This window comes from Parapedobacter luteus, assembly GCF_900168055.1.
GTDB lineage: Bacteria > Bacteroidota > Bacteroidia > Sphingobacteriales > Sphingobacteriaceae > Parapedobacter > Parapedobacter luteus.
This window is the reverse complement of the sequence record NZ_FUYS01000008.1, coordinates 115,343-205,342: the sequence shown is the minus strand read 5'-3', so window position 1 is coordinate 205,342 and position 90,000 is coordinate 115,343. Positions and strand designations below refer to the sequence as shown.

69 protein-coding genes and 1 tRNA gene (1 of these 70 running past the window's edge) are annotated in these 90,000 nt (G+C 49.6%); 31 read left to right on the top strand and 39 right to left on the bottom strand.

Translation table 11 applies throughout. The annotated features are described in order from the left end of the window. The coding region (locus B5X72_RS15575) for an Ig-like domain-containing protein (protein WP_176146234.1) at window positions 1-5,627 on the bottom strand (5,627 nt) is incomplete at its 3' end. A 787-nt stretch (window positions 5,628-6,414) separates the two neighbouring features. On the opposite strand from B5X72_RS15575, the gene B5X72_RS15570 reads away from it, so the two are divergent. Continuing rightward, window positions 6,415-8,931: a hypothetical protein gene (locus B5X72_RS15570; protein ID WP_079717833.1), complete on the top strand. Its 2,517-nt coding sequence runs from the start codon at window positions 6,415-6,417 to the stop codon at window positions 8,929-8,931. A gap of 12 nt (window positions 8,932-8,943) precedes the next feature. Here the strand turns inward: B5X72_RS15570 and B5X72_RS15565 are convergent, their stop codons facing one another. From B5X72_RS15565 to radC, 6 genes are all read right to left on the bottom strand, one after another. Then, window positions 8,944-9,528, bottom strand: a complete 585-nt coding sequence (locus tag B5X72_RS15565; RefSeq protein ID WP_245826953.1) for a DUF962 domain-containing protein — start codon at window positions 9,526-9,528, stop codon at window positions 8,944-8,946. After that, entirely contained in the window at window positions 9,518-11,068 is a 1,551-nt protein-coding gene (rny, locus tag B5X72_RS15560; protein ID WP_079717832.1) for a ribonuclease Y, read from the bottom strand. The genes B5X72_RS15565 and rny overlap by 11 nt, the downstream gene beginning before the upstream one ends. A 424-nt stretch (window positions 11,069-11,492) precedes the next feature. Next, complete coding sequence (locus tag B5X72_RS15555) at window positions 11,493-11,783, bottom strand: cell division protein ZapA (protein WP_079717831.1); 291 nt, start codon at window positions 11,781-11,783, stop codon at window positions 11,493-11,495. A 37-nt stretch (window positions 11,784-11,820) separates the two neighbouring features. Continuing rightward, the gene (locus B5X72_RS15550; protein ID WP_079717830.1) at window positions 11,821-12,129 is read right to left on the bottom strand and encodes a hypothetical protein; all 309 of its coding nucleotides are present in this window, start codon (window positions 12,127-12,129) and stop codon (window positions 11,821-11,823) included. Between the two features lie 70 nt (window positions 12,130-12,199). After that, window positions 12,200-14,599, bottom strand: coding sequence for a phenylalanine--tRNA ligase subunit beta (gene pheT / locus B5X72_RS15545; RefSeq protein ID WP_079717829.1), 2,400 nt, complete (start codon window positions 14,597-14,599; stop codon window positions 12,200-12,202). A 118-nt stretch (window positions 14,600-14,717) separates the two neighbouring features. Continuing rightward, the gene (radC, locus tag B5X72_RS15540) at window positions 14,718-15,413 is read right to left on the bottom strand and encodes a RadC family protein (protein WP_079717828.1); all 696 of its coding nucleotides are present in this window, start codon (window positions 15,411-15,413) and stop codon (window positions 14,718-14,720) included. A gap of 156 nt (window positions 15,414-15,569) precedes the next feature. Here radC and B5X72_RS15535 point away from each other — a divergent pair, with 156 nt between their 5' ends. Beyond that, a complete protein-coding gene (locus tag B5X72_RS15535) occupies window positions 15,570-16,007 on the top strand; it encodes a peptidylprolyl isomerase (RefSeq protein ID WP_079717827.1) in 438 nt (145 codons plus the stop codon). Between the two features lie 8 nt (window positions 16,008-16,015). Then, on the top strand, window positions 16,016-16,438 hold the full coding sequence (locus B5X72_RS15530) for a DUF5606 family protein (RefSeq protein ID WP_079717826.1): 423 nt from the start codon (window positions 16,016-16,018) through the stop codon (window positions 16,436-16,438). Window positions 16,439-16,507: 69 nt separating this feature from the next. Here the strand turns inward: B5X72_RS15530 and B5X72_RS15525 are convergent, their stop codons facing one another. The 3 genes from B5X72_RS15525 to rlmH form a co-directional block, all read right to left on the bottom strand. Continuing rightward, window positions 16,508-16,903 carry a LytR/AlgR family response regulator transcription factor gene (locus tag B5X72_RS15525; protein WP_079717825.1) on the bottom strand — a complete coding sequence of 132 codons (396 nt, stop codon included), beginning with the start codon at window positions 16,901-16,903 and terminating at the stop codon, window positions 16,508-16,510. A gap of 410 nt (window positions 16,904-17,313) precedes the next feature. Continuing rightward, window positions 17,314-17,439: a hypothetical protein gene (locus tag B5X72_RS21130; RefSeq protein ID WP_262497491.1), complete on the bottom strand. Its 126-nt coding sequence runs from the start codon at window positions 17,437-17,439 to the stop codon at window positions 17,314-17,316. Between the two features lie 79 nt (window positions 17,440-17,518). Next, the gene (gene rlmH, locus B5X72_RS15520; RefSeq protein WP_079717824.1) at window positions 17,519-17,992 is read right to left on the bottom strand and encodes a 23S rRNA (pseudouridine(1915)-N(3))-methyltransferase RlmH; all 474 of its coding nucleotides are present in this window, start codon (window positions 17,990-17,992) and stop codon (window positions 17,519-17,521) included. Window positions 17,993-18,168: 176 nt separating this feature from the next. On the opposite strand from rlmH, the gene B5X72_RS15515 reads away from it, so the two are divergent. Continuing rightward, complete coding sequence (locus B5X72_RS15515) at window positions 18,169-19,065, top strand: DUF3078 domain-containing protein (RefSeq protein ID WP_079717823.1); 897 nt, start codon at window positions 18,169-18,171, stop codon at window positions 19,063-19,065. A 74-nt stretch (window positions 19,066-19,139) separates the two neighbouring features. Here B5X72_RS15515 and B5X72_RS15510 read toward each other — a convergent pair whose 3' ends face one another. The 3 genes from B5X72_RS15510 to carA form a co-directional block, all read right to left on the bottom strand. After that, window positions 19,140-19,433: an FtsB family cell division protein gene (locus tag B5X72_RS15510; protein ID WP_079717822.1), complete on the bottom strand. Its 294-nt coding sequence runs from the start codon at window positions 19,431-19,433 to the stop codon at window positions 19,140-19,142. Between the two features lie 83 nt (window positions 19,434-19,516). Next, window positions 19,517-20,809: a phosphopyruvate hydratase gene (gene eno / locus B5X72_RS15505; RefSeq protein ID WP_079717821.1), complete on the bottom strand. Its 1,293-nt coding sequence runs from the start codon at window positions 20,807-20,809 to the stop codon at window positions 19,517-19,519. Between the two features lie 144 nt (window positions 20,810-20,953). Beyond that, window positions 20,954-22,078: a glutamine-hydrolyzing carbamoyl-phosphate synthase small subunit gene (carA, locus tag B5X72_RS15500; protein ID WP_079717820.1), complete on the bottom strand. Its 1,125-nt coding sequence runs from the start codon at window positions 22,076-22,078 to the stop codon at window positions 20,954-20,956. A gap of 381 nt (window positions 22,079-22,459) precedes the next feature. On the opposite strand from carA, the gene B5X72_RS15495 reads away from it, so the two are divergent. The 3 genes from B5X72_RS15495 (at window position 22,460) to B5X72_RS15485 (ending at window position 25,160) form a co-directional block, all read left to right on the top strand. Next, the gene (locus B5X72_RS15495; RefSeq protein ID WP_139378726.1) at window positions 22,460-23,338 is read left to right on the top strand and encodes an Ig-like domain-containing protein; all 879 of its coding nucleotides are present in this window, start codon (window positions 22,460-22,462) and stop codon (window positions 23,336-23,338) included. Between the two features lie 29 nt (window positions 23,339-23,367). After that, the gene (locus B5X72_RS15490; RefSeq protein WP_139378725.1) at window positions 23,368-24,096 is read left to right on the top strand and encodes a hypothetical protein; all 729 of its coding nucleotides are present in this window, start codon (window positions 23,368-23,370) and stop codon (window positions 24,094-24,096) included. 68 nt (window positions 24,097-24,164) lie between these two features. Next, the gene (locus B5X72_RS15485) at window positions 24,165-25,160 is read left to right on the top strand and encodes a T9SS type B sorting domain-containing protein (protein ID WP_176146233.1); all 996 of its coding nucleotides are present in this window, start codon (window positions 24,165-24,167) and stop codon (window positions 25,158-25,160) included. A 39-nt stretch (window positions 25,161-25,199) separates the two neighbouring features. Here the strand turns inward: B5X72_RS15485 and B5X72_RS15480 are convergent, their stop codons facing one another. The 5 genes from B5X72_RS15480 to B5X72_RS15460 form a co-directional block, all read right to left on the bottom strand. After that, a complete protein-coding gene (locus tag B5X72_RS15480; protein ID WP_079717816.1) occupies window positions 25,200-25,394 on the bottom strand; it encodes a YwbE family protein in 195 nt (64 codons plus the stop codon). A gap of 3 nt (window positions 25,395-25,397) precedes the next feature. Next, window positions 25,398-25,874, bottom strand: coding sequence for a Dabb family protein (locus tag B5X72_RS15475; RefSeq protein ID WP_079717815.1), 477 nt, complete (start codon window positions 25,872-25,874; stop codon window positions 25,398-25,400). A gap of 83 nt (window positions 25,875-25,957) precedes the next feature. Beyond that, complete coding sequence (gene rseP, locus B5X72_RS15470; protein WP_079717814.1) at window positions 25,958-27,286, bottom strand: RIP metalloprotease RseP; 1,329 nt, start codon at window positions 27,284-27,286, stop codon at window positions 25,958-25,960. Window positions 27,287-27,291: 5 nt separating this feature from the next. Then, window positions 27,292-28,476 (bottom strand): 1-deoxy-D-xylulose-5-phosphate reductoisomerase, encoded by a 1,185-nt coding sequence (locus B5X72_RS15465; RefSeq protein WP_079717813.1) that lies wholly within the window; start codon window positions 28,474-28,476, stop codon window positions 27,292-27,294. 49 nt (window positions 28,477-28,525) lie between these two features. Further along, window positions 28,526-29,311, bottom strand: coding sequence for a beta-carotene 15,15'-monooxygenase (locus B5X72_RS15460; RefSeq protein ID WP_079717812.1), 786 nt, complete (start codon window positions 29,309-29,311; stop codon window positions 28,526-28,528). Between the two features lie 354 nt (window positions 29,312-29,665). On the opposite strand from B5X72_RS15460, the gene B5X72_RS15455 reads away from it, so the two are divergent. After that, window positions 29,666-30,460 carry a glycosyltransferase family 32 protein gene (locus B5X72_RS15455; protein ID WP_079717811.1) on the top strand — a complete coding sequence of 265 codons (795 nt, stop codon included), beginning with the start codon at window positions 29,666-29,668 and terminating at the stop codon, window positions 30,458-30,460. A gap of 93 nt (window positions 30,461-30,553) precedes the next feature. On the opposite strand, the gene B5X72_RS21205 is transcribed toward B5X72_RS15455, so the two are convergent. The 9 genes from B5X72_RS21205 to B5X72_RS15410 all read right to left on the bottom strand — a co-directional run bounded on the left by B5X72_RS21205 (window position 30,554) and on the right by B5X72_RS15410 (window position 41,408). Then, on the bottom strand, window positions 30,554-30,766 hold the full coding sequence (locus tag B5X72_RS21205; protein ID WP_394332957.1) for a helix-turn-helix domain-containing protein: 213 nt from the start codon (window positions 30,764-30,766) through the stop codon (window positions 30,554-30,556). 54 nt (window positions 30,767-30,820) lie between these two features. Next, window positions 30,821-32,035: an exo-alpha-sialidase gene (locus B5X72_RS15445; RefSeq protein WP_079717809.1), complete on the bottom strand. Its 1,215-nt coding sequence runs from the start codon at window positions 32,033-32,035 to the stop codon at window positions 30,821-30,823. A gap of 9 nt (window positions 32,036-32,044) precedes the next feature. After that, window positions 32,045-34,336 (bottom strand): TonB-dependent receptor domain-containing protein, encoded by a 2,292-nt coding sequence (locus B5X72_RS15440; protein WP_139378724.1) that lies wholly within the window; start codon window positions 34,334-34,336, stop codon window positions 32,045-32,047. A 134-nt stretch (window positions 34,337-34,470) separates the two neighbouring features. After that, on the bottom strand, window positions 34,471-34,914 hold the full coding sequence (locus B5X72_RS15435) for a hypothetical protein (RefSeq protein WP_079717807.1): 444 nt from the start codon (window positions 34,912-34,914) through the stop codon (window positions 34,471-34,473). Window positions 34,915-34,959: 45 nt separating this feature from the next. Beyond that, window positions 34,960-35,934 carry an NAD(P)-dependent alcohol dehydrogenase gene (locus tag B5X72_RS15430; protein ID WP_079717806.1) on the bottom strand — a complete coding sequence of 325 codons (975 nt, stop codon included), beginning with the start codon at window positions 35,932-35,934 and terminating at the stop codon, window positions 34,960-34,962. A gap of 472 nt (window positions 35,935-36,406) precedes the next feature. Beyond that, window positions 36,407-36,480: transfer RNA gene (locus tag B5X72_RS15425), tRNA-Ala, on the bottom strand. A 144-nt stretch (window positions 36,481-36,624) separates the two neighbouring features. Further along, complete coding sequence (locus tag B5X72_RS15420; protein WP_079717805.1) at window positions 36,625-37,284, bottom strand: response regulator transcription factor; 660 nt, start codon at window positions 37,282-37,284, stop codon at window positions 36,625-36,627. Beyond that, window positions 37,262-39,178, bottom strand: coding sequence for a sensor histidine kinase (locus B5X72_RS15415; protein WP_079717804.1), 1,917 nt, complete (start codon window positions 39,176-39,178; stop codon window positions 37,262-37,264). Before B5X72_RS15415 ends, B5X72_RS15420 begins: the two co-directional genes overlap by 23 nt. 109 nt (window positions 39,179-39,287) lie before the next feature. After that, window positions 39,288-41,408 carry a S9 family peptidase gene (locus B5X72_RS15410; protein WP_079717803.1) on the bottom strand — a complete coding sequence of 707 codons (2,121 nt, stop codon included), beginning with the start codon at window positions 41,406-41,408 and terminating at the stop codon, window positions 39,288-39,290. Between the two features lie 119 nt (window positions 41,409-41,527). On the opposite strand from B5X72_RS15410, the gene putP reads away from it, so the two are divergent. From putP to B5X72_RS15395, 3 genes are all read left to right on the top strand, one after another. After that, the gene (gene putP, locus B5X72_RS15405; RefSeq protein ID WP_079717850.1) at window positions 41,528-43,006 is read left to right on the top strand and encodes a sodium/proline symporter PutP; all 1,479 of its coding nucleotides are present in this window, start codon (window positions 41,528-41,530) and stop codon (window positions 43,004-43,006) included. Between the two features lie 211 nt (window positions 43,007-43,217). Continuing rightward, window positions 43,218-43,412, top strand: a complete 195-nt coding sequence (locus tag B5X72_RS20630; RefSeq protein ID WP_139378723.1) for a hypothetical protein — start codon at window positions 43,218-43,220, stop codon at window positions 43,410-43,412. A gap of 244 nt (window positions 43,413-43,656) precedes the next feature. After that, window positions 43,657-44,502, top strand: coding sequence for a universal stress protein (locus tag B5X72_RS15395; RefSeq protein WP_079717801.1), 846 nt, complete (start codon window positions 43,657-43,659; stop codon window positions 44,500-44,502). A gap of 3 nt (window positions 44,503-44,505) precedes the next feature. Here the strand turns inward: B5X72_RS15395 and leuS are convergent, their stop codons facing one another. Further along, entirely contained in the window at window positions 44,506-47,298 is a 2,793-nt protein-coding gene (gene leuS, locus B5X72_RS15390; RefSeq protein ID WP_079717800.1) for a leucine--tRNA ligase, read from the bottom strand. Window positions 47,299-47,506: 208 nt separating this feature from the next. Continuing rightward, window positions 47,507-47,695: a hypothetical protein gene (locus B5X72_RS20625; RefSeq protein ID WP_139378722.1), complete on the bottom strand. Its 189-nt coding sequence runs from the start codon at window positions 47,693-47,695 to the stop codon at window positions 47,507-47,509. A gap of 492 nt (window positions 47,696-48,187) precedes the next feature. On the opposite strand from B5X72_RS20625, the gene B5X72_RS15380 reads away from it, so the two are divergent. The 9 genes from B5X72_RS15380 to B5X72_RS15340 all read left to right on the top strand — a co-directional run bounded on the left by B5X72_RS15380 (window position 48,188) and on the right by B5X72_RS15340 (window position 62,817). After that, a complete protein-coding gene (locus tag B5X72_RS15380) occupies window positions 48,188-49,342 on the top strand; it encodes an efflux RND transporter periplasmic adaptor subunit (protein ID WP_079717798.1) in 1,155 nt (384 codons plus the stop codon). A gap of 39 nt (window positions 49,343-49,381) precedes the next feature. Continuing rightward, window positions 49,382-53,932 (top strand): efflux RND transporter permease subunit, encoded by a 4,551-nt coding sequence (locus B5X72_RS15375; protein WP_079717797.1) that lies wholly within the window; start codon window positions 49,382-49,384, stop codon window positions 53,930-53,932. Between the two features lie 142 nt (window positions 53,933-54,074). Next, window positions 54,075-54,953: a cell division protein FtsX gene (locus B5X72_RS15370; protein WP_079717796.1), complete on the top strand. Its 879-nt coding sequence runs from the start codon at window positions 54,075-54,077 to the stop codon at window positions 54,951-54,953. A 9-nt stretch (window positions 54,954-54,962) separates the two neighbouring features. Further along, window positions 54,963-55,202: a DUF3098 domain-containing protein gene (locus B5X72_RS15365; protein ID WP_079717795.1), complete on the top strand. Its 240-nt coding sequence runs from the start codon at window positions 54,963-54,965 to the stop codon at window positions 55,200-55,202. Next, a complete protein-coding gene (locus tag B5X72_RS15360; RefSeq protein WP_079717794.1) occupies window positions 55,199-55,993 on the top strand; it encodes an undecaprenyl-diphosphate phosphatase in 795 nt (264 codons plus the stop codon). The genes B5X72_RS15365 and B5X72_RS15360 overlap by 4 nt, the downstream gene beginning before the upstream one ends. Continuing rightward, window positions 55,993-56,730 carry a tRNA pseudouridine(55) synthase TruB gene (truB, locus tag B5X72_RS15355; protein WP_079717793.1) on the top strand — a complete coding sequence of 246 codons (738 nt, stop codon included), beginning with the start codon at window positions 55,993-55,995 and terminating at the stop codon, window positions 56,728-56,730. Before B5X72_RS15360 ends, truB begins: the two co-directional genes overlap by 1 nt. Beyond that, window positions 56,708-57,688, top strand: coding sequence for a bifunctional riboflavin kinase/FAD synthetase (locus B5X72_RS15350; RefSeq protein WP_079717792.1), 981 nt, complete (start codon window positions 56,708-56,710; stop codon window positions 57,686-57,688). Before truB ends, B5X72_RS15350 begins: the two co-directional genes overlap by 23 nt. Before the next feature lie 423 nt (window positions 57,689-58,111). Continuing rightward, entirely contained in the window at window positions 58,112-61,243 is a 3,132-nt protein-coding gene (locus B5X72_RS15345; protein ID WP_079717791.1) for a SusC/RagA family TonB-linked outer membrane protein, read from the top strand. A gap of 122 nt (window positions 61,244-61,365) precedes the next feature. Then, complete coding sequence (locus B5X72_RS15340; protein ID WP_079717790.1) at window positions 61,366-62,817, top strand: RagB/SusD family nutrient uptake outer membrane protein; 1,452 nt, start codon at window positions 61,366-61,368, stop codon at window positions 62,815-62,817. Between the two features lie 233 nt (window positions 62,818-63,050). Here the strand turns inward: B5X72_RS15340 and B5X72_RS15335 are convergent, their stop codons facing one another. Next, a complete protein-coding gene (locus B5X72_RS15335; protein ID WP_079717789.1) occupies window positions 63,051-64,961 on the bottom strand; it encodes an amidophosphoribosyltransferase in 1,911 nt (636 codons plus the stop codon). Window positions 64,962-65,154: 193 nt separating this feature from the next. Then, the gene (locus tag B5X72_RS15330; protein WP_079717788.1) at window positions 65,155-66,465 is read right to left on the bottom strand and encodes an ammonium transporter; all 1,311 of its coding nucleotides are present in this window, start codon (window positions 66,463-66,465) and stop codon (window positions 65,155-65,157) included. A 392-nt stretch (window positions 66,466-66,857) separates the two neighbouring features. Here B5X72_RS15330 and dnaE point away from each other — a divergent pair, with 392 nt between their 5' ends. The 5 genes from dnaE to B5X72_RS15305 all read left to right on the top strand — a co-directional run bounded on the left by dnaE (window position 66,858) and on the right by B5X72_RS15305 (window position 75,543). Then, complete coding sequence (gene dnaE / locus B5X72_RS15325; RefSeq protein ID WP_079717787.1) at window positions 66,858-71,291, top strand: DNA polymerase III subunit alpha; 4,434 nt, start codon at window positions 66,858-66,860, stop codon at window positions 71,289-71,291. 185 nt (window positions 71,292-71,476) lie between these two features. Further along, window positions 71,477-71,794 (top strand): thioredoxin, encoded by a 318-nt coding sequence (gene trxA, locus B5X72_RS15320; protein ID WP_079717786.1) that lies wholly within the window; start codon window positions 71,477-71,479, stop codon window positions 71,792-71,794. 185 nt (window positions 71,795-71,979) lie between these two features. Further along, on the top strand, window positions 71,980-73,056 hold the full coding sequence (locus B5X72_RS15315) for a hypothetical protein (protein ID WP_079717785.1): 1,077 nt from the start codon (window positions 71,980-71,982) through the stop codon (window positions 73,054-73,056). A 54-nt stretch (window positions 73,057-73,110) separates the two neighbouring features. Beyond that, window positions 73,111-74,589 (top strand): RNA polymerase factor sigma-54, encoded by a 1,479-nt coding sequence (gene rpoN, locus B5X72_RS15310; protein ID WP_079717784.1) that lies wholly within the window; start codon window positions 73,111-73,113, stop codon window positions 74,587-74,589. A gap of 90 nt (window positions 74,590-74,679) precedes the next feature. After that, window positions 74,680-75,543: a YncE family protein gene (locus B5X72_RS15305; RefSeq protein WP_217698153.1), complete on the top strand. Its 864-nt coding sequence runs from the start codon at window positions 74,680-74,682 to the stop codon at window positions 75,541-75,543. Between the two features lie 7 nt (window positions 75,544-75,550). Here B5X72_RS15305 and B5X72_RS15300 read toward each other — a convergent pair whose 3' ends face one another. Then, window positions 75,551-76,801 carry a carboxypeptidase-like regulatory domain-containing protein gene (locus B5X72_RS15300; protein ID WP_139378721.1) on the bottom strand — a complete coding sequence of 417 codons (1,251 nt, stop codon included), beginning with the start codon at window positions 76,799-76,801 and terminating at the stop codon, window positions 75,551-75,553. Between the two features lie 125 nt (window positions 76,802-76,926). Between B5X72_RS15300 and B5X72_RS15295 the strand changes: the two genes are divergently transcribed. From B5X72_RS15295 to lpxB, 4 genes are all read left to right on the top strand, one after another. Next, window positions 76,927-77,799, top strand: a complete 873-nt coding sequence (locus B5X72_RS15295) for a carbon-nitrogen hydrolase (protein WP_079717848.1) — start codon at window positions 76,927-76,929, stop codon at window positions 77,797-77,799. A gap of 53 nt (window positions 77,800-77,852) precedes the next feature. Beyond that, window positions 77,853-78,953: an agmatine deiminase family protein gene (locus B5X72_RS15290; protein WP_079717782.1), complete on the top strand. Its 1,101-nt coding sequence runs from the start codon at window positions 77,853-77,855 to the stop codon at window positions 78,951-78,953. 94 nt (window positions 78,954-79,047) lie between these two features. Then, complete coding sequence (locus B5X72_RS15285) at window positions 79,048-80,256, top strand: porin (protein ID WP_079717781.1); 1,209 nt, start codon at window positions 79,048-79,050, stop codon at window positions 80,254-80,256. A 54-nt stretch (window positions 80,257-80,310) separates the two neighbouring features. Then, window positions 80,311-81,426 (top strand): lipid-A-disaccharide synthase, encoded by a 1,116-nt coding sequence (gene lpxB / locus B5X72_RS15280; protein WP_079717780.1) that lies wholly within the window; start codon window positions 80,311-80,313, stop codon window positions 81,424-81,426. A 42-nt stretch (window positions 81,427-81,468) separates the two neighbouring features. Here the strand turns inward: lpxB and B5X72_RS15275 are convergent, their stop codons facing one another. The 4 genes from B5X72_RS15275 to B5X72_RS15260 all read right to left on the bottom strand — a co-directional run bounded on the left by B5X72_RS15275 (window position 81,469) and on the right by B5X72_RS15260 (window position 83,997). After that, complete coding sequence (locus B5X72_RS15275; RefSeq protein ID WP_079717847.1) at window positions 81,469-82,179, bottom strand: ThuA domain-containing protein; 711 nt, start codon at window positions 82,177-82,179, stop codon at window positions 81,469-81,471. A 101-nt stretch (window positions 82,180-82,280) separates the two neighbouring features. Then, entirely contained in the window at window positions 82,281-83,348 is a 1,068-nt protein-coding gene (gene aroB, locus B5X72_RS15270) for a 3-dehydroquinate synthase (protein WP_079717779.1), read from the bottom strand. A 9-nt stretch (window positions 83,349-83,357) separates the two neighbouring features. Beyond that, a complete protein-coding gene (locus tag B5X72_RS15265) occupies window positions 83,358-83,783 on the bottom strand; it encodes a hypothetical protein (protein WP_079717778.1) in 426 nt (141 codons plus the stop codon). 4 nt (window positions 83,784-83,787) lie between these two features. Further along, window positions 83,788-83,997 carry an RNA-binding S4 domain-containing protein gene (locus tag B5X72_RS15260; protein ID WP_394332956.1) on the bottom strand — a complete coding sequence of 70 codons (210 nt, stop codon included), beginning with the start codon at window positions 83,995-83,997 and terminating at the stop codon, window positions 83,788-83,790. A gap of 324 nt (window positions 83,998-84,321) precedes the next feature. Between B5X72_RS15260 and B5X72_RS15255 the strand changes: the two genes are divergently transcribed. Both B5X72_RS15255 and B5X72_RS15250 read left to right on the top strand, forming a co-directional pair. Continuing rightward, window positions 84,322-85,518: a proline dehydrogenase family protein gene (locus B5X72_RS15255; protein WP_079717777.1), complete on the top strand. Its 1,197-nt coding sequence runs from the start codon at window positions 84,322-84,324 to the stop codon at window positions 85,516-85,518. After that, complete coding sequence (locus tag B5X72_RS15250) at window positions 85,515-86,141, top strand: HAD family hydrolase (RefSeq protein WP_079717776.1); 627 nt, start codon at window positions 85,515-85,517, stop codon at window positions 86,139-86,141. The genes B5X72_RS15255 and B5X72_RS15250 overlap by 4 nt, the downstream gene beginning before the upstream one ends. Before the next feature lie 48 nt (window positions 86,142-86,189). Here B5X72_RS15250 and B5X72_RS15245 read toward each other — a convergent pair whose 3' ends face one another. The 3 genes from B5X72_RS15245 to B5X72_RS15235 all read right to left on the bottom strand — a co-directional run. Continuing rightward, on the bottom strand, window positions 86,190-87,605 hold the full coding sequence (locus B5X72_RS15245) for an alkaline phosphatase (RefSeq protein WP_079717775.1): 1,416 nt from the start codon (window positions 87,603-87,605) through the stop codon (window positions 86,190-86,192). A 108-nt stretch (window positions 87,606-87,713) separates the two neighbouring features. Then, window positions 87,714-89,642, bottom strand: coding sequence for a sensor histidine kinase (locus B5X72_RS15240; protein ID WP_079717774.1), 1,929 nt, complete (start codon window positions 89,640-89,642; stop codon window positions 87,714-87,716). 241 nt (window positions 89,643-89,883) lie between these two features. After that, window positions 89,884-90,000, bottom strand: the final stretch of a protein-coding gene (locus tag B5X72_RS15235) for a hypothetical protein (RefSeq protein WP_079717773.1). It continues 1,209 nt past the right edge of the window; only the last 117 of its 1,326 coding nucleotides appear in the window; its start codon lies off the right edge, out of view — the gene reads right to left on this strand; its stop codon occupies window positions 89,884-89,886.

Below are 90,000 nucleotides of genomic sequence, written 5' to 3'. Positions count from 1 at the left end.
AACCCGTAATCGCGGTCTACCGGATAGTCCGGCGTCGTATCCGTACCCTCAGGCGTGCTGTAATCGCCCGCAGGGTCTTCACTCCAGATATTAATCGTGTTGTTCACCACGTCGGCCGTGATGTCCGCAGCCACGTCAACCGCAACCGTCAGCACAATGGTGCCGCCCGGTGCCACCGCATCGGCTACCGTCAGCGTGAACTCGCCGCTGGCGCCTACCGTATTCGCCGTGCCGTTGTTTGACGTGATGCCCGTGACCGTCTGGCCGGCCGATGCCACGTCCTGCAGGTACAGTACCGTGCCCGCATTGATGGTCGACGGGCCACCGTTGGTCACCGTCACGGTATATTCAAATGCTCCGCCAGCTACAGCCACCGCATCCGTGCCGTCGGCAGCAATTTTGGTAATGTTTCCATCCAAGCCGTAATCGCGATTCACGGGGATCGGATCCGTATCGTCGCTGTCATCCGGCGTATCCGTATCCGGATCCCGGTCAGGCCCCCAAACATCGATACCATTAGCCACTACTGCCGGCGCATTTGGAGCAACATCAGCCGTGACACGCAAGGTAATGGTGCCGTCCTGCGGAACTTGCGTTGTTACCGTTACGATGGCGCTGTTGCCGCTTCCTGAGACGGTGGCGTTGCCACTCGTAACCTCATAGGTTGTAATCGTTAACCCTTCGCTCGGTCGCTCGTTGAGCGGAATTTCCTTGCCTACTACGACCGGCGCAGGACCATCGTTGGTGATGGTGACCGTAAAGGTGGTACTTTCGCCGGCTGTCACGCCCGTGGCTTCGTCAGCCACCTTCGTGATACTGAGGTTGTTGGGTATGATAAAGGTAACCTCGGCTGGACTACCATCTGCGATGATCATGCCCTCAACAGTGGCCGTCACACTCGCAACACCTGCAAGCGTGCTGGTAAGCTGCAACCTGGCTTTCCCCTCGGTATCCGTTGTGATGGTTTCAGTGGTCCTCGTATTATCGACATGCGTGATGGTGAATATAACTTCCTTGTTCGTCACCGGAGTCGCCGCACCCGCATCAATGATCGTTGCCGTAACCTCATTATAATCGTTGCCATCGGCCCAGGCGTTATTCTTGGTTACTTCCAGGTAACTTTGCGCATACGACTCGCAGAAAGGGATCACGTGATAGATACTTACGTTCGGAGCGACACCTACGCCAGCGAGATCGCTTAAGCGGATGGCAATTTCATCGACATCGGTATCAAGCTCGACGGTCACCTCCACTGGATCGCTATCATTCAACAGGTCTACGATATTGGTTTCCACGAATGCTTGTTCGAAGTCCCTGGTGGATACTTCTACACCGTCAAGGTAGCCAACTACCTCCAAGGTACTTAATAGCGCCGCATTCAGCGTACCAGTACCGACCTTCATCTTAATGCGGATCTGATCGCCTGCAGTAAGTACCCGGTCGAACTGGATATTCTGCTGTATGGACCCAAGCACATTCAATGTGCCGAGACTCAATGTAGAGGCACTCGAAGTGTTTTGGTCGATCGCCCAGAATGCATTTTGCACGCCGGCACCACCAAGGTTGAGCACGTCGAGACCCAGTCCGCTACCCTCGTAAGACGTTGAAAATGCTGCCGGGCATTCGAAGGTCGTTGGGGTATGGCACATGCCATAAACATCCAGATGCCCTTCGGACGACAAGACGCCTAACAACGCGGTTGTATGATCTTCAAGCCTTACCGATTGATACGCTACTGTTGGCCTAATCTCAAGATAATACCGACCTTTTGTATCCTGCACCAAGCGGATTTGGCCGTTTGCATCGTCAAACAGATCCCGGCTACTGCCTGATACAACTTCATTGCCATTTTCATCGTTTACAATCACATTGAAGTAGTGGTCGCCCAAGGCGATACCGTTCAGCAGGCTATTGACTGCGTTGCCCAGCGAACCGGCGAGCAGCGCCTGCAATACCTCATCTTCATATCCAATACGGATATACGACGACGTACCGGCGGGAACCACCGCACTGAAACCCAGTTCGACATGTCCGGAGTACGCGCCAATACCAGCAACCAAACCCGCATCCGACCGAATCGTTGCATAGCTATTGTGGTTGCCATCCGTGAGGTTTTGGATATCGTCCACATTTTCGCCTTCGCCAACAATGACATCAGCGCAGACACTAAACGGCGGCTGTTCGAATTCCGGATCCGGGCATGCGTCCGATATCCGGTAGATGTTGTACAACCGAACCGGATTCCCGATACTTAAGCCGAGCACGGAACCTACCTCAAAACGGACACGATCGTATGTGATGCCTGCACCCGGTTCAAATTCGACGTTGACCCGGCCGCCAGAATTAAGCAAGCCGAGTAAATCCAACCCGTTGATCAATGCATTCTGGAACGTAGCGGAATACACTTCATCATTCCCATGATACAGGTATACCCGGTAAGCACCCAAGAGATCAACATTCAGCAATGTCTGCGGGACTTGCACGCGCAACCTTACCACGTCCGTAGCGGCGGTTATTACAGGCGTTTTGAAGTAAACATCCTGGTAGATAGCCGCGCCGACCGCGGCAGTGCCCAATGAAAGCTCCGAATAATTGGAGTTATTCTCATCTATTACGTAATGCGGATTGACTACGCCGGCCGGATTTGCTCCTTCAAACAAATTAAGCGAAAGGCCGGTTCCGTCGAAAGAGGTAAACGTTGCTTGCTCGCAAGGATCGAATACGGTTTCACGGCACATGCTATAGACATTCATGGTCGTCACCTCACCCAATCCTGCTACCGCGGTATTGTTTAACGTAATCCTCACTGATTGATATGGCACATCGGCGGTAAAGGCAATGTAATAACGGCCATGCTCATCCCGTACGATGCGGGCATTGTTGCTATTGAAGCCTCCTGCGCTGGACACTTCATAAATCTCGTTGCCGGCGGCATCCCGTACCGAGATGTCAAAGTAATGATTGCCGAACAATACGATACCACCCAAATCAGCCAGAATAGAACCAAGGCTACCGCCTACAAGCGCATCGAGCAACTCTTCATCCGGCATATCAATGCGGACGTACGACGTTTCCAACGCCGGCACCGGCTGGTCATAGCCAAGCTCGATGTACCCGCTGTACGACCCGCCGATGCCCAAGGCGATGCCTGAACCCGCCGATAGCGTCGCATACGTATCGATATGGCCATCAATGGCATTGTATGCAAAGTTGACATGCTCAAACGCGCCTAACTCAACACCGCAATCCGGACCGTTAAACGGTGATTCCGTCTGCGGATCGTTGGGTAGCGGCCTGGGGTCGGGGCAATCTGCACCAAAACGCTTGATGCTGTACACCCGAACGGGTGAATTCAATACATTTAATTCAACTAATGCGGTGATACCCACGGCAACGCGATCGAAAGCTACGCCGGGGCCAATCGGAATCGTCACGACATTGTCCGTGGTCAACAGTCCTAAGATATCCAATCCGGCAACCAAACCATCTTGCAATCGTTGGGAGTACACGAGATCGTCACCGTTGTATGCCCGTATTTCGATGTTATTTAACAACTGAACATTTAGCGTGCTTCCATTTTCGACGCCAAGCTTAATTTTAAAATAATCTGCAGGAGACGAAAGTGTATGGAAATCCACGAACTGGAAAATACGCGCGCCCACACCGGCCGCACCGATGCCAATTTCGGAAAAGGTTTCATCGTCCTCGACAGCGACGTTGTCATCGTCAATCGCCAAGTGCGCGTTTCTAACGCCGGCGCTACCTAACCCAAGCAAGTCAAGACTGATTCCGCCTGATTCGGAATAGGTGGCGAAGGCTTGTTCACAGTGCGCTGAGCCGGTTGACACACAGGCATGATAAACATTCATGTTGGCAATGCCTGCCAGGCCGACCGCTCCGGGATAATGTTCCGTAATCCGGATGCGATCGTAGGGCTGATCAGGAGTCACCGCAACATAATAATGGCCATATTTATCCTGAACTACTTTAACCGGCTGATTCAAGAAACCGTTATTCGAGGAAGCAGTCAAGAACGCAGGATTATCCCCATTTTTTACTTCAACGGTGAAGTAATGCTGGCCGAAAAGGGCACCCGTGACTCCACTTAGTAAATCGCCGATACTGCCGTCCAATAACCCTGACAAGATCTCGTTATCGAAATCAATGCGGACATACGTTGTGGTTCCGCCACTCTTCACCCCATCAAATCCCAGCTCGATGTGTCCGGTATAGCTTCCGATGCCGAGTACCAGCCCTGAGCCAGCTTCCAGCGTTGTGTAGGTGCCATTGTGTCCATCCACCGCATTGTAGGGGAAATTGGCATTTTCAAATGAATGTATATTGTCCGCACAATCTTTATTCGCATCAAGGAACATATGCCCATCATCCACGGGCGCCGGCGCACCCGGTTCCGGACAAGTAGCTCCATAGCGCTTCACATCATAAAGATGGATGGGCGCACTTCCTAATAAATTAACGTCGACAATCGCATTATAGCCAATAGTCACCCGGTCAAAGGCCACGCCGGGGCCAATATATATTGTGGCTGGCTGCCCACTTTGCAGCAACCCAAGGACATCCACACCGTTGACCAAGCCTCCGCTCAATCGCTTGGCATAGACCTCCTGACTACCTGCGAAAGCCTTAATTTCGATATTCCCAAGCAGCCGAGCATTTACTGCGGATCCGTTGGCGACGCCAAGCTTTATTCTCAAATAATCCCCAGGGGCGGAAAGCTCGTCGTAGTATATCGTCTGGTAAATTGAGTTGCCCAATCCAAGGCTGACACTTCCCGTACTGATTTGGGAATACGAATCCTCGTCGTCATCTATTGCGTTGCCGATATTCGTGGCCCCCGCACCGCTCTGCAAAATATTCAAGTTCAACCCTTCACCATCAAACGAGGTAAATTGCGCTTGCAGGCAATCCGTCGCATCGTCATAATAAAACGCGTTATAGACATCCAACGTACGTTGGGCCCCAAGCCCCAATAACGACCCAGTCTGATTGGTTATCCGTATCCTGTCATAAGCAGCACCTGGACGTATCGCGATATAATAATTGCCCACCTTGTCGACCACCAGTTTGACCCTATCGGTACTGAAGCCCGACGCGCTGCTTCGCGACAAAACCGATGTACTGCCGTTTCTGGCATCGATGACAATCTCCTGATTGCCCAATAATACCGCGCCCAGCACCTGCCCCAATAATTCACCTAAATTTCCCCCCAATAACGCATTAAAAAGACTGTTATCACCTGCTATTCGCACATAAGACCATGAATCAGCCGGCAGGGTGTTTTCAAACTTCAGCTCGATTACCCCCGTATATGCACCTAAGCCTGCGGCCAGCCCGGGGCTGGCCAGCAGCCTGGCATAGTTGTCGTCATCAACCAGCGCATGGCCCTGATTTTCGACAGTAGGCGCATAACACGGCGTTAGACCTAGCGCACCGCACCCGATTGCCGAGACGACTCTATCCGGGCTGGTGTACGTCACATCATCAGCCAATGTTTTCGTCTGCCCCTTGGCCTCCCCAAGAGCGGAACACAGTACGGCAGCGAACGCGATGCAACTGAATAAAAAACGTGTAAAAGAAAGTTTCAGATAAGTAGATGATGCTTCCATTGGCTATGGGTTTATAATCATATAATGTTTTTCAAATTTTGATAATTAAGCACTGCTGCCACGCAGCTTTATTCGGACATCACACCGCTGGCGAGGCAATAATCTATTTTCGCCGGCATGCTGTATTCGAACACACTTGGCTTACTGCCGGTTACGGTATTCGAAATACCTTAATATGGTATGGTTCTTGCATTGCATAGTTGGTAGATGTTTTTTCATAGGTGTTTCCAACAGGCCACGCGCAGGAAATATTCCCATCCGTCCACGACTGTCGTTCAACACGCTCAAAGATAATTTGGCCAACTCGCCAAACCCCTGTTCACTGCATTCATATTATACTCCGCCGTTCATTTTGTTCATATTAGGGTATGCGCTATGCAGGCGTTATCCTTATGGCTAAGTTTGCTTAACAGGAAACCAAGGCCTCGATCTGCAAGATTACAGGGCGTCGTTTTCCAGAATCGTCTACGTGATACCTGAAATAGTGATGTATTTGTTAATGGCTCGGATTGGGCAATGGTCAGTTTGTTTAAATACGTTAAAGAGCAAAATTTACTACATTTTGGCAGATTATAACAACTAAGAAACTTTATGTTTGCCGAATGCTAAGCATACTACAGCTTTTCACCATTAACTAATTAATCAAGTTACTATGTAAATAGATTTTTATACACCAAATCGCTGCAACTAGCCACTTAACTTTAAAGAAACCTATATACCAACAAAAGGATTGACCGTCAGTGACTGATCAGGCTATTATTTTTAACCATCTACCATCTACCTTTACATGAAAGCATATTTACGGGCTTATTTTGATCAACTGAAAACGCTTGTATTGAACAAGTCCCAGATTACCCAGCTACTCCCCGGCGATTGTTACCGACTGGCATTGGATATCAAAGCAGTAACGAACAAGAGCGTCAGCGAAACCACCATAAAGCGTATATTTGGTTTCGCTTCGTCCATACACCGGCCCTCGGCCTATACCCTTAACGCATTGGCCGAATATTGCGGCTTCAGCGGTTGGGACGACTTTTACACCAATATGGAGCAATGTCAATTGCGGCTTTCGCCGTGCAAGACGTGGGATGAAGTTTCCCGCAACGCGACCAAAATCAGTTTATTTAACATTGAAAGCAATAAACACAAATGCGGAATCCCCTACCGCCAAACCATTGATCGGGAACACGTGGACATGTTCATGCAGCGCTTTCAGCAAAGTGAAGCGACTGCGGGCATTTTCAGCGGGCCCGCCGGATACGGGAAAACCGTATCCATATCCCGCTGGCTGGAAAGAAAAATCACCCAAAAGCCGGACTCCCAAGAACACGATAGCTACCTGTTTGTCAGCAGCCTGTCCCTGCTGCATAGCACCATCTTTGGATTTCATTGCAACAAATGGCTGGCTAATCTCCTGGGCTTCGACACCACCGATCTGCTTGAGAGTTTTATGGAAAACTACCAAGACGGCGCTCCCGGCAATTTCTATCTTATTATCGACGAATTACATTCTGACCTGGTAACAGACAAACAGTTTTCGAACACCATCGACCAACTCTCCGACATGGCTCAGCATTTTGCGCGATTCACTTGGTTCCGTGTTATTTTGGTCATGCGTACGTCTACGCTTTTTAAGTACAGAAACCTCTTTCAGGATACCATTGCCAATCTGCAGTGGTTTTCCATATTGAGCGGCACGCCGGCCGGCGAATCGGCTGATATGGGGGCCTTTTCCAATGCGGAATTGCATCAGCTTATCCGCAACATCAACGGGCGGGACAAGCCGCTGCGCCCACTGAATTTACGACATAAGAACCTCTTTCATGTGCCGCTATTTTTTCAATATTACTATGAACTAAACGGGGAAAACGCAGACCCGCGCGAAGCGACAGTTTTCGACGAATACCTTGTTGTTGCGCGATATCTAAAAAAGAAGGTGTTCAATGGTGTCAATTCCCTCGGAAAGCAAAGCCTGCTGGACGAGCTGGCCGCCTTAGTCGACGCGCACGACAGCATACTTCACGTCAATAAACGGCAAGTCTATGCCGTCATCAAACAACATCAGGCCGCTTACCAGGACCTGCTTTCGATTGGGGTATTGCAGGAGATTAACAGCAAGCACGAAGTCAGGCAGCAGGTGACTATCCGGTTCCAATCAGAACGTATCGCCACGTATTTCATGGCACTCCAATGGTTCCATAGCTACAATGACACCGGGCAACTGCTTGATGCGTTGGATCGGTCCGCTTCCTCCAATAAAGTGAAGGTGGATCAGCTGAAATGGCTATTGCTGTTTTATATCGAATCCGGAGACCTTGACCTGGTTAACCAGATTGAAAACATTCAGTTTCTCAATGATGACCGTTTTGAAATCATAGCGTTTATCTGCGATGGCATACATAAGCTGTCGTTCGCTCCTAACCAGCTCATCCGGGATCAGATAAACCTGGAGCTTTGCAACAGTGCGTTTGTCGAGTATGCACTGAGCTTCACCTGTTTCCAGCCCGAATACGAACCCAATGTTTCCAAGCTCCTGGATTTCAATTTATCTGAAACCCACGAAATCATCCTTCGTAGCAAGCTTGCCTTCATTGCGATACTTAAATGGGAGGAAGACGCGTTCATGATGCAGTTCGAGCAACTCGCGGTGAAACCGCCGGAGGCCTTCGCCAGCTTTGTCATCAATCCGTTTGTGGTCCTCTCCTACTTATATCAATATTTCAAGGGAGAGCATGTCGACAAAGAAACCATCCATGAATTGGAAATGCTTTACCGCCGCCTGTCGAAGAGCGACGGATTGATTTCAAACCAGCTGTTTGACCTTTTGGTCTATACGTTGGCCAAGGTATCGCGCAAGATCAAATTTGCCCATGGCTATATTGACGTGCTTAGCAGGCGCCTTAACGAGGAAGCGCCCCGCAACGCGGCCGAATTGAACTTCACGAAGCTGATCTATGCGTTGTTTCTGACGGAATGCGGCGAGGTAGAGACCGCCAGCGCTTATGCTTCCCGATTGTCGACCAACTACCCGAATAACTTTGCATACCTTGTCATTTACAACATCTTTCTCATCCAATGGAAAAAGCTTAGGCGTGAAGAGGATTATCACAAGTTAGGACGGCAAACCGCTTCCATTTGCGAGGTCCGTGGCTTTAGGTTGCTGGAGTCTTATTGCTGGATGCTCATTTTGGACGAAAACCCCAAAGATGAGCTGCCGCATCTAGATCCTAACCTGGGGCTTCAATCGCCAATCTTTGACTACACGGCCGGTTTAAGCCGCTGCCAACAGCGGAGAATGGGGTAAATCCGCCTGCCGCTAATAGGGAATGTTTAACTTCCTGAATACAAAATGCCAGAGCCATATGGGGCCAAGTACGAGTAACCGCCAGAACGTATGGAACGGCGCCTGCGTCCGTTCCATACTTTTGCCAACGGATAAAGCGGCTAATGCAATCAGCAGTAAAACGGCACAGACCAACCAAACGGCGGGACCTCCAGCCTGCTCAACGTATTCAAGCTGCACAATAAAAAAGCTGAATACACCGACGGTAAGCAACGCTGCATAAGACAGCGTCGGGGCTAAGCGCAGGTAGTAGTAAATCATCGCTGCAATGAAGAAGGATCCCCAATTGAGGAACATGTCGTAGCCATGCTTCTTTAAAAATGCGATTTCGGGAAAAGGTACCATCCACACCATGCCCAGTACGGCGAACGAAAACAGGGGAATAGCCACCCATTGGATGATCCGGTTGGTAGGGTGTTGGTAGGCTTTGTCCAACACCTCGAAATATGTATCCACCTGCCGCCTGGGCTGCTCCGGTTTCGAACCCTTGCCCCCATGTCTCGGGGTTCCAGCTGCTGACCCGCGGCTTTTGACGCGCGACTTCGAACTATTTCGCATACGACACCGACCGTGTTTCGCGGATTACGGTTACCTTAATTTGCCCCGGATAGGTCATCTCCGTCTGAATACGGGTAGAAATATCGGCCGCCAGCAGCTCAGCCTGCGCATCCGATACGCGCTCGCTTTGCACCACTACACGCAACTCACGCCCTGCCTGGATCGCAAAGGTCTTTTCCACACCCGGGTAAGAAAGCGCCAGTTCTTCCAGCTCTTTAAGCCTTTTGATGTAGTTTTCCACCACTTCCCGGCGTGCGCCCGGCCGTGCGCCGGAGATGGCGTCGCAGGCTTGCACAATTGGCGAGATCAGCGATGTCATTTCTATCTCGTCGTGGTGAGCACCGATGGCATTGCATACGTCGGGGTGCTCTTTGTATTTCTCGGCCAGCTGCATCCCCAATATAGCGTGAGGCAATTCGGGATTGTCATCCGGCACTTTACCAATGTCGTGCAACAACCCGGCACGTTTGGCGTGTTTGACGTTGAGCCCCAATTCAGCAGCCATGGTCGCGCTGAAATTAGCGACCTCACGTGAGTGCTGTAAAAGGTTTTGCCCGTACGAAGAGCGGTAACGCATACGCCCCACCATACGAATCAACTCCGGATGGAGCCCATGTATACCCAGGTCAATCACCGTGCGCTCGCCGATTTCGACAATCTCGTCTTCAATCTGGTTCTTGGTTTTCGCAACAACCTCCTCGATGCGTGCGGGGTGTATGCGACCATCCGTCACAAGCCGGTGGAGCGCCAAGCGGGCGATTTCCCTGCGCACCGGGTCGAAGCCCGACAGGATAATAGCCTCGGGCGTATCATCCACGATGATTTCCACGCCCGTAGCCGCTTCCAACGCGCGAATATTCCGGCCTTCACGGCCGATGATGCGTCCCTTGATTTCGTCGTTTTCGATGTTGAAGATGGATACCGTATTTTCAATGGCACTCTCCGTGGCTGTACGCTGTATCGTTTGGATGACCACCTTTTTCGCTTCTTTGGTGGCTGTCAACTTAGCTTCATCCACGATATCTTTGATCTGGATGACCGCCTTCGAACGGGCCTCTTCTTTCAGGTTTTCAACCAATTGGTTTTTCGCCTCCTCAGCGGAAAGCCCGGCAATGGTCTCCAGATGCTTGATATGTTGCGCTTTCAGCTGCTCTACCTCTTCCTGCTTTTTCTCGTTGAGTTCGGTAAGCCGTTCCAGGTTTTTACGTGTATTTTCCAGCTCCTGTTTTTCCCGGTTCAGGTTTTCCAGCTTTTGGTTCAGCGACTGTTCTTTTTGTCTGATGTTGTTTTCACGTTGGTTAAGTGTGTTGTTCCGCTGGTTGGTTTCTTTCTCATGTTCTGCTTTAAGTTGCAGAAACTTCTCTTTGGCTTCCAGTAGCCGTTGTTTTTTGAGGTGCTCACCTGCCTGCTCAGCTTCCTTTAAGATTTTCTTTGCTTTGCTCTGTGCCGCTACCTCCTGCTTTTTAAACAAGAAACGCAGGGCAAACCGCCCTACCACTACTCCCGCAACAAAACCTACAATGATGTATATACTATCCATTAGCTATTCGTTTTTATTGATTTCATCTAATTATTATTCTTTTATTGGCCGATGGGCGCTCCATGTAAATCATGATGGTCCTACGTGTCAATATTCGTTATATATCGGCTTCATTTTTAAGTACTCATTATCCCAATTTATCCTGTTGGCCACCCCTTCCGGTCACCGACCGCACCGCTGACCATCCATCGCGCCTGAGCGGATATGCATAAAAAAAACCGCAATTAAATTAATCAGGTCTCATGTATTATAAACTTCTTTACACAGGTTTTAGCGTATTGATCATGACCAGATGGCATCTGCAAAATGGTCTACATCTTGTTTACGCTTTGTGATATTGAAGCGTTAAGTTTAAAATAGTGAAACCCGAATTTAACTGCGGTAAATTCGTTGTTTTTTTAAGCTCTGAATCAGTATAAGAACGTTATCGGTTAAAGAACGTCGTCAGCATGCTATCCAGCTCATCAACAGCCCTTACGATCCCTACTTCACTTGCGTTTGATTTCCCTTCGGCTTTAAGCATACCTGTCGCATAATGAAGCACGCACATCGATAATAGGTCCTGTTTGTCTCTTACAGCATAATTCTCCTGAAATTCTTTAATCCTGTCGTTAATCAGTTTTGCTGCCCGCCGGATAACCTCTTCTTCTTCCATATCCACCCGCAAGGGGTAAATCCGATCCGCAATGTTTATTTTTATGGAAATTTCTCCCATGCTTGAGCTAATTCACTATACGCCACTTACCAACCAATCACCTGAGTAATTCGATACACTTATCTATTTCCCGCACAAAATCGTTAATTTTTTGTTTTGTGTCAAGTATTTTTTCATTTATTCCCGCTTTATCCACCTCCACTTCTTCCAACGATCGGGCCACTGCCAGTGCCTTTAGCTGCTCTTCCAGTTGTTTGTTTTTATTACCGCTGGTATCCAACGCAACCTTCAATGCCTGCAACTCCAGCTTCAGCATGTCATTCTCTGCTTGCAAAGATACGCATAAATCCAATAATTTACGCGTCTTCTCGACGACATTCTCCAGCTGTGCCGCTACTGATGACATATAGTTAACTCTTACTACGGATGTTTAAAAACTACAACTTACGAATTACGGACTTACGAATTACGGTCTGTTACTTTCTGACTTCTGCTCCAGTTTCTTTCTCAAAGTTATAAATTAATTTTTTAACTATTGCATCAATTTGTTTGTCATTAAGCGTTTTTTCTTCATCCTGCAAGATAAAATGAAGCGCATACGATTTTTTCCCTGCCGGCAATTTATCGCCTTTGTATACGTCAAACACGTTCATGCTCTTCAGCAATTTGCGCTCGGTTTTCTCGGCAATATTCTTCAGGACGCCAAAGGTGACATCTTCATCTACCAATAGCGAAAGATCCCGCCGCACTGCAGGGAATTTGGACACCTCCCGGTAGGTAATTTTGTTTTTCCGGATGGCTTTAAGTACCTGTCCCCAATCAAACTCGGCATAAAACACTTCGCCCCCAACGTCGGCTTTTCGCAAATCAGTTTGGCTTACGGCGCCGAATGAAACAATAACCTTGCCCCCCCTTTCGTAGGCCAGTCCATACTGGTAATGGGCACCGGGCGCATCAACGACTTGCAGGCCACTGATATTTAGCCGTTTTAAAATACCGTCGACGCTTGCTTTTATGTGATAAAAGGACACCGGTTTGGCCACCTGGTTCCATTGTTCGGGCAACAGTTTACCGGTGATGGCCAATGCCAAGCGCGGTGTCTCCGCGTAACCATCGCCGGCGGTATGATACGAATGACCAAACTCAAAAAGCTTTAAATCGCTGAGTTTGCGTTTTTCATTATAAGCGATGGCTTCCAATGCCGAAAACAGCAGGTTCTGTCTCATGCAATCCAAGTCGGTACTCAACGGGTTCAACAGGCGGACGGCCGTAGCCGGATCATCCACGTAATCCATCTTTGTCAACGAGTTGGCCAGTATCTCACGGTACCCATTGCCAATAAGCAAATCAGCGATCTGGTTCTGCACGACCTCTTTATCCGGTTTAAGTGAGGTATTGAGCGAAGCCTTGATTTGCCGCTTAATCTCGATATTGTTGTATCCGTAGATACGGAGCACCTCTTCAATGATATCGACCTCGCGGGTCACATCCACTTTGTAAGGCGGTACCTCTACCGTCAGCACCCCGGCGGCCTCATTCCGCACGGTTATCCCCAAGGCCTCAATAATGGCCTTAATCGTTGTTTCCGGAATGGCTTTTCCAATAAGTCGCTGTACTTGGGCGTACCTCACGTCAACGGCAAACGGCGGTATGGGCGTTGGGTATATATCCGATATCGGCGTGGAAATCCGCCCTCCCGCTATTTCCGTAATAAGTAGCGCCGCCCTTTTTAGCGCAAAAACGGTAATATCGGGATCCGTTCCGCGTTCAAACCGGAAGGAAGCATCGGTTTTGAGCCCATGCCTTTTGGATGTCTTCCGTACAGACACTGCATCGAAATAGGCGCTTTCCAAAAAAACCTGCGTCGTGCTTTCAGTCACGCCTGAGTGGATACCGCCGAACACGCCTGCAATACACAACGGCTTATCGGCATCACATATCATCAGGTCTTCGGCATGCAACGTACGCGTTATCCCATCGAGGGTGACGAACGATTCGCCGGCTTTCGCACGGCGTACAATCACTTTGTTTCCCGACAGCTTACCGGCATCGAACGCATGCAGCGGCTGCCCCAGCTCATGCAACACATAATTGGTTGCATCGACGACGTTATTAATCGGGCGCACGCCGATGGCTTGCAGACGATCCTTGAGCCATTGCGGCGATTCGCCTACTTGTACCCCGCTGATGCTGACAGTGCTGTAGCGCGGGCAAACACTGCTATCTTCCACGACGACCGGCAGCGCCTCGGCACTGTGGTCTTCGGCAAATGCCGACACATCCGGAAGGTGATATCCTTCGCGTAAAAAGGCAGCGATATCGCGGGCAACCCCCAGGTGCGATGCAGCGTCAGCCCGGTTTGGGGTAAGGCCGATTTCAAAGACGTAGTCGTCCTGCACCGCAAAATATACGCTGGCGGGCACCCCTATCGGGGCATCGTTTGGAAGCACCATGATGCCTTCATGAGACGATCCCAGGCCGATTTCGTCTTCCGCGCAGATCATCCCTTCGGAAATTTCACCCCGGATTTTGGATTTATTGATTTTAAACGGTTCGCCAGCCGTGGGATAAACGGTTGTACCGACCGTGGCCACGACAACCCGCTGACCCACCGCCACGTTTGGCGCACCGCATACGATGTGCAGGGGCACCTCCCCTTTAATATCTACGGTCGTCACCCTCAACCGATCAGCATTCGGGTGCTGTTCGCAGGTTTTGACTTCCCCGATGACAAGCCCTTCAAGTCCGCCCGGTATGGGCTGTACCACTTCCAATGCTTCCACCTCAAGGCCAATATCGGTAAGGATGGCGGAAAGTTCGGCCGGCGTTTTATCTGTCTGTATGAAATCTTTGAGCCAGTTGTATGATATTTTCATCCTAAGTTTGGAATTTGTGCAAACTTAGATTTTTTTTCTTGTTTCTCAAACACGGTTACCGAACACGGCCGTCGCCGCCCACAGTCCCGGCTAACGGCCGGCCATCACCAGCTGTAGCCTAAAGCAGCCCATTATCCCGGAAACTGTAGTACCCCGAATTGGTGAAAATCACATGATCGTTTATGGAATAATCAAAGTATTTGGCTGCTTCTGTTAGTTTGTTGGTCAATTGCGTATCCATCGTACTGGGTTTCAAGGAACCTGAGGGGTGATTATGCGTAAGGACAAGGCTGGTGGCCCGATATTCCAACGCCAGGCGCAACACCTGCTTGATGTCTACCGGGGTAAAATCATTACCTCCCTTGCCGATAAGCTGTTTGGCGATCAGTTTGCAACCGCCCCCTAAAAACAACACCCAGAACTCTTCGTAGGGAAGGTCTTTATACACATGCTCCAGGTATTCGTACACCCGTCTACTGTTATTGAGCATCGGACGTTCTTCTTCCTTACGCCCCTTGCGCCTTCTGCCCAGTTCAAGGGCAGCGACAATGCTGATGGCTTTTGCCTCGCCTATTCCTTTGTAACGGCATAATTCGGATACCGAAAGCCTGGAGAGGTTATTCAGATCATTGCCCCGCTCATGCAGGATACGCCTGCACAGATCCACGGCTGATTCTGTCCGCGAACCACTACCGATAAGGATGGCCAACAGCTCCGCATCCGTAAGCGCTCGGCGCCCCTGTTCCAATAGCTTTTCACGCGGCCTGTCCGCTTCGGCCCACCTTTTAATTGTAACCCTTGATAACTTGTCCATAGTTGTGAAACGTTAAGGTGATTTTAACAGCGATCAAAGATATAAAAACCCGTTTTGAACACCAACAAATTTACTATTTTTTTTAGCTAAATATTTTCAGCCTTCCGACTCCCGACTGAAAACGCTATCTTTGTCGTCCAATTTTTAACGACAGAAATGAGCAAAGCTATTATTAAGACAGAAAAAGGCGATCTCACGGTGCAGTTTTACGATGCCGATGCGCCAGGCACGGTAGCCAACTTTTTAAAATTGGCGGAGTCCGGCTATTATGACGGGGTGACCTTCCACCGTGTTATACCCGACTTTGTCATCCAAGGGGGCGATCCGACCGGTACCGGCGCAGGCGGGCCGGGATATTCGATCAAATGCGAACTCAACGGCGGCAACCAATATCACGACAGGGGGGTGTTATCCATGGCCCACCGGGGCCGCGATACGGGTGGTTCCCAATTTTTTATTTGCCACAGCCGCACCAACACAGCTCACCTCGACGGGCATCATACATGCTTCGGCAAAGTGGTTGAAAATGTGGATGTAATAGATGACATCCGGCAAGGCGACAAAATTTTGGGAATCGATATTATCGAAAAATAACTTACAGGATGAATCTAAAAGCACTTGTTGCCGTCACGGGTAAACCCGGATTGTTTAAATTGATTGGCCAAAATAAAGGTGGCTTTGTGTTGGAAAGCCTTGACGACCAAAAGATAAAATCGGTGGTCAACCCGGCGACGACCAAATTGGCCACGCTTGAAGATATCACCGTGTTTGGCAGCGAAGACGAATTGAAGCTGACAGACATTCTCGAAAGAATGAAAACACACGGTGAAGTGCCCCATGCAAAATCGGATGGAAAGACTTTGCGCCAATTCTTCAGGGAAGTGGCTCCTGCCCATGATGAAGAACGCGTATATGCTTCGGACATCAAGAAAATCATCAACTGGTACCATATTATCAAGGAACTCCCTTTATTTAATGAGAAAGCTCAGCCAGTAGACGATGATGCCGCCGCTGACGGCATTTGACGCGCTTTGCCGCATCCCCCTTATGCCCGGCAGTCAGCTAACCGGGCATAAGGGGGATAATGAACGTGGCTAAACCGTTATCCGCTGCCGATAGTTAAAAAAGGTTTTCATGTGATCAAATTTCTCCAGCGCTGATGCCAAATCTTCCTTTTTGACAGGCTTAAGCAGGTAACCCAAGCTATTCTTCAGTGCAAACGCCTTAAGGGCATATTCTTCGTGGGACGTTAAAAAAAACACCGGACATTCTACAGCTATCCGGTCAAAGATTTCGAAACTATCGCCATCGGTCAATCCGATATCCATAATAATCAGATCCGGCTCAGTTGCATGTTCAGCAAGCCACTTTACAGAGGATTTCACGCTGTCTTTGACACCGATTATCCGCACATCAGGCCTCAACCTCTGCAATTGTTGCGATAGCATATACACCGCTAATTGTTCATCCTCGATAATTAGTACATTCATTAGCTAGTTTTTAATAGCGCATAAATCGCCTGCAAACCACGTGATATCACCCAACCCCATTGCTTACCCCGCCGCCGAAACGGCAGGTATAAAAAACATAATACGGCACCACAACCTTGACGAATAATCAATCGCCGCGGAAACAGAAATAAACCCATAAAATAATTGAACTTCGGTAGACGAATAATACGTTAAGTTCTGGGAGGTAAAGATAATGCAAATAGTATTGCCATGCAATAGTGAATAACCATTGAACAAATTGCATACCGTTTGTATCATGCCGGCAGAGGAGCGGCCGGAAGCCGCACTACAGGGCGGTTGCCATACACTGTATCACCGCAGCGACTATCGGAAGCCGCAAAACAGCCGCAATTTCAAACATCGGTTGGGACCCGTTTTGAAGATACGGCTTAGAATAAAAAGATAATCGCAGCCATGAGCATGATGCCAATAACTACCATAATCCAAAACATCCGGCTTTCTTTCGACGTGTCCGCCCCCTTGTACTGGTATTTCCGTTTATACTGATTCATCATAATTGAAACTAACAATTACTCCTTTTTATTGTTTGGATGCAAAAAGCAGCGCTATTCCACAATTCGTTTCGCTTTCCGGTTATTCATGGTGATACGGTTCCCCCCTTAGTATGCTGAATGCCCGGTAAAGCTGCTCCACAAAAAAAAGGCGCACCATCTGGTGCGAAAACGTCATCCTGGATAAGGAAATCCTCCCGTTGGCCCGCCGGTATACCGCGTCATCAAAACCGTAAGGCCCACCGACGACAAATACGACGTGCTGCACACTCGTTATCAACAATTTGTTGAGGTAATCCGCGAACTCCACGGAACGGTATTCCTTACCCCGCTCGTCCAGCAAGACCACCTGATCGCCTGGAGCAAACTGTTTCAACAGCAAAGCAGCTTCCCTGGCCTTTTGCTCATCCACGCTCAGGTGTTTGGTATGTTTGACATCGGGGATAACCACCATGTTGAACGTGATGTAATGCTTCAACCGGAGCCTGAACTTTTCAATGGCGGCGGCAAAATGCGCGTCGTCCGTCTTGCCAATACACAGTAAGGTTATCCGCATCGTGCAAACTTAGTTAAATTCACGTTACATACAAGTAGTAGGGCGCAATTGCAGCACTTGGGGCCAACCGCACCGTTATTGGCCTATCTAAGCAATAAGAAGATATTAAACAGATTTGGCATCCAATTTGTTTTAAAAAACGCATTTTAATCGATTGTATCACAAAATTAATTATTATGAAGAAACCGCTATCTATCGTTTGTGTTGGTTTATTGGCACTCCTGAGTGCCCGGGCACAAGATACCTCGTCAGACACGACTTGGCGGATTAACGGAGAAAACACGCTGCTAATCAACCAGAGTTCATTTTCCAATTGGGCTGCCGGCGGCATTAATTCATTTGCCGCAAATTTGATTTTCAACTACGATTTCAACTACAAGAAAGACCGCTGGAGTTGGGATAACAAAGTGATTGCGGCATATGGCCTTACCAAACAAAAGTCCATCGGTTGGCGCAAAAACGATGACCGCATTGTATTGAACAGCTTATTGGGATACCAAGCAGCGGAGCGCTGGTTGTATACGTTCTACATGAATTTCAACACGCAGTTTACCGATGGCTTCCAATACGACGGTGACAATAACAGCTCATTGATTTCGACGGCCTTTGCTCCGGCTTACCTGAGCTTCGGGCCCGGTTTCGCCTATAAGGAATCGGACAACTTCCGTTTCAACCTGTCTCCTGCTGCGGCCCGTTTCATCTTTGTCACCAACGATGAGCTGTCCAACAGGGGCGCATTCGGAGTTGACCCCGGCGCTACATCGCGCTTTGAGTTCGGTGCTTCATTTGACGCGTACTACAAAGCCCAAATCATGGAAAACATCAGTGTGGAAAACATCCTCAAACTGTATTCGAACTACCTCGAGGACCCGCAAAACGTCGACGTCGATTATACGTTCAACTTGTTCATGAAAGTAAACGACTACATAACGGTCAACGGCGGTGTGCAATTGATTTACGACGACAACACACTCATTCCGCGCCAAGTAGACGGTGTGATTGTACCGGGCTCCGAACGCCCTACCCTGCAAGTGCGCCAAGTATTGGGGGCCGGGATCACCTATAAATTCTAATGGCATCAGGCTGTAGGCAATAGGCTTGAAGTTTATCGCCTATAGCTATGCTTAAGTTCCGGCTCCAATATCAATTATTCTTCCTCTTCGACGATAACGAAAACATCCTCGTTTTCTTTTTTCATCTTGTATTTCTCGCGAGCGATACGTTGAAGCGCCTGAGGGTCGGTATTCAGGTCGTGAATCGTTTTGGCCACCCGCTCGATTTCAGCGGTGTAAAACGCTTTCTCGGCCTTCAATCCTTTCAATTGGCTGTAATAATCGTATTGGGTGGTCACATCATGCCGGTCAAAGAAGAGCATCCATACCATGAATGCCGCGGCTGCAAGGAGGTATTTATTACGGATAATGGACAATAGTCGTTCCATATGCACAAAAGTAACGTAAAAAAAACTAAAAATGCAAAAAAAAGGGAGCTACTTTGCTCCCTTTATCGAGTTAACTGTCTATGCTACTTTGCAAACTTGAAGCTTTTGCCCAGGAACCGCGCATTGCCGCCCAGTTCCTCTTCAATGCGGAGCAACTGGTTGTATTTGGCGATCCGGTCGGAACGGGAAGCCGAGCCGGTTTTAATCTGCCCGCAGTTCAACGCCACAGCCAGATCCGCAATGGTGTAATCCTCCGTTTCGCCGCTCCGGTGGCTCATCACCGAGGTGTAGCCGTTGGTCTGTGCCAGCGACACGGCGTTGATGGTCTCGGTAAGGGAGCCGATCTGGTTTACCTTTACCAGGATGGAGTTTGCCGTATCGGTGTCGATGCCTTGCTGCAAGCGCTTGGTATTGGTCACGAACAGGTCGTCGCCCACCAGCTGCACCGTTGCGCCGATCTTGTCGGTCAGCGCCTTCCAACCGGCCCAATCGTCTTCGGCCATGCCGTCCTCAATGGATATAATCGGATATTTGGCGGTAAGCTCAGCAAGGTAAGCTGCCTGCTCTTCGCTGCTGCGCACAGCGCCCTTGTCGCCTTCAAATTTCGTATAGTCGTATTTACCGTCTTTGTAAAACTCGGAAGCAGCACAATCCAATGCCAGGTAAATATCGTCGCCCGGTTTGTATCCCGCCTTTTCGATCGCTTTCAAGATGGTTTCAACAGCATCTTCCGTGCCGTCGAATGCGGGAGCAAAGCCACCCTCATCACCTACGGCTGTAGACAGCCCGCGGTCGTGCAGGATTTTCTTGAGGTTGTGGAACACCTCGGCACCCCAACGCAACGCTTCTGAAAACGAAGGTGCGCCTACGGGCATGATCATGAATTCCTGGAAGGCGATGGGCGCATCCGAATGCGAGCCGCCGTTGATGATGTTCATCATCGGGATGGGCAGCGTATTGGCATTGACACCACCGATATACCGGTACACCGGCTGGCGGCTTTCCTGCGCAGCGGCCTTGGCAACGGCAAGCGACACGCCCAAGATAGCGTTGGCTCCCAGGTTGCCCTTGTTTTCGGTACCGTCCAGTTCAATCATCACCTTATCTATCGCATTCTGCTCGAATACATCGATACCTTGCAATGCCTTGGCAATTTTGGTGTTCACATTTTCAACGGCCTTCAGCACCCCTTTGCCCAGGTACTTGGATTTATCGCCATCCCGCAGTTCCACTGCCTCGTGCACGCCCGTGGAAGCGCCCGAAGGAACGGCCGCACGGCCTACAAAACCGTTTTCAGTAGTCACGTCGACCTCTATGGTCGGATTGCCGCGCGAATCCAGTATCTGCCGCGCATGTACATCGATGATCAAACTCATGTATTTTTTCTATTTAAGGTTAACGTTTGCTTAATATAGTCCCCATAGTTAGTGTAACGTTTACACTACTCGATAGTATCGGCCAAATTTATTGATTTTAATTGAAAATCCATGTCCCATTTTCAATATCGTTGCTCCGGCCAATTATTCTTGCGCCAATACAAGTTTGCCACTTTCCATCAGCTGGACAAACTCATCAAACAGGTAACGCGAGTCATGCGGACCGGGCGACGACTCGGGGTGGTACTGCACCGAAAATGCCTTCTTGCCTTTCACCCGTATCCCTTCAATGGATTTATCATTGAGGTTTACATGGGTGATTTCAACGTTATCCGATTGCTTAATATCTTCGGCTACCACGCCGAATCCGTGATTCTGGCTGGTAATCTCGCACCTATCGGCAATAATGTTTTTCACGGGATGGTTAATTCCCCGGTGGCCGTTGAACATTTTCCGTGTACGGATGCCATTAGCCAGCGCCAATAGCTGATGGCCGAGGCATATCCCGAAAAGCGGTTTATCGGCCTCCAGAATGTCTCTGACCGTCTGTATGGCATAATCCATGGCCGCAGGATCTCCCGGTCCGTTGGAGATAAAGTAGCCGTCGGCGCCCCAAGCCTCCATTTCGGCAAAGGATGTCCTGGCCGGAAACACTTTAGCATATACCTTACGCGCATCAAAATTGCGCAGGATATTTTTCTTGATTCCCAAATCCAGCACCGCCACGCGCAATGGGGCATCTTCATGGCCGTAATAATAAGGCGTCTCGGTGGTCACCTTGGATGACAGCTCCAGGCCGGCCATCGAAGGCACGCCGGCCAGTTGCTTCTTCAGTGCTTCCACATCCAGCGTTTCCGAAGAAATGATGGCATTCATTGCGCCCTTATTGCGGATATGACGCACCAGCGAACGGGTATCGATATCCGAAATGCCTACCAGGTTGCCGTCTTCAAAGTAGGTCTGGATGGATGAGTCAGCCAGCTTGCGGCTGTAATTCACGCTGTAGTTTTTGCAAACCAGCCCCGCAATCTGAATCTTGCCAGACTCCGACTCGTTGCTCGCAATGCCATAATTGCCGATATGCGCATTCGTAGTGACCATAATCTGGCCATAATACGAGGGATCCGTAAAAATTTCCTGATACCCCGTGGTACCCGTGTTAAAACAAATCTCGCCTGCGGTGGTGCCTATCTTTCCGGCAGCCTTGCCATGGTAAACAGTTCCGTCTTCAAGCAGCAATATCGCTGGCAACTTGCTGTAATTAGTCATTCGTTTTTATTAAAAGTGTTGGTATTGTTTCTATCATCCGTAAAAACGTACAATCATAAAAAAAGCCCTCAACGGGCCGGAAACAGTTAAAAAAACAAAGCATGTCGGAAAAACTTCCGGGCTTGGGGGATTCCATCCTGCAGCATTGTACGCCAAAGTTCACGGCCGCAAAGATAAGCATTTAGGCGTTAAGTTTAAAATTTTTTAATTGCAATCCCACCCGTTTCCATCCCCGTATTAACGGGGCTCGCCATTACGCAGCCAAACATGAACGACGTGAACAAAACGAAATGTCCACGAAGGGGTATTTTTGGCGGTGATAACAGCCACGGTTCATGAAAACGCGTAGGCTTCATGCCGGGGTTTCACCAAGATAACCGTATGTTCCGCCTTAAAACATGTACATTCACATCTCCCCGCCTGCCATCTTGCATCGCATTCATCCTGCTGTTCGGCGCAGTGAAAGCGGGATACGGGCAACGGGTATATGCTGATGCACAGCAATCAAGCCCGACACAATCGCTAATTGTTACACTTTCGCAGGTCAGTAACCCTGCGCGTGCGGTTGATAGTGACACCTCAAATTTCTCCACACTTTCGGTGACCTTGGGAGCGCTGGGAGCGATTACCGCCAATCAGAATCTCCAATACGTAGCGCGGCCGAAGCCCACGCCCGCTACGCCGATTATTATAAAATTCGGCAGCACCGCATCGTTGCTCAACCTGCTGGGCGGCTTTGCCGTGCAACGGACGAACGGAGGCCGGAATTCGGTCGTGCAGCCGTCTTACAGCGGAGCCCAGCTGCTCAACCTCCTGAATCTCTTTGGCGGCAGCCAGGTTGGCACGGCGATTATTCCGCCGAACAATATGGCATTCGATGGAGTACGATTGGAAATAAACACCACTTTGGGAGGATTGCTGCAGGCCTTCTATTATTTTGCATTTTATATCACCCCACCCCGGCCTTCCGTTTCCGAACTCCGGATATGTACCGGCGATTCCGCTACGCTGGCCATTTCAAATTTCCAGCCAGGGTACACCTACCGGCTTTATACAAGCCAAACCGGCAGCGGTGAAGTGCCAGGTGCTACGACAACAACCAACCTCCTCACCCTTTCGTCAAACATCGGAACCGGCAACTATTGGCTGGAAGCCCGCGAAAGCGACTTGTATCCGTCGGCTCGCGTACAGCTCGCTGTGACCGTGGTACCCAGACCGGCCGCTCCTAACATCAGTTTAAATCCGGACGCTCAATATTAAATGATTAGAAAACTAACTAAAATCAATACATGATGAAAACAACAATGATTAAATGCTCCGTGATCGCAACCGCAACGCTCGTGTTTCTGCTCAATAGGGCCGCGGTGGCACAGGTAACGCCGACCATGCCCGGCGTGACGTTATTCTGCAGCGGCATGCCGATGACCCTGCCTACGCCCGGCGCCGGCCAGCAATGGATGGTACGCTACAGTGCCACATCAACCGAAACACCAACGACGACCTTGGCGTTGACTGACGGTACCACCATCCCGGCAGCCGATCTCCAAACCGGCTATTACTATGTATCTACCATTGGCGACACCACCAATCCTGAGGTCTGCGAATCGGAAATGCAAGAAATTGCGGTTTATGTGTTCGCTCCGCTGAGCGTATCGTTTACCGCCACCGATTACTGTATCGAAGACGTCGGCAGCCAGGCATTCACGGGCACAGTGACGTCTGCCGACCCATACGATACATTCAGCTATCAATGGTATACCGTAGCCGATGGTGGCACAGGCACTGAAACACCGATACCTGGTGCCACGAACGCGACGTATGAACCAAGTGCGGACATCGCGCCTGGCACGACGACCACGTACCGGCTGCGGGCGGGATACCTGGTAGCCGGACTGCGGTATTGCTCGGCAGACTTTGACGCGACGGTGGCGGTTACTGCACAACCCGGCGCACCAACCATTACTATCGAAGGCGCTGCGGGCCAGACCCCGGAAGGCCCGACAGGCGGAGATGAATAACCCGCATGCGGACACGCCCGTAGGCTTCCGTTGTGGTCCATTAGCATGGTGGTCAATCCTGCATGGAGATGAATAAGCGCGCATTGATTCTCATGTTGCTCGGCTGCGCGTCCAGCATTTACGGCTGGGCACAGGCCCAATCTGTGCGTATCGTTCAAGGCAGTGCAATCACACTGCGGGCAGATGCGGCCAACGTGCTTTCGTACCTGTGGTTTAAAAATGGTGATCCGATCGATGGCTACCACAACCAACGGCTTACGGTAACCGAAGCAGGCACTTATACGGTCATGGCGTTGGGAATACACTGCCATTCGGAACCTTCTGCTCCCGTAGAGGTCATTGTAGACCCTGAGACCGCACCAATCGCGGTAGACATGGCTATCCAAGGCACAGCGGATCAGCAAACCGTGGTTATAGGGAGCTTATTCAACTATCAGTTGTTCGTGGTAAACAACAGCGAAAATCTTGCCGTGAATGTGGAAGTTCGATCGATTTTGCCCGATAACGTATCTGTTGTCCAAGTAACACCGAATCCGGCCAACCCGGCGACCAACCGGCCGGGGGCGATAACCGCCACCGAAATAACGCCTACCGGACCGGCCACGTACAATCCCGCGACACGCGAACTGCGCTGGCACCCCGGCGATATCCCGGGCGGCGGGTCTGCCAGCCTAAGCATCCAGGTACGCGCAGAAAGCGAGGGCGAGGCAACGATGTGGTCTGGTATTTCGCACGGCCACATTGAACACAACCCCGCTGACAATGAAACGTCCGTTTCGGTGGCCATCATTCCCTTGCAGGTTCCAAACACCTTTACGCCGAATGGAGACGGTCTAAACGATTACCTTGAAATCCAGGGATTGGCGCATTTCAGCGCACACCGTCTCGTTGTCTTCAACCGCTGGGGCAATGAGGTGTATAAATCCACCAGCTATCAAAACAACTGGGACGGGGGCAACCTGCATGAGGGAACGTATTACTATGTCTTGGAGCTCCGGCTTCATTCCGGCCAATGGCAGACGTTCAAAGGTTTTGTGACCCTCGTAAGAAACGTACGCAACTGATGCAAAAGCGGGGATTATCGCATCAGTTGCGTTAGGCCATTACCCTAATATCTCCGCTACGCGGCCGACCTGCCCATCTTCAAGCCGCACTTTGATGCCGCGGGAATGGAAAGCCGCCGAGGTAAGGATGTCCTTGACCACCCCCTCGGTAAGCTTCCCCGTACGTTGGTCCTTCTTAAGGATGATAGCAACCTCCAGACCCGGGTAAATATCTTTCCGGCTTTTCCCGTCCATGCCTCAAACAACCGCTTGCTTCAGCACGGAGTCGTGTACAACCACTTTATTCCAGAACTTGGAGTACTTCTCGATGGCCGCCAGGTGGATCGGATGTGTCTCATAGACGTTAATTTCATCCATTGAATCGAAATACACCAATAAGTTATAGGTGAAGCTGTTGTCTACCACGTCGCGTTGATGGGTAGCAGCTGCACGTCCATAGTGCAGGGATTTGATGCCGGGGATCGTCTTCAACTCTTCGAAGAATCCGGTAAAGTCATTGACTTCCTGTTCAGATAGGCCATCGTTGAGCCAGAAAAGCACATAGTGTGCGATTACTTCGTTGTTTTGCATGCTTGGTGAGGTTTCTTGGGTTTCACTGGTTTGACTGTTCTCCTGATTGGAAGCCGGCGGACTGCATGCAGCCAATACGCCGCCGCCCACGCCGGCCAGGGCAACCGCCGCCCCGGCTCGTTTGATGAAATGACGTCTTTCCATAATTATTGATTATTTATTGCTTTTAACCGATAGGCAATAAGCCTAACGCATACAGCCTACTGCTTATTGCCTGCTGCCGTTTATCATTTATTCACAATCTTCATAATGTCGTTGCCGAAGACAAACACCATCAATGCCAAGAGAATGAAAAAGCCGGCAATCTGAGCCTTTTCGAGAAACTTATCACTTAGCGGTTTGCCTTGGATCATTTCGATCAGCAGGAACAGTACATGTCCGCCGTCCAACGCCGGGATAGGCAACAAGTTCATCAGCGCCAATGCCATCGAGAGCAGCCCCACCAGCGTCCAAAACTTAAGCCAATTGACCTCTGAGCCAAACATCGTCGCAATGGCGACAGGGCCTGAAATGGCTTTATCAGCACGCAGCTCCCCCTTCGCGATTTTGCCTATCCCCTTGGCATTATCGACAAACATCGCCCAGGCTTTCGATGCGCCCACGGGCAACGATTCGAAAAACCCGTAATGCGTAGTCACGGAGGGGAAATCGGTATCCGGACGGATGAAAAACCCTAAGGCACCATCTTGGGGTACCGTGGCCTCAATGAGCGCGGTATCAGCGCCGCGGAGCACCGCCAGCGATACAGCGCCGCCGGCATGGCTGCTTACAGCCTCGCGCACCTGATCCCAAAACGGCGTAGGCTGGCCATTGACGGCCAAAATACTGTCACCAGAACGTACACCCGCCTTTTCTGCTGCACTGCCTGCAATCACCGAATCCACGGCCATGGTACGCGAGCGAAGCCCCACAAATTCATTGCGGTCATAATCCGCCACGTCATTCAGGATATCGCCCGGTACGGCGATGGTCAGTGTCTTATCGCCCCGCTCCACGGTCAGCGACGTGTTGCCCATCAATACCTTTGAACCCAGCAGCTCGTCAAACCGAAGCACGGGCTGTCCGTCAATCTCCGTAATCCGGTCGCCAGGTTGCAGTCCAATCTTCTTGCCGATGATACCCGGTGTCACGCCATTGGCCAACTTCGTATTGTCGATATACGTTTCACCATATTTAAAGGTCAGCATCCAGAAGATAAACATCCCAAGGATAATGTTGACGATAATACCGCCCAACATCACGATAAGGCGCTGCCAAGCCGGCTTGGAACGGAACTCCCAAGGCTGCGGATCAGCTTTTAGTTGCTCCGTATCCATGGATTCGTCTATCATACCAGCAATCTTGACGTACCCGCCCAACGGGAGCCAACCAATGCCGTACTCCACATCTTTATACGTGAATTTGAATAACTTGATGCCCCATGCATCAAAGAACAAATAAAATTTCTCGACCTTAATACCAAACGCACGGGCGGCCAGAAAGTGGCCAAATTCGTGCAACACAACCAATATGGACAAGCCTAACAATACCTGCCCAATCATTACCAATACACCCATTTAATTTACTTTGCTATATGATATAAATTTTTAGCTTTTGTTACGAGCTCCACGGCGATTTCCCGGCTTTTCCGGTCGGTCTCCATATAGTCATCCAACGTAGCTGCAGCCATGTGCACGGCCCGCTGCATCGTTTCTTCAATGATATCGCTCATCTGCAAAAATCCCACATTGCCTTTCAAAAATGCTGCCACCACCACTTCATTGGCAGCGTTCAATATGCAGGGCATGTTGCCTCCGGCTTCCATGGCCTGATAGGCCAATGCCAAATTGCGGAAAGCGACGGTATCCGGCCGCTCGAAGGTCAATTCAGGGAAATCCACAAAATTAAAGCGTTTGAAGTTGTTTTCCACCCTATCGGGATACGTAAGCGCATATTGAATAGGCAGTTTCATATCCGGCAAACCGAGCTGCGCTTTGATGCTCCCATCAGCAAATTGCACCAACGAGTGGACAATGGACTGCGGGTGCACCACCACGTCAATTTGTCGTGCCTGTAAGCCAAACAGCCATTTTGCCTCAATGACTTCCAGCCCTTTATTCATCAATGTCGCCGAGTCTATGGTGATTTTAGCGCCCATTACCCAATTGGGATGGCGAAGCGCCTGCTCACAACTCACCGAAGTAAGGTATTCGCGGTTCTTGCCCCTGAAGGGCCCGCCCGATGCCGTGAGGTATATTTTGTCGACCGTGGCGCCTGCTTCCCCCACCATGCACTGAAAGATAGCCGAATGCTCGGAATCTACCGGCAAGAGGTTTACACCATGTTTTTGCACGAGCTCCATGACCAACTGGCCTGCCACCACCAGCGTTTCCTTGTTGGCCAGCGCGATGTCCTTGCCAGCCCTGATGGCGGCTACGGTAGGCCGCAGCCCTGCCGAACCCACTAAAGCACTGATCACCAGATCTATTGCACCATCCCGGACCACTTCCTCCAACGCTGCCTCTCCGGCCAAGACGGTGACCGGAATATCCCGCAGGGCATTTTTCACACCAAGGTACTTGCTTTCATCAGCTATGACCACCACCCGTGGGCGGAACGTCCGCGCCTGCTGAACCAGCAACTCGGCATTGGTAGCAGCGGTGAGCACCTGTATATCAAATCGTTCGGGATAGGCCTGTACCACTTCCAACGCCTGCGTTCCGATACTCCCTGTGGCACCCAATAACGCTATTCGTTTTTTGCTCAAAATGTTCTTACAACTTAAGACTGACAATTTCGGACTCCCGGCTCCCGACTTAAATAATATTCTTTATCACCTTTGGGTCATCCCCTCCCTGGTAGTCGGCCATCATATTGCGATAAGCCATCGCAATCACTACGCTTGACAGCGGCCCGACCAGAAATGAATTCACCAAGCTCAATGCCGTGGACACCATGGGATACCCCGCATAATTGAAATACAAATATAAGAGGTGCAAAATGGCAAAAAAAGCTAAGATGAGCAATAGTTTAGTCACATTTCCTTTGGTGAGTGCCAAACTGAGGCGCAGCGACCGGAATGGTCCCGCATGCCGTTCAATGATGAAAAACGGATAAAAGGCTACGCGCAGCAGGAAGACAAAGATCACAATGGCTGCAATCACACGGGCGGTATTGACCATCGATGACACCGGGATCCGTGCATAAACCAGCGGAAATGCTACCACGGAAACCAAAAGATACAGCAGCAACGCGAGCAGCGTGATGGTAAACATGCCGGTAAAAAAATAGATCAGCTCCCTCGTGCTCGGTATGGTATCGGCAAGATTGATTTTCTCCTTTCTATCAATCAGCGTAACAATGTATTTAAAAAGCGTAAGCTGCGTACCGAAATAAAGGATAACAAAAAGGAACGCCATAAACACGCTGAGGGATGTGCTTACTTCGCTAAAATAAAACGCCAGGATACCGGACGTGTTGGACGTCAAAAACAGCAGGAAACACAGGCCGGCAATCGAAAAATAATGCTGCTTAAGCAGGTCCCACGATCGGTTGATAACGTCGTTTACAGCAAATGTGCTGTCCTTTAGGAATTGAATCATCTCATTGTGAAAAACGTATACAAAGGTGGGATAAAGTTTTGTTAATTAAAAATAGCTATATGTTCTTCCCCACCGATACGTGCGTCCGGTCAACGACGCCCAAATACTGGGTACTAAATCGTGAAAAACAATTCCCAAACCAATTTGGTTCTCCTTTATATCCAGATGAATCAGAACTGCTTGACGATAAATACTGGGCGCGGGCTGCCGCAACATTTGTCCATTAAAGCAGGGAAATACCGGATTTAACGCATGGGGTTAGGTAGCGGTTCTGCCGTGGGCCATTCATAAGAACTGACGATAAAATGATGATAGACTACGAATAACATTATCCAGATACTAAATAAATCTACCATGATTCCAAAAACAATACACTACTCATGGTTTAGCAACGATCCAATCCCGCCCAGTATTCAAACCATTATGGCAACATGGAAAAAACTCATGCCCGAATATGAATATGTGCTGTGGGACGGCAAAATGCTGGCCGAAATCAACAACACGTTTGCGAATGAAGCGGTAAGTGTGCGAAAATGGGCTTTTGCGTCCGATTTTTTACGCCTTTATGCGGTTTATCATCATGGGGGGATTTGGTTTGATACGGACATCGAGGTGTTTAAGCCTTTTGACCCGGTATTGGACAATCGCATGTTTATCGCAAATGAAGCCGGCGCCAAAGGGCACGGAAGGAAGTTCCATTGGTTGACGGCCCATTGCTTTGGCGCCGAAAAAGGCCATCCTTTCCTTAAGGACTGTTTGGAGTTTTATACCGAACGGCACTTTATCCGTACCAGGAGCACGAAATTCCCTATCGAGTTTCAATATGATATGACCATCATTCCGGAAGTGATGGCCACCGTTGCCCTCAATTATGGCTATGACGATGATGGCTTCCGCGATGAGGAACAGCTATTGAGGGAAGGGATACGGGTGTACCCTTCCTATTATTTCGATTCTCCCCAATATCATCCGATGACGTGTGTTTACAGCATCCATCATGAAGCAGGGGCGTGGCGGCAGGGCAATGATGGAAACATACTCCACTACAAGGAGGCAAACCCAAAAAGGTGGAAATTTTTGCATCTCCTGAAGATAACGCTTCAAAAGCTATTAGCGAAGTTCAAAATTGCAGTAATTCGTATCCGGTAAGCCATTTCTCAAACCGCCAGAACGTTTGGTGTATGCCCTATCACGTCCCTGTCCATCTAACAGGCCTCAGCGAGACTTGTTCTTTCTATTAATTTATTTTATCTTGTATTCCTCAATTTTCCTGTACAAAGTCGCTATCCCGATTTCCAACAGCCGGGCAGCCTCAGCTTTGTTGCCCTGTGTATAATTAAGCACTTTTTGGATATGCAGCTTTTCGACCGCGGCAAGCGAAAATGCAGAAAGACCTTTATGATCGGTTGATATCGGACTACGAAGTTCAAAAGGAAGGCAATCTTCGTTCAGCACATTTTCATCAGCATGATCCTTGGATGCTGTCTTCCCGGCTTTCGGAATAAACCTTCAATCTGCCGGGAAGTCCATGTACTTATATTTTACCCGGGCGGGAGCGCCGTCCCGAGATATCCACGCGGCGATTGCCGAGCCATCCGGCAATCCGATGACAACCGGGGAATCGGTGGTGTCATCGGCACCGGAGACGGATAGGGTTTCTCCGTCAGGAAACGTTCGCGCAAAAACGGGCTGCCTCGCATCCCCATCCGCAGCGCGATGGGCATTGTATACGGCGATCCGCCTACCATCCGCCAGCAGGGCCAATTGTGCGAACTGTCCTTCCGAGTCCAGTAGTTGCCGCTTGATCATTCCGGTAGCATAATCGAGCTCGCCGTAAAAAAGCCCTTTGTTGCGGCCAGCCGTAAACCATGTGGCGAACAACGAGTCCTTTTGGGTAACCACATCCGGGCCGTTGTGCGGACAGCCGTCCACCCGCCATTCATCCTTGCTGTATACACTTCCTTCACGGAACGATCGGCCACTGTCTTCCGAGATGCTGTAATGGATATCCCTGACCGTACCGGATGCAGTCTGCTTAATATCCCGGTACAACAACGCAATGACCCCATCACGCTCGTACAGCGCTGTGCGGCAACATTCGCAGGCAAAATCATCCACCACCGTCTCGTGTGTGAAACGGCCTGAATGGTCCGTAACGGCAAAGTGGACAGGTCTTCCGCCTTTTTCGTAGGACTTGTCCAGCCAGCTTACACCGATGCGGCCATCCTGCAATGCAATGGCATCGAAGAAATCATGGCCGGCCTCCTGTGTGCTGTCGCGGTGAACGGTACCGGAATCGGTCCAGCTATCGCCTCCATCGCGGGAAACAAGGTATTCAATCCGTGCCGCATAAGGATTGTGCCGGCTTTCAATCCGTACCGCATAAACCGCGTAGATGGCGCCGTCCGTGGAAAACACGATCTTGGGCATTCCTTCGGCATGGGCTACAAGGGCCGGATTGGCAGGTACACGGATGCGCTCGCTGAATCTCCTGTTCACTGTATCCCATCCGGAAAAATAGAGCGTCGAAGTACTCCCGGCGCCATCAGCCTCCGTCCACGCCAATACAGGCAGCCCGGAAAAATCCTGGGTAAGGTATACGGTCTTGGCCCACCCTTCCTGTTGGGATAGCACCGTGGCCAGCGATTCTTTCTTCTGTTGGCTCGTGCATGTGTGGAACAGGATAAGGGCAGCAGGGATGAGATATATGGCACGTGTTTTCATAATATGCGATTAAAAACTGTAGTTGATGGATAAACCTCCGTGGAACGTCCTTCCCGGCGAAACATTGAAATAAGCCGGATGCGGTCCCGTGGCATTCAGGTTGGGAAGCGAAGTGTACACGGCATTTCCTGCATTCTCGATCCCGGCATGCGCGTCCAACAGCCACCGGCGGGATATCCGGAACGCATAGCCTACTTTGCCGTTCAAAAGCCAATACGCGGCCATGGTGTCCTCGTTTGTATCATTCAGGAAAATTCGTCCATAGCGGTAGGCAACCAGATTGACATACAGACCGGCCGTGCCACGCACGTCCACGCCCCCGGCAAATACCACGGGCGATATCCCGGGAATGTCATTGCCCGCCACGTCAATGCTGTTGGACAGGTATTCAACGAACCGGAAATCATTATAGGTGAAATTTGCCCACGGACGGATCCGGGAAATAACCGGATTGAGGCCGAGCAGCCAATCATAGTAAAAGGCTGCCTCAACGCCGCGGTGCGAGGTTTTCCCGGCATTGCTGTAGAAGGTCTGCCAGCTTTCGTCGCGCCTGGAAACGATCTCGTCGGTCAGCTGCAGGCTGTATGCGGTGATATCGAACCCAAACCGGCCTCTGGCAAGGGTGCCCCTGATCCCGGCCTCATAGTTGATGCCTTTCTCCGGGCGGATGTCGTTGATGACGCCGCCGGGATTGAAAATCTCGGAATTGTCGGGCTGGGCAAACCCATAACTGATACTGGCGTGGGCACCAACGTGTTCCCCGATACGGTATACCGCTGCTAATCTCGGGGAAAATACCGGATCGAATGTACGCTTGCCGCTGGCATTGGCATCCCCTGTTTTGAACAGGTCGGTCACGTCATAGGAAAGGGCATTCAGGCCCGCACCAAGCGTAATCAGCAATCGCTCGGCAATGTCAAGTTCGGCCTGTGCGAAATACATGTGCCCGAGGGCGACGACTTCATTGTCATTGTATAGCTCGCCGGGCGCCCCACCTTCGAGGTTTTCGTAATACTTCGGGCTGATGAACGATCGCTGTGCCTCGGCACCGAAGGCAAACCGGCCTGAGATCGTCCGTCCCAGTTGAGCCCGGTAATTGAACTGCGTACGTGCCCCGTAGCCGAACGTGTTTTCACGCAGGTACCCGTTGTAGGAAGGTCCGCTTCCGAACGGATGGTCAACAAACTGGTAGTTGGTAAACACGGACGTTACATTTTCAAAACTGGAGCTCCATGTATACTTGTGCGACACGCCGACATTCGTGTTTGTGCTGTTCATCGAAGTATTGTGCAGGATGTTGAACTCCGATGCCGCCTGCCGCGGATTTTCGGCTACCTGTTCGCGTGTCAGCCCCCCGGCGATCTGGCTTCCGGTCCTATTGTGGAGCATAAAGAAAGCCAGGGTCTGTTTGCTGTTCGGCGTGAAATGTCCCATCACGTTGATTGCCCGTTGGTCGAACGCCTGTTGCGGCCGGTAGCCATCGCTATGCTGGTTGATGTAGTTGGCCACGAGGCTGCCATTATCCGTCGAGATGTTTGCAGAGGCCGTCGCGCGGTAGAGCCCGTACGAACCGGCGGTGAACGCCGTGCCCACACTGCGTTGCCCCACGGCAGCCCGTTTACTCCGGAAAATCAGCACACCGCCCGTGCCGGCGCCATACATACTGGCAGCGGGACCTTTCAACACTTCGACACTGCCGAGTGAGGCTGCATCCACCAGCGTAATCGGGTTGCCGCCGGCTGCCGTGGTCATGGGGATATCGTTCCAGTACATCTTTACGTTCCGCACGCTCCACGGCGAACGAAGCAGGCTACCCCGGATGGACATCCGATAGTCGCCGAAATTATAGGCCTCCATTTTCAAGCCCGGTATCGTGTTTAATGCAGGCAGGATATCTACCTGCGATTGGCGGGCGATATCTTCGGCATTCAGTACGGAAATGCCTCCGGCATTCTCGATCAGCTTCCGGCCTGTCTGGTATCCGGTCACCATCACCTCGCTCAATATGGTGCCCGACGGCCGGACCTTCACCTGCAGGAATTGACCGGCGGAATATGGAACGGTGATGGGCTCGTAGCCGATGCAGGTAACGGTTAACTCTCCCATTTCCTGAGAAGACTCAAAACCGAAATAACCCGTTCCGTCGGATAATACACGGACCGAATCGGCAACCGATACCGTTGCATTACCGACCGGGGTTCCGGTCGCGGCATCGGTGACCCGGCCCTTTACCTGTCCGAACAACATGGGAACGCAACATAAATAACTCAATAATCCAATGACAAGTTCTTTGGTTTTCACGTTAATGCAATAATTCGATAATTTGTAAATACATGATCGGGCATTGGCACGTTCAGTCCAATACCGATATTAACTAAGCAATAAAAGCGTTTTGTCCGGCGGGAAAGGCGCCTGAAGGCGCGTCGCCGGTGTCATTAGGAAATGGGAGGGCGGAAGATAGCAAGGGTAAAGCTATCGGTACGCTGCCCCTGGTCAGCGGGTATGGGCATCCGAGTCCGAACGCCAACGGCCGCGCTCAGGCTGAATAACCAGGTATTTTGGGTAAACACCAGCTGCAGCTCCTGCATTTTAGTGGTCGAATGCTCGCTGTCTCTTTCCTGGCTCTCCTTCAACTTTTTCATCAACACGCATTGTCCTTGGCACTCATTATCCAGGGAAAGCCGCTGTTCGCACAGGTTCTCGACCACATAATCGCGGTTCAGCAGAAACGCCCCGTTGATCCACACCGCTGAAGTAGCGTTATATAAGATCAACGCAAGAAAAAGAAAACTGATGGCGTTTCTGTACATCGCTGCAAACTTATCAATTTTCAGTTGATTTTCATGTCCGGCGACAGAAAGTCTGTCACTTTTTTTCATCCGCCGTCGGCATTGGCCAAACGTGTTTTGTCACCGCTAAACCAGTTACTTTTGATCGCCTGAAAGAATAAGAAGGACGTTACCTATTTTTTGTCCGCTTGCTACATAGGTATACGCCTCCTGTATGTGGTCAATTGGATAACTGCGGTCTATTACCGGGTTGAATTTCCCTTCTTCTGTCAGCCGTGCGATGAATTTCAAGCTTGCTTTGATATCGAGGGGAACGGGAAACTTGACTTTCTTGCCGCCTGCGATGGGCGTAAGCAAAGCCAGTAAAATATTCTGCGAATAAGGCCCCAGCTCAGATGAAAGATATACGCCGTTTTCCTTCAGTAGTTTCTTACATTTAAAGAAAGTACTTTTGCCGACCGCATCAAATATCAAGTCATAACGTGCCGTATCTTCCGTAAAATCCTCTTTGAGGTAGTCAATGACCCGAACCGCTCCTAAAGACTTCACCAACGGAATGTGGTCTGTAGCACAAACGGCGGTGACATCAATGCCGTAATAGCGAAGGAACTGGAGGGTAGCGGAGCCGATACCTCCCGTTGCTCCGTTCAGGAGTACCTGTTGCCCGGGCTTCAGCGACACCTTCTTTATAAAATGATACGCATAATGGGCAGCTTCCGCGCTGGCGGCCGCCTGTCGATATGAAATTCCGTTTGGGATAAGCAATACGGCTTTTTTTTCGGATATGGTCATGTATTCCGCTTGGGAAGACAGCCCGTTATCATCGAATCCCCATACCCGGTCTCCTTTCTTAAAGTCCTTAACGCCGTCACCGACCGCTTCCACCTCGCCAGCGAAATCAGTTCCCGGAATAGGAAAACGGGGGCGAAAGAGCCCGGTAAAAAGACGCATGACAAACGGCTTTCCCGTGAGCACTGCGCAATCTGTCCGGTTGACGGTTGTTGCGTATACCCGGATCAATAGTTCATCTCTTTTTGGCTCCGGACGGTCTGTTTCTTTTACGACCAATTTCTTGGGCGGTCCATATCGGAAACGCAGGGCTGCTTTCATCACTAATAGTTTATTTATGCCTACCAAATATACGACATCAATGTTTAGCCTATGTTAAGTAAACCTGCCTACGTGCCAGATGTGATTCCGATGTGCATCCGTTTCCTACCAATAGGGCATGACCAGACTTGAAGAAAAGCTCCTTGTCGACTTTCAGATAGCCGATTATCCCGCAAACGATCCAAATACGAGTATCGCAGTTAATAGCAATGCGATCAATGTTGGCAATGTATATTCGTTTCTTTTCATAGTAAACTAATATCCAAAGGACATGCCAACAACGGTATTGGGTGTAGTGATTAAGCTACACACGAAAAGTTTTGTTATTTGCGTTTAATCCAACTTTTGCAAACGCTTCGCCTTGACAAGGGAATGTTATGCTGAAAAAACGTTGTAGCAACTGCCTTTGGAGGGGTACCGACAGGGCACTAAAAAAGCACCTACGAGTATTCATAAGTGCCTGATAATTAAGTGGAGGATACCGGATTCGAACCGGTGACCTCTTGCATGCCATGCAAGCGCTCTAGCCAGCTGAGCTAAACCCCCGTTTTTCGGACTGCAAATATAGTGATAAGAACCACTTCTACAAGAAAAGAACACATCTTTTTTTACGGCTCGCCACGGCTCTCCCACCCGGTTTGTGCCGGCAGACGGAAAATTCGACCGTCAGCCGGCGACGGGGAAAGCACGTCAGATATCCACATGTTGCTGTGCGAAAAGAAACAAACCGTTATTCCCTTTAATGTCCAGTTTGGCGCAGATATTTCTCCGGTGCGTTTCAATGGTAAATGGACTGACAAAAAGCTGTTCAGCTATTTCCTGTGTTGTCTTATTTTGCCGGACCAACCGGATGATTTCCGCCTCCCGCTTGGTAAGGTTGTATTTTTGCCGGACACTTTTCTGATTGTTCTCATCGTCTGTGGCGGCATTGTCCGGCTGTTCTACAAAATAACGCCCGCCCTCGTATATTGCTTCAATGGCACGTATGAGCACGGTGGCATCCGAATCTTTTGGTATAAAGCCCCCGATTCCCATGTTTCGCAAGGAAGCTTGCAAGGAAGCCGTGTAATACATGGAGACAACAAGGATCTTTAGCTGCGGGTACATCGACAGGGCTTTAGCCGCTGCTTGTTGCCCGTCGATCCTCGGCATGTTCAGGTCCATGACGACCACATCAGGTTTGTGATATTGCAGCAGTTGAAGTGCTTCCCGCCCATCACGGGCGGTACGCCACACGGAAAAACGTGGGTGGTTGCCAAGGATGGAACGTAGTCCATCAATAAAGAGTTGGTGATCATCTACCAGCAAAAGATTGATCTTTTGCTGGTCAAGTGCTTTGGTTTCCATCATCCTGCAAAGGTATTTCTATCGTAATGGTTGTCCCGTTTTTATTTGTATCGATAAGACAACGGCCTCCAAGGTACTGCGTGCGCGAATACACGTTTTTGAGACCAATGCCCGCTGACGTCGAAAGGTCATCGAACCCGATACCGTTGTCTTCTACCGTAATAATTAGCATATCCGCCGTTTCCACCAGCTGCACGGTCGCCTGTGTCGCACACGAATGCTTGATGATGTTATTGATCAGCTCGTTGACTATGCGATAAATGGACAGCTCGGTTTCGTAGTCCTGACGATGCGTATATTGATAAACAAACTCAAAACCAACGGCGCTGACGCGATTGAGAATGGAAAGGCGCTCCTTGATGGTCCCGATAAGCCCATTCTCCAGAAAGAACTTGGGTTTGAGGCTATGCGATATCTCACGCAGGTCATCGCACGCCCGGGCAATGAGCTGAACGGTCTCGTCGTAAGCCTCACGTTCTATCAATTGCATCCCATTTAACTTCTGTTGAAAGTCGGTCACCTTTAGCCGGATAACCGACAGCGTGCCGCCCAAATCGTCATGGAGATCTTTCGCCAGCCTATCGCGCTCATCCTCCTGCGCTTGAAAAACTTGTTGTACCGCTTGTTGCCTGATCCGGTCATTTTCTTTTTTCAATTGCGCCTTTTCCCGCTTCAGAAAGTTATAACGCAGGGTAAACGCAAAGGAAAGAATGACCACTTCGGCGGCGAACCCTACAACAACACCGTTGGGTTTAAGCAATTGTGCTCCTACGATACCCATTACCTGCAAGACGTAGTTAATCCCACCGATTGTCAGCGGCAAAAGCGCCAGCAAATAATAATAACCGAGTACAAAGCCGCTTCTTATCCGATCGATGACACAGACCATGATCACCAACATGGAAACAATACCCTGTATCGTGGCCGAATAAAAAATCGCTTTTTCTACCCGAATGTCGATGGGAAAGAGCAGCGCCAAAAAAGGCATCGTTCCCAGCACCCAAAGCAGGTATTTATAGCCATTGGTGAAATGATACAGTTTGCTGTTTGCTGCGGTCTGGTTGGTAAACAGTTGCATCACCTGGATCAACAGGGCACAGCTCAACGTTCCACTGATGGCTTTTACATAATCATGAAGCCGGCCAAGGTCCTGAAACAGCCACTCCTTGGTCAACCCCACTTCGTCAAGCACCAAGGTCACTGAGCAACATATATATAGCGAATAATACAGATGGATGCGGTCTCCGACCGACAGGTACATGAGTACATTTAAGAGCAGCGCAAATGCGAATATACCTGCATAAAAACTGAAGGCGGAATATATCGGAATATCTTGCTGTAAAATAGCTTCCCTCCTCCCCAATTGTGTTTTGATAATGAAATTCTGGCCACGTTTGTCGACCTTGAATAACAGTGTGGAGGCTTCGCCGCCATTGAGCCTAATCGGAAAAAGAAATTCCCAGACGGGCCACGGCCGCTCGGCGAAGGGCAGCCGATCGCCGGTTCGGCTTACGAAGGTGAGCGTACGGTTTCCCGCATTCCATTGATATAATTCCAGCAGGTTTATGCTCGAACTGGGAATCGACAGAAATAAATCCACGTAGTCCGCCAGTGTATTTTTCAGATCGATAACCAGCCAGTAATACGAATCGGTATAGCCCAGGCTGACATATTCATCGCCATTGATGGGAATAAGCCCTCCTGTACGCTTAATCGCCAGTACGTCTTCAGGGGTGGCCTCCAAGGTCGTATCTTCGTAATAACCGATGTGGCCATTGAGGCTATAGATGGCAGACGAATCAACCATGACCGGCCTGATATCATCCGCATGTACCGCTACCGTGAAGCCAGTAAAATACAGTAAAACTAATAGCGGAATCGACAGACCCTTGTTCATTGACGGCTATGATAACATGATGCGAATAGAACAAAGTTACAATAGCCATGCATTGCCTGAAATACTCAATGACAGGTAATTTTGTGTAGGCTATATTCGAACCCGATTCCTACTTCAACCCTGCCGGCATCGGTTTTTCCAACAGGTACTGATAATAAAACCGGTACCGCTCTTTACGGTCATATCCCGACTTTTCACGGGCAAAGCCGTGCCGGCTACCGGGATAAATCATCAATTCAAACGGTGTGTCGCGGTTGGTCAGTGCGTCTACCAATTGCATGGTATTCTGCATATGCACGTTGTCGTCGATATCGCCATGCAGGATTCGGAGCACACCTTTGTAGTTATCTACATAGGTGAGTACCGAGCCATTTTTGTACCCTTCCGGATTATCCTGCGGGGTATCCATATACCGCTCTGTATAATGGGTATCGTACAGTTCCCAGCTCGTCACGGGGGCCCCTGCAATACCGAAGTCGAAATAATCGGCACCTTTGGTCAATGCCAAGCAGGTCATGTAACCACCGTAGCTGTGGCCGGTAATGAGCAATTTATCTTTAGCTACCCAAGGTTTGCTCTTGAGCCATTTGGCGGCGGCAACGTAATCTTCCATTTCCCAATGACCGAGATTACGGTGCATCAATGCCACACCTTCCTTTCCAAAATGGCCGGATGCGCGATGGTCTACGCTGATCTGGATAATCCCTTCATTTGCCCAATGCTGATTGGCCGTACCCTTCCAAGTGTCACGCACCGTGCCGGCATCCGGCCCGCCGTAAATACTGAAGATAACGGGATGCGGCTTAGTCTCATCAAAGTCCGTGGGCCAGGTGATCGTCGCCGGCAGCTCATAGCCATCCGGCGTGGGAATAGTGATCAATTCGGTTTTAGCATAGTGATAGGTGTCAAAATCTTCGGCTTTACTGTCTGCAAGTTGCTTGATGAGCTTGCCTTTGTTATCCAGCAAAGCGACCTTAGGCGGCGTGCCCACATTGGAATACGTGGTGATGAAATGCCTGCCGTCGGGCGATACGGTTACGTTGTGGGTGTAATCGCCGAACGTGAGCCGCTGTAGGTTTTTACCGTTGTAGTCTACACGGTAAAGATCAACCCTGGCCGAGTGTTCCTTCCGTGCCGTGAAATAAATCACCTTATTTTTCTCATCGACAAGCTCCAAAGCAGACACTTGCCATTTGCCCTCGGTAATGGGATTGACCAGCGTGCCATCCAAGGTATAAAGGTAATAATGTGCCCATCCGGTTTTATCACTTTTGAGGATGTAATGCTTGTTGTCTTTCAGGTAGGTGATACGCTCACTATGACTAAGGTCTATCCAAGCGTCCTGATGTTCGTCGTAAATTTCCTGTTTGGCTCCCGTCAGGGGTTCAACCTGATAGAATTTCAGGTTAGTCTGGTCGCGGTTCATCCACTGCACCATCAAGTTGCTGCTGTCGAAGCTCCAATAGGGTTCACCGAAGTACTGATCGTCCTTTTCGTTGAAGTCTGCCCACACGACGCGCCCCCCGTCAACAGGAACAAAGCCGACCCGCACTTCCGGATTGGGGTCGCCTGCTTTCGGGTAACGGGTCTGCTCAAGGTATCCATGCTGTCCCTCGGCAGCATAAATCGGAAACATCGGCACCTGCGTATCATCAAACCGCATAAAAGCCAACGTCCTGCTATCTGGCGCCCACCAAAATGCTTTATAACGTGAAGCCCGGCCCAAAATCTCTTCAAAATATACCCACGATGCCCATCCGTTATAAATCACATCCGTGCCGTCGTTGGTATAGCGGATTTCCCGGCTATCTGAAACACGTACCGCATACAAGTCGTTGTTGCGGGTAAAGGCCACATACTGATTGTCCGGCGATAACGTCGGATTTTTTTCTTCATCTTCCGGCGAATGCGTGAGTTGCCGCGCGGCATTAGCCCCTTCGCGAATAAAAATATCATTATGCGCGACATATACCTCTACATCGCTGCTGGGTGGCGGTGTATATGGGCTTCGTGCGCCGGATTTGATATGCACCCGGTATTGTTGCCGGGTTTGCCCATCAGATTCGATATAATGTTCGGCGTCCGCCCAACCGATTACCGGATTGATGGATTTGGTGAGCGAAGGTTTCAGGCCCAGGGATTGTTCCAAATCCAGCCGCTTGGTCTGCGCCGACAATGAATAGCCCAACACGAGGAAGGCGCCGATGGCAAGGTATATTTTTTTATGCATAGGGATGATATTTTGGTTTTTCCAGTTAATAAATACCTAAAAGCGAATAACTGTGGCTAAGGTAAGAAATTTTGATACTTTTGCGGAAACCAAGTTATGCAAACAACAACAAACAACGTATGGACATCAACCAACTGATTGCAATAAGTACCTACATGTTGCTCATGATAGGTATTGGCATCTATTCCTACCGCAAATCCACCAGCAATGTCAACGAATTTTTACTGGGCGGCCGCCGGCTCGGTCCGGCCGTCACGGCGCTGTCCGCAGGTGCTTCCGACATGAGCGGATGGCTATTGATGGGATTACCGGGAGCCATGTTCGCTACCGGGATATCCAGTGGCTGGATCGCCATCGGGCTCACCATCGGTGCGTTCCTGAACTACCTACTGGTTGCGCCTGCCCTGCGGATATACACAGAAAAGGCAGGCAATTCGATTACGATCCCGGATTACTTTGAAAACCGGTTTCATGATTCAGCGAGCGTACTGCGGTTGATTTCGGCCATTATCATTCTGGTATTTTTCACGTTGTATACGTCAGCCGGTATGGTATCCGGTGGCCGCCTATTTGAATCGGCTTTTCACATGGATTATCATACGGGGTTGTTCATTACAAGCGCTGTTGTTGTCCTTTATACGTTTCTGGGCGGCTTTCTGGCAGTTAGCCTGACCGACTTCGTACAAGGCACAATCATGGTGCTGGCGCTGGTCATCATTCCTATCGTACTGATCATTGAGGTAGGGGGCATCGGGGTAGCGTTTGAAACCATTCGATTAAAAGACCCCAGCTATTTAAGTCTATTCAAGGGCACGACCACCGTGGGTATTATTTCGTTATTGGCCTGGGGGTTGGGCTATTTCGGCCAGCCGCATATCCTGGTGCGTTTCATGGCCATCGACCAGGTGAAACAATTGCGGGCGGCAAGACATATCGGCATTTCGTGGATGATTTTTACCGTAGGTGGCGCGATGCTTATCGGACTCATCGGCATTGCATACATGGAACAATTGCAGCTATCGATTGCTGATCCGGAAACGATTTTCATTTACTTCTCGCGTGTGTTGTTCCACCCGTTGATTGGCGGCTCCCTCCTCTCAGCAATATTGGCTGCAGTGATGAGTACGATATCCTCACAGCTTCTTGTGACTTCAAGTTCGATGACCGAAGATTTTTATAAGGCGCTCTTCCGGAAGCAAGCTTCCGAAAAGGAGTTGCTCCTCGTCAGCCGCCTATCGGTTTTGGTGGTCGCCATCGTTGCGATAATATTGTCATTAAGTCCTAAAGACACCATCCTGGATTTGGTGGGACACGCCTGGGCAGGGTTCGGGTCTGCATTTGGGCCATTGATTCTCCTTTCCCTGCTGTGGCGAGGCACTACCCGCAACGGCGCCATAGCCGGCATGGCTGTCGGCGGACTTACCGTGCTGCTATGGACCTACATCGACCACCCCCTGAAAGCATGGTATTCCATGATTCCGGGCTTCATCCTTTCATTCCTGGCTATTGTCATCGTTTCCAAAATCAGCGGCAAACCCGATAAAACGATACAGGAACAGTTTGACGAGGTGCAAACAGAATTAAAAGCGATGGGTTGACCATTGGAAAAACTTATGTATCTTTGAAACGCAGCCTTACTGTCTTTAAGATCCATTTGTTTATGAACCTGCCATTGTGATGGAATCATCGGCAGTTGCAGTACCGATAAGGCTGCTGGAACCGGTTTGCTGGTTACAGGCAGCAGAGAGCAATACCGCGAGAATATCACCGAGGCGAATGAACGGGCGATACAGGATATGGTAGCCAAATATGAAACCGAACGCTCTTCTCCGCTTCGTCGAACCCTTTGTCGATAGCTTTGTCGATCTTCCGTTCAATACGTTTGCTGGCCTGCTGCTCCACCGTTTTCTCTATTTTCTTACCCATGCCTTTCCAAATCTGGGCGTGGAGGTGGATAAGGGGCAGGGAAACGAAAGCCACGGCCAGGATGGCCATCCTCAGTAATGGGCCTTTTCTCTGCTTTCTTATTACTTGATAGCTATCCATAACGCAATGCTCTTGGGTTAACTGATGCAAACATAGTGTAGCTGCGCAAGTGATTTATCAGGGTTTTCCCCCAATTTGAAAACAAACGGACTATCCAATTAGGGGCACCATCCGATAAATAATAGCTTATCCCAACAAAGTCGCATGCAGGGATGTTATAAGATAAGTCGCGAATTAGATAGGATAGAAAATAGTATGTAATATGAGCAAGACCGTTTTGGTTCCCACTGATTTTTCAGACAATGCAGCAGCAGCCGCGCGTTATGCTGCTCAGATGGCACGGCATTTTGGTTGGTCAATCCACCTACTACACCTATATACACCGTTTTCCACGGCCTTCGGGGGTGAAGAGCTAAACCGCGAGGCGCAGGAGTTAGCAGCCAATGAAGCTGAAAGCAACATGACCGCTGCAGCTGCCGATTTAGAGGAGGAGTTTTCCGGGGCAGTGATTACCACGGACTGCAAGCAAGGGGTAATGAGTGATGTGGTTTACCGAACCGCACGTGAAGCCAAGAACAACCTGATTGTGATGGGTACCAAGGGCGCATCCGGCCTTAAGCATGCCGTCTTAGGCAGCAATACGTTTGAAATCATCAAAAATTCACCCATACCGGTATTGGCGGTACCCGAAACCCCGCCAGCCTTCCAGCAGCGTAACGTTGGGCTGCTGACCAACTTCCAACCCTCGGAGATCGAGGCCCTCGAAGCTTTTATCACCATAGGAGAAGCCCCACAGCAGGTGACATTGATCCATTTGTTTGAGAAAGGCGCCAATAAAGACGAAAAAGACCTCGCGGATTGGGCCAAACACATCCAGGACCGGACGGCAATCAGCCGCGTGCTGGATAATACAGCCCCGTTCTCTGACCGCATGGACGTCAAGGAAGATTTCCCTGAACACGTGTTCCGCTTAGCGCAGTCCGACGGTATGGACTTGCTGATAGTATCCCGCGAACGGAAAGGTTTCTTCGATAAGCTGTTTTCCGGCGATAGGGTCAAAGCTATGGCACACCAACTGGAAATACCTGTATTTTTCCATAATGCCTGATGGCTATCCCGCCACGATATTCACTATCCGGCCCTTCACATAAATCACCTTGCGCACCGCCTTGCCTTCGAGGTAGCGTTGCACATCTTCATTGGCCAGCACGGCTTTCTCCACATCCGGCTGTTCCATGTCAAGCGGCAACGTAAGGTTCATCCGTGTTTTTCCATTGACAGAAATGGGATATGAAAATTCGCTTTCCACCAGGTATTCGGGGTTGAATGCCGGATACGTTGCGTAGGACAGGGTACCGGGTTCATGCCCCAGCAGCGTCCACAGCTCTTCGGTGATGTGTGGAGCGTAAGGATGCAACACCACGCATAGTTCCTGGAGGATGGCCCGTTTGTTGCATTTCAGGTCGGTCAGCTCATTGACGCAAATCATAAAAGAAGATACCGATGTATTGAACGAAAACCGTTCGATGTCTTCTTCCACCTTCCTGATGATTTTATGCAAAGCCTTCAGCTCGGCCCGGGTGGGCGCCTCATCGCTTACGGCAAAGTTGCCCGAAGCGTCGTGAAATAATTTCCAGAATTTACGGAGGAACTTATAAACCCCTTCAATGCCATTGGTATTCCAGGGCTTGCTCTGCTCCAGCGGACCGAGAAACATCTCGTACATGCGCAGGGTGTCAGCGCCGTACTGTTCGATGATGTCATCGGGATTGACCACGTTGTATTTAGACTTGGACATCTTCTCCACCTCATGGCCACAGATGTATTTGCCGTTTTCGAGGATAAATTCGGCATCGGCAAAATCAGGCCGGAACTGGCGGAATTTATCAAGATTGAGCACGTCGTTGGTTACGATGTTTACATCAACATGCAGCGCCACCGTGCGATATTGGTCCTTCAATCCGTAGGAAACAAAGGTATTGGTTCCCTTGCCCTCCCCATCCAGTACGCGATATACAAAATTGCTGCGCCCTTGGATCATGCCCTGGTTGATGAGTTTCTTGAAAGGTTCCTCTTCGGGTACATACCCCATATCTTTCAGAAACTTGTTCCAAAAGCGGCTGTACAGCAAGTGGCCTGTAGCGTGCTCCGAACCGCCGATATAGAGGTCTACATCGCGCCAGTAGTCGATAGCTTCTTTAGAAGCAAATACCGCCTCGTTCTGCGCATCCATATAACGGTACCAATACCAGCTTGACCCTGCCCAGCCGGGCATGGTGCTGAGTTCATATTCAAACGTGCCGCGATACTTCCAGTCTTTGGCACGGCCCAGCGGGGGTTCTCCCGTTTCCGTGGGCAGGTATTTATCCACGTCCGGCAGCAATAGCGGCAACTCATCGTCGTCGATAAGCTGGGGCAGTCCGCCTTTGAAGTATACTGGCACAGGTTCCCCCCAGTAGCGCTGGCGGCCGAAAATGGCATCGCGCATCCGGTAGTTGATGGTAGCCTTTCCCGCCCCCAGCGATTCCAGCTTTTCAATCAGCGTATCCACGGCTTCCCGGTAGGTCATGCCGTTGATAATATCGGAGTTGATGTACCGTCCTTCTTTGGTGGGGTCCGCCTGTCCATCCAATTGCTGGGCATCCGAAATGGGGATGATGGGCAACCCGAAATGGGTAGCGAACAGGTAGTCGCGCTGATCACCCGATGGCACAGCCATCACAGCTCCGGTTCCGTAACCGGCTAATACATAATCCGCTATCCATATCGGAACTTCTTTACCCGTCAGCGGATGGATGGCATGGCTACCGGTGAAGGCACCCGATACGGCTTTTACATCCGCCATGCGGTCGAGCTCGGATTTTTTCTTGGTTTGAGCGATGTAGGCTTCCACTTCTGCCTGCTGCGATCCGGTGGTGAGCGCCTCCACCAATTCGTGCTCAGGAGCGAGCACCAATGCGTTCACCCCATAAATGGTGTCGACTCGCGTGGTAAACACTTCGATATAACGGCCGTCGCCGAGGACAGGCACGCCGAACCGTACGCTTGCACCAACACTTTTACCTATCCAGTTACGCTGCATCTCCACCAAGGGTTCCGGCCAGTCGATGGTCTCCAACCCCCGAAGTAGACGCTCGGCGTAGGCGGTGATGCGCATGCTCCATTGCATCATTTTCTTCTGCTCCACCGGGTATCCACCCCGTTCGGAAACGCCGTTGATTACCTCATCGTTGGCCAGCACCGTACCCAAGGCTGCGCACCAGTTGACGGTACTCTCCCGTAGGTAGGCCAGCCGGTATTTCAGTAATTCGCGTTGTTGCTCCTCCTCGCTAAACGCGGCCCATTCGGCAGCGGTAAACGACAGGACGTCATCATCCGACGCGGCTTGTATACCTCGGCTTCCATGCAACTCGAAATGTGCAACAAGCGTTGCAATGGGTTCGGCCTTATCGTTGGCTTTGTTATACCACGCATTAAAAAGCTGCATGAATATCCATTGCGTCCATTTATAGAAAGCGGGATCGCTTGTCCGTACCTCCCTGTCCCAATCAAAGGAGAATCCGATATTATCGAGTTGCTCCCGGTAACGTTTGATGTTAGCCTCAGTGGTGACGGCCGGGTGCTGTCCGGTTTGGATGGCGTATTGCTCCGCCGGCAGGCCGAACGAATCGTACCCCATCGGATGGAGTACATTGAATCCTTTCAGTCGTTTGTATCGGCTGAAAATATCCGACGCAATATAACCCAGCGGATGCCCCACATGCAATCCTGCACCGGACGGATAAGGGAACATATCCAGTACATAATATTTGGGTTTATCCGATGTATTCGTCACACGGAAGGTGTGGTTATCTGCCCAGAATCGTTGCCACTTCTGCTCAATCGTACGGTGATGGTAGTCCATAGTAACAAGGTGTCGTATAAGGACGGCGAAAATACGATTTTTTTAGCTTACGGTAGAAATGGCTGCCGGACTTTACGGTTTATTTCCGGTACGCGAAGTGATACGCAGCTAATATTACGAAATCATTAACAAATCCAGCACACAAGTAACAAAAAAGTGATAATCAATCATGATGATTGCAAATTGCTTACTTTAGCGCACGATTATGCTAGCGAGATTGGTCTATTTTCTTGTCATAGTTGCTTACATCAACACAATCTTCTATCAAGATGGGCACATACATGGTGATAATTCTTACCAAGTAATCGACGGTACACCATTGGTTGAGGTTATCCTCGAAGATGTGTTGGATATCCCGTGCGCCGGAGAAGAAAGCGAGCAGGATAATGATTTCCAATACGACGATTACCGGCCCGCTTCTTCAAAATGGATTTCTGTCCCCGTCCCAAGGGGAAACGCTGAGCTTAATCCGCCACCCATTGTTGACATCTTCGATCAACGGCTCCGTTTAGGTTTGAACACCAAAATATCACACCTAATAGGGTATTACAGATTTCTTTTTCGACTAAAGCCGTTTTAACACTATCCCAGCCTCCATTATAACGCTGACAACGCGTAAGTTAACCTTATTATTTTCGGGAGAGATAACTACTGGCCACTGATGGGTCGGGGTCATGGTAAGCTTTGCCCGGCTTGCGATTGGGCTGCTTGTACTGGAAACGAATAACTGTCGAATGAATGGTTAACGGCTCATGCAAGCTCAACGTCGAAACAGAACAATGTTGATGAAACCGAGATGTAAATCGTACTGACACACGGCAATCATTATTTACATCGAGCGCTCATCGGGCAAGTAAAGGAAAACAACTAGATGAAATAAATTAAAAACATGGATACTAAATCAATACGAGTTCAGGCGCCAATCGCTTTAAGTCTGTTGGCGGGCTTTCTTACCGGATGTGCTGTTGACGGCGGACAACAGGGAAACCAACAATCGGCGCCGGCGACGCCTGTTGTCAAAGTGGAAAGCCTGGATACCACCATATATCAGGATTATGTGGCCAATATCCAAGCATTTAAAAATGTGGAAATCCGCAGCAGACTGAAAGGGTTTCTTGAGAAAATCTATGTAGATGAAGGCAGCGAGGTGTCTCAGGGGCAGCCTTTGTTTAAGCTGAATGATACGGAATACGCTTCCGAGGTTGCCCGCTGTGAGGCTGTCCTGGAAAACGCAATCGCTGACGGAAAAACCACAGCACTCGAAGTCGACCGTACCAAGCTGCTCGTCGCTAAAAACATCGTTTCGGAAACCGATTTGGAGGTGGCTGAAGCTCGGTTAGCTGCGGCCGAATCGAAGATTAAAGAGGCCAAATCGCTCTTGCAGCACGCCAAAGCACAGCTGTCTTATACAACCGTCCGCGCACCCTTCACTGGTCGGATTGACCGCATTCCACTGAAAGAAGGGAGTTTGCTGGATGAAGGCGCACTGCTGACCTCCATCTCAGACTTGCGTCAAGTATATGCTTATTTCGATATTTCCGAACAGGAATACCTCAGCATCGTAGCTAACGACAGTGCGCGCACCGTTGATTTTAGCATGCCAGTGACATTGACTTTGGCCAATGGAACCATTTACCCCCATGCTGGTACCGCTGAATTTGCCGAAAACGAATTTGAAGAAAGCACGGGTACCATATCCCTAAGAGCGCTTTTTCCCAATCCGGCTGGATTGATTAAACATGCGGCATCCGGCAAGGTGAGTGTGCCCATGCAACGCGGCGAGAATCTGGTGGTTCACCAGAAATCGGTTTTCGAAATCCAGGATCGCACGTATGTGTATAAAGTGAAGGATAGCGGCACCCTCGTCATGACACCTTTCCGGGCGGGGCCGCGAGTTGGACATTACTACCTCGTTGAAGACGGATTAAGTACTAGTGACACCATTGTTTTTGAAGGCGTGCAAAACCTGAGAGACGGCATGACGATTTCGCCGAAGATGACATCCTTGGCGGACCATACACTCGCTGCAAGCGGAACGCAATAAACTGTCACTAAGCTAATATATCTCCAAAAAATCAGTAAGATGCTTGAAACATTTATAAAAAGGCCAGTTTTGTCGCTGGTTATTTCATTGCTTATCACTTTATTAGGGATCCTTGCGTTATTCACTTTGCCGGTGACCCAATTTCCTGATATTGTCCCACCGTCGGTGGTGGTTACGGCTAACTACACGGGGGCGAATGCCGAAGTATGTACAGACGCGGTAGCCATACCACTTGAGCGGGCCATCAATGGCGTTGCCGGAATGACCTACATGACCTCGGTGTCGACCAATAATGGCACTACGCTTATTCAAGTTTTTTTCAAGGTGGGTACCGACCCGGATATTGCGGCTGTAAACGTACAAAACCGGGTGACCACCGTGCTCGACGAACTACCTGAAGAAGTCATTAAAGCTGGTGTAACGACAGAAAAAGAGGTGAACAGTATGTTGATGTACCTCAATGTGTTCAGTGACGACCCAACGGCAGATGAGCGTTTCATCTACAACTTTACCGACATCAACATTTTGAAAGAACTCAAACGCATCGAGGGTGTGGGGTTTGCTCAGATCATGGGTGCACGCGATTATGCCATGCGGGTTTGGCTCAAGCCCGATCGGATGGCGGCATACGATATCTCCAGCGAAGAGGTCATCGCCGCCCTGCGTGCACAAAACGTGGAGGCGGCACCCGGGCAAACGGGCATCGGCTCCGACCAGCGGGTAAATATGCAGCAGTACGTGTTGCGCTACCCAGGCAAATTCTCTGAGCCTGACCAATACCGGGATGTCCCCATCCGTGCCAATGCGGACGGTTCAATCCTGCGCATCCGGGATATCGCTGATGTGGAGTTTGGCTCATTGGACTATGAAATGGAGTCCAGGACGGATGGCCGCCCTTCAGCATCCATCATGATGAAACAGCTGCCCGGATCGAATGCGCAAGAGGTCATAGAGAACGTTAAACAACGCATGGCCGAACTCCAAGCGAGTTCATTCCCTCCGGGCATGAAGTACACGGTCAGCTACGATGTTTCGCGTTTCCTCGATGCCTCCATCAGCGAGGTTATCCGCACGCTTGTCGAAGCTTTCCTGTTGGTCTTTCTCGTGGTGTTCATCTTCCTGCAGGATTTTCGCTCTACGTTGATACCCGCTTTAGCGGTTCCCGTTTGCCTCATTGGCGCCCTTTTTTTCATGCAGTTGCTTGGCTTTTCCATCAACCTGCTAACACTCTTTGCGCTGGTATTGGCCATCGGCATTGTGGTAGACAATGCTATCGTGGTGGTGGAGGCGGTGCATGTCAAAATGGAGGAAGAACATCTACCGCCCATGGAGGCCACCTTGGCAGCAATGAAAGAGATTGGCGGCGCCGTGGTCGCCATTACGCTTGTCATGTCGGCGGTATTCGTGCCAGTCGCATTCCTTTCGGGCCCCGTGGGCATCTTTTACAGGCAGTTTTCGCTGACACTGGCTGCCTCCATCGTCATATCCGGCATCAATGCCCTGACATTGACACCGGCACTCTGCGCGCTTATTCTGAAGTCGCCGCATGATAAACCCGCGCCGAAAGGATGGCTGGCCGCATTTTTCAGGCGGTTCAACAACTGGTACAACCGGGTTTCCACGCGGTATGCGGGCCTCATTGGCAAAATTGCCGGTAGGCGTACCCTGACATTGGGGTTGTTGGCCGCATTCTTTGTCGCGACCTGGGGCGTCAACAGCATCCTGCCATCCGGATTCATCCCCACCGAAGATCAAGGAATGATTTATGTCAATGTCACAACACCACCGGGTGCGACCGTCGATAGGACTATCGCCGTGCTCAACCAGGTCGATTCGATTGCGCGTAAGCACGAGGCCGTGGAGACGGTTTCTACCCTTGCGGGGTATAGTATCGTAACGGAAGTGTCTGGTGCTTCGTATGGCATGGGCATGATCAACCTGAAGGCGTGGGAAGACCGCAAAGCGTCGGTTAGCGACGTCATGGCCTGGCTGGAAGCGCATACCGGCCACCTCATGGATGCCAGTATCGAGTACTTTCCACCGCCTACGGTGCCCGGCTTCGGCAATTCCAGCGGCTTTGAGCTCCGCTTACTGGATCGTACGGGTGCCGACGACCTCAACCGCACGGCCGATGTGCTGGCTGAATTTATGACAGCCCTCGACGAAACGCCGGAAGTGGGTAATACCTTTTCGACCTTTGATCCGCGCTTTCCGCAGTACCTCATTCAGGTAGATTATGATATCGCTGCCAAAAAGGGCATCAGCGTTGAGAATGCCATGCTCACGCTGCAAACCTTGATGGGCAGCTTTTATGCGACGAATTTCATCCGGTTTGGCCAGATGTATAAGGTGATGGTCCAAGCCGGGCCGGGCTATCGCGAAAAACCTGAGGATGTGCTTAAGTTGTATGTAAAAAATGATAGCGGCGAAATGGTCCCCTATTCGGCTTTTGTGACCATGGAACGAATATATGGGCCCGAACAGGTAACGCGGTACAACATGTTCACTTCTGCACTGATCAGCGGTGATGCCGCACCGGGATACAGCAGCGGGCAGGTAATCGAAGCCGTGGAACGTGTAGCTGCGGCTACGCTGCCTCAAGGTTATGGCATTGAATGGTCGGGCATGACACGCGAGCAAATTCTATCTGGCAACCAAGCTATCTACGTGTTTGCCTTGTGCCTGCTGTTTGTTTATCTTATCCTGGCTGCCCAATATGAGAGCTTCCTGCTGCCATTGCCCGTTATCCTATCCTTACCGGCCGGCGTATTCGGAGCGTTTCTCTTCCTGAAGCTGCTGGGCTTGGAAAACAACATCTACGCACAGGTAGCACTTGTTATGCTCATCGGATTGTTGGGCAAAAATGCCATCCTCATTGTGGAATACGCCATCCTGCGCTACAAGCAGGGCGCTACGCAGTTACAGGCAGCGATCGAAGGCTCGGTGGCCCGCTTACGGCCGATATTAATGACATCCTTTGCGTTCGTCGCCGGCCTCATCCCGTTGGCCATGGCTTCCGGCGCTGGTGCACTGGGCAACCGTTCCATCGGTACCACGGCTGTTGGCGGTATGGTGGTGGGCACGCTCATTGGGGTCATCGTGATACCCGGTCTGTATGTACTGTTTGCATCCTCCAAAAAAAAGAAAACTAAAATAGGAGCGGCCGGCGTAGTGGCCATCGGTGCGCTGATACTGCTGTCGGGATGTTCAGCCAGCAAACCACTTGCGGAGTACCAGCATCGCGCTGTACCCACCACCTATCAAGGCGACACGGATACGGTCAATACTGCCCACGTCGGTTGGCGCAAGTTCTTCAACGATGACCAGCTGGTCCGCCTTATCGACACTGCGCTGGCCAACAATCCCGACATGGAAAAGGCTCTCCACCAAGTGGAAATTGCCCGCGCAAACTTAAGGCTCCGAAAGGCCAGCCTCTTCCCCTCCGTCGATGCGCTGGCGGAGGCTGGCCTTCGGAAATATGGCTTTTACACCATGGATGGTATCGGCAACTATGACACCAACTTTTCGGAAAACCTCGATGAGGATGAAAAACTGCCCGACCCGTTGCCTGATTATTTCATCGGGCTGCGTACATCCTGGGAAATCGACCTTTGGGGAAAGCTGAAAAACCAAAAACGGGCGGCCTACCAGCGGTTTCTTGCTACCTATGAAGGCAGAAAGTTGGTACAGACAGCACTGATTGAGGAAGTGGCGTTGGCTTACTATGACTTGCTGGCACTGGACAATGAGTTGGCGATCTTGCGAAAAAATATCAGTCTGCAAGAAGATGCATTGGCTATCATCAAGGTACAAAAAGATGCAGGCAGGGCCGACGAGCTGGGTATTCAGCAGTTTACCGCGGTGGTTCAAAACTCCAAGGGTAGAGAGCAGGAAGTGCTTCAGCAAATCACCGCTGCCGAAAATCACCTGAATTTTCTGCTCGGCCGCTTCCACGGCGAGATAGCCAGGGATACCACGCATTGGATGACCACCGCGTTTACGGATTCTCTGGCTCCGGGCGTTCCTTCGCAATTGATTGCACTCCGCCCTGATGTGCGGCAGGCCCAGTTGGAATTATTGGCGTCGGAGGCCGATACCAAAGCTTCAAAGGCAGCTTTTCTGCCGTCTTTGGTATTGTCGCCCTATGTCGGCTTCCAAGCGTTCGCCATGGATAGATTGCTTATGGCGCCAACGTCAGTCGCCTACGGCTTGCTGGGTGGCTTCACCGCGCCGATATTCAACCAGCGGGCCATCCGGTCTGCCTACGAAGCGGCTAAGGCATCTTATGGCATAGCCTTCCAGGATTACGAAAAGGTAGTGCTAAACGCTTGGCGGGAGGTGCAGACAAGCCTGAAGGCCCAAGATTACATCAATCAGCGCCGTATACACAATATGGAGGAAGTCGACGCCCTGGTTAAAGCCGTAGACGCGGCCAATGAGCTCTTCAAGGCCGGACGGGCGACCTACTTGGACATCATCACGGCCCAGCGGAACGTGCTCGATGCCGAAATCAACCTGATACATACCCGGCGGGAAAAAGCTATTACTAAGCTCTCGTTGTATAAAGCGTTGGGTGGCGGCTGGCAATAAATGCCGCCGCCCACACGTTGCTACATAAAGGATCGCTGATGGCAACGACAAGCGGAGAATCGGCATAAATTCATTTTATGCCGACCCAATTGTATTTATATCAGCACAATTCGTTACTTTCGCAACGAAAACAGCACGGCATATGGAAGTATATGAAGTAAGTACATCCTCGAAAAAGACCAAGTCCGTATACATATCCACGGTCATCAGCATCGCTTTGGTCTTGCTGATGACTGGTCTTTTGGGCCTTCTCCTCGTCCATGCGAAAAACTTGTCCAACTATGTGAAGGAGAATATCGTCCTCAACATCATCATGAACGAGGGCGCTGGGGAGGGAAATGTCCTGGCTTTCCAAAAAGAATTGGAATCAGACCGGTATGTCCTCCGGTCACAATACATCAGTAAGGAACTGGCGGCCAAGAACCTTTCCCAGGAATTGGGCGAAGACTTTGTCGAATTTCTTGGACATAATCCCCTGCTGTCTTCTATTGACGTCTACCTCAAGGCGGAGTACGCAAACACGGACAGTATCGAAACCTTTATTAAAAAAGTTTCGGCCAACGACATGGTGAAAGAAGTGGTCTACCAAGAGTCGCTGATTGACATGGTCAACAAAAATATCCGGACGATAAGCATCGTCATCTTGGCATTCACCGCGGTGTTATTAATCGTTGCCGTTGCACTTATCAATAATACCATCCGGCTGGCGATTTACTCGCAGCGGTTTCTAATTAAAAGCATGCAGATGGTGGGGGCTACCAGGGGATTCATCCGACGGCCGTTTCTGGGCTATGGTATCCTACATGGCCTGCTCGGTGCGCTCATAGCCATCTTGCTGCTTCTGCTCACCCTGCACCTCGGACAGCGGGAAATCCCCGAATTGGTATTTTTGCGCAATTGGTTTGAATTTGTCGTTATATTCGTCGTCGTGGCACTGCTCGGCATCCTTATTTCAGGGCTGAGCACCTATTTTGCTGTCAGTAAATACCTGCGGCTCAAGTCAAACGAATTGTATAGATAATCACAGCATATGTCATATAAGAAATCACAACAGCCCCAAAAGGCATCCTTTGTATTTGGCAAACGGAATTATCAGTTTTTCTTACTAAGCATCGCAGTAGTTATACTGGGCTTTATTTTGATGATGGGCACATCGGATATCTATAGTTTTACGAAAATCACCCTAGCCCCGCTGATCGTCGTCATCGGCTTCGCTTTGGGCGTAGTAGCTATTTTAATAAAGCCTAAAAACACCGGAAACAGCCAATGACATGGTTTGAAGTAGTCGTGCTGGCCATCGTAGAGGGCCTCACCGAATTTTTGCCGGTATCGTCGACCGGGCATATGATCATTGTCACAGCATTGATGGGTATATCGCCTACCGCTTTTGTCAAACTCTTCACTATCGCCATCCAACTGGGCACGATTTTATCGGTGTTGGTATTGTATTATAAGCGTTTTTTTCGATCGCTCACCTTCTACTACAAGCTCGCGGTGGCTGCAGTGCCAGCGGCGGTATTGGGTTTTTTATTCAGCGACGCCATCGACGGACTGCTTGAAAGCCCGCTGATTGTCGGCATTTCTTTGGTCATCGGCGGTGTCATTTTATTGTTTGTAGACAAATGGTTCAACAAGCCACGTATTGATGATTCTGATGAAATCAGCTACGGCCAAGCGTTGAAAATCGGTCTTTTTCAATGCCTGGCGCTTATCCCAGGCACATCGCGGTCGGCAAGTACAATCGTCGGCGGCATGACCCAGCACCTTAGCCGCAAGGCTGCGGCCGAATTTTCGTTCTTTTTGGCCATCCCGATGATGTTTGGCGCAACCTTACTTAAGTTGAAAGATCACTTCGAAGACGGAAATGGGCTGAGTGGCGCTGAAATCAATCAATTGATAGTCGGAAATGTTATCGGCTTCATTGTGGCCATCGTGGCCATCAAATCGTTCATCGGCGTCGTCTCCAAGTACGGCTTCAAAGCATTTGGCTGGTACCGAATCATCGTGGGTGGCATCATCATTGCCTTGTTAATCAGTGGTCACAGTTTGCAGATTATCTAATGGAATCCCCCTGCCCGTCACGCCCGGCATTTAACTTTGCGGAAGGCGAAGTGCTGCTAATCGACAAGCCCCTTCGGTGGACTAGCTTTGACGTTGTGCGGAAAATCCGCAATGCCATGAAACCCTTGAAGGTAAAAGTCGGGCATGCGGGCACCCTCGATCCGCTGGCTACCGGTCTGCTTGTTGTCTGCACGGGCAAATTCACGAAACGCATTGACGAGTTTCAGTCTCAAAAAAAAGAGTACACCGGTACAATAACGTTGGGCGCCACCACGCCATCCTACGATTTGGAGCGTGCAATAGACCAACGGTTCGACCTGTCGGGTATCACGTACGAACAGATTAACGGGACAGCCGCCTCCTTCGTCGGAGAAATCGAGCAGATCCCGCCGGCTCATTCAGCAATAAAAATGGATGGAGAGCGAGTGTATGAAAAAGCACGCCGCGGGGAGGCCGTCGAAGTGAAGCCACGCAACGTCCACATCTACGAGTTTGAAATCACAGCTATTCAACTGCCAGACGTTGACTTCAGGGTGGTATGCAGCAAGGGCACGTATATCAGGTCATTAGCGCACGATTTCGGCAAAGCAATGAATAATGGGGCACACCTCAGTCGCCTACGACGGACGAGAAGCGGCGATTTCAACGTAGCGCATGCTTGGCAGATGACGGATTTGGTAAACCATATAAAGGGATTTACGCTTGCAGTATCAGATGAAGATATACAAAAATCTTGAGGACTTCAGTCCGCTGAACAACGCGGTGGTCACCATCGGCACATTTGACGGCGTACATGTGGGCCATCAAAAAATACTAAGCACGCTCAAGGAATGCGCGAAAGAAAACGGCGGCGAAACGGTGCTATTGACCTTCTTCCCGCACCCACGCTTAATTCTCCATCCCGAAGATGACAGTCTGAGGCTTATCAGCGACATCGAGGAAAAAGTACAGCTACTGGCCGAGGCAGGCATCGATCACCTGATCATCACCCCTTTCACGCGTGACTTTTCCAACCAGTCTCCCGAGGAATATATCCGCGAAGTACTGGTTGACAGAATCGGCACCAAAAAGATCGTCATCGGCTACGACCACCATTTCGGCAAAGACCGCAGTGGGTCGCTCAACGATCTGCTTGACCACGCCGAAATATATGGCTATACGGTGGAAGAAATCCCCGAGCAGGACATCAACGATGTGGCAGTATCGTCAACCAAAATACGCGAAGCGCTGATCAAAGGCGATATCGATGCGGCAAACCGCTATCTGGGGTACCCTTTTCAATTGACGGGGCAGGTTATCCGGGGCAATCAACTGGGGCGGAACATCGGTTATCCCACGGCCAACTTGCAGGTGCATGAAAATCACAAGCTTATTCCGGCTTACGGTATCTACGCCGTGGAAGCGGCCATCATCGAACCTATAGCAATTAAAACCGGCCCGTATGTTCCCACCGTACCCGAACGGGTACTTAAAGGGATGGGTTACATCGGCACGCGGCCAGCCATAGATGGTGTCAGCCGAAGCATCGAAATACACCTGTTTGACTTCAAAGAAGATATATACGGGAAGACATTGCGCGTAAAATTTCTCCACTTCGTCCGGCATGATCAATGGTTCGAAACGATGCAGGAACTGATTGACCAGATGGCCGTTGACGAGAAAAAAGCAAGGAAATTACTAAAAATGGAAGAATAGCCGACTCAAAACCAACCCAACCTCCCCAAAAACAAACCCACACCACCTAAATCTTCTTTTTTTTAATTCCAACCAAGAAATAAAAACAAAAAAAATTCATATTTTGTTTTGTTAAATAAAAATTTATCATTTTTTTTGATAAAAAATTTAAAAAACACAACAAACCTAACACAAATACACAAAAAAAATCACATAATTCACCAAAATAATAATTTATTCAAAAAAAATAACACATTATCAACCAACACATGCACTCATTAACCTAAATCACCAAAAACAACCAACAAAAATCATAAAAAAATATCGATCAATAAGATAATACACAGCAAAAAGGAGGTGACATCGATTTTTTAATGCAAAAAATCAAAAAAAACACACAAATAACAACAAATTACATATTTTTCACTTAATCAAACACATTCAATGAAAGAAAAATTACTAAGCTTATTGCTGCTGTGTGTGGTGCTGGCAGGGTCGGCACATGCACAAACCCGAAAAATCAGCGGAAAGGTAACATCCGCCGAGGACGGATCGCCGCTAACCGGGGTCAGCGTAATAGTGGTCGGTACATCTGCGGGTACACAAACTGACGCAGCAGGCAACTACACGATTACCGCTTCTGAAGGGGCACAGCAACTTGAATTCAGGTTGGTCGGATTCCAGTCGACACGTATCGGATTAGGTCAAAGTGCGCTTATAAACGTCTCCCTTGAAGTCGACGCCTCTACACTAGATGAAGTAATCGTCACGGGCTACGGAACGACCACCCGCCGTGACCTGATTGGCTCGGTATCCAGCATCAAAACTGATTTACTAACAAACAGACCCGTCCAAAGTTTTGATCAAGCCTTGGCAGGAAAAGCGGCAGGGGTACAGATATCCATTCCAAATGGTGTATTGAATAATCCGCCGGTTTTTAGAATCCGGGGCACCAACTCCATTTCGTTAAGCTCATATCCCCTCATCGTAATCGACGGAGTACCGACATTTACGGGAGACGTAAGTGGTTCAAACGCTGGAGGTAACGCCTTGGCAAGCCTGAACCCCAATGACATTGAAACGATGGATATCCTTAAGGACGCTGCTGCTACCGCAATATACGGCAGTAGGGCAGCCAACGGCGTGGTAGTAATCACCACCAAAAAAGGCGCTGCCGGAAAAGCCATAGTCAGCTACGACGGCTGGTTTGGGGTAAACCAGGTACAACGGCTACCTAAATTGCTGGACGCTTTTCAGTATACCGAAATCAAAAACGAGGGACTTGTCAATGCGGGCACGTTCTCCGACAATTTACAATACCGATTAACCATAGGCCCCGATGGACAACCCATTAACACCAACTGGTACGACTACGCTTACCGGGACGGGCTCTCGCACAGCCATTCATTAAGCATCCGCGGCGGATCGGAAAGCACTAGCTATTACTTTTCAGCCAACGTAACCGATCAACAAGGCATTATCCTAACCAATGATTACAAGCGGCTCGGGGCACTTTTCAATGTAGACCATAAAATCAGCAAAATATTCTCGGTCGGCGGAAAGCTGCAATACACGAAACAGGATAACCTGGCAACGATTAGCTCGGGATCGCTCTCGGGCCAGGCTTTTGGTACAGCCGGTTTGGGCCGTATCGCCATGATCAACGCTCCTAACGTCGCTCCGTTCACCAATGATGGTGAATATAATCTTACAGGAAATAATTTGGGGGTGATGGACAACTTGGTTAGCCAGATAGGATTTTACAACCCGGTGGTATTGATCGAGAGGAACCGCTCATTTAACTACTTAAATGGCATACAAGCGAATGGATATTTCCAAGCTCAGCCCTTCAGCTGGCTGACGTTCAAAAGTTTGTATGGGATAGACTATTTGTATTCCACAAATGACATCTTCAACAATCCGATACACGGCGACGGATTTGCAGGCGGCGGAAGCGCCACAAACAACTACACCGCCCGCATGCGTTGGGTATGGACGAACACGCTGAATGCGAACTATACATTCAACAATGCACATACCGTTACGGCCTTGATCGGTACAGAGCAACAACGGTCGACGGATAGACGGTTCGGGGCAGGTAGAACCGGGCTTTCTGACCCAGAGTTCGATGACTTTTCAGCCTCCTATCAGAATTTCTCAACTACCGGATCATACGGCGAAAACTACCTTGTATCTTTTTTTGGAAGTTTGGCGTATGACTTTAAAAAGAAATATTTTGTCAGCGGCAGCATCCGGCAAGATGAATATTCAGCCTTCGGCCCCAACAACAAAGCAGGCGTATTCTACAGCGTTGGTGCTTCCTACGAAATTGCGCAGGAAAATTTTTGGGAGAACGCGGGCCTTGATCGTGTATTTAGCAGCTTCAAGCTTAGAGGCAGCTACGGTACTGTCGGAAATCAAAACGGAATTGGGGATTTGGCATCCAGGACGTTTTATGAAGGTGGTTTATTTGGCGGCCAACCAACCCTCTATCCCAATAGCTCCGGCAATGAGGATATCGGTTGGGAAACCAGTAAAAAACTCGACCTAGGCATCAATTTTGGCATCTTGCGGGATCGTTTCACGTTTGAAATGGCGTACTACAAAAACGATATCGACGGACTGATCTACAACGTTCCGCAAGCCCCATCTGCCGGGCTACCCAGCAACCCACAGTTGAACATTGGATCCATGTACAACCGAGGCGTTGAACTCACCGTGAATGCCCAAGCAGTCAACAAACCTGATTTTTCTTGGTCGCCATCATTCAACATCACGTATAACGAGAATGAAATTACCTCCTTAGCACCCGGGATCACACAATTCACATCATCGACATCCAGCTTGGAAACTGTCAGCATTTCACGCGTCGGCAGCCCCTTGGGCATGATATATGTCGCCCGGACAGCAGGTGTTGATCCGGCTACGGGACGACGGATTTTCATTAATGCAGAAGGCGAACAGGTCTACTACGATCACTCATTACCGGTAGCACAGCGCTGGCAATATGCAGATGGTTCGGTTGCACCGGGCATCGGTTCGGTTGACCAAATAGCTTACGCCAACCCGCAACCCAAGTTCTTTGGTGGTTTCATCAATAGTTTCCGGTACAAATCTTTCGATTTGGCGCTCAACTTCACTTACCAGTTAGGTTATTATGTCTATTTTGGTACTGGCGCCTCCATTATGGATCAGCGGTTCTGGAACAACTCTACCGATATGTTGCGGCGGTGGACGGCACCCGGTCAGGACACCGACGTGCCACGGGTCGTAGCCGGCGACAACGTGTCCAACGGCTCGGCTACACCACTGGATATTCACGTGTATAAAGGCGACTTCTTAAAATTGAGAGATGTCACATTCGGCTATGCTTTGCCCCTTGCCGTATTGCAGAAAATCAATATTTCACGGACTAGAATATATGTAAGCGCCCAAAATGCGTTCATTTTCACGGGATATCCGGGCACAGATCCTGAAGCTTCTTCAAATGGCGGCAGCAATTCTTCGCAAGGCGTCGAACGCAACTCGGTCGGCAATGGCAGAACGTTTACCGTCGGATTGAATCTCACTTTTTAGCATTAACACCATTTAATGGAGCATGCACAAGCCACTATTCAACAAAGAAAAAGATAATGGCATCCGCCTACATCCGGCAGGCAGGCAAGCTTTATTGACACTTAAAAAAAACAAATATTCTGATGAAAAAAAATAAGATATTGCTTATCGTTACAACGGGTATATTGGCCGTCACCTCATGCCGAAAGGAAGATTGGCTCAATCCTGTTTCCGTTGATCAAGTTGAAGCGGATTTTGCTTTTACAACGCCCGACCGCATCCATGCTCAGGTTTTGGGATTATACTCAGCTTTAAAAGCCGGAAATTTTTATGGCGGTCGATACATTGTATACAATGAAGTCCGGGCTGATAATTACATCAACCTAACCACCAACGCCGTGACCGCTTACTTGGTGTGGAACCACACCACGTCAAACAACGCGCAGGAAGTGACAGGATTATGGAGTTCGGCTTATCAGACAATCAACCGGTGTAACCTTTTTATTGATGGCATGGCTAACGGTGGAAATGAAGTCGTCGGTGCCGAACAAGCCGCGTATTATGTAGCCGAAGCAAAATTAGTACGAGCAATTTCCTATTATAGTTTGTTGCAGCTCTATGCCAGACCGTATTGGGACGGCAATGGCAGCATGCCGGGATTGCCTCTCAGGCTGACAGGCAACTTATACGCCGGCGACTATGACCTGGCCAGAAGTTCGGTGGGGGAAGTATACCAACAAATACTGGCAGACTTGAATGACGCTGAGGCTGCGTTGCCTACAAATTATTCAAGCGCCTATGACAACACCACCCGTGGACACAGAAACACCGCCATTGCTTTCAAAACAAGGGTTTATCTGAGTATGCGGGAATACGACAATGTGATTTCCGAAGCGAATAAAATTGTAAGCACTTCGGCACCTTTCACGGCCACATCTGGTGTCAACCATGCTCTTCAGGACGACATTGTGAACGTGTTTAGCAACTATACGACCACAGAGTCTATTCTTTCGTCGCCAATGAACGCTGGCACCGATGTCGTGGGCGGTCAAACAGCACTTGGCTCGTATTTCTATTCCGTACGGGAATATTACCTCAACGAAAATGGCATTATCGCGGATCCCAATTGGCGACTAACCGACAGAAGAAGGGCTTTGGTAGACACGGCAACGCTAGCCGGTACACCCCGCAGTCTGATGGCCAAATACCCTACGCCGTCTCCTTATGTCGATTACGTACCCATTATCCGCTATGCCGAAGTGCTACTAAGCTTGGGCGAAGCCATCGCACGCAGCAGTAATTCCGTCGATCCGCGAGCCGTAGCCTTGTTAAACTACGTGAGGCAGCGCTCGGATGCGACAACAACGTTTACAGTTGCCAACTTCGCTACCCCTCAGGCGTTGTTTGACGCCTTTCTCCACGAGCGAAATATCGAGCTCTTAGGTGAAGGACTTAGAAGTCCGGACCTCATGCGATTGGGGCTGGATTTGCCCGCAAAGGGAACCGTCTCATCCGTCTCAGCTAATGCGCAGAGCTATATCTGGCCAATTTCACAAACTGAATTGTTATACAACAATTTAATGGAAGACAATTAGACAACTAACAAAGAAGGACAAGCGTTTAAGAGCTTGCCCTTCTTTACTGTCCCCAACTTCTCCTACGGTTTCCAGATTTTTCCGTTGGTGCTTGTTTCATCCTATCGCTAAGAAGGGGCGCCCCCGTGCCCTTTCGTTTATATCTAAAGGTCTATCATAGCTTAATACGCTTTAAACGGCTCCTAAAAAGCGTGAAAAAATTGCAAAGAATCGGTAAGTGTGTATATATAATATTACGCGCTGAAATACGCCCGAACGTTTTTCCCTTCTACCCAATTCATGTATGCCCTGTTGACCACGCGGTTTCCACCCGGTGTAGGATAGTCGCCAGAAAAATACCAGTCGCCCTTGTGGTCTGGACAAGCGATATGCAAGTTCTCCAGCTTCTGATAAATTACCTCCACTTCGGCATTTATGTGGGTACCTCGGATGATTCCGGCTATTTCCTTGGAAATTTCTTCGTCGGTAAACGGCGCATATATGGCCTTCACATAGTTCTCCACTTCTTCCTTAGGTAACTCCAGCGAAGCGAGGCACTTGCGATACACCTCCTCCACCACATTCCCCATCCCTCTTTTATATAACAGCGAAACTGCTGCTTCAAAAGCCACAAATTCACCCAAGCGGGACATGTCAATGCCATAACAATCGGGATAGCGAATCTGCGGCGCCGAGGAAACGATGATAATTTTCTTGGGGTTAAGGCGATCCAGGATCGTTAAGATACTCTGCTTCAACGTAGTTCCCCTCACAATGGAATCATCTACCGCTACAATGGTATCTTGATGATCTTTAACAATGCCGTAGGTCGTGTCATACACGTGCTGCACCATATCCTGCCGATCGGCATCCTGGGTAATAAATGTGCGGAGTTTGGCGTCTTTAATATTCAGTTTTTCAAACCTTGGAGCGATGCTCAGCATTTCGTTCAATTCATGGTCCGAAATTTTGTCGGCTCGATTGAGCAGTGTATCTTTTTGAAGCTTCCGTACGTAAGCATTGATACCTTCCTCAAGCCCATAAAAGGCGACCTCCGCGGTGTTGGGAATATAAGAAAAAACGGTATTCTTGATATCATAGTTGATGGCATCCAGAATTTGCGGACAAAGGAGCCTTCCTAAGTACTTGCGCTCCTGATAGATGGCGGCATCGCTTCCCCGTGAAAAATAAATACGTTCAAACGAGCAGGATTTCTTTTCCGCGGGTTCCCGGAACATTTCCTCGGTAATCGTACCGTCTTTCTTGACAATCAACGCATAACCGGGTTTTATTTCCGTAATCTCTTCAAACTTTACGTTGAAGGCGGTTTGAATAGCGGGCCGTTCGGATGCTACGACGACTACTTCGTCATTCACGTAATAGTATGCAGGCCGGATACCTACCGGATCACGCATCACAAATGCATCGCCATGACCGACTATCCCGCCGATGGTATAACCGCCGTCCCAGTTCTTGGCCGATTTGCGCAGTATCCGGGCAACGTCCAAGTGCTCAGCGATTAATCCACTGATTTCAACGTTGCTGTACCCTTGCCGCTTAAATTTGTCGAATTGTTCCTGATTTTCGGAATCAAGGAAATGGCCGATTTTTTCCAGCACGGTCACCGTATCCGCTTTTTCCTTGGGATGCTGGCCCAACTCATACAGTTGTTCGAGCAGTTCATCCACATTGGTCATGTTGAAATTTCCCGCGATGACCAAGTTACGGGTCATCCAGTTATTTTGGCGCAGGAAAGGGTGGCAATTTTCAATGCTGTTTTTGCCGTGTGTACCGTATCGGAGATGCCCCATCAGAACCTCTCCTGTGAAACTCACATTATCTTTGAGCCACTGGGCATTGGCAAACCTATCTGGATAAGCTCGTTGCACGGTAGCAAACTTCTTCTGCACATACTCAAAAATATCTGCAACAGCGTTTGGTGCCATGGAACGGTAACGGCTGATGTAACGGTTGCCGGGCTTTACGTCAAGCTTGATGGTGGCAATACCGGCGCCGTCCTGTCCACGGTTGTGCTGTTTTTCCATTAATAAATACAGCTTGTTTATGCCGTATAAAGCCGTACCATATTTTTCCTGATAATAAGAGAGGGGTTTTAACAGGCGAATCAGTGCGATACCGCACTCATGTTTAATAGCGTCACTCATGTCGTGTGTTGAGTGCGCAAAGATACACAATTTTTAAATCATTATGTTACAACTTGTTTTTTTTAAGCTGTGGTGACATTTGAAAACCCGCAGTGGCGTTCGCCAATCCATGACGCCAGGCTGGCGCTGCATCGAGATAATAAAACCGCCTACCTGTATTGGTTAGGCGGTTTTTGAACAACAAAAAATCAAACTATAATTTTTCACCGTGCTGGCTGATATCCAACCCCACCTCTTCTTCTTCGGGTGAAACCCGCAATTTTGTAATCACATCGGTAAGTTTAAGAATGACAAAGGCCATGACTAAGGTAAACAGCACAGCACCTATCAATCCGATGACATGCGCAGTGAACAAACCCGTTTCGCCGAAGAACAATCCATCCGTGCTCACCGCCTCATTGATGGTATGGGTAGCGAACACGCCGGTCAAAATCATGCCGACCATCCCGCCTACCCCATGGCTTGGAAAAACATCCAAGGTGTCGTCAACGCGCGAACGCGTACGCCATTCCACCACAAGCCTACTGATAATAGCCGCGACTATCCCGATAATCAGGGAATGCGGCACGGTAACGAAACCAGCGGCGGGGGTAATAGCCACCAAACCGACCACTACGCCGATGCAGACACCCATCGCCGTGGGCTTCTTCCCGCGGGCGGCATCAAAAAATATCCAGGCCAACGCGGCTGCGCCGGATGCCGTGCTGGTTGTTGCCAGGGCCGTCGCGGCCAGCTCGCCTGCACCGAACGCCGATCCTGCATTGAAACCGAACCAACCAAACCATAGAAAACCGGTACCCAGAATCACATACGAAATCCGAGCCGGATCATGCCCGCCGTTTCCATATCCCCGCTTAAGATAAAGCGCAGATGCCAATGCCGTAACGCCGGCTGACATGTGGACCACCGTCCCGCCAGCGAAGTCAAGCACCCCCATACCCGCCAATAATCCATCAGGATGCCAGGTGGCATGGGCTAACGGTGCATAAATAAAGATAAAAAACAAGCAAAGAAACAACACGTAAGACGTGAAACGGATGCGTTCTGCAAATGCCCCGGTAATCAATGCCGGCGTAATGATGGCAAACTTAAGCTGATACATGGCAAACAAGGCAAACGGTATGGTTGGCGCGCCAGGCCAGTTCTCGCCGCCAATGACACCGCTGAACATAAAATAGGTCGCGGGATTGCCGACAATGCCGCCTATAGATTCGCCGAATACCAAGCTGAAACCAAACACTACCCATATAACAGCCACAACAGCCATACAGATAAAGCTCTGCAACATCGTAGAGATGACATTCTTTTTCTTGACCATGCCGCCATAGAAAAATGCTAACCCCGGCGTCATAATCAACACCAAAGCTGTCGAAGTCAACATCCAGGCAATGTCTGCGTTGTCGTACTCATGCTCGCCGTCAACAGGCAACCCGGGAAAAAATAGCGCCAAAACCGCTATTATAACCAGCAAAACAAAAGGAATTGTAGATTTTTTCGAATACATTTTGATTATCGATAATAATTTCGCTACTAAAATAGTAATTTATATAACAAAATTACAAGCATTTCATATTTTTCTTGATAAAAATTCAAAATACACAATAATTTTATCGATATTACAAGTTATTTATTGAATAATTCAGCACCATAAAGCGAAATACCTTAGCTAAACCACTAACTCATGGACCACCATTGGGCACAGACCGGTTAAATCATGCAGGCAAGCGCCCCCGCAGGCTATCAAGCTAAGTAAAGTAACATGTGGAAAAAATAAATCAATTAATTCCAGCGTCTTGGTCGGGCAGTGAAGCACTGGGCCGTTTTTCTGTTCGCTTTCCTCTTTTAATTCCGTAAGTTTGTTTGGGCATTTTCTCCACCTTATTTTTTTGGCAAGCGATGTATCTGATTTTTGACACCGAAACTACTGGCCTCCCAAAACGCTGGGATGCACCGATTACTGATACAGACAACTGGCCTCGCTGTATACAAATCGCATGGCAATTGCACGATGACAAAGGAGTGCTTATTGAACATCAGGACTACTTGATTAAGCCTGATGGCTTCAATATTCCCTTTGATGCGGAGCGCATACACGGCATTTCGACAGAGCTGGCCGACGAGCAGGGCGTCCCCATGATGGACGTGCTTGGAAAATTCAATGCTGCACTGGCTAAAGCAAAATTTATCGTAGGACAGAACATCGGGTTTGACATCAACATCATGGGGTGTGAGTACTATCGGTACGGGGTGGAAACGCCTTTGGCGCAGCTGCCGGTGCTTGACACCTGTACGGAGATAACGGCTGAGTTGCTCCAGCTTCCTGGTGGGCGAGGCGGCAAATACAAACTGCCCAACCTCACCGAGCTTCACCAATACCTTTTCGGCATCCCCTTCGCAGAGGCGCACAACGCTACCGCCGACGTCGAGGCGACCACGCGCTGCTTCCTCGAACTCATCAAGCGTGAAGTTTTCACCGCTGCGGAACTGCAGGTAGACACGGGATATTTCGTCACTTTTCGCGAATGCAACCCCCAACCGATTCAACCCATTGGATTGACGCATGTCAACCTCAAAGCAGCGTCAGATGAAATCCGCAAGCGCCTGCAACGCCAGCAACAGGCATCCATACCTACGCAGGATCTCGAAGCCAACCGGCGCGACATGGCGAAAGTGGACTTTGTACACCTGCACAACCACACGCAGTTCTCCGTCCTGCAATCAACAATATCCGTAGGTGACCTCGTGAAAGCAGCAGCCACCCACCGGATGCCCGCGGTGGCCATTACCGACCATGGCAACATGATGGGCGCGTTTCACTTTGTAAGCAATGTACTGAATCACAATAAAGGGGCCGAAGCCAAAAACAAGGCCGCAATCGAAAAGGGCGAAACTCCCACAGAGGTCGTCATTAAACCCATCGTAGGCTGTGAATTTTACATCTGCGATGACCATACCGACAAATCGCGCAAAGACAATGGCTACCAGGTAGTTTTCCTGGCCAAAAACAAAAACGGCTACCACAACCTGGCTAAGATGTCGTCCATTGCGTACACCAAAGGATTCTATTACGTACCCCGTATTGATCGCTCCATCATCGAGCAGTATAAGGAAGACGTCATCGTCCTCTCTGGAAATCTTTATGGCGAAATCCCCAATAAGCTTCTCAATATGGGCGAAAACCAAGCTGAAGAAGCACTATTGTGGTGGAAAGGCACCTTCGGCGACGACTTTTACATCGAATTGATGCGGCACGGGCAGGAAGACGAAGACCGCGTCAACCAAAGCCTGATTGCATTGGCTAATAAACATGACGTGAAAGTCGTCGCGACCAACAACACCTATTATATCAATAAAGCTGACGCTCATGCGCATGACATTCTGCTCTGCGTGAAGGATGGCGAGAAATTGGCTACGCCCAAAGGACGCGGACGTGGATTCCGCTTTGGCTTGCCCAACGATGAGTATTATTTCAAATCAGGTGAAGAAATGAAAAAAGTCTTTGCCGACTTACCGGACGCCATCCTCAACATCCAGGAAATAGTCGACAAGATCGAACCTTATTCGCTCTACCGGGATGTGCTCCTGCCCAAATTTGAAATTCCCGAAGAATTTCAGGTGGAGGAAGACAAACAGGACGGCGGCAAGCGGGGCGAAAACAAGTATCTGCGGCATCTCACTTATAAAGGCGCCGAACGCCGCTACCCCGAAATCACGCCCGCAATACGCGAACGGCTGGATTTTGAACTGGCCACCATCGAACGTACCGGATATCCGGGTTATTTCCTCATCGTACAGGATTTTATTGCCGCCGCCCGCAATATGGGCGTATCGGTAGGCCCTGGCCGGGGCTCCGCAGCGGGATCAGCCGTAGCGTATTGCCTTGGCATCACCAATATTGATCCCATAGCGTACGACCTGCTTTTCGAACGGTTCCTCAACCCTGATCGGATATCCATGCCCGATATTGATATCGACTTCGATGATGAAGGCCGAGGTCGTGTCATGGAATATGTCATTAATAAATATGGGGCCAACCAGGTAGCCCAGATTATCACCTACGGCACCATGGCGGCCAAATCGTCCATCCGCGATACGGCGCGGGTTTTGGACCTTCCTTTGTTCGAAGCGGATAAAATCGCCAAACTCATTCCCAACCTGAAACTGAACAAGATATTCAACATGGATGCGCAAGCGCTCAAAAGTGCCCTACGTTCGGAAGAGCTCGAAAATGTGCAGCAGCTGGTATCCATGGCGCAGGGCACAGGTTTGGAAGCGGAGACCATCAAACAGGCGCAGGTACTTGAAGGCTCACTTCGCAATACCGGTATCCATGCGTGCGGTGTCATCATTACGCCCGATGATATCACCAACTTCGTACCGGTGGCCACAGCGAAAGACTCCGATCTGTATGTGACCCAGTTTGACAACTCGGTCGTCGAAAGTGCAGGGCTGCTCAAAATGGACTTCCTGGGGCTCAAAACGCTCACGCTCATCAAGGATACCGTCGCCATCGTAAAACACCGCCACGGCATTGAGCTTAATCCGGATGAATTTCCGATAGACGATATCAAGACATACGAACTCTTCCAGCGCGGCGAAACTATCGGCATCTTCCAGTACGAGTCGCCCGGCATGCAGAAGTACATGAAGGAACTCAAACCTACAGTCTTTGGCGATCTCATTGCCATGAATGCCCTATACCGCCCGGGCCCCATGGAGTACATCCCCAGCTTTATCCGACGTAAGCATGGCCACGAGCCTATTACATATGATCTCGATGCCTGCGAAGAATACCTGAAGGAAACCTATGGCATCACAGTCTATCAGGAACAGGTGATGCTGCTCTCCCAGAAGCTGGCGGGCTTCACCAAGGGCGAGGCTGACGTGCTCCGGAAAGCCATGGGTAAAAAGCAACGTGACGTACTCGACAAGATGAAGCCCAAATTCGTTGACCAGGCAGCGGCCAACGGACATAACGCCAAGGTATTGGAGAAAATCTGGAAAGACTGGGAAGCCTTCGCCAGCTATGCCTTCAACAAATCGCACTCAACCTGTTATGCCTGGGTTGCCTACCAGACGGCTTACTTGAAGGCACATTATCCGGCGGAGTATATGGCGGCGGTGCTTTCCAACAACATGAACGACATCAAGCAGGTGACATTCTTCATGGAGGAATGCAAGCGTATGGGCCTTCAGGTGTTAGGCCCGGACGTAAACGAATCTTATTACAAATTCACCGTAAACGATAGAGGAGCTATCCGCTTTGGTATGGGTGCGGTAAAAGGGGTGGGTGCAGGTGCCGTGGATACCATTGTGCAAAGCCGCAAAGACACCCCTTATAGATCCATTTTTGACCTGGCACGACGCATTGACCTGCGGGCAGCCAACAAGAAAGCCTTTGAAAGCCTCGCCTATGCCGGTGGTTTTGACTGCTTTGCAGGTACACACCGTGCCCAATATTTTCATTCGGACGGCGACGGCGGCGGCACGGCACTGGAAAAAGCACTGAAATATGGAGCGAAGTACAAGGAAACCGAGAACTCTGCGCAAGTAAGCCTCTTTGGCGGCAGCAGCAACATCGAGATTCCCGAGCCGACTCTCCCCTTCTGCACAGAATGGGGACTTATCGAAAAGCTGAAATATGAAAAAGATGTCATCGGTATTTACCTGACCAGCCATCCGCTTGACAATTACCGCTTTGAAATCAGCCATTTTTGCCAGCACCCCGTACGATTGCTTACACTGATCGATCGGATGAAAGCAACGGAAGTAGATGAAGAAACCCGTGCAGAATTTAACAAAATCAAAAACAGGGAACTGACCATCGGCGGCATGATTACCGCGGCCAGCCACCGCATTACCAAGAATGGCAAACCCTTCGGCGTGATGGTACTTGAAGATTATGCCGATTCCTATGAGATTGCGCTGTTCGGTGAAGACTATGTCAAAATGAAAGGTTACCTTCATGAGGGATACTTCATCCAAATACGCGGCATCATCCAAGAACGCTTCCGCCAACCGGGGAATTGGGGGTTTGAGGTCAAGGGGATGCAATTGCTGTCGGATCTGCGTGATAAGTTGGCCAAATGCATCACCATCCAAGTACCGTTGCATGAGCTGAATGACAATTTCGTCAGCCGCATCCAGCACCTGGTGCATACCAATATGGAACAGCACGAAAACAAGACCTGCCAACTGAAATTTGCCGTGCGCGACTTTGAATCGGAAATAAGCATTGAAATGCCCTCTAAAGGACTGAAAATCAGTCCAAGCAACGACTTCATTGAGGCCCTCACCGAAATGAACGGTGTCAATTACAAGTTAAATTAATGTCAGATTGTCGGGGTTTATGCACTGGCAATGAATTTGATAGTTATCTTTGCATGGAAAGCAGTAGGCGTGAAGCGATAGGCAGTAGGCTTAGCGCTTACGGCCAAAACAAGTAAAAATTAACGTATAAATAAGCCGGCAGCTGAAAGCCGAAGGCCGATGCTCAGGCATAACTAACTAACATCATGGCATTAGAAATCACAGACAGCAACTTCGATGAAGTGGTACTGCAATCAGACAAACCCGTATTGGTTGACTTTTGGGCAGAATGGTGCGGACCCTGCCGAATGGTTGGCCCCATCGTGGAAGAACTGGCAAAGGAATATGACGGTAAAGCCGTGGTCGGCAAGGTGAATGTAGACCATAATCCCGACATTTCGGTGAAATATGGTATCCGTAACATCCCGGCCCTGCTGTTCTTCAAAAATGGCCAAATTGTGGATAAACAGATTGGGGCAGTGCCCAAATCCATTTTGGCTGACAAATTGGTAAAACAGTTGTAAAAGACAACATATGAAACAGGAAGGGCGCTTATTAGGTAAGCGCCCTTCCTGTTTCATGGCTTTTCCCAAATGCGGATTATGCCAGCCCCGCCGTATTCGACACCGTCCCGCAGCTTGCTTTAATCGGCCCAACAAAACGTAGTATTGATTGTTGTCGATTACTGATAAGGTTCAACTAATCATTGATGCATCTAAAGGCAACCACGACGATACGCGATAGCTGGACATGGCCCATTCGGAACTTTTTTATCAAGCTCGCGAATTGGGAGTATTGGCCAGCCCCTGTATTCTACCTTCCTATCGGATGGTATTGGATATGGATCAGCATAAGGGCCCGTACACCGTTCTTCTTCAGTGCCGCAAACCCTCGTATCCCGTACTCCGGATTTACACTCGCCCCCAAAGACGAAATCTATCGGCTCTTACCGGCTCATTGTTATCCGAAGACCCTTTTAATCGCAGCAGGCACAGACGTCCATACGTTGGAGCAGTCTCTAAACGACAATGGGCTCCATTTTCCGCTAATAGCAAAACCCAATATAGGTGATCGGGGCGTACAGGTAAAAATACTGGAATCTTCTACTGACTTACACCACTATGCGGCAGCGAGCAAGGTCAATTTCCTTATCCAGGAATTTATCGACTATGACCACGAGATCGGCATCTTTTATTACCGGGTCCCGGGCGAAAAACGCGGACGCATCTCGGGTATCGTAGGCAAAGAATACCTAACTGTAACCGGCGACGGCACATCCAGCATTGAGGCCCTGCTAACCGTAAAAAACCGCTACATCATTCAATTACCGAGACTTAAAGCGACCTACGGGAAGAAACTCGATACCGTATTGCAGCGCGGCGCGAAATATACGCTCCCTTACGGCAGCCACTGCCGGGGTGCCCTGTTCCGAGACGTAAGCGATAAAATCAATGACAAGCTTTTGAATGTCATCGATGACATCTGCCAACGCATACCGAAATTTCATTATGGACGCATGGACGTTAAATTTAAAGGATGGGACGAGCTGAACCAAGGGAAAAACTTTTCGATCATCGAGCTGAATGGGGCTGCAAGCGAACCGGCGCATATTTACGATCCGAAACACTCGGTATTTTTTGCCTGGAAAGAAGTCTGCAGACACTGGCAACTACTTTATAAAATCAGTAAAGCAAACTCGAAAAAGGAAGGTGTAGCGCTCATGCGCTTCAACGACGGTATAAAAATGCTGAACGATCATTTCAAGATCCGACGGTTGATGAAGTAACTCCTTTTATTTAATAACCCATATTTTTGCGTATGTTTGTGAAGTGAATTAGTTATGCTGAAACAGACCTTACAACAAAAGCTATTACAAAAATTATCCCCTCAGCAAATCCAGTTTATCAAACTGCTGCAGGTGCCGACGGTGTCGTTGGATGCTCGTATCAAGGAAGAACTGGAAGAAAACCCGGCTTTGGAAGACATCAGCCTGGCTAATATGAATGATCCGGTAGAGGAATATCCGGACAAAGATCCCGACGAGGATAGCTTTGGTGATGACGATCAGTCTGCAGAACTTGACGAATTCAATGTAGACGACTATTTGCAAACGGACGATATCAACGATTACGACTACGGTTCTGGTCAACACAACGGCGATGATGAAGAAGACCGCAAGGAAATCCCCATTGCTATACAAAATTCATTCTTTGAAAATCTGCAGCAACAGCTCGATTTGCTGGCCTTATCCGATAAGGATTTCCTTATCGGACAGCAAATCATCGGCAGCTTAGACGATGATGGATACCTCCGACGCCCTATCTCATCACTCATTGATGATCTGGCGTTTTCGCAAAACGTAATCGCCGAAGAGCAAGAGGTGGAAGAAATGCTAAAGGTCATCCAGGAATTTGACCCAGCAGGTATCGGCGCCCGCAACCTCCAGGAGTGTCTCCTCATACAACTGCGCAAGAAGGATCAGGAAAATCCGGTAATCAAAAAAGCAATGGCTATCGTAGAGAATTACTTGGACGAATTTACCAAAAAACACTACGACAAGTTGGAGCGTGCGCTCAACATCAGCTCAGAGGAATTGAAGGAAATCGTCAATGAAATTCTCAAACTTAACCCCAAGCCTGGTGATTCAGGTGCCGTCGCCGGTAAGCAACTGCACATTATCCCGGATTTCCATATCACCAACAACGACGGTGTACTCCATTTGACCCTCAATGCGCGCAATGCACCCGAACTCCGCGTGAGCCGCTCCTACCAGGAAATGTTTGACCATTATGACAAAGCGGCACAAAAGGATAAAAAGATGAAGGAGGCCGTGCAGTTTGTCAAACAAAAGCTCGATTCAGCAAAATGGTTTATCGATGCCATCAAGCAGCGACAGCAAACACTGCTCAAAACCATGAATGCCATTATGAATTATCAGTACGAGTATTTCCTTACGGCTGATGAGCGGAAGTTGAAACCCATGATCCTCAAGGATATCGCCGACCGTATTGACATGGATATTTCGACCGTTTCGCGGGTGGCCAATTCCAAGTATGTACAAACCGAATTCGGCACCTTCCTGCTGAAATCGTTCTTTTCGGAAGCCATACAGACGGATACGGGAGAAGAGGTATCCAATAAAGAAGTCAAGAAAATTCTGGAAGAATGCATCTCCAATGAGAATAAACGCAAGCCGCTGGCCGACGAAAAATTAACGGAGATTCTGAAAGAGAAAGGATACACCATCGCCCGCCGGACGGTGGCCAAATACCGGGAAGCGATGGGAATACCGGTAGCCCGGCTTCGGAAACAGCTTTAGGCGTGAACAGCTGCGAGTGCCCCGGTGGCGGGCGATAGGCAGGTGCCCATGAGGGATAGATAGGCATTATTAATTAAATTCCTAAATATAATGAAACATTCAATTCTTCTTGCCGCCGCGACATCGGCTTTACTGGGATGCACCGGCGTCCAAAACAGCGACTCAACGGAAGCGCCAGCTGCCCCGGAACTGACACTTTCTTGGAAAACCGACACCGTGTTTACGGGCTCGGAATCCGCCTTGTACGACCCGTCTGCTGATATTATCTACGTTTCAAACGGCAACACCAATGCCGGAGAGAAAGACAATGATGGGTTTATTTCCGTGCTCAATACCGACGGTACCATCCGCGACATTAAATGGGTGGAAGGCGACTTGCACGCCCCCAAAGGCATGGCGTTGCTTGATGGCAAACTCTACGTCACAGACATTGATGCGGTAAAAATCATCGACGTGTCCTCGGCAACCATTGAAAAGACCGTTGCGGTAGACAGTGCTGTTTTCCTGAACGACCTCGCCACCGATGGCGAGCGGCTTTATTTTTCAGATAGCCGTACAGGCAAAATTTATAGCATGACGGCCGACGGGAGCTATACGACCATCTCAACCACGAATAAAAATGTAAATGGACTAGAATACCACGACGGCCACTTGTATGCCCTCGATGGCGAAGGGTTGAAAAAATTCAGCGATGATGGCAACTATACCCAGGAAGTAATTAATACGGAAGTAACGGGTGGAGATGGGTTGATCATTCTTAACGATAGCACGTTTGTCGCCAGCAGGTGGCATGGAGAGATCTTTTTCATCCGTGGAAGCGAAACCTCCGTGATTCTGGACACACAAGCTGAAAAATCCAACACGGCTGACATCGGCTTCGTGCGGGGGAAAGACCTCGTCATCGTTCCCACCTTTCTAAAAAATGAGGTGGCAGCGTATCAATTGCGATATTGATAGTTTACTAATCAACTGTGGGTGGATTGTAATCGAGCGGCAGCAGATCGGCTATTTTATCGCACCAAGCCCAATACCATCCGGTATAAAGGCTCTGCGGCGGAAAATAGCTGCCATTGCGCTCAATCCAAATGTAAGGGTTGTCATAGAGCAGCAGCATAGATGTTTGAGGGCCCGGCTTACGCACTTCATTGAAATGGCGCAGATAGCCGGGCTCTTCCTTAAGCCGCGTGTTCTGCACATGCAGGTAATCTTCAAAGACCATTTTTTTCCGGCCGTCCAAACTGTCCACAAGTAAGCTGTCTACGGTTAACAACTGCGGAAAAACAGTAACCAATTCGTCATCCTGCGCCATGATTTCACGGAAATAGGCCAGCGAGTCTTCGGTATACACCACGGGGTCAGCCAATACCGAGATATGCATCCGGCGTGTCGTATCCCAGACCGATTTATAAATGGTCCGCTGCAACGTTCTTACTCTCCGCTTTTCTTCATTCGGTTTGCGCTGCATACGACGCACCTCGAATCCATCCTCACTTAGGGAACCTTGGTATAAGCTACGCATAAAATGCATCAAAGATGTCTGATAAGTTGCCTTCCGCCGCTTCGCGTAAACCCGCCGGCTACGCGCCCCTCCGGCCATTTCTATAAAATGGGGATACCCTGCATATTGGTTAATACGGTTGCGAAAATCTACGCGGAAATTTTCAAGCACATATTCGACGGTGTATCCCAACGAACGGTTTTTAATAACCAGCGGCGCCGTGGCTATCGCTTCGAGATACCCTTCATCCCGGTAGTGCCGAAAACGCAACACCTCCGGATTCAGGAGCAGCGTCTTATCGGCATTGGGTGAAGTGCCAATAAACACTTCAAGGAAGAGCCGCCCCCATTGCTTCCACCCATTCGCTTCAAAAGCTACTACTTCCACTTCCTCTAGCATCGTCTGCTTCGCTTCCAGCTTGATATGCAGGAATGCCGGCTGCCGTCCGGAAAGATCGATTGGCATCGCATAGGTATGATAGCCCACTGCCGAAACGATTATCTCGTACGTGCCCGTTGCAATCGCCGGCAATTCAAAGTCTCCATTGTTTGCCGAACTGGTGCCATACGTCGTATTGTTGATAAATACGCTTGCACCTGCGATCGGTTCGTCATTTTCAGCGCGCACCACCTTACCCACAAGCCGCTGTTGTGCATAGACGGGCGCAAGCCAACCGATGGCCGCTGCCAGCAATACCATTATAGGTGTTCTCACAGCGCTAATTTACGAAATTTTCGTAAAACCTATTCGTCAGTTTATAAGTGTTTTTATCCGCCTCGGCAACAGGGGTTATTGGCATAGTTTTCGTATTTTTGCAGTTCAATAATTACGACATCATCATGACTAAAGTAAAGATAGGGACCGTGCAGATGAGCTGTGTGGCAGATAAGGCCGCCAATCTTGCCAAAGCGGTGGATCAAATCCGTGTAGCCGCGTCTAAGGGCGCGCAAATTATCTGTTTGCAGGAGCTGTTTACATCGCTTTACTTCTGCGATGTGGAAGATTACGACAACTTCGAACTGGCCGAGCCCATTCCAGGGCCGTCAACCGAAGCTTTGCAAGCCGTCGCTGCGGAATTAGGTGTGGTCATAATTGCTTCCTTGTTCGAAAAACGCACAGAAGGCTTATATCACAACACCACGGCGGTAATCGATGCCGACGGTGCGTATTTGGGAAAATACCGGAAAATGCATATCCCTGACGATCCGGGGTACTATGAAAAATTTTATTTCACACCTGGCGATTTGGGCTATAAGGTCTTCAAGACAAAATATGCAACCATCGGCGTATTGATCTGCTGGGACCAGTGGTACCCCGAGGCCGCGCGCATCACAGCTTTGATGGGCGCCGAAATCCTCTTCTTTCCTACCGCCATCGGCTGGGCCGCCGACCAAGACGAGGAGACCAACCAAGATCAATATAATGCCTGGCAAACCATCCAACGGAGCCACTCGGTGGCCAATGGATTGCCGGTGGTCAGCGTCAACCGCGTAGGGTTTGAACAGGATGGCGCAATGAAATTCTGGGGAGGTAGTTTTATTACCAACGCACAGGGCCGATTGCTTTACCTCGCCTCGCATGATGCCGAGGAAACTGAAGTTACTGAGGTCGACCTGACGCAGTCCGATTATTTCCGTAAACATTGGCCTTTCCTGCGCGACAGGCGGATAGATAGTTACCAGCCCATTACTAAACGGTTTATTGATGAATAGCAGTGGGGAGCTGCCAAAAAGAACCATGGAAGGAAGTAAAAACACGTTGATCAATGACAACTAAATCGCAATACACCGCTTCAGGGTCGGGACTTCCAACTCCAGACTCCCAAACGCCAAAAGCATCCGGCTATCAATTCCCCGCGGAATGGCACCCGCACCGGGCCACTTGGTTGAGCTGGCCCCATAAAGAAGCAAGCTGGCCCGGCAAACTGGACGCTGTTTTTGCGCCTTATTCGCAATTCATCAGGGAAATATCCGCTGGTGAACACGTATGCATCAATGTTAAAGATGCGGCCATGGAGGCATTCGCAAGCGAACACCTGATCAATGCGAACGTGGATCTCTCTGCCGTCACTTTTTATCACCATCCGACGGATGACGCTTGGTGCCGCGACCACGGGCCTGCATTCCTAATTAACCCGGAAGCTGCCGTCCCAAAGGTCATCGTGGACTGGGGGTACAATGCATGGGGGAATAAATATCCGCCGTATGAGCAGGACGATGTTATTCCGACGCTTGTAGGCGAGGCGCTCGGCATTCCGGTCTACCATCCCGGTATTGTCATGGAAGGCGGGTCGGTGGATTTTAACGGCGCAGGGACCATCTTGACCAGTATGGCTTGTTTACTGAATAAAAACCGTAACCCACAGTTGAATCAGCAGCAAATTGAGGCCTATCTATATGCCTATTATGGCGCATCACAGGTACTTTGGCTCGGCGACGGTATCGTGGGCGATGATACCGATGGCCACATTGACGACATTACCCGTTTTGTCAATGCCGACACCGTCGTAACCGTGATCGAGGAAAATCGATCAGATGAAAACTACTCCATCTTGCAGGACAACCTTCAGTTGCTCAAAAAAATGCGCCTACCGGATGGCAAGCCGCTCAAAATCATCGAATTGCCCATGCCGAAACCCGTTATTTACGATGGCCAGCGGCTACCGGCCTCTTATGCCAACTTTTATATTGCCAATGCCGCAGTGATAGTGCCCACTTATCGGGATGATTCCAACGATCAAAAAGCCTTGGATATCCTCTCAGCATGCTTCCCTGAACGCCGTGTAGTAGGCATCGACAGTACAGATATTATTTGGGGCCTTGGCAGTTGGCATTGCCTCAGCCAGCAGGAGCCGGACGTTGTGTAATGTAGAGGAAAGTTAATAATCACTTAACATTAAACAAACAATGCGATAACGTTACCGTTAGATATTCGTAACCGAAATTTAACCCACACATTACATGAACTATCGGCTCCTTACTCTTTTCATCCTCGCGTTGAGTATCGGATTTTGCAGCTCATCCTTTGCCCAGCGCCAGCGTGACGAACGCCCGACCATCGAAGACTTCAAAGGCATTCAATATACCGGCGATGACTCGACCTTCTACATCAACTTCAGGTTCAGGATGCAAAACCGGTTGAAATATACGACCATCGGGGGGGATGATTTAGGAGCCGAAGACTTTGAAGCCCGCATCAGACGGCTTAGGCTGCGCATGGATGGCTACATCTATAATCCCAGGCTGTCTTACAGCATTCAGCTTGGATTTACACGCGGCGATCAAGATTACGACGACACAGATGTGGTAAATATTGTGCGGGATGCGGTTGTTTTCTACAGCTTCACGGATAACTTTTATGTCGCTTTTGGGCAAAACAAGCTTCCGGGAAACCGCCAGCGGGTAAACTCCTCCGGAGAACTGCAATTTGCCGAACGGTCGCTCGTCAACGCAACGTTCAACATCGACCGCGATTTCGGCATCAAAGCGTATTACTCGCCTAAAATCGGAGCAATCCCCATTCATCTTAAAGGAGCCATTAGCACCGGGGAAGGCCGCGTGTCCACCACCACGGACAACGGCCTTGCGTACACCGGCCGGGCGGAGTTCCTCCCACTGGGCGAATTCACGAATGAGGGCGATTATTATGAAGGCGACCTTGAATACGAGGAAACGCCCAAACTTTCCTTCGGCGGCGGGTACAGCTATAACGACCGGACAACGCGTACCGGAGGCCAGACGGGCACATATGTCATGACGCCCCTGACGCTCAAAACTACGTTTTATGACGCCATCTTCAAATACCGCGGATGGGCCTACCAGGTCGAATACATGAAACGAGGCGTCGACAATCCATTTACTACCGACGAGGACGGGGAAGTTACCTATGCCTTTAAGGGACAGGGCGTAAACCAGCAGCTGTCTTATCTCCTAGACAGAAAACTGGGCTACGAAATTGCCGGCCGCTACACGTGGATCAAACCCCATCGGGATATCCGCGCCTACGAGGCGCAGACCGAGGTTATCGAATTGGGCCTGACTAAATATTTCCGTGCACACCGCCTAAAGCTGCAATTCAATGCAAGCTATAACGTCGAAGACGGCACTTATCGGACAAGCCATGATGGGAATAACTGGGCGGCAACTTTTCAGATCGAACTAGGGATTTAAGACGGGTATCAGAATCCGGCGTTAAACGTTATTGGAAAACCTTATTTTTACGTCATGAAATACTATATCATTGCAGGCGAAACATCGGGCGATCTACATGGCGCTAACCTAATTCTGGCACTAAAAAAACAGGATACGGAAGCACAATTCCGCGTGGTCGGCGGTGACCGCATGCAAGGAGCCTCCGGCGAAAAAGCCGTTATTCACACCTCTGAAATGGCTTTTATGGGATTTGTGGAAGTGTTGGCTAATATCCGCGCCATCTCCGCCAACCTACGTCGTGTGAAAGCAGACCTCTTGGCTTATCAGCCAAACTGCCTTATCTTGATCGACTTTCCCGGCTTTAACCTTAAAATCGCGTCTTTCGCCAAAAAAAACGGGATCAAGGTATGCTATTATATTTCGCCCAAAGTCTGGGCTTGGAACCAACGGAGGGTATTGAAAATCAAACGCGTGGTGGATAAGCTATTTTGTATCCTCCCCTTTGAAGTTGATTTCTATCGAAAGTGGCACATGGATGTCGATTATGTTGGCAATCCGTTGTTGGATGCCATTGCCGATTACTCCTATAACGAACGCTTCCGCGATGCACATGGCCTTACAGGCAGACCCATTATCGCACTGCTTCCAGGTAGCCGGCACATGGAGATCAGCAAGCTGCTTCCCATTATGAGCCAATTATCTTTCCGCTTTCCCGCTCATCACTGCGTGGTAGCCGGAGCACCCAATTTCACCCCCGAATATTACCGGCAGCATATGGGGGAAGCCAACCTTCCCATAGTTTTTGATGCAACATATGACTTACTCAAACATGCCGAAGTAGCTGTCGTGGCCAGTGGTACGGCTACCTTGGAAACGGCATTGTTTGACGTACCCCAAGTGGTCGTATACAAAGCCCACCCCTTATCTGTCGCCATCGGCCGGTGGCTTATCCAAGTTAAACACATCAGCTTGGTCAACCTCATTTTGGACAAACCAGCTGTCCGCGAGCTCATCCAAAAGGAGTGTACCGTAGAAAACATTTCCGAAGAGCTTAACCGCCTATTGAACAACAAAAAACATCGGGCACAAGTACTGGAAGATTATGCCGCCCTCCACAAGGAAATGGGAGGACCGGGGGCTTCCGAACGCACGGCCCAGCAGATTATCGCCTTTCTCCGAACGGGATAGACATCTCCGGGCTGGATAAGCATCCTTGGCGCGTTCAGTCCATCAATTACCCATCGCGTAGTGTATCGCACCAACGATGTGCTGTTGGAACGCCGGCTCGTCAAAAGACTCCTTGGTGTGGCCCAGCGCGGTGTAAAAGGCTCGCCCACCGTCGTATTCATGATACCAAGACATGGGATGATAGTCACCCATTTTGCCCCCTTGGTATGAGGTTTCATCAAGCCGCATTAAAAGCGTCACCTCATCGTTGAGGTCTTTGAAATCATACCACTCATCCTTTCGATTCCACACGTCGGGCAGGTGCTTGGTGGCGGGATGGGATTTATCCACAACATGGATATCAGCGTGCTGCACCTGCGGGTGGCTTAAAAAATACCCCCCGACAAGTTTCCCGTACCAAGGCCATTCATACTCCGTATCGCTGGCAGCGTGGATACCCACAAAACCATTTCCCGCCTGGATGTAGCGCATGAATGCCGCTTTCTGCTGGTCATCCAGTATCGTACCCGTGGTGCTCAGGAAAACAACGGCCCTGTATTGCTTCAGGTTCTCATCGGTAAATAACGATGCATCTTCGGTATGATCTACGGTAAAGCCGTGCGTTGCTCCCAGTTGTTTGATCGTTTCTGCGCCTTTTTCTATATTATCATGCCGAAATCCCGTTGTCTTTGAAAACACCAATACGCGAGGCTGCGCATCACTACACATCACATTGGCCATGGTCAACAGCATTAAAACTGACAACCGTAGCATTTTTTTAGAACGTTGAATCATGTCAAATTTAGTTTAACTGGTTACCTATAAATTATTTAGACGGACAAGCAAGCCGACCGCTGACTCCCCATGGCGCTCGGCTAACCAACCAACTCCCGATAAAAATCAAGACTTTCCCGAATCAGCTCCTCACCGACAAACTGGTCAATGCTGCAACGCCCGATATCACTAATCAGGGCAAACCCGATTCGATCGCCACTATTTTTCTTGTCATTTTTCATCAGCGCTATCAATGAGTCGTATATTCCAGCATGATAGGTGTAGTCCGGAAAATGAGTACGGAATGTATAAATCAGGTCGTCCAAAGCGTCTTTAGCCAGCCCATTGGCACGATGTGCCAGATACCCCTCGCAAATCATACCTACGGCGATTGCTTCGCCATGAAGCAGCGGGTTGGCATCATGGGCTAATGAATACCCTTCGATGGCATGCCCTATTGTGTGGCCGAAGTTCAAAATTTTGCGCAGTCCTTTTTCAGTAGGATCCTGCGTGACCACCTCATTTTTAATAGCCACCGAGTGCCGGATGTGCTCCAAGGATAGATCGGCAGCATCCATACCCTTCACCGTCTCGTAAAATGCCTTATCGGCAATCAAGCCATGTTTGATAACTTCCGCAAAGCCCGATACAAGCTGCCGCTTGTCCAGGGTCGCTAAAAACCGGTCCGCGATAAATACCGCTTTGGGCTGGGCAAACGTGCCAATGATGTTCTTTACATTGTCCATGTCAATGCCTGTCTTACCCCCCACGGACGCGTCCACCTGCGACAAAAGCGTCGTCGGCACTTGCACAAAGTCTATTCCTCGCTTGAAGGTGGATGCTGCGAACCCGCCCATGTCAGTCACGACTCCGCCCCCCAAGTTGATGAGCAAACTCTGGCGGTCAGCACCGAAGTCAAGCATCATCTTCCAAATGCCTATGCAGAAATCAATATTCTTGTTCTCCTCGCCCGGATCAATTTCGATGATATCATAACCATCAAAGCCTGGCATCGCCGCTTGCAGCAACGGAAGGCAATGCTCGCTGGTATGCCGATCTACGAGTATGAGCACCTTCGAATACGTACTGCCCTGGACAAACTGCTGTAAGGCAGCAAGGGTATTATCAAAAAAAACGTTGTAGCCTATGCTTGTTATATATTGACTCATCGGTGTGTGCTATCTTGCTGACATCAGCTTAAGTTCAAAATCTTTCACCCGATCGTAATAGGGTATCGTGGAGCGTCTCGCAAACTGGATAAAGTTCATGATGACGCTATCGCGCTGGTGCTGCGGAATCGTAGGAACGACATCATTGCCCTGCTCATCGAATATTGCTAATCCTTTCGTACCTTTTATTGAATCAGGGAATTGTTGGATGTGCATAAGTACAGCCGCGTATTTCTGGATCCCTTTGCCATAAGCAGCCAATGCATTTGCCGCTTCCACCGTATCGGTCTCCTTTTTCTCAATTAAGGCAGCTGACTTCTTTTTCTCGTAAGCCTCCACGGTCACCGCAAGGACATAAGGCCTATTGGCGTCCTTTTTAGTTCCGTCGCATGCGCCTAACAGCGCGAGCAGTATGACTATCAACGGTTTCTTCATGTCGTCAAACTATGCATACTTGTTTACCCCTAAATTCCACCGTATCGCCAGGCCGTACTTTCAGCCGTTTGCGAAAGTCCGTCTTTCCATTGTATTTGACCATACCTGTCATGACCACGGCCTGAGCTTCTCCACCATGTTCAACCCAATTGAGTACTTTCAACAATTGGATAAGCTGGATATATTCGCCGGTGATCTTAAAGGTAACCATCATGCAAACTAAGACAAAATTGCGTTTATTTGCAAATATACCGGGGTGCATTTCAGCTTGTATTTTAGCCAGCCGGTCGCAAGCTGGGCCATGCTGCGCGTTGCCTGCGTCCCGGCTAGTTACCAAAATGGCTTCGGAATGTGCATAAGCAATCTAATGAACTGTTTCAATACCGTTGTAACAACCCGTAAAAGAGCAACTTGGCAACACACCGAAAGGTCCCCGATATACCATCGGCCCATGACTGAACGTCGAAAGCCGCCAGCTCAAAAAAACTTGTGAAAAATACCAATTATCGCTAATTTCGCCGCACACTTGTATCAATTAATGTCTCAGCAAACTCAGCAGCAAAGCGCTCTTTCGTTTGAAAATACGGAAATCGCTTTCAAAAGTAAAAGCAATGCCGATCTAAACAAGGCTTATTGGCTATTTAAGATCATCGCCAGCAATTTCCTAACCAACGTTGGCCCGCCCATCACCAACTTTGCGCTGCGCGCGGGGTTGCCCGTGACCGGCCTTATCCGCAGTACCATTTTCAACCATTTTTGTGGTGGGGAAACCATTACGGGGTGTATCCCGGCCATCGAACGCCTGGCCAGCCAGCGTGTAGGCACTATCCTCGACTACTCTGTGGAAGGCGAAGACACCGAACAGGTTTTTGACGAGACCTGTGATGAAATCCTGCGTACGGTCGCTTATGCTAAAACCAACCCTAATATAGCCTTCTCGGTGTTTAAGCCCACGGGGCTCGGCCGTTTTGAGCTGTTTGAAAAGGTAGATGCCAAACAACCGCTCACCCCGGAGGAGACGGCCGAATACGAACGGGTAAAGCAACGTATCGAACGTATTTGCCAGGCTTGTTTCGACGAGGGTGTAAAGGTGCTCATTGACGCAGAGCATTCGTGGATACAGGACGCTATTGACGACCTTGCACGCGAAATGATGCAACGCTACAACCGGAACGCGCCGGTCGTGTACAATACTTATCAGCTTTATCGGCATGACAAGCTGGCGTCTCTTCAAGCTGATTGCTACCTGGCAGAAACTGATGGCTTTTTCCTCGGCGCTAAGCTGGTGCGGGGCGCTTACATGGAAATTGAGCGGGAAAGGGCCGCTGAGCAAGGTTACCTATCGCCTATCCAGCCAGACAAAGCGTCCACCGATCGGGACTATAACCTCGCTTTGCTGTTCTGCCTCGATCACATCGATCGGGTTGGTTTCATGGCCGGCACGCACAATGAGGACAGTAGCAGACTGTTGGCGCAGGAAATGGACAGGCGGCAGTTGGCTCACAATCATCCGCACATTCATTTTGCACAATTGCTGGGAATGAGCGACAACTTAAGCTTCAACCTCGCCGAAGTAGGGTATAACGTGGCCAAATACATGCCTTACGGCCCAGTGAAGGCCGTAATGCCTTACCTATTCCGGCGGGCGCAGGAAAACACATCAGTGGCGGGGCAAACCGGGCGCGAGCTTGCACTTATAACCAAAGAAAAAAGAAGGAGGAAATCCAGCAAATGACGGACGATGCTTTAATACAGAAAAAACTGGCGACGCTGACTCAGCTCAGTCGCAAAAGAGATTATAAAGCATTCCTATACGATTGTGACGGCACCCTCGCCGACAACATGCATGCACACAAGGCGGCATACCGTGAAGCCGCGGCGCAATACGGGATAACGCTCGACACGGCAATCATCGACGAACTCGCCGGATGGCCAACGGTACTGATCGCCGAGGAAATCAATAAACGGTATCATACCCATGTGCCACCCCATGAATTCGCTACCGCAAAGTCGACCATCTTCCTGGAACGCTATATAGCAGACACCTTGCCGATCGATTTCGTGGTGCATCACCTGCAAAACCATGTCGGCAAAGTTCGCATCGGCGTGGTTTCCGGCGGAAGCCGGAAAACGGTAACGCGCACACTCACGGTGATCGGACTTATCGATACTATCGAAACACTCGTTTGCGCTGATGACACCGATAGAGGCAAACCCTATGCCGACCCCTTTCTCAAGGCGGCAGCGCAGCTTCAGGTCGCTCCGCAGGACTGCCTGGTCTTTGAAGATGGCAACCCGGGTGTACAGGGGGCCATCGCCGCAGGGATGGACTGGATAAGGATTGACGAGATAATATAGCGGCCGTTGCCAGGCAAAAATGCCCGGCAACGGTACCACATCTTGTACTTAGCCTTTTGATACCCCAGTGACTTCCAACATCAGATAATGCATGTCGGTATTGCGCACAAATGGTTTTAACAACCCTTGCCCCGCGCCGTACGCCGCAATCTCAACGTGGTCGCCCGAGTGGCCGGTACTGGCCCAACTTACCGCCGTATAACGCTGCTGGATCTCGGCAAATTCGGCAAACGGCAACTTATAAGGATTGTACAACCCATCCTCATTCCGGTCGGTTACATAATGGGAAAGCAGCCGAATGGCTTCGTCGGCTTTAATGACAATTCCCTGTGCATGTTCGATTCGCTCAATCACTTGCCTTGCCGTGAAATCACGGTCTATGCCCTGCAATACCCAGTCGTTGGTATGCTTGAAATCAATGATTCGCTCGAAGTTTTTTGTCCCCCCGAACAATCCGGGGTTAGCATTGCCGTGATCAGTGGTCACAATGACCAGCGTGTCTCCGTCGGCCTCGGCAAAAGCAATGGCTGTGGCTAAAGCCTCTTCAAATGCCAATTGGTCGTACAACAATGCACCGACGTCATTGGCATGCGCTGCCCAATCTACCTTTCCACCTTCTACCTGCAACACAAAACCATTCCGATTCTTTTTCAAGTGGCGAATCGCTGTCCCAACCATTTCAGCCAGCGACGGGGTCTCTTTTTTCAGCGTCTCGTCGTGTTCCCTGTCCAACGCATAGGGCAGTCCATCCTGGTGGAAAACCCCCAAAATCGGTGCATCCTTACCACCCGCATCAATCGCCAATAGCTCATCCCTTGTCTTGGCAACCTGAAAACCGCTGGTGGCAAATTTGCCAAAGACATCCACCTTGTCATCCCGTTTATCGGCACTGAAAAACTCCGTACCTCCGCCCATCATGACATCAAATCGTAAGTCATGGTATGTCAGCGCTATTTCCGCCTGAGCAGACCGGCTATCGTTGTTGACACAAAACCCGGCTGGCGTCGCATGTGTAATCGGCACTGTAGTGACGCATCCGACGGCTTTGCCTGCAGCCTTAAATTTCTGCAGGATGGGGGTTGGCTTGCTGCCATCTGGCGCAACATTGAGTACGCCGTTGTTTACACGGACGCCCCCACCCCATGCTGAGCTTGCCGCAGATGAATCGGTAACCAAGCTGTTGGCCGATGCGGTGTCCATGAGTCCACGCTGCACCGTACCGGCATGGTACAACGACATCCAGGTGCTCAACTTGCCATCCCGCCGCTCACTGAGCATGTTGGCCATACTTAGCGTGCCTATGCTCATCCCATCGCTGACCATAAAAATAATATTCTTGGCCCGTTTGTCTGCGGAATGGGCAACTGCGGAATGGCGTCCACCCGCAATGGACTCAAAGGGGGACAATACAGCGGCTCCAGCGGCTGTAAAAGCCGCGTTTCTAAAAAAATCTCTGCGTTTCATTGAATAAGCAACTTTGACGATTGGTTGTTAAAATGTTTCAAAAATAGCAACCAAAGATTAACGTAATGTAAAATAGCAATGATAAATATAATTATTGGATGAATAGGCCTAACCCTTGAAGCGGATATTATACATCGAAAACTCGCCAAAGGTATATTGGATAATTCCGGCTAACTGCCTGGTCAGGGAGTGAATCAAGCGGAATCCCAGTGTCTCATTGGGTTGCGCAAGTTTCGTCTCGGGAATCCCTACGCCGTTGTCCTTAAAAATCAATTCGTAATCTTTCTCCCCTTCATGCTTCACGTGAACGGAGATTTCTCCTTCGTCGCGATCAACAAAGGCATACTTCAACGAATTGGTCATCAGTTCAGTCAATATCAACCCTATCGGAATCGCCGTGTCAATATCAAGTGAAACGTTATTGGCTTCTACTTCAAAGCGTACCCGCTTTTTGCCGACATTATAAATGCTTAGCAAGTGGGCCCCCAATTGCTCGATATAGTCTTGGATGTTTAACCGGTTGAGGCTTTGCTGTTGATACAGTTTATTGTGAATGAGCGCGATGGAATTTATTCTGCTGCTGCTTTCCTGCATCATGGCAAGGACCTCCTCGTTCGTTGTTTTCCTGGATTGGAGATTAAGCAGGCTATTAATGATTTGAAGGTTATTTTTTACACGGTGATGTATCTCACGCAATAACAGTTCGTTTTGCCTGTTGGCTTGTTTCAATATTTCGTTCTGAACAGAAATTTCAGCGTTTTTTATGGCAACACGGTGGGCAAGTTTGTCTTTTTCCCGAAAGAGGAAGTAAAGAATCACCAATACCGTCAATAATACGAGAATGCCGATGATAAAGCCATAGCGTTGGTAGTTGGTGTTGGATAGCTCCAATTGCTGCTCCCGGATCTGGCGCTCAAATTCCTCCAGCTTGTAATTTTCGCGCATCTCCATGCCCTGGCCGACATATTGTGCAGTATAAACGCTGTCCTTGATGTATTCATAATCATTGAATAAGCTATCGGCTTGCCGCACATCACCCAGCGCATACAACACCTTAAAATACAATGAACGGACCTCGCGCCACGCGCGCTGTTGCACATCGCCGTCCAACTGGGCATACAGTGGCTTACAGACGTCCAGCGCCGCGTTGTACGACCCAAGCAGAAACAACCTCGTGGCATGCAGTAGTTCGTAAGCGATCTGCAATTGCTGGTCGTCAACCGGCTTAAGCAGCGGCTCAGCTGCTTCAAGGGTCGCCGTCAACCGTTTCTCGTCATGCAGCTTGCCGTGAATGTCTCCTTCGACAAGCAATGCCTTCAATAAGTTCTCCGTGTTTGATACGCTACCGAACTCCTTTTTTGCCAGCTGGGTGTAATGCAACGCTTGCTCATAATCGCACTGACTGGCATAATTCATGCCATATTGCAAATATATAGTGCCCAAGGCCTGGGGGTAGTTGGCCATTTTCGCTTGGCGGGCAGCAGCTTGCAGTATGGCGGCTGCCTCTTTGTAATCTTTTGAAATGGTATTGTGATAGTCAGCAAGCTGAATGCCCAGCTCAATCTGGCCAACGTCATTGTTTTGCTCCTCGGCAACACGCAGCCCACTCGTGAAATGTTGTAAAGCGGTATAGTACCGGCCCTCCGTTATATAAATTTTGCCCAACCGCTTATAACAATCTGGAAGGTTATCCAAAAAGCCTCCCTGCGAATACAACGTCACCGCCTTTTCGAAATATCGCCGGGCTACATTCAACGCTCCTTTTTGTTCATACACGCAGCCCGTATAATAATAACCATCGGCAATCCCCTGATCATAGGCGATATCGATAGACATTTTCCACGCCTTGTTGATGAGATCATCTGATTTTCTGAGGTTGCTGTTCAACGAACGAAAAGCGTCGTGATACCAGTCGTTGATGATGGCAGAGTCTTTTTCGGACTGAAATACAATGCCTCCAAAGGCATGGCCAAAGAAACCATGGATAACCATTAAAGCGGGTATCAAGTAAAAGCGTACGAGACTTTGTTCCATCATTAGACGTTTGTAAAACCATTGCCTCCATCGTATATAAAGGCACCAACCTTATACCCAAAACACGGCTAGCCCACAAGAAGCATGCCTTTCGGCGGTCAAAAACACAAAAAGGTAGATGTGAATATTCATTTCGCCAGTTCAAATAGCTGCCAAGCAAAACGAACGCATCAAATGTAGTAGATTTTACCAACTAATCAAAACGTTGGCTATTAAATAATTATTACTCCGGGGAGACGTCAGATCAAAACCCGGTAACGATGCGGATACCACCATTGGTGAAATCCATTTCCTCCTTCGAAAGCCGGCCGATGGGAAGCTTGAAGTAAGGTTCCACAGCGAGTGAAATTTTACGGGAGAT

Coding starts and splice junctions, on each gene's coding strand:
- B5X72_RS15570 (WP_079717833.1), top strand. CDS start 6,415: ATGAAAGCATATTTACGGGCTTATTTTGATCAACTGAAAACGCTTGTA.
- B5X72_RS15565 (WP_245826953.1), bottom strand. CDS start 9,528: ATGCGAAATAGTTCGAAGTCGCGCGTCAAAAGCCGCGGGTCAGCAGCT.
- rny (WP_079717832.1), bottom strand. CDS start 11,068: ATGGATAGTATATACATCATTGTAGGTTTTGTTGCGGGAGTAGTGGTA.
- B5X72_RS15555 (WP_079717831.1), bottom strand. CDS start 11,783: ATGGGAGAAATTTCCATAAAAATAAACATTGCGGATCGGATTTACCCC.
- B5X72_RS15550 (WP_079717830.1), bottom strand. CDS start 12,129: ATGTCATCAGTAGCGGCACAGCTGGAGAATGTCGTCGAGAAGACGCGT.
- pheT (WP_079717829.1), bottom strand. CDS start 14,599: ATGAAAATATCATACAACTGGCTCAAAGATTTCATACAGACAGATAAA.
- radC (WP_079717828.1), bottom strand. CDS start 15,413: ATGGACAAGTTATCAAGGGTTACAATTAAAAGGTGGGCCGAAGCGGAC.
- B5X72_RS15535 (WP_079717827.1), top strand. CDS start 15,570: ATGAGCAAAGCTATTATTAAGACAGAAAAAGGCGATCTCACGGTGCAG.
- B5X72_RS15530 (WP_079717826.1), top strand. CDS start 16,016: ATGAATCTAAAAGCACTTGTTGCCGTCACGGGTAAACCCGGATTGTTT.
- B5X72_RS15525 (WP_079717825.1), bottom strand. CDS start 16,903: ATGAATGTACTAATTATCGAGGATGAACAATTAGCGGTGTATATGCTA.
- B5X72_RS21130 (WP_262497491.1), bottom strand. CDS start 17,439: ATGATGAATCAGTATAAACGGAAATACCAGTACAAGGGGGCGGACACG.
- rlmH (WP_079717824.1), bottom strand. CDS start 17,992: ATGCGGATAACCTTACTGTGTATTGGCAAGACGGACGACGCGCATTTT.
- B5X72_RS15515 (WP_079717823.1), top strand. CDS start 18,169: ATGAAGAAACCGCTATCTATCGTTTGTGTTGGTTTATTGGCACTCCTG.
- B5X72_RS15510 (WP_079717822.1), bottom strand. CDS start 19,433: ATGGAACGACTATTGTCCATTATCCGTAATAAATACCTCCTTGCAGCC.
- eno (WP_079717821.1), bottom strand. CDS start 20,809: ATGAGTTTGATCATCGATGTACATGCGCGGCAGATACTGGATTCGCGC.
- carA (WP_079717820.1), bottom strand. CDS start 22,078: ATGACTAATTACAGCAAGTTGCCAGCGATATTGCTGCTTGAAGACGGA.
- B5X72_RS15495 (WP_139378726.1), top strand. CDS start 22,460: ATGTTCCGCCTTAAAACATGTACATTCACATCTCCCCGCCTGCCATCT.
- B5X72_RS15490 (WP_139378725.1), top strand. CDS start 23,368: ATGATGAAAACAACAATGATTAAATGCTCCGTGATCGCAACCGCAACG.
- B5X72_RS15485 (WP_176146233.1), top strand. CDS start 24,165: ATGAATAAGCGCGCATTGATTCTCATGTTGCTCGGCTGCGCGTCCAGC.
- B5X72_RS15480 (WP_079717816.1), bottom strand. CDS start 25,394: ATGGACGGGAAAAGCCGGAAAGATATTTACCCGGGTCTGGAGGTTGCT.
- B5X72_RS15475 (WP_079717815.1), bottom strand. CDS start 25,874: ATGGAAAGACGTCATTTCATCAAACGAGCCGGGGCGGCGGTTGCCCTG.
- rseP (WP_079717814.1), bottom strand. CDS start 27,286: ATGGGTGTATTGGTAATGATTGGGCAGGTATTGTTAGGCTTGTCCATA.
- B5X72_RS15460 (WP_079717812.1), bottom strand. CDS start 29,311: ATGATTCAATTCCTAAAGGACAGCACATTTGCTGTAAACGACGTTATC.
- B5X72_RS15455 (WP_079717811.1), top strand. CDS start 29,666: ATGATTCCAAAAACAATACACTACTCATGGTTTAGCAACGATCCAATC.
- B5X72_RS15445 (WP_079717809.1), bottom strand. CDS start 32,035: ATGAAAACACGTGCCATATATCTCATCCCTGCTGCCCTTATCCTGTTC.
- B5X72_RS15435 (WP_079717807.1), bottom strand. CDS start 34,914: ATGAAAAAAAGTGACAGACTTTCTGTCGCCGGACATGAAAATCAACTG.
- B5X72_RS15430 (WP_079717806.1), bottom strand. CDS start 35,934: ATGAAAGCAGCCCTGCGTTTCCGATATGGACCGCCCAAGAAATTGGTC.
- B5X72_RS15420 (WP_079717805.1), bottom strand. CDS start 37,284: ATGATGGAAACCAAAGCACTTGACCAGCAAAAGATCAATCTTTTGCTG.
- B5X72_RS15415 (WP_079717804.1), bottom strand. CDS start 39,178: ATGAACAAGGGTCTGTCGATTCCGCTATTAGTTTTACTGTATTTTACT.
- B5X72_RS15410 (WP_079717803.1), bottom strand. CDS start 41,408: ATGCATAAAAAAATATACCTTGCCATCGGCGCCTTCCTCGTGTTGGGC.
- putP (WP_079717850.1), top strand. CDS start 41,528: ATGGACATCAACCAACTGATTGCAATAAGTACCTACATGTTGCTCATG.
- B5X72_RS20630 (WP_139378723.1), top strand. CDS start 43,218: ATGAAACCGAACGCTCTTCTCCGCTTCGTCGAACCCTTTGTCGATAGC.
- B5X72_RS15395 (WP_079717801.1), top strand. CDS start 43,657: ATGAGCAAGACCGTTTTGGTTCCCACTGATTTTTCAGACAATGCAGCA.
- leuS (WP_079717800.1), bottom strand. CDS start 47,298: ATGGACTACCATCACCGTACGATTGAGCAGAAGTGGCAACGATTCTGG.
- B5X72_RS15380 (WP_079717798.1), top strand. CDS start 48,188: ATGGATACTAAATCAATACGAGTTCAGGCGCCAATCGCTTTAAGTCTG.
- B5X72_RS15375 (WP_079717797.1), top strand. CDS start 49,382: ATGCTTGAAACATTTATAAAAAGGCCAGTTTTGTCGCTGGTTATTTCA.
- B5X72_RS15370 (WP_079717796.1), top strand. CDS start 54,075: ATGGAAGTATATGAAGTAAGTACATCCTCGAAAAAGACCAAGTCCGTA.
- B5X72_RS15365 (WP_079717795.1), top strand. CDS start 54,963: ATGTCATATAAGAAATCACAACAGCCCCAAAAGGCATCCTTTGTATTT.
- B5X72_RS15360 (WP_079717794.1), top strand. CDS start 55,199: ATGACATGGTTTGAAGTAGTCGTGCTGGCCATCGTAGAGGGCCTCACC.
- truB (WP_079717793.1), top strand. CDS start 55,993: ATGGAATCCCCCTGCCCGTCACGCCCGGCATTTAACTTTGCGGAAGGC.
- B5X72_RS15350 (WP_079717792.1), top strand. CDS start 56,708: ATGAAGATATACAAAAATCTTGAGGACTTCAGTCCGCTGAACAACGCG.
- B5X72_RS15345 (WP_079717791.1), top strand. CDS start 58,112: ATGAAAGAAAAATTACTAAGCTTATTGCTGCTGTGTGTGGTGCTGGCA.
- B5X72_RS15340 (WP_079717790.1), top strand. CDS start 61,366: ATGAAAAAAAATAAGATATTGCTTATCGTTACAACGGGTATATTGGCC.
- B5X72_RS15335 (WP_079717789.1), bottom strand. CDS start 64,961: ATGAGTGACGCTATTAAACATGAGTGCGGTATCGCACTGATTCGCCTG.
- B5X72_RS15330 (WP_079717788.1), bottom strand. CDS start 66,465: ATGTATTCGAAAAAATCTACAATTCCTTTTGTTTTGCTGGTTATAATA.
- dnaE (WP_079717787.1), top strand. CDS start 66,858: ATGTATCTGATTTTTGACACCGAAACTACTGGCCTCCCAAAACGCTGG.
- trxA (WP_079717786.1), top strand. CDS start 71,477: ATGGCATTAGAAATCACAGACAGCAACTTCGATGAAGTGGTACTGCAA.
- B5X72_RS15315 (WP_079717785.1), top strand. CDS start 71,980: ATGCATCTAAAGGCAACCACGACGATACGCGATAGCTGGACATGGCCC.
- rpoN (WP_079717784.1), top strand. CDS start 73,111: ATGCTGAAACAGACCTTACAACAAAAGCTATTACAAAAATTATCCCCT.
- B5X72_RS15305 (WP_217698153.1), top strand. CDS start 74,680: ATGAAACATTCAATTCTTCTTGCCGCCGCGACATCGGCTTTACTGGGA.
- B5X72_RS15295 (WP_079717848.1), top strand. CDS start 76,927: ATGACTAAAGTAAAGATAGGGACCGTGCAGATGAGCTGTGTGGCAGAT.
- B5X72_RS15290 (WP_079717782.1), top strand. CDS start 77,853: ATGACAACTAAATCGCAATACACCGCTTCAGGGTCGGGACTTCCAACT.
- B5X72_RS15285 (WP_079717781.1), top strand. CDS start 79,048: ATGAACTATCGGCTCCTTACTCTTTTCATCCTCGCGTTGAGTATCGGA.
- lpxB (WP_079717780.1), top strand. CDS start 80,311: ATGAAATACTATATCATTGCAGGCGAAACATCGGGCGATCTACATGGC.
- B5X72_RS15275 (WP_079717847.1), bottom strand. CDS start 82,179: ATGCTACGGTTGTCAGTTTTAATGCTGTTGACCATGGCCAATGTGATG.
- aroB (WP_079717779.1), bottom strand. CDS start 83,348: ATGAGTCAATATATAACAAGCATAGGCTACAACGTTTTTTTTGATAAT.
- B5X72_RS15265 (WP_079717778.1), bottom strand. CDS start 83,783: ATGAAGAAACCGTTGATAGTCATACTGCTCGCGCTGTTAGGCGCATGC.
- B5X72_RS15260 (WP_394332956.1), bottom strand. CDS start 83,997: ATGATGGTTACCTTTAAGATCACCGGCGAATATATCCAGCTTATCCAA.
- B5X72_RS15255 (WP_079717777.1), top strand. CDS start 84,322: ATGTCTCAGCAAACTCAGCAGCAAAGCGCTCTTTCGTTTGAAAATACG.
- B5X72_RS15250 (WP_079717776.1), top strand. CDS start 85,515: ATGACGGACGATGCTTTAATACAGAAAAAACTGGCGACGCTGACTCAG.
- B5X72_RS15245 (WP_079717775.1), bottom strand. CDS start 87,605: ATGAAACGCAGAGATTTTTTTAGAAACGCGGCTTTTACAGCCGCTGGA.
- B5X72_RS15240 (WP_079717774.1), bottom strand. CDS start 89,642: ATGATGGAACAAAGTCTCGTACGCTTTTACTTGATACCCGCTTTAATG.